Here is a 114,821-nt window from a genome sequence, read left to right as displayed (position 1 = left end):
CGCGACCCCGCCGAGGCGGCAAGGCTCTACGGTCTGGCGATCGAGCAACCGTCGCCGGTCCTCGGCAACGCCTCGCTCAACCTGGCCGAGCTCTATCGGGAAGGCGACGGCGTCGAGCGCAACGACCTGCTGGCCTACTACCTGCTGGACCAGGCCGTGGGCCAGGGCGTGGAGCGCGCCGCGCCGATGCTCGCGGAACTGCTCGCCGAGGGCGGTGAAGGCGTCGGCGCCGACCCCGAGCGGGCCAGGGAGCTCTATGTCCGCGCCGCCGAACAGGGCAACGAACAGGCCCTGCGGGCCCTGGCCGAGGCACATGCTCCCGGTGGCTGGCTGCCGGAGGCCCCGGAACGCGTCATGGACTACTCCCGGCGCTACGCCGCCATTCTCGAGGAACAGGCGGCGACCGGCGATACCCACGCCATGCGCCAGCTCGCCGGGCTCCACGCCCCGGACGGGCTCCTCGGTGACCAGCCGGAGCGGCGCCGACAGTGGCTGGTCCGCGCCGCCGAGGCCGGGGATGAGGACGCCCTGGGCCAGGCCGGCCGAGCCATGATGGAGAGCGACCCCCAGCGCGGCATGGCACTGCTCGAGGAGGCGGCCAATCGCGGTGATGTCGACGCCATGACGCAGCTGGGCCGACTGCTGCTCGACCCGGAACAGGGACCGACCCGGCGAGGCGAGGCCGAGCGCTGGTTGAGCCGTGCCATCGAGGCCGGCTCGGTGGATGCCATGGTGGTACTCGGTGCGGCGCTGATCGATGACGCCGGCGAACGGGAGCGTCTCATGGGACAGGACAACCTGGATGACGGCGCCGGAGCCTCGTCCACCCCACTCGCCAATACCGCCCTGAGCACCTCGCCCGACGTCAGACGGGGCATCGAGCTGCTCGAACGGGGCGCCGAACGGGACGACCCGCTGGCCCTGGCATACCTCGGGGACATCTACCTCGGCGATGATCTGGTGCCGAGTCAACCCTACCTGGCCGTGGAGTACCTGGAACGTGGCCACGAACTCGGCCATCCCTGGGCCACCGAGCAGCTCGGGGCCGCCTACCTCGAGGGCCGCGGCGTGCCACCCGACGGCCGCCGGGCCGAGGAGCTGCTGAGGGAGGCCGCCGACCGTGGCCAGGGCGGCGCCCTGCGCCTGCTCGGCGAGGCCTATCTCGACGGCGAGATCGTACCCTTCCATCCCAGTCGCGGCGAGGAGCTGCTCCAGGCAGCGGTGGACGCCGGCGACACCACCGCCATGACCACCCTCGGCGAGGCCTACCTCGCCGGGCCGCTCGAGGAGCAACCCGGCCGCGGGCTGGAGCTGCTCGAGCGGGCCGCCCACGAAGGCGACGGCTACGCCATGGTGGTGCTGGGGCGCGCCTACCGGGAGGGCCAGGGCCTGCCGCGGGACCTGGATGCCGCGAATCGCTGGCTGACCCGGGCCCGCGATGCCGGCCACGACTCCGCCGACGAGGCCCTGACCCACCTCAACCGGGAGCGGGGAGCCCAGGGCGACATTCGCGCCCTGGTCGCCGCCGCCGAGGACGGCCACCCCGGGGCCATGGCCGATCTGGGCCGTGCCTTTCTCCGCGGCGAAGGGGTCGAGCAGAACCGCGAGTATGCCCGGGCCTGGCTCGAGCGGGCGGCGAACGCCGGCCATACCGGCGCGCGGGCCGAGTTCGGCGAGATGCTGCTCGACAGCGATCCCGAGCGCGGCCTGCAGCTGCTGCGCGGCGCCGCCGATGCCGGCCACCAGGGCGCCCGCCTCGCCCTGGGGCGTGCCTATCTCAGCGGCGAGCATGGCGAAGCCGACGTCGAGCAGGGGCTCGCCTACCTGCGTCCCGCCGCCGAGGCGGGCAATCCCCATGCCGCCCAGCTCCTCGGCCAGGCCTATCTGCAAGGCAATGGCGTCGAGGCCGACCCGGCCCAGGCCGAGGAGTGGCTGACCCGGGCGGTGGAGAGCGGTGACCTCTCCTCCCGTGCCAATCTCGGCCGCGTGCTGCTGCGCGGCGAGGACGGCATGCCCCGGGACATCGAGCGGGGCGCGACGCTGCTGCAGGAAGCCGCCGACCAGGGGCACGCCGGCGCCCAGGCGACCCTCGGCCGCGAGTACCTGCGCGGCGACCTGCTGGAGCGCGATCCGCGCCGCGGGGCCGACTACCTGCTCCAGGCCGCTCACCAGGGGCACGCCAGTGCCCGGCTGGCCCTGGCCGAGGCCTACCTGTCGGCCCACGGCCTGGAGAACGCCAACCGCGAGCAGGCGCTGCTGTGGCTCGACGAGGTGATGGAGGGTGATAGCGACATGGCGCTCGAGACCCTCCACGACCTGCTCTCGGACGAGATCGCAGCGACCGAGTGACCCGGGCTCGCGGCACGCCACCGCAAACGCGAAAGGCCGGCAACTGGAGGCCGGCCTTTCGCGCTGCGGGATACGGGATCGCGGGGCATAGCCCCGCGGCCGGCGTCAGCCCTCGAAGGGGTTGCGCAGCACGATCGTCTCGTTGCGGTCCGGGCCCGTGGAGATGATATCGATGGAGGTACCCACCTTCTCCTCGAGGAAGCTGATGTAGGCACGGGCGTTGGCCGGCAGGTCCTCGACGCGCTTGGCCCCCAGGGTCGACTCGCTCCAGCCCGGCAGGTCCTCGTAGAGCGGCTCGACGGCCTCGTAGCCCTCGGAGTCCACCGGGGTGTCGAGGACGTCGCCGTCCTTGCTGCGGTAACCGACGCAGACGCGGATGTTCTCCAGGCCATCGAGCACGTCGAGCTTGGTCAGGCAGATACCGGAGACCGAGTTGATCTGTACCGCATGGCGCAGCGCCACGGCGTCGAACCAGCCACAGCGACGCGGCCGCCCGGTGGTGGCGCCGAACTCGTGGCCGCGCTCGGCCAGGTGACGGCCGTGCTCGTCGAACAGCTCGGTGGGGAAAGGCCCGGAGCCGACGCGGGTGGTGTAGGCCTTGGTGATGCCCAGCACGTAGTCGAGGTAGAGCGGCCCGACACCGGACCCGGTGGCGGTGCCGCCGGCGGTGGTGTTGGAGCTGGTGACGAAGGGATAGGTGCCGTGGTCGATGTCGAGCAGCGAGCCCTGGGCGCCCTCGAAGAGGATGTTCTCGCCGGCACGGCGCAGGTCGTGGACCAGACCCACGGTGTCGCACACCATGGGGCGCAGCTCCTCGGCCATCTCCATCGCCTCGTCGAGCACCTGCTGGAAATCCACCGGCGCCTCGCCATGGTAGTTGACCAGCACGAAGTTGTGATAGTCGAGCACCTCGCCGAGCTTGGAGGCGAAGCGTTCGCGATGCAGCATGTCACCCAGGCGCAGCCCGCGACGGGCGACCTTGTCCTCGTAGGCCGGGCCGATGCCGCGACCGGTGGTGCCGATCTTGGCCACGCCGCGGGCCTTCTCGCGGGCCTGGTCCAGGCGCACATGGTACGGCAGGATCAGCGGACAGGCCGGCGACAGGCGCAGACGCTCGCGCACCGGCACGCTCTTGGCCTCCAGCTCGCGGATCTCCTTGATCAACGCTTCCGGCGACAGCACCACGCCGTTGCCGATCACGCAGGTCTTGTCGGGTCGCAGGATGCCCGAGGGGATCAGGTGCAGGACGGTCTTCTCGCCATCGATGACCAGCGTATGGCCGGCGTTGTGCCCGCCCTGGAAGCGCACCACCGCGGCGGCGGATTCGGTGAGCAGGTCGACCACCTTGCCCTTGCCTTCGTCACCCCACTGGGTGCCCAGTACGACTACGTTCTTGCCCATTGGTCTCTCGTCTCTCGTTGCGGCGCCGCGCTGCCTGCGCCGCGCTCGTATCAGGCCCGGGACCCGCTTCGATGACCGGTGCACCGGTCGGGCCCGCTGTGGTGAAACCTACAGGGAGCGGAGCTCCCAGCGGCCATCGCTCTGCTCCAGTTGCCGGTTGCAGCGGTGCTCCGCGGGGCCGGTTCGCTGGCCGGGCAGCGCCTGGACGACCCGCTCGCCCCGCTCGCGCAGGGCGGCGATGGCCTCACGCAGTCCCTCGCCCTCGGCCGGGGCCCAGACGCCGTCGTGGGCCGGTTCGCCGAGCGCCAGGGTGGCCAGCAGCTTGAGGTCCATGGAGAAACCGGTGGCCGGCCGGGCGCGACCGAAGGCGCGGCCGGTGTCGTCATACCGGCCCCCCTTGGCCAGGGCCTGGCCGTAGCCGGGCACGTAGGCGGCGAACATCATGGCGGTGTGGTACTGGTAGCCGCGCAGTTCAGCGAGGTCGAAGTAGGGCTCGACCTCGGGATGCTGGGCCTGGACCCCTTGGAGCAAGGCGCGCAGCTGGTCCAGTGCCGCCCCCACCGCCGCGGGTGCCTCGGCGAAGGCCTCGCGGGCCTCGTCGAGCACCTCGGGGCCACCGTGCAGACGCCCCAGGGCCATGAACATCCCGGCCAGGGCCGGATCGTGGACGCACTCGCCGACCCGGGCCGCCAGTTCGCCCGGCGACTTGAGCTCCAGCGCCTCGAACAGCGCCCGCTCCTGTTCGGTCGCCAGCTCGGCGGCCTGTACCAGGCTACGGTAGATGCCGATATGGCCGAGCGCCAGGTGGATCTCGTCGGCACCGGCGGCGATCAGGCTGGCCAGTGCCAGATGCAGGATCTCCAGGTCGGCCTCGAGACCGGCGTGGCCGAACAGCTCGACCCCGACCTGTACCGGACTGCGCCCGCCCTGATGCTGGTCGGCCTTGGCCCGCAGCACATTGGTGCAGTAGCACAGCCGCACCGGCCCCTGGCGCTGCAGGGAGTGGGCATCCATGCGCGCCACCTGGGGCGTAACGTCGGCGCTGACGCCCATCATGCGGCCGGTCAACTGGTCGGTCAGCTTGAAGGTCTGCAGGTCCAGATCGGTCCCGGTGCCGGTCAGCAACGAATCGAGGAACTCCACCGGCGGCGGCATCACCTGGTCGTAGCCCCAGCGGTGATAGAGATCGAGCAGCGCCCGACGCAGCTCCTCCATGCGGCTCGCCTGGGGTGGCAGCACCTCGTCCATGCCGTCGGGCAGCAGCCAGCGGTCAGCGATGGTCATGTCTTTTCGTCCTGCAACACGATGAATAGCCAGGGAATAATGCTCCGGCGAGCGGCCTCGTGCCGTGCTCGCCGGGATGGGGAAGGAGGCACAAAAAACCGGGCCATGCCCGGTTACAGGAGTCTACCACGTTTGCGCCCCGGTTGAACCCTGCCCGGGCGAGAGGCCGGCATCGCGCGATGGCAGCAGCCCGAGCCCCGGGCTCGGGCCGCACCGGCCTCCCCGGCGCCTACTCCTCCGGCGGCAACGGGCTATTGGCCTGCTGCCCGTGGTTCACCGAGCTCTTGAGGTAACGGAAGAAGTCGCTGGAGGGATCCAGCACCAGCATGTTGCCGTCTCCCGCAAAGCTGTCGCGATAGGCGTTCAGGCTGCGCCAGAAGGCGAAGAACTCCTCATCCTGGGAGTAGGCCTCGGAGAAGATCGCCGCCGCTTCGGCGTCACCCTCACCGCGCAGGGTCTCGGAGCGCTCGGTGGCCTGAGCCAGCAGCACCTGCCGCCGACGGTCGGCGTTGGCGCGAATGCGCTCGGCCTCCTCCTGGCCCTGGGCGCGCCACTCGCGGGCCTCCCGCTCGCGCTCGGAGCGCATGCGATCGTAGACCGCCGAGGAAACGTCCTCGGGCAGGTCGATGCGCTTGACCCGAATGTCGCGGATCGCCACGCCCAGCTCCTCGCGCATCAGGGCGTCGAGTTCGTTGGCAGGGCCGGTCATCAGGTCGTCGCGACGCTCGGCGATGATCTGCTGCAGGTCCAGGCGGCCGAACTCGTTACGCAGGCTCTCGTCGACACGCGGCTGGATCAGGCGCGTGGCCATTATCTCGTCGCCGGCGGTGGCCTCGTAGTAGCGGGTCGGGTTGACCACCTGCCACTTGACGTAGGAGTCGACGATCACCGCCTTCTGCTCCAGGGTCAGGTAGCGACTGGATTCAGTATCCAGGGTCAGCACCCGGGTATCGAACTTGCGCACCGTCTGGGTGACCGGCACCTTGAAGTGCAGCCCGGGCTGGATGTTCTCCTCGATGATCTCACCGAAGCGCAGCTTCACCGCGCGCTCGGTCTCGTCGACCACGTAGAGGCTATTGCTCGCCAGCCAGGCCGCAACCGCCAGGCCACCGACGATGATCAGGGAACGATTGTTGATCATTTAGCGACCCTCCCTGCGGATTCCACTGCTGTTGCTGCCGGTCTGCTGACCGCTGCGTGCGCGCTCGAGCACCCGCGGATCGAGCTCGCCCTCGGCGCCAAGGCGCTCGCCGTCGGCCCTGCGCTCGCGGTCGCCGTTGCCCATCTGGTCCAGCGGCAGGTACATCAGCGGGCTGTCGTCGGCCACGTCGACCAGCACCTTGGGCGTGCTGCCGAAGATCTCGGCGATGGCATCCAGGTAGAGGCGCTCGCGCATGATGGCCGGCGCGCGCTGGTACTGGGAGAGCAGCGCGTTGAAGCGGTTGGCCTGGCCGCGGGCCTCGGCCACCACCGACTCACGATACCCCTGACCCTGCTCGACCAGGCGCTGGGCCTGACCCTGGGCCTCGGGGATGATGGCATTGGCGTAGGCCATCCCCTGGTTGATGGTCCGCTGGCGATCCTCGCGGGCCCGGATCACGTCGTCGAAGGCGTCGATGACCGGTGCCGGTGCCGAGGTCGACTCGATGTTGATGGTCTGCAGCCGGATACCGGTGCCGTAGCTGTCCTGGTAGGACTGCAGGCGGCTCTGCACGGAGCTGCCGAGGATCTCACGCCCCGAGGTGAGGATATCGATCATGTCGGTACCACCCACCACGTGGCGCAATGAGCTGTCCAGGGCGTTCTCGATGGACAGCTGCGGATTGCGCACGTTGAGCACGAAGTCGCGGGGATTGGCCACCTGGTACTGGGCCGAGATCTCGACCTCGACGATGTTCTCGTCGCGGGTCAGCATCGACTGGGTCTGGGTCAGCGAACGCACCCGGGTCACGTTGACCATGCGCACGTCGTCGATCAGCGGCGGATTCCAGTGCAGGCCCGGGCTGACCACTTCCTGGAACTTGCCGAAACGCAGCACCACGCCGCGCTCGGACTGGTCGACCAGGTAGAAGCCAGTGGCCGCCCAGATCGCCAGGGCCACAATGATCAGCAGACCCGGCAGGGCGAAGACGTTGCGCGGCTTGCCCCCGCCCTTGCCGCCACCGGCGCCGCGCTTGCCCCCGCGGCCGCCGAGCATGCTGTTGAGTTTGTCCTGAAATTTCTTCAGGGCCTCGTCGAGATCGGGGGGGCCCTGGTTGCCACCACCGCCACTGCCGCCGCCACCGCGTCGGCCACCACCACTCCAGGGGTCGTGCTGGTTGCCACCACCAGGCTCATTCCAGGCCATACGTCCTCTCCACTATGCGTTGCGTCCCGCCACCAGAGTGGCTCCGTGGCGGGTATCGGTTGCGATCCTGTGTGCGCCGTACGCGCGGCGCCTGTCGACCTTGTCGTTATCTGGCGCGCCCGTATCCTGGCCGTGGCACGGGCACGATTCGTCTCCGGTTCAGCCTTCCCAGACGGGTCGCGCCTGCAGCTCCCGCGGCAGGTAGTCGTCGGCCTGCTCGCCCAGGCGTGCCATCAACTGCAGGAAGTCGCGCCGCGGCAGCCGCACCTCGAGGAGGGTCTGTCCCCGGTCGTCGAAGGCTTCCTCGCGCACCGCCCCCAACTCGTGCAGGCCGGCACGCAGCCGGCCCTGATCGGGCGTCAGGGTCAGCTGCACGTCGATCACGTCCTCGGCCAGGCGCTCGGAGAGCGCCTGGCCGAGCAGCTCCAGGCCGCGCCCCTCGCGGGCCGAGAGCCAGACCACCTCGGGGCGCCCCTCGCCGTCGCGTTCGATGCGCGGTGCACTGTCGAGCAGGTCGATCTTGTTCATCACCTTGAGCATTGGTACGTCCAGGGCGCCGATCTCGTCGAGCACCGTCTCGACCTGCGTCACATTGAGATCGCGATCGGGATCGGCGGCATCAATCACGTGCACCAGCAGGGTCGCCTCGGCGGCCTCCTGCAGGGTAGCCCGGAACGCCTCGACCAGCTTGTGCGGCAGATGCCGGATGAAGCCCACGGTATCGGCCAGCACCACCGGCCCCACGTCCTCGACCTCGAGACGCCGCAGGGTCGGGTCGAGGGTAGCGAAGAGCTGGTCGGCCGCATAGACCTTCGACTCGGTGAGGGCGTTGAACAGCGTTGACTTGCCGGCGTTGGTGTAGCCGACCAGCGAGACGCTGGGAATCTCGGCCCGGGACCGGGCACGACGATTCTGGCTACGCTGGCTGCGCACCTTGTCGAGTCGCTTGTGGATCGCCTTGATGCGCGCCCGCAACAGGCGGCGGTCGGTCTCGAGCTGGGTCTCACCCGGGCCACGCAGGCCGATGCCGCCCTTCTGGCGCTCCAGGTGGGTCCAGCCTCGCACCAGCCGCGTCGACATGTACTCGAGCTGCGCCAGTTCTACCTGCAGCTTGCCCTCGTGGGTCCGGGCGCGCTGGGCGAAGATATCGAGGATCAACCCGGTGCGATCGAGCACGCGGCACTTGAGTTCGCGCTCGAGGTTGCGCTCCTGGGAGGGGCTCAGTGCATGGTTGAAGATCACCAGCTCGGCGGCGTGAACCGCCATCGCCTCGCGCAGCTCTTCCACCTTGCCCGACCCCACGAAGGTCCGTGAATCGGGCCGGTGGCGGCTTCCGGTGAGCAGCGTGGCCGGCTCGGCGCCGGCGGAGCGCACCAGTTCGAGGAACTCGCCCGGGTCCTCGCGCTCCTGTTCGGCCTGGAAATCCACATGGACGAGTAGCGCCGTTTCACCGGCGTCGGGACGTTCAAAAAACAATCAATACCTCACGCATTGTTTTCCGGCTGCGCGGCAGGATCCTGGGCCGGCAGGCGCACGTTGCGCGACGGCACCACGGTGGAGATGGCGTGCTTGTAGACCATCTGGCTGACGGTGTTGCGCAACAGGATGACGAATTGGTCGAAAGACTCGATCTGACCCTGCAGCTTGATGCCGTTGACCAGGAAAATCGACACCGGAATGCGTTCCTTGCGCAGGATGTTCAGGTACGGGTCTTGAAGGGACTGCCCTTTGGACATGTTGCTCTCCCTGAAATTGTCTCTGGGGGTTGATGTTATGCTCGATCGCGCCGCAAACCAGTCGGCGCCTGAATTATTACCCGAAGGGGCCTGGTCACCCGGCCGCTCGAAAGAATTATCTTACGCTAACTGCCGAATTCGCGCACGAGTTTCAGCACCTCTCGCGTGGGGTCGGCGCCCAGGCCGTCCACCCAGCGCAATCCCGCCCAACTGCGCATCCAGGTCAACTGGCGCTTGGCGAGCTGGCGGGTGGCGACGATGCCACGATGACGCATCGTCTCCCGGTCGACCTCGCCCTCGAGGTACTCCCACACCTGGCGGTAGCCCACGCTCTTCATCGACGGCAACCCCGGATGCAGGTCGTCGCGGGCCCGCAGCCCCGCCACTTCCTCGATCAGGCCTGCGGCGAGCATCTGCTCGAAGCGGGCCTCGATACGGGCATGCAACACCCCCCGATCGAAGGGTGCCAGCCCTATCGACAGCGTACGCCAGGGGAAGGTTTCCGGACGCTGTGCCTGCCACAGTTCGGAGAGGGGCCGTCCGCTCAGGCGATAGACCTCCAGCGCCCGCGTCAGTCGTTGCGGATCGTTGGGGTGGATGCGCGCCGCCGAGGCCGGGTCGACGCGGGCGAGCTCGGCGCGCAGCGCGGCGAGTCCGTGCCGTTCGATCTCGTGCGCCAGCTCGGCACGCACCTTGGGGTCCGACGCGGGCAGGTTGGCCACTCCGACGAGCAGCTGCTTGAGGTACATCATGGTCCCCCCCACCAGCAGTGGCACCCCGCCGGCTGCGCTGATCTGTCGCATCTCGGCGAGGGCGTCCTCGCGGAAGTCCGCTGCCGAATAGGGCTCGGCGGGGTCGCGGATATCGATCAGTCGATGCGGGGCACGGGCCAGCTCCTCCGCCGACGGCTTGGCGCTGCCAATGTCCATGCCACGATAGACCATGGCCGAATCGACGCTGATCAGCTCCAGGCCCAGGCGCTCGTGGAGTTCGATGGCCAGATCGGTCTTGCCGGCGGCGGTGGGCCCCATCAGCAGGATGGCGGGTGGGCGGGTATCGGACATGGGGTCTATTGGCCGCGCAGGAAGAGGCGGTCGAGCTCCTTCATGGTCATCTCGGTCCAGGTGGGGCGGCCATGGTTGCACTGGCCGCTGCGCTCGGTGCGCTCCATGTCGCGCAGCAGGGCGTTCATCTCCTCCAGCGTCAGCCGCCGGTTGGCGCGTACGCTGCCGTGACAGGCCATGGTGGCGAGCAGCTCGTTGATGTGCGCCTCGAGCCGGTCGGAGCGGCCGTAACGCTCGAGGTCCGCCAGCATGTCCCGGATCAGCGGCTCCACGTCGGCGTCCGCCAGCAGCACCGGCACCTGGCGCACCAGCAGGGTCTCGGGGCCGGCCACGTCGAGTTCGACGCCGAGCCGGGCGAAGGCGTCGCGCTCGGCCTCGGCGGTGGCCACCTCGGCGGCGCTCGCCGCCAGCGACACCGGCACCAGCAGCGGCTGGGCCTCCAGCTGCCGTTCCTCGCACGAGGCCCCGTGCACCTGGGTCTTCATGCGCTCGTAGACGATGCGCTCGTGGGCGGCGTGCATGTCCACCACGATCAGGCCGCGCTCGGTCTGGGACAGGATATAGATCCCGTGCAGCTGGGCGATGGCGTAGCCGAGGGGGGGCGCCCGGGTGGCGTCCTCGTCGGGCAGCGCGGGACGCGGGGCGTGCGCCCTGGCATCCACCCCGGCGGGTACCTGGCGCTCCTGCAGGGCCACGCCCGCGGCGGTGCCGCCGGCGCCGGGCGCGGCCGGCTGGGGCGTCAGCAGCCGCTCCTCGTGGTCGGGGTGCAATGCCCGATAGCCGTCCATGAACGCCCGCACCCGGTCCGGCGTCACTCTATCACGCCCCCCCTCGCCCACGTCCTCGCGGTCGTGCAGGGCCATCGGCTGCTGCTGCCAGCGCCCGGGGCTCTCGCCGATGCCTTCGTCCCGCGTACCGGCGGCTGGGACCGGCGGCTCGGCATGCGCCTCCTCAGCCACTTCCCCGCCGCCGGCACGGGCCTCGCCCAGGGCACGGTGCAGGCTGGAGAAGAGGAAGTCGTGGACCAGGCGCCCATCGCGGAAGCGCACCTCATGCTTGGTGGGGTGCACGTTGACGTCCACCACGCCCGGGTCGACCTCGAGGTAGAGCACGAAGACCGGGTGGCGGCCGTGGAACAGCACGTCACGGTAGGCCTGGCGGATGGCGTGGGCCACCAGGCGATCGCGTACCACCCGGCCGTTGACGAAGAAATATTGCTGGTCGGCCTGGGCCCGGGAATGGGTGGGCAGGCCCACCCAGCCCCACAGCCGCAGCCCCGAGGCCTCGAGGTCCAGGTGCAGGGCGTTCTCGAGGAAGGCACGGCCGAGCAGGGCGGCGATGCGCCGTTCCCGAGCGACCAGGTCGCCGCCTGGGCGCAGCTGGTGAAGGGTCTTCTGGTTGTGGCGCAGCACCCAACCGATGTCGAAGCGCGACAGGGCCTGGCGGCGGAAGGCCTCCTCCACATGGCCGAACTCGGTCTTCTCGGTACGCAGGAACTTGCGGCGCGCCGGGGTATTGAAGAAGAGGTCGCGCACCGTCACCGAGGTGCCCCGGGGGTGCGGCGCCGGCGACACCCGGGGCTCCATCTGGCGCCCCTCGGCCACCACCCGCCAGCCGCTGCGGGGGTCGTCGTCGACATTGGAGATCAGCTCGAGTCGCGACACCGAGCTGATCGAGGCCAGCGCCTCGCCGCGAAAACCGAGGCTCGCCACGCCCTCGAGCTCCTCCAGCGAGGCGATCTTGCTGGTGGCATGACGCGACAGGGACAGCGGCAGGTCCTCCTCGCCGATACCGCTGCCGTTGTCGCGCACGCGGATCAGCCGCGCGCCACCGCTCTCCAGCTCGACCTCGATACGCCGGCTGCCGGCGTCGATGGCATTCTCCACCAGTTCCTTGACCACCGAGGCGGGACGTTCGACGACCTCGCCGGCGGCGATCTGGTTGGCCAACCGCGGATCGAGGATCCGGATGCGTCGCTGCTCTGTCATATCACTCCTCAAGACGAGCTGCGGGCTACGCGCCGCGGGCCACGAGCCCTCTGCTCGAAGCCCGAAGCTCGAAGCTCACGAACGGGGGATCCGGATCAGCTGCCCGACCCGGATCACGTCGCCGTTGAGTTCGTTGGCCTGCTTCAGCTGGGCCACCGGCACCCCATGGCGGGCGGCGATCTCCGACAGGGTGTCGCCGGCCTGGATGCGATACTCGTTGCCAACGGTGCTGCGGTTCTGGTCACGCTGCCAGGCCAGCAGGCTGGCCGGGGGCGGGTTGCGCCGGAAGTGATCGCGCAGGCCGCCGAAGATCGCCCGCGCCAGCCCCTGTTGATGGGACGGGTCCCGCAGGCGGCGCTCCTCGTCCGGGTTGGAGATGAAACCGGTCTCGATCAGCAAGGAGGGAATGTCCGGCGACTTCAGCACCATGAAACCGGCCTGCTCCACCCGCGACTTGTGCAGCCGGTTGATCCGACCCAGTTGGTCGAGCACCTGCCCGCCGATGGTCAGGGAGTCGTTGAGGGTCGCGGTCATGGTCAGGTCCAGCAGCACGCCACGCAGCACCTCGTCCTTGTCCTCCAGCGACAGGTTGCCGTCCACCCCGCCGATCAGATCGGCACGGTTCTCGCTGGCGGCCAGCCACTGGGCGGTTTCCGAGGTGGCGCCGCGCTGGGACAGGGCATAGACGGAGCTGCCGTTGGGCCGCGGGCTGTTGAAGGCGTCGGCGTGGATCGAGACGAAGAAGTCGGCCTTCTGCTCACGGGCGATGCGCGTGCGCTGGCGCAACCCGATGTAGTAGTCGCCGTCGCGGATCATCACCGCCCGGAAGCCCTCGGCCTCGTTGACCAGCGACTGCAGCCGCCGGGCGATCTCCATCACCACGTCCTTCTCGCGGGTACCGCCCGGGCCGATCGCCCCGGGGTCCTCGCCGCCATGACCGGGGTCGATGGCAATGATGATGTCGCGCCTGGGGTGGGGCTGGGCCTGCTGCAGGGCCACCGACGCCTCCGGTGCCACCTGGGCGGCGGCGCCCCCTACTCCCGCCCGGGCCCGGTTGGCGGCGATCTCCTGCTCACGGATCATCGCCTCGATGGGATCGATGGGATCCTCCACGGCGCTCTCGCCGGGGTATTCCAGGTCCACCACCAGGCGATGACCGTACTGATCGTTGGGTTCGAGGGTAAAGTGCCGCGGCTCCACCTCACGCTCCAGCTCGAGCACCACCCGCAGGCCGTTGCCGTCGCGAACGCCGGTGCGCACCCGGCTGATGGCGCTGCCGGCGAGATCCAGTCGGTTGACGTCGGCCTCGAGACGGCTGTCGTCCAGGTCGATCACCAGGCGCCGAGGGTTGTCCAGGGTGAAGACATTGGCTCGGGGAGCGGTGGAGAGATCGAAGACCAGCCGGGCATGGTCCGGGGCGGCCCACAGGCGCATGTTCTCGACCTGACCCGCCCCGGCCCCCCCGGCCATCAGCCAGGTCGCCAGCAATAATGAAGCCACCAGCAGGCGGCGACCGAATGAAACCTTCCTCATGGCGCCGTCTCACCATCCATGTCGACGCAGCTCCTGTCCCGGAGCCACTCCGGGTCGGCGGCCAGCCGGGCCAGTACCCGGCGGCCATGATCACTGAATGCCGCGAGGCGCGCCTCGCGGCCCGCACCGGCGAGCGCCAGGCTCACCACCAGGTCGGGCGTCGGCAGCCAGCCCTCGCCACGCTCCGGCCATTCGATGAGGCACAGGGCGTCCTCGGCCATCAGGTCGCGCCCACCGATGAACTCCAGCTCCTCGGGGTCACCGAGGCGGTAGAGGTCGAAATGGTGGATGCACGCCCCGGCGAGCCGATAGGGCTCCACCAGGGTATAGGTGGGGCTCTTCACCGCGCCCTGGTGCCCATGGGCACGCAGGATACCGCGCGCCAGGGTGGTCTTGCCGGCGCCCAGCTCACCGGCCAGGTGCACTCGGCCGTGCCCCTGCAGCGCCCGCCCCAGGCTCTCGCCGAGGGCGACCTGGCGGTCTTCGTCATCGAGTCGCAGCAGCATGGCCATCGCCCGCCCCCGGGTTGATCAACAAACGGGCATAGGATGCCAGATCGCCGGCCAGCAGACCACGCTCGCCGACGTCGTCGGCCGCCATGTCGGCGGCCAGGGCATGCACCAGCACGCCCACCCGGGCGGCCGCCTCCAGGGGCAGGCCCTGGGCGAGCAGGCCACCCAGCATCCCCGTGAGCGCATCGCCCATGCCGCCGCTGGCCATGCCCGGGTTGCCGCAGGGGCAGACGGCGAGTCCCTGCGGCCCGGCCACCAGGGTGCCGGCCCCCTTGAGCACCACCACACCACCGTAGCGCCGCTGCAGTTCGTGCGCCGCCGCGGGGCGGTCGGTCTCGACCTCGGCGGCGCTCATGCCCAACAGGCGCGCCGCCTCACCGGGGTGCGGGGTCAGGATCCAGTCGTCCCGGCGCTGGCCGGCAAAACGCGCCGCCAGCAGGTTGAGGCCGTCGGCATCGACCACCAGGGGCTTGCCAGCCTGCAGGGCCGCCTGCAGCATGCCCTGCCCCCAGCTGCCCTGCCCCAGCCCCGGCCCCACCACCAGCACCCCGGCCTGTCCCGGCAAGTCGCCCAGGTCGGTGGCGCCGCGCACGCCGTGCACCATCACCTCGGGTCGGCGGACCAGGCTCGCCGTGACATGCTCCGGGGCGGTGGCCAGGCTGACCTTCCCGGCCCCCAGGCGGGCACAGGCCTCGGCGGCCAGCAGGGCCGCCCCGCCGAAACCGGGTGCCCCGCCGAGGATCAAGGCATGACCGAAGTCGCCCTTGTGGGCGTTGCGTTGGCGAGGCGGGAGCCAGGCGCCGATCAGTCCCGCATCGAGCAGGCGAGCCGCCGGCAGCAGGTCGGCCTGCTCCTCGGCATCGACCCCCAGCGCACGGAAGTCCAGCTCGCCGACATGAGCCGACGCCGCCCCGGTATGCAGCCCGAGCTTGTCGCCGATAAAGGTCACCGTGCGAGTCGCCCGAATGGCCTCGCCCAGCACGGCACCGGAATCGGCATGCAGCCCGGAGGGGATATCGATGGCCAGCACCGGCCGCCCGCTGTCATTGACGGCGTCGATGGCCTCGCGGAACGTCCCGCGCACCTCGCCGGTGAGACCGGTGCCGAGCAGGGCATCGACGAGCAGTTCGCCGCGCAGGGCCAGAGCCGGATGCCAGGGTTCGATGCCCACGCCGGCGGCGTTTGCCATCTCGGCGGCGCGCCGGGCGTCGCCGGTCAGTTCGTCCACCGCCTTGAGCAGGATACGCTGTACTGCCAGGCCTTCGGCAGCGGCCAGTGCCGCCAGCACATGGCCGTCGCCGCCGTTGTTGCCACCGCCGCACAACACGGTGATCGAGCGCACCCCCGGCCACCGTGCCTTGAGGCCCTGCCAGGCGGCCATCGCGGCGCGCTGCATCAGGGCAAAGCCCTCGATCCCCGCGGCGATGGTACGGCGATCGAGCTCACGCACCTGTTCGGCGCGATAGAGCGGGCGGCCTGGACGGTCCCGATGGTCGAACGACTCGACGGACATCCGGTGTCTCCCTTGAACGTGATGCTTTACCATGGAGTGTAAGTTCTTCACGCCTCGCGCCAAGTCCCTCGGCATCAAAATGAGCGTCGAGGCGCGTTTTTGTCCATTTTTTCAACAATCGCGGTCTTTCCATCATGAGCGCCCCGGCGCCGATTCCCGACACCCCGCCCGACCTCCAGGCCCTGGCCGACCGGATCAAGACCTGGGGACGCGAGCTCGGCTTCCAGCAGGTGGGCATCGCCGACACCGACCTGGCCGAGGACGAACAGCGCCTCGAGCGCTGGCTGGCCGCCGGCCACCACGGCGAGATGGGCTTCATGGCCAGGCACGGCACCAAGCGCACCCGCCCCGCCGAGCTGGTGCCCGGCACGCTGCGGGTGATCAGCGTGCGCCTGGACTACCTGCCCGCCGAGGTGGAGACCGCCAAGGTGCTCGGCCAGCCGGCGGTCGCCTACGTCTCCCGCTATGCCACGGGGCGCGACTACCACAAGCTGATGCGCAAGCGCCTGGCCAGCCTGGCGAAATGGATCGAGGCCGAGGTAGGCCCCTTCGGCTATCGCGCCTTCGTCGACTCCGCCCCGGTGATGGAGCGGGCGCTGGCGCGCAAGGCGGGGCTCGGCTGGTTCGGCAAGAATGCCATGCTGTTGAATCCCCGGGCCGGCTCGCTGTTCTTCCTCGGCGAGCTCTATACCGATCTGCCGCTGCCGGTGGACGAGCCCTTCGAGGGCGACCACTGCGGCAGCTGCAGCGCCTGTCGCACCGCCTGTCCCACCGGGGCCATCGTCGAGGATCGCGTGGTCGACGCCCGGGCCTGCATCTCCTACCTGACCATCGAGCTGTTCGGCGCCATTCCCGAGCGCTACCGCGAGGCCATGGGCAACCGCGTGTTCGGCTGCGACGACTGCCAGCTGGTCTGCCCCTTCACCCGTTTCACCCGCACCACGCGCGAGGCCGACTTCGCCCCCCGCCACGACCTGGACCGGGCCAGCCTGGTGAGCCTCTTCGCCTGGGGCGAGGAGGAGTTCCTGGAGAAGACCGCCGGCAGCCCGATCCGCCGCATCGGCTACGAGCGCTGGCTGCGCAACCTGGCGGTGGGGCTCGGCAACGCCCCCTGGAGCGAGGCGGTGGAGGCCGCGCTGATGGCACGCCTGCCCTACCCCTCCGACCTGGTACGCGAGCACGTGCGCTGGGCCCTGGCCCGCCAGCGGCAGAAACGTGAGCGGCTGATCGCCAGCACCTAGCAGCGAGGTTTCTAGTCGCGGCTGATCCGGCGCCAGGCCCTCGCGAAGACGCTGTGAACCCGTCCCTGGGCGCTCCCTTTTTCGTCCATGAAAAAGGAGCTTCGCTCGCGCCCGTCCCCGGCGCCGCTCGATGTTGGCGGCCACCAAACCTGCCAGTCTCGCAGCTTACGGCTTACAGCTCCCCGCGCCGCCGGGTCACTCCTCCTCGTCACGCTCCGTGCCCGGCAGACGCAGGAAGGTGGTGCGGTAGTGGGCCAGCTCGTCGATCGACTCGCGGATATCGTCCAGCGCCAGGTGCACGTTGCGCTTGCTGAAGCCCGCCAGGGCGCCCGGGTTCCAGCGACTGGCCAGTTCCTTCAGCGTCGAGACGTCGAGGTTGCGGTAGTGGAAGAACGCCAGCAGCTCGGGCATCTCGCGCTCCATGAAGCGGCGATCCTGGTGCACGCTGTTGCCGCACATCGGCGAGGTGCCGGGCTCGACGTGCTCGCGCAGGAACTCGAGGGTGCGGCGTTCCGCCTCGGCGGTGTCGACCCGGCTGGCTTTCACCCGCTCGACCAGGCCCGACTCGCCGTGGGTCTTCTGGTTCCAGTCGTCCATGGCATCGAGCAGACTGTCGGGCTGGTGCACGGCGATCACCGGCCCCTCGGCCACCAGGTTGAGGTCATTGTCGGTCACCAGGGTGGCGATCTCGATGATCCGCTCGCGATTCGGGTCGAGTCCGGTCATCTCCAGGTCGATCCACACCAGGCGCTGCGTGCGCGGGTCACGCTTTTCACTCGTTTCGGGCATGCGGGTTTCCTTGCTGGGCGGTGCGGCGGCATGGCTGGCGACAGCGGGCACCTCGGGTGAGTACAATACCGCCATTGTACCGAGCTTCGGGCCCCCATGAGCAAACGCAAGTTGAGCCGCCAGCAGCGCTGGCGCATCGAGAAGATCCAGGCCGAGCGCGCGCGGCGAGCCGAGCAGCTCGATTCCCGTGACGCCGGCAGGCTCGCCGCCGGGGAATACGGCCCCGAGCAACCGGGCCGAGTGATCGCCCACTTCGGCCGCACCCTGGACGTCGCCCCCGAGGGCGACGGCGCTGCCGCGCGCTGCCACCTGCGGGCCAACCTCGAGGGGCTGGTCACCGGTGACCGCGTGATCTGGCGTGCCGCTAGCGACGGCAGCGGCGTGGTGGTGGCGAGAGCCGAACGCGACAACGTGCTCGAACGCCCCGACGCCCGCGGCCAGCTCAAGCCGGTAGCGGCCAACATCGACCAGATCCTGATCGTCTTCGCCGTGGAGCCGGCACCCCACGCCAACCTGATCGACCGCTACCTGGTGGCCGCCGAGGCCACCGGCATCGCCCCGGTACTGGTGCTCAACAAGATCGACCTGCTGCCGAGAGACGGCGGCGAGCTGCGTGAGCTACTCGGCCGCTACGAGGCGCTGGGCTACCCGGTGGTGACCACCACCACGGCACGCGCGGATGGGCTCACGGCCCTGCTGGCCCGCCTGGACGGCCGCACTTCGGTCTTCGTCGGCCAGAGTGGCGTGGGCAAGTCCTCGTTGATCGGCCGCCTGCTGCCCGACGAGGAACTCCGCATCGGGGCCCTGTCGAAGGATTCGCGCAAGGGCACCCATACCACCACCACGGCGCGCCTCTACCGACTGCCCGCCGCCGCCGGTGGCGAGCTGATCGACTCGCCGGGGATCCGTGAGTTCGGCCTGGTCCACCTGGACGAGCAGCAGGTCGCCGAGGGATTCATCGAGTTCCGTGACCACCTGGGCCACTGCCGTTTCCGTGATTGCCGCCACCGCCACGAGCCGGGCTGCGCCCTGCTGACGGCCGTGGAACGCGGCGAGATTCATCCCGAACGCTTTGCCAGCTTTCGACGCATCGTCGACACTCTCGACGAGAGCTGAGACAAGAACGTCAATGTCGACGAGCCCCGATTCGGGCCTGAAGGTAGGAGAGAGTGCCATGAGTTCAGAAGACAACCTGTTGCCGCTGATCGTCGAGCCCGAGCGGCTCGCCGAGCACCTGGACGAGCCGTCGCTGCTGATCATCGACGTACCGCTCAAGGCCGAGAGCTACGGCCAGGGCCATGTCCCCGGCGCCGTCTTCCTGGATCATCGCCTGCTGCTGAGCGGCGAGGGGGAAGTGCCCTGCAAGGTGCCCTCCCCGGCGGCGCTCTCGCAGCTGTTCTCGTCGCTCGGCCTGACCCGTGACACCCATGTGGTGGCCTACGACGACGAAGGCGGTGGCTGGGCCGGTCGCCTGCTCTGGACCCTGGAACTGATCGGCCATACCCGCTACTCCTACCTCAACGGCGGCATCCACGCCTGGCGGGAAGCCGGACTGTCGGTGTCCACCGAGCCCCACGCCCCCGTGCCCAGCGAGTACGAGGCCGAGATCCTCCATCCCGAGGTGGCCATCGACCGCCTCGAACTCCAGGAGCGCCTGGGCGAGAAGGGCTTCGCCGTCTGGGACGCCCGCTCCCGGGCCGAGTACGACGGCGAGAAGGGCGACAACCGGCACCTCGGCCATATCCCCGGGGCGGTCAACATGGAGTGGACCGACGCCATGGATCGTGAGCGCGCCCTGCGTATCCGTGACTACGCCGAGCTGATCACCGAGCTCGAGGCCCTGGGCCTGACCCCGGACATGGAGGTGGTCACCCACTGCCAGAGCCACCACCGCAGCGGCTTCACCTGGCTGGTGGGACGGGCACTCGGCTTCGAGAAGATCCGCGGCTACGCCGGCTCCTGGAAGGAGTGGGGCAATCGCGACGATACGCCGATCGAAAAATAGGATGGAATCCCTCTAGTGCCGCTTTCCCGACTCTTCGCCCTGATCCAGTACCCCATTCCACACCACCTGCTGTCACGGCTGGTGGGCCAATTCGCCGACTGCCGTCAGCCCTGGCTGAAGAACGCCCTGATCCGCGCCTTCATCAAGCAGTTCAAGGTCGACATGCGCGAGGCCGCCGAGCCCGACCCGACCGCCTACGTCAGCTTCAACGACTTCTTCACCCGGGCACTGAAGGCGGATGCCCGGCCCCTCGGTGAGGGCGTGCTCAGCCCCGCCGACGGCACCCTCTCGCAGTTCGGCACCATCGAGGCCGGCCAGCTGCTGCAGGCCAAGGGGCATCGCTTCTCGGCGATGGAGCTCTTCGGCGGCGACGGCGAGGCGGCCAGGCGCTACCTGGGCGGCAGCTTCGCCACCGTCTACCTCTCCCCAAAGGATTACCATCGGGTACACATGCCGCTGACCGGCACCCTGACCGACATGGTCTACGTGCCGGGCCGGCTGTTCTCGGTCAATGCCGCCACCACCGAGCACGTGCCCAACCTGTTCGCCCGCAACGAGCGCCTGGTGTGTCACTTCGACACCGAATACGGGCCCATGGCGGTGGTGCTGGTGGGGGCGATGATCGTCGCCGCCATCGAGACGGTGTGGGCCGGCCAGATCACGCCGCTCTCGGGTCAGATCCGGCGCATCCGCTTCGATACCCCGGTACGGCTCGAGAAGGGCGCGGAGATGGGCCGCTTCAAGCTCGGCTCCACCGTGGTGATGGCCTTCGCCGAGCCGGCGACCTTCGCGGACGACCTCGACCCCGGCGCCAAGGTGAGCATGGGCCAGTCGCTGGGGGCACTGCCCGGCAGCGACGCCTAGCAGCGCGGGGTAGCGAAGGCCAGCACCTCCGCCACGCTCGCCCTGCCCAGGGTCAGCTGGATCAGCCGGTCGATGCCCAGCGCCACGCCACTACCGGCCGGCATGCCGTGTGCCAGCGCCGCCAGCAGATGCTCGTCGACGTCCACCTCGGGCAGGCCCAGCCGGCGGCGTTCGGCGTTGTCCCCGGCGAAGCGGGCGCGCTGTTCGGCGGCATCGGTGAGCTCGTCGTAGCCGTTGGCGAGCTCCAGCCCCGCCAGGTAGACCTCGAAACGCGACGCCACCCACTCGCCGTCCTCGGGGTCGCGATGGCGCCGCGCCAGGGCCGCCTGGCTGGCCGGATAGTCGACCACCACGTCCAGCCCGTCCCGCCCCAGCGTCGGCTCGATGGCGAGGCTCATCAGCAGATCCAGGCACGTCTCCCGCGGACTCCCGTCCATCGCCAGCTGGCCATGCTCGCCGGCCAGCCGCTGCAGCTCGGCGAGCGGAGTCGCGAACGGGTCGAGGTTCAACGTCTCGCGGAACAGTTCGCGGTAGCGACGCCGGCGCAGCGGGCCGGGGTCGCGCCCGAGTACCGTGCGAACCAGCGCCGCCGTCTCCTCGATCAGCTCGTCGAGGGAAAAGCCCGGGCGGTACCATTCCAGCAGGGTGAACTCGAGATTGTGGCGCCGCCCCACCTCGCCGTCGCGAAAACTGCGCGCCAGCTGGAAGATCGGCCCGCTGCCCGCGGCAAGCAGCCGCTTCATGTGAAATTCCGGCGAGGTCTGCAGCCAGAGCCGCTGGCGACCGGCCGGCGTGGTGGCCGCGACGGACAGCGACGCCAGGTGCAGGTCGGTGCTGCCACCGTGGCCCAGCACCGGGGTCTCCACCTCGAGCACGCCGCGTTGGGCGAAGAAGGCCCGCACCTCGGCCAGCAGCCGGGCGCGCTCGCGCAGGGTCTCGATACTCGCCGTGGGACGCCAGTCGGTTGCCATGACACTTTCTCCGGAACGATGAAGGCCACGCTGGATTAGCGTGGCCTACGTGGTAGCCGTGGCAGAGTGTGGCTGATCCGGCGCTTGCCCACACAGTAACTTAATCGCCCTCTCCGAGCGATGCTCAGACCAGGCGAATCCTGGCTAAGGCGGCGGAGTTTAGCAGCGCTAAATGAGCAAGCCGTGCCAGGATTCAACGCCGTATGAGCGAGCGCAGGAAGGGCCGCACCTCAAGCGCGGGAGACGTACTCGCCGGAGCGTGTATCGACCTTCAACACCTCGCCCTGGTTGATGAACAGCGGCACGCGCACCACGGCGCCGGAGGAGAGGGTCGCCGGCTTGGAGCCGCCCTGGGCGGTGTCGCCTTTGAGGCCCGGGTCGGTCTCGACCACTTCCAGCTCGATGAAGTTGGGCGGGCTGACGGCGATGGCGTTGTCGTTCCACAGGGTCACGGTGTAGGGCACCTGCTCCTTGAGCCACTTCTCGGTATCGCCCAGGGCCTTCTTCTCCACCGCGTACTGTTCGAAGGAGCCATCGGTCTTCATGAAGTACCACATGTCGCCGTCGTTGTAGAGGTACTCCATCTCCAGGTCCATCACGTCGGCACCTTCGAGGGACTCGCCGGACTTGAAGGTGCGCTCCCAGACGCGCCCGGTGATCAGGTTGCGCAGCTTCACGCGGTTGAAGGCCTGCCCCTTGCCCGGCTTGACGAATTCGTTCTCGACGATGGTGCAGGGGTCGCCGTCGAGCATCACCTTCAGACCGCCCTTGAATTCATTGGTAGAATAGTTCGCCATGATCTCTCACCCATGTTCGAGCGCGCCACCGGCGTTGGCCGACGGCGCGCCCAAGCAAACGAAGTTCGACGAGGGCTCGTCCCTCGCCCGCATTGACTGGTGTGCCGCATGATAACCCGAAGCCCCGCCCTTGTGCAGCGTCCCGACCGGGAGGTGACGCCCCTGACCATCGCCGCGCCCTGGCAGACCCAACTGGCCCGGGCGGTCCGCGACCCGCGCGAGCTGTGCCGGCGCCTCGGGCTGGACGACACCTGGCTGCCCGGCGCCGAGGCCGGGCATCGCCTCTTCGAGGTGCGGGTGCCGGAGGCCTATCTCGCCCGCATCCGCCCCGGCGACCCCACCGATCCGCTGCTGCGCCAGGTGCTGCCGCTGGGCGAGGAGGCCGACACCCGGCCGGGCTATGTGGCCGACCCCCTGGCCGAGGCCGAGCACACCCCGGCGCGCGGCCTGATCCACAAGTACGCCGGCCGGGTGCTGCTGATCGCCAGCCCCGCCTGCGCGGTGAACTGCCGCTACTGCTTCCGCCGCCACTTCCCCTACGAGGAGAACTCGCCCTCCCGGGCCCAGTGGGACGAGACCCTGGAGACGCTGCGCGCCGACCCGAGCATCCGCGAGGCGATCCTCTCCGGCGGCGACCCGCTGGCCGCCAGCGACCGCCGGCTCGCCTGGCTGGTGGCGCGCCTCGAGGCCATTCCCCACCTGAAGCGGCTGCGGATTCACACCCGCCTGCCGGTGGTGATCCCCGACCGCATCGACGACGCTCTGCTCGGCTGGCTCTCCGCCACCCGGCTGCAGACGGTGGTGGTGCTGCATGTCAACCACGCCAACGAGATCGACGAGGCGGTGATCGCGGCCTGTACGCGCCTGAAGGCGGCCGGCGTCACGCTGCTCAACCAGAGCGTGCTGCTGCGCGGCGTCAACGACTCGGTGGACGCCCTGGCCGCGCTCTCCGAGCGCCTCTTCGAGGCCGGGGTACTGCCCTACTACCTGCATGTGCTCGACCCGGTGGCCGGTGCCGCCCATTTCGACGTCCCCGACTTAGATGCCCGCGCGCTGGTCGCGGTCCTCAGAAAGGTGCTGCCGGGCTTCTTGATGCCACGACTGGTGCGAGAGATCCCCGGCGAGGCGAGCAAGACGCCGCTGTGAAAACAACGGCTACTCGAACGCTCGAATCCTCTTGCCGTGCTCGATAAGCTTGGCATTAACCACTCCACCACCAACGCCAGACCGCTGCGCTAGCCATTCCTAGTGCGATGGCGAGAAGTGGGCTCCGCCAGGCGATCGCCACCCCTCCCGCCGCCACGGCCGCCAATCGTGTTCCGCCGTCACCGTGTACGATCATCGGCGCGATCACCGCGATCAGCACCGAGCTCGACATGGCATCGACGAAGCGCCGCACTCTGGTGCCCAGCGGCACATGCGACATGATCAGCAGACCGACCACCCGGGAGCCATAGGCGATCACCACCATCAGGCCGATAGCTACCAGCGACTGCCAAACCACTGGCAAACTCATGAGGTGGTCGACCCGAACCAGCGCCCCGGCAACAGCACTGCCACCGCACCACCGGTCAGCGCACCGACCATCACATGCAGATAAGGCGGCAGCCACCAGTACGCCATCAGTGCACTGACCGCCGCCGCCAACCAGGGTAGGACCATTACCGCACGAGGGCTGCCTCCCACCACGATCATCAGCAGAAAACAGAGCATGATCACATCGAGACCGAAGCGTTCCGGCTCGGTGATCTCCCCCCCGAACGCTAACCCTACGGCGGTCCCCACCACCCAGGCACTCCACAGCGCGATGCCGCCACCCAGCAGAATGCCGAGATTACGCTCACCACGATGATACTCCCCCAGCGCCATCGCCCAGCTGGAGTCGGTCAGCAGCACCACCATGGCAAACTGCTGGCGCCGGGGCAGTGCCTCGAGCCATGGATAAAGTGCCGCACTCATCAGCATATGGCGGGTATGGATGGCGAGGGTGATCGCCGCCAGTGCCAACAATGGCAAAGGCGAACGCCACAGTTCCAGCGCCGCGAACTGCGATGGTGCGGCGAACACGAACAGGCTCATCATCATCGCCTCCCAGTCGGCAAGCCCTCGATGCACGGCGGCCACACCAAATGCCAACCCGAAAGCCACCGTGAAGGCAGCCAACGGCATCATCAGGCGAATACCCCGCCAGGTGCCGGCCATATCCAGCCGTGTATTATTATCCTTTAATATCATTACGTTAAATCTCTCCATGCAGCGCACCAACAAAAAAACAAACAGTCTTGCTTGTTTTTTTGTTGGACAGAGTCTAGATTGAATCCAGCGCGTTCGCCATCCTGCGACGTGCCATCCAGATGACATTACACAACACAATAGCAACAAGCTGCCGACCGTCACGGCCTGGAGAACTACATGACCTTTACTCGCAACGCGCTGACACTGGCTGTCGCTGCGCTGGCGCTGCCCATCTTCGCTACCTCGGCACAGGCCTCGACCTCGTTCATTGCCAACTCGTTCTACGATCAACAGCATCCCCACTCCCGGTACGGCTATATCGAGTGGGCCGAGACGGTCAAGGAACTCTCCAACGGCGAACTGCAACCCGAGGTCTACACCGGCACCGTCCTGCTGGCACCCCGTGCCAACCTGCAGGGGATCCAGGACAACATCGTCCAGGTCGCTCACCACGCGGCCGTTTACACACCCTCGGAGATGCCGGTGGCCAACGCCGTGCAGGAGCTGGGCTTCAACTTCGACGACCCGCTGATCGGCATCCTCGCGGTGACCGATTTCAGCCTCAACAACCCCATCCAGCTCGCCGAATGGGAGGAGCTGGACATCGTCTATCTCGGTGCCTACAACACCCCGTCCTATGTGCTGTTCTGCCGCGAGCCGGTCCGTACCCTCGACGAACTGCGCGGCAAGCGCATCCGTACCGCCGGCTCGACCGTCTCAGCGTGGGTCGAGGAAGCCGGGGGCACGCCGGTCAACGTGCCCTCCAGCGAGATGTACAGCGGCCTTGACCGCGGCTCGCTGGACTGCGCCTCCAATGCCGCCAACGACCTCATCGACCGCTCACTGTGGGAGGTCGCCGAGCACACCACCCTGCTGCCCACCGGCATGTACTGGTCGGGCCCGCAATGGGGCTTCAACTCCGAATTCTGGGCCGGTCTCAGCGACGAGCACCGCGACGTCTTCAAGGAAGCCACCGCCAAGGCCATGACGCGCATGATCGTCCAGTACCTGGGCACCGCCGATGCCGCACTGGAAGAGGCCATCTCCCACGGCAACAACGTCTATGAGCCCGGAGACGACCTGATGGCTTCGGTGGAAGCCTTCCGCGAGCGGACACTAGAAAGTGTCTACGACACCGCTCGCGACCAGTACGGCGTCGAGGAGCCCCAAGCGCTGATCGACGACTTCCTGGCCACCTATGAAAAGTGGGAAACCCTGGTCGGTGGCGTCGATCGCGAAGACGAAGAGGCCCTGGCCGAACTGGCGATGCGCGAGATCTTCGATAAGCTGCCGGCAGACTACGGTATCTACTGATACCGGTTCGATCCGGGCCGCCTCTGCGAGGCGGCCGCCGTCAAGAGAGAGCTCGTCATGACCAAACGCCAGACACAAGGGGAACGTTCACGCCAGACCCAGGCTCGGGTCATGAAAGCGACCATCGAATGCATTCTTGAAAGGGGCATTCGCGCCACCTCGACCGTAGACATAGCCCGCCAGGCCGGCGTCTCCCGGGGTGCTCTGGTGCATCACTACCCCTCCAAGGAGTCGTTGATGCGGGCCGCCCTGGAGGATCTGCTCAACCGTGAGGTCGACAGCGTCCGCGACATGGCGATGCGGGTCAAGGCGGGTGAACTCGACTTTGACACCCTGCTGCAGGCGCTGCATGAGCACTTCAAGGGCGACATGTATATGGTCACCCTGGAATACCTCACCACGGCACGTACCGATCCCGCCATCATGGAGGTGCTGGTACCACTGGCGGCGAAGTTCAATGCCTCCCTCGAGCGTATCTGGGAGCAATTGGTCACCAGTGCCGAGCACAGTTCTCACCAGAAGCGGGTGGCCCTCAATGCCACCCTGTGCATGATGCGCGGCATGGGCGCCCAGAGCATATGGCGCGAGGACCCCGAACTCTACCGAGACATGCTGCTGTTCTGGAAGCAGACGCTGCTCGAACTGGGCTTTTCCGCCTCGGACACCGTCAGGAGAGACCCCATATGATCGCGAAAGCGACCGAAACGCTGAGCGCATGGGTGGCCAGGAGCGCCCTGATGCTCTCGGCCCTGTTCCTGATGCTCATGGCGCTGCATATCTCGCTGGACGTGGTCCTGCGCTATGTGGTCGGCAAGTCATTCCCCGGCACCCTGGAAGTCGTCTCCTTCTACTACATGGTCGCCGTAGTATTCCTGCCGTTGGCCTATGTCGAACTCAAGCAGGAACACATCAGCGTCGACGTCCTGGTCGGCCGCTTCCCACCTGCGGTCCAGTTGGGGCTTTACCTGTTCGCCGGCAGTCTCGGCCTGCTCTACTTCGGGATGCTCTGCTACCAGAGCTATCTCGATGCCGTGCGCGCCACCACACGACTGGAAACCGCCATGGCCAACTTCCGCTTCTACCTTTGGCCCAGCCGCTGGGCATTACCAGTCGGCTTCGCCGCCATGTGCCTGGCCATCCTCGCCAACATGATCAAGGCGCTACGTCTCCGCCAAGCGCTGTAGGAGTCCTTACATGAGTAATCTCGAGATCGGCATGGCAGGCATTGCCATGGCCCTGGCCCTTATCGCCCTGCGCGTGCCGATCGGCGTCGCCCTGGGACTGGTGTCGATCATCGGCATCAGCGAAATGACCAGCATGCGCGTGGCCTGGGGCATGATCTCGGCGACCCCGTTCGACTTCGCCGGCACCTGGGAGCTGACTGCTGCACCGATGTTCCTGTTCATGGGTTACCTGTGCACCACCACCCACATGACCCAGGGCCTGTTCCATGCCATGCGCCTCTACCTGGCCCGGCTGCCGGGCGGACTCGCAGTGTCGAGCGTGATGGCCTCGGCGTTCTTCGCCGCGGCCTCGGGCTCCAGCGTGGCCACCTCGGCGGCCATGTCACGCATCGCCGTCCCCGAAATGCTCAAGCACAACTACGACAAGGGGCTCGCTACCGGCACCATCGCCGCCTCCGGCACCCTCGGATCGCTGATTCCGCCCAGCGTGCTGCTGGTGCTCTACGGCGTCTACGCCCAGGTCTCGGTGGGTCAGCTATTCATGGCCGGCTTCATTCCCGGGGTACTGTCGGCGCTGCTCTACATCGTCATGATCATGGTCCGCACCAAGCTCAACCCGAGCCTGGCCGGCAACACCAACGTGCGCTCCAGCTGGGACGAGAAATGGGACGCCTTCAAGAACATCTGGCCACTGCCACTGCTGATCGGTGCGGTACTCGGCGGGATCTTCCTCGGCATTTTCTCGCCCACAGAGGCTGGCGCCGTGGGAACCACCATCGCCGCCCTGATCGCCTTCGCCCGACGCACACTCACCGTCACCGCGCTACGGGAAGCGCTGATTCGCACCGCAGTGAGCACCGCGAGCATCTTCATCATCCTGATTGGCTCGCTGTTCTTCACCCGCTTTCTGGCCATGAGTGGCGTACCCGCTGCCTTCGCCGAGCTGATCCTCGGGGTCAGCACCGAGACCTGGTGGATCATTCTCGCGGTGGCGCTGATCTACCTCGTGCTGGGCATGTTCATCGACTCCATTGGCCTGCTGCTGCTGACCCTGCCGCTGATCCTGCCTTTGGTACAAGGCGCCGACCTCAACCTGGTGTGGTTTGGCATCATCGTCGTCAAGCTGCTCGAAGTTGGCCTGGTCACCCCTCCGATCGGGCTCAACGTCTATGTCATCAAGGGCTCGCTGGGCAACAGCGTCACCCTTCCCGAAGTCTTCAAGGGCGTGAGCTGGTTCATCGTCATGGACGTCGTCGCCCTGCTGCTGATCGTGCTGATCCCGGCACTCTCTCTCTACCTACCGCAACAGATGTTCTAAGACAGCCTCTACAACTTCAAGGAAACCTCATGACCACGACACGCCTGCTCAATGCCAACATCATCGACACCCGTCATGGCAAGGTGCTCGCCGACCGCCACGTTCGCATCCAGGATGGCCGTATCGTCGCCGTCAGCGAGTCACCGCTGGAGGGTAACGACGACCGAGTGATCGACCTCAAGGGCCGCTACCTGATGCCCGGCCTGGTCGACTCGCACGTCCACGTCACTGCCATTACCCCCAACTTCGCGCTGCTCGAGACGCTCTCACCGTTCTACGTCGGCGCCAAATCCAGCGAACTGCTCGAAGACATGCTGATGCGCGGCTTCACTACCGTACGCGACGCCGGTGGTGCCGACTACGGCCTGGCCAAGGCAGTGGACGAAGACAGCCTGATCGGCCCACGCATCATGTACGCCGGCAACGCCCTCTCACAGACCGGTGGCCACGCCGACATGCGCGGCCCAGGGCAGCACACCTTCGAGGGCTGCTTCTGCTGCGCCGGTCTCGGCCGCGTCTGCGACGGGGTCAGTGAGGTGCGTCGTGCTGCCCGCGACGAGATTCGCAAGGGCGCTACCCAGATCAAGATCATGGCGTCCGGAGGCGTCTCCTCGCCCACCGACCGTATCGATAGCACCCAGTTTTCTCTGGAAGAGATCGATGCCATCGTCGAAGAGGCCACCGCCGCCAACATCCACACTATGGCCCATGCCTACACCGCCCGCGCCATCAATCGATTGATCCCGCGAGGCGTCAAGACCATTGAGCATGGCAACCTGATGGACGAAGAGAGCTGCCGGCTGTTTCTCGAGCACGATGCCTACCTGACGCCGACACTTTCCACCTACGACGCCCTGGCCAAGGAAGGGGTCGAAGCCGGTATGGCAGAGCACTTGCAGCGCAAGGTCTTCGACGTGCTCGACGCTGGGGGCAAGGCCCTCGAAATGGCCCAACGCCATCGCGTCAAGATGCTCTACGGCTCCGACCTGCTGGGTCGCATGCAACGCCATCAGCTCAATGAGTTCCACCTGCGCAAGGACGTAGTACCAACCGACGAGCTGATTCGTGCCGCCACCAGCCACGCCGCCGACGCCTACGGCCACACTGGGGACTTCGGTGAAGTCACCCCCGGCGCCCGTGGCGACCTGATTGTCCTGGGCAGCAACCCCCTCGACGATATCACCGTCCTGACTCGCCCTGATGAGCAACTGCTGCTCATCATGAAAGCGGGAAAACTGTACAAGAACCTGCTGTAGGGTCGAGCAGGACGCCTCTTTAGCTGTAACCCATAAGACCCCCCATGGGCAGTGCAGACTCCATGGGGGGGGTGACTTACCGCTTATGGCGTAAAGCTCCTGGCCGGCGCAGCCGGACTCAGGCCAGGGTGGCCGCGGTCACATTGGCCGCCGGCTCGGCGGTGGAGACATGGCGGTTGATGGCGCTCATCACCGCCTTCATGGAGGCGCTGGTGATGCTCTCGTCGGTACCGACGCCGAACACCGCCTTGCCGTCGATGCGCACCTCCACGTAGGCGATCGCCTCGGCGTCGGAGCCCTGGCCGCGGGAGTGCTCGTGGTAGTCGATGATCTCCACGTCGTGGCCGGCCGCCGCCAGGGCCTTGATGAAGGCCGCCAGCGGGCCGTTCCCCTCGCCGCGTATCGCCTGGCGCTCGCCGCGGGCCTCGATGTTGGCCTCCAGCGCTACCCTGGGGCTGTCGGGCTCGGAGGAGAGCCGATGGTTGATCAGCGCGTAGGGGGAACGTCGCTCCAGGTACTCGTCGGCGAAGGCCTGGTAGATCATCTGCGAGGTGATCTCGCGCCCGGTGCGGTCGGCGACCTCCTGCACCACCTGGCTGAACTCGATCGAGAGGCGACGCGGCAGCTCGATGCCGTGCTCCTGCTCGAGCAGGTAGGAGACCCCGCCCTTGCCGGACTGGCTGTTGACCCGGATCACCGCCTCGTAGCTGCGGCCCACATCCAGCGGGTCGATGGGCAGGTAGGGCACTTCCCACATGGCGTCCGGGTTGGCGCGACGCTCGGCCATGCCCTTCTTGATGGCGTCCTGGTGGGAACCGGAGAAGGCGGTGAACACCAGGTCGCCCACATAGGGGTGACGCGGATGCACCGGCAGCTGGTTGCAGTACTCCACCTCACGCATGATCGGGGTGATATTGGAGAAGTCGAGCCCCGGGTGCACGCCCTGGGTGTAGAGGTTCATGGCGAGCGTCACGATGTCGACATTGCCGGTGCGCTCACCGTTGCCGAACAGGCAGCCCTCGACGCGGTCGGCACCGGCCATGAGTGCCAGCTCGGCGGCGGCCACCCCGGTGCCGCGGTCGTTGTGGGGGTGCAGGCTGACGATCAGGTGGTCACGGTGCTTGACGTTGCGACAGAACCACTCGATCTGGTCGGCGTAGTTGTTGGGGGTGGCGGCCTCCACGGTGGCCGGCAGGTTGACGATCATCTTCTTCTCGGCGCTGGCGCCGTAGGCCGCCATCACCGCCTCGACCACTTCCTTGGCGAAGTCCATCTCGGTGGTGGTGAACAGCTCCGGCGAGTACTGGAAGGTCCAGTTCGTCTCCGGGGCCGCCTCCATGCGGCTCCGGATCTGCGTGGTGGCATCCACCGCGATCTGGATGCACTCCTTCTTGCTCACGTTGAACACCACGCGGCGGAACACCGGGTCGGTGGCGTTGTAGACGTGGACGATGGCGTTCTTCGCCCCCGCGAGCGCCTCGAAGGTACGATCGATCAGGTGTGGACGCGCCTGGGTCAGCACCTGGATGGTGACGTCATCGGGCACCTTGTCCTGCTCGATCAGCGCGCGCACGAAGTCGAAGTCGGTCTGGGACGCCGAGGGGAAGCCCACTTCGATCTGCTTGAAGCCGATCTTCACCAGCAGGTCGAAGAAACGCTGCTTGCGCTCCTGGTCCATGGGGTCGATCAGCGCCTGGTTGCCGTCGCGCAGGTCGACGCCGCACCAGATGGGCGGTGTCTCGATGCGACGATTGGGCCACTGGCGGTCGGGCAGATCGACGGCGACGAAGGGGCGATACTTGGTGGCGGGGTTGTCGAGCATCATGGTGGCATTCTCCCTGGGCTGGCAACGCTGGTGTGCGAAAGACGGGCGGCATTCAGAAACGACAACGCCCCGGATGCATGGAGCATACCGGGGCGCTTGGGCACGCAGCAAAGCGCTGCACGCGACCGACGACGGGCGTGCGAGAACAGCGGCTACGGCGGACAACGATTCGGATGGAAGACATTTCGACACCTCGGCAGACCTGGACTGAAAGATGCGATGCGCAACGCATCGCCCGGCACGTTCAAAGGCCGGTTAGTAGTCGTAGGTCCAGGCTGAGGTGACGAAATCGAGTGTTCATGACGTCTAGAAAATCAGCATGCGACGCCCTTGTCAAGCCGGACCGCCATTTCATGCCTTCATGCCCCCTTACTCGCGGCACAGCGCCACCAGTGAAGGAGGGCCTGCGGTACCGCGTCCTCGGCCACCGTCAGCGTCCACACCACCGTGCCGCCGTCCTCCTCCACGCTCAGGTGCAGCAGGCGCCGATCGGTGCCCGCCATGGCGGCATCGGGGGGGCACGCCTGCGCCACGGTCGCCAGCAGCCGCTGCAGCTCGCTGCGCTGCGCCTCGCTGCACCGCGCACAGTGAATGCACCGCGGACGCGCCAGCCCGGGGAAGTGTGCCACGCCGCCTTCGCGGCGGAGCCGGAGCACGCTGGTCGGGGTCAGGGTCGGCGGGTCCGCGGGTCGTGTCATGGCAGGACTCCGACAGCCCGCCAGGCCTCGCGTATCGCCTCCGCCTCCCGGCTAGCGGCTCCGAAGCGACGACCGGCGTTGGCCCGCGTCAGCTCGGCGAAGGCGGCGAAGTCGCTGTCCCGCGCCAGGCGTCGGTCGACCAGGGTGTCGTACCACACCGGCCCCGCGCTTTCCCAGGCATGGCCCCCCAGCATCGTGGCGGCGAGATGGAAGGCGCGGTTGGGGATCCCCGAATTGATATGCACGCCGCCGTTGTCGTCCTCGGTCTCGACGAAGTCGTCCATGTGCCCCGGCTGGGGGTCGCGCCCCAGCACCGGATCGTCGTAGGCCGTCCCGGGTTCGGCCATGGAACGCAGGGCACGTCCGGCGACCCGGTCGGTGAACAGCCCCGCGCCGATCAGCCAGTCGGCCTGGTCGGCGCTCTGCCCTCGCTCGTGCTGCTTGGTAAGGCTGCCGAAGACATCCGACAGCGACTCGTTGAGCGCACCGGCCTGGTGGGAGTAGACCAGCGCCGCCTCATGCTGGATCACCCCATGGGTCAACTCGTGGGCGATGATGTCGAGGGCGATCGTGAAGCGGTTGAACAGCTCGCCGTCGCCGTCGCCGAACACCATCTGGCTGCCGTCCCAGAAGGCGTTCTCGTAGTCCTGGCCATAGTGCACCGTGGCCAGCAGCGCCATGCCCCGGTCATCGATGGAGTGGCGGCCGAACGCCTCCCAGAACAGGCGGTAGGTCGCCCCCAGGCCGTGATAGGCCTCGTCGACCGCCGGATCGCCACTGTCACCCTCCCCCTCGCGCCTCACCAGAGTGCCGGGCAGTTCCGGGCGCTGGTCGGCGGAATGGATATAGCGCGCCGGTTCGCCGCGTCGCGCGCTGCCCTCGGGCAGCGTCGCGCCACCGGGGCGGGCGCGGAAGTGGCGGTCGGCCACCAGGGTATGCCGTGCGCAATCACGCAGCCGGGGACTCCCCGTGCTGGCGAGGCGCTCGAGCAGATACGGTGGCAGGAAAGGCAGTGGTGCCTGGCGTCGCGCAGTGGTCATCCCTGTCCTCCTCGGGTATTCGGCCGGCCTCGGGCATCGAGGCCGGTTGACTCCCTGTCAGGTCAGTCTAGCCGCCACGTCGCTCCAGCAGCGCCTCCATCCGCGACAGCTGGTCGCGCAGCTGACGCACGTCGTCGCGCAGGCCATGCAGCTCGGCGGCCTCCCCCTGGCCGCTCTCCAGCTCGATGGCCAGGCTCTCCTTCTGCATCACGTCGAGCACGATGCCGATCATCATGTTGAGGAAGATGAAGGCGTTGAGGAAGATGAAGGTCAGGAAGAAGATCCAGGCGTAGGGGTAATGCTCCATGGTCGGATAGAGCACCGCCGTGGCCCAGCTCTCGAAGGTGGCGACCTGGAACAGCGTCAGCATGGCCAGGGAGATGTTGCCCCACAGCGCCTCGTCGACGCTGGCGAACAGGAAACTGCCGATGGCACCGTAGATGTAGAAGATGATGAACATCAGCAACGCCACGTAACCCATGCGCGGGATCGACTTGAACAGCGCCGCGATCAGCATGCGCAGCTCGGGGATCATCGACACCAGGCGCAGCACCCGGAAGATGCGCAGCAGGCGGGCCAGCAGCACCATCTCGGAGTCGTCCAGGGGGATCAGGCTGGCGGTGACGATCAGGAAGTCGAAGACGTTCCAGCCCTTCTTGAAGAAGTCGCGCAGGCGCTTCTCCGCCGCCATGCGGATCAGGATCTCCACCAGGAAGAAGATCGTCACCGCCGTGTCGAGCCATAGCAGCCACTCCTGGAAGGGGCTGACCTCCTCCTCGTAGGTCTTGGCGCCGATCAGCAGCGCCGAGAAGACGATGATGGCGATCACCGTCAGCTCGAAGGCCTTGTGGGCGCGCAGCCGCTCGAAACGCTCGCGCCAGGTCTCGAAGGTGGTGCTCACGGCCCTACTCCTCCAGGTCCACCTGGCGATAGCCGATCAGGTAGAGCACGGCGTCGAGCCCCAGGGTGGAGATCGAGTGGCGGGCCTGGGCACGTACCAGAGGCTTGGCGCGGAAGGCGATGCCGAGCCCGGCGGCGGCCAGCATCTTGAGGTCGTTGGCGCCGTCGCCCACGGCGATGGTCTGCTCCATGGCGAGCCCCTCGCGCGCGGCAATCTCGTGCAGCAGCTCCGCCTTGCGCTCGGCGTCGAGGATCGGCTCGCGCACCTCGCCGGTCACCTGGCCGTTCTCGATCACCAGCTCGTTGGCGTGGATCTCGTCGAAGCCGAGTCGTTCCTGCAGATGGCGGGCGAAGTAGGTGAAGCCGCCGGAGAGAATCGCGGTGCGGTAGCCCAAGCGCTTGAGCTGCGTCATCAGCCGTTCGACACCGTCCATCAGCGGCAGGCTCTCGGCGATCTCGGCGAGCACCGATTCGTCGAGCCCCTTGAGCTTGGCCATGCGCTCGCGAAAGCTCTGCTGGAAGTCCAGCTCGCCGCGCATGGCGCGTTCGGTGACTTCGGCGACTTCGTCGTAGACGCCGTGGCGGCGGGCTAGCTCGTCGATCACCTCGGCCTGGATCAGGGTCGAGTCCATGTCGAAGCACACCAACCGACGATGCCGGCGCCAGATGGAGTCCTCCTGGATGGCGATGTCGACGCCGTGCATGGCGCCCAGCGCCAGGGCCTTCTCGCGCAGGGCGTCGAGATCGAGCTCCTCGCCCCGCAGCCAGCACTCGACACAGGCCCCGCTGATGCTCTCGTGCTCATGGGGTACGCCACCGTCCAGCGGCTCGCGGCCCGAGAGGCGGTGGATCAGCTCCACGGTGAGGCCGTGCTCGGCGGTCAGCGCTCCCACCTCGGCGAGGATGCCCGCCGGCAGGTGCGGCGCCAGCAGGGTCAGGATCAGGCGCGGCTGGCTGGCCTGGGCACTCCAGCGCTGGTAGTCCTCGGCGCTGACCTGGACCGCCTGGACATCCAGCCCCAGGCTAGTGCCTGCGGCACTCAAGGCGCCTTCCAGGTCGCTGTCGCGATCCAGCCCCACCAGGGCCTCCAGCGACAGCATGCCGAAAGTCACGCTCTGGTTGATGTCCAGCAGCCGGGCGCCACTGCGCGCCATGGCCTGGCCCAGGCCGGCGAGCTGGCCGGGCCGCGCGGCGCCGGTGGCGCGAATCAGTACTCGTCGTGTCATTACAGCCTCATCAAGTGGAAGCGGCGGCTTTCCCGGGGACAGGCCCTCGTGGAGGCGCTGTGAACCCATCCCTGGGCGCTACCTTTTCCTTCCCTGGAAAAGGACCTCCACTCATGCCTGCCCCCGGTGCCGCCCGCATCGCCAATATCGGGTCCAGGGGTGTCCAGCTTTCCACATCAAGTCTCGGGCGCCAGGCTCTCCAATCGGTCCACCTTCTGCAGGCCGCGAGGCAGCTTGCTGCCGCGCCGGCCGCGTTCACCACGATAGTAATCCAGATCGGCCGCCTTGAGGGTCAGGTGGCGCTTGCCGGCGTGGATCACCAGCGAGCCCCCGGCGGGCAGCACCACCAGGTCGCGCACGAACTCCTCGCGCCGGGCGGCCCGGGCACCGGGGATGTCGATCATCTTGTTGCCCTTGCCCTTGGCCATCTCGGGCAACAGTTCGAGGGGGAAGACCAGCAGCCGCCCCTCGTTGGAGACCGCGGCCACGCTGGCCCCCTCGTCCTCGGGCACCGGCACCGGGGGCAGCACGTTGCAGCCCTTGGGCACGCTGAGCACCGCCTTGCCCGACTTGTTCTTGCCCACCAGCTCCTCGAGCCGGGCCACGAAGCCGTAGCCGCCGTCGGAGGCGAGCAGGAAACGAGCGGCCGGCGGCGCCAGCATCAGCCCCGCCATGTGGGCCCCGGCCACCACATTGACCCGGCTGGTGACCGGCTCGCCCTGGCCGCGGGCGCTGGGCAGGTTGTGGGCCGCCAGGGTATAGGCGCGCCCGGTATCGTCGAGCAGCACCAGCGGCTGGTTGGTCTTGCCTCGGGCGGCCAGGGCGAAGCGGTCGCCGGCCTTGTAGGAGAGCCCGGCGGGATCGATCTCGTGGCCCTTGGCACTGCGGATCCAACCCTTCTCGGAGAGCACCACGGTGACGGGATCGGCGCCGACCAGCTCGACCTCGGAGAGCGCCCGGGCTTCCTCGCGCTCGACGATCGGCGAGCGCCGCGCGTCGCCGTACTCCTTGCCGGCGGCGCGCAGCTCCTCCTCGATCAGGTCGGTGAGCCGGGCCTCGCTACCCAGCAGCGCTTCGAGGTGCTGGCGTTCGGCCTCGAGCTCGTCCTGCTCGCCGCGAATCTTCATCTCCTCGAGCTTGGCCAGGTGGCGCAGGCGCAGCTCTAGGATTGCCTCGGCCTGGCGGTCGCTGAGCCCGAAGGCCGCCATCAGCGCGGGCTTGGGCGCGTCCTCCTCGCGGATGATGCGAATCACCTCGTCGATGTTGAGGTAGGCGACGAGCAGGCCCTCGAGGATATGCAGGCGATCCTGCACCTTGCCCAGGCGATGCTCGAGGCGTCGGCGCACCGTGGTACGGCGGAAGCGCAGCCATTCGCCGAGCAGTTCGGGCAGCGCCAGCACCCGCGGCCGGCCGTCGAGACCGATCACGTTCATGTTGACGCGGATGTTCTTCTCGAGGTCGGTGGTGGCGAACAGGTGCGCCATCAGCGCCTCGATGTCGACCCGATTGGAGCGCGGCTCGATCACCAGCCGGGTCGGCTCCTCGTGGGTCGACTCGTCGCGCAGGTCGGCCACCATGGGCAGCTTCTTGGCCTGCATCTGGGCGGCGATCTGCTCGAGCACCTTGGCGCCGCTGACCTGGTAGGGCAGCGCGGTGATCACGATGCTGCCCTCCTCCATGAGGTAGCGGGCACGCAGCTTCACCGAGCCGCGACCGCTATCGTAGAGCTTGCGCAGGTCGGCCCGCGGCGTGATGATCTCGGCCTCGGTGGGGAAATCCGGCGCCGGCAGGTACTGGCCGAGATCCGCCGTGGTCGCCTCGGGGTGACGCAGCAGGTGACAGGTGGCCTCGACCACCTCGTTCACGTTATGGGGCGGGATGTCGGTGGCCATGCCCACGGCGATGCCGGTACCGCCGTTGAGCAGCACGTGGGGCAGGCGCGCCGGCAGCACCACCGGCTCGTTCATGGTGCCGTCGAAGTTGGGGGTCCAGTCCACCGTGCCCTGGCCAAGCTCGGCGAGCAGCACCTCGGCGAACTTCGACAGCCGCGCCTCGGTGTAGCGCATGGCGGCGAACGACTTGGGATCGTCGGGGCTGCCCCAGTTGCCCTGGCCGTCGACCAGCGGGTAACGATAGCTGAACGGCTGGGCCATCAGCACCATCGCCTCGTAGCAGGCGCTGTCGCCGTGGGGGTGGAACTTGCCCAGTACGTCGCCGACGGTGCGTGCCGACTTCTTGTACTTGGCGTTGGCATTCAGCGCCAGCTCGCGCATGGCATAGACGATGCGCCGCTGCACCGGCTTCATGCCGTCGCCGATATGGGGCAGCGCCCGGTCGAGGATGACGTACATCGAGTAGTCGAGGTACGCCTTCTCGGTGTATTCGCGCAGCGAGAGGCGCTCGACGTCGCCCTCCGCCACCTGGATATCCATGGTCATCGATTGACCCCTTTCATATTTTCATGACCGTTGCCGTGCACCGCAAAACCCGATTTGAAGCTGGCCCCGAGGTAGCCCCTATGGGGTCAGACCCCGGCTGGGGGGGAATCCGCTTGGTGCTGCTGCGGTACTGGCCTTCCCATGTCGGCGGCATGGCCCCTTTGGGGTCAGACCCCGGCGGAGGGATATTCCGCTAAAAACGTGCACCATGACGGGCTGGATGGTCTTGGCCGGGGTCTGACCCCAAAGGGACCGCCAGCGCTGGCGACCAACCACTCGGCGCTACACCTCGATATCCGCCAGATTGCCGTAATCCTCCAGCCAGCTCTTGCGATCGGCGGAGCGCTTCTTGGCCAGCAGCATGTCCATCATCTCCATGGTGCCGTCACCGACCTCGCGGGTGAGCTGCACCAGGCGCCGGGTCTCGGGCGCCATGGTAGTCTCGCGCAGCTGCAGCGGGCTCATCTCGCCCAGGCCCTTGAAGCGCTGGACGTTGGGCGTGCCGCGCTTGCCCTCGAGCTGGCGCAGGATCGCCGCTTTCTCGCTCTCGTCGAGGGCGTAGTGCACCTCCTTGCCGAGATCGATGCGGTAGAGCGGCGGCATGGCGACGTAGACATGGCCGGCGTCCACCAGCGCCGGGAAGTGGCGCACGAAGAGCGCGCACAGCAACGTGGCGATATGCAGGCCGTCGGAGTCGGCGTCGGCGAGGATGCAGACGCGGTGGTAGCGCAGCTTGGTGAGGTCGTCGCTGCCCGGGTCCATGCCGATGGCCACGGCGATGTCGTGGACCTCCTGGGAGCCGTAGATATCGTGGGCGTCGACCTCCCAGGTGTTGAGAATCTTGCCACGCAGCGGCAGGATCGCCTGGGTCTCGCGGTTGCGGGCCTGCTTGGCGCTGCCGCCGGCCGAGTCGCCCTCGACCAGGAAGAGTTCGCTGCCGGCCGGATCCTGGCCCGAGCAATCGGCGAGCTTGCCGGGCAGTGCCGGCCCCGAGGTGACCTTCTTGCGCACCACCTTCCTGGCGCTCTTCTGGCGCCGCTGGGCGGCGCTGATCACCAGCTCGGCCAGGGCCTCGGCCTGATCGACGTGATGATTCAGCCACAGCGAGAAGGCGTCCTTGACCACCCCGGAGACGAACCCGGCCACGGTACGCGACGAGAGGCGCTCCTTGGTCTGGCCGGCGAACTGGGGATCGAGCATCTTCACCGAGAGCACGTAGGAGACCCGCTCCCAGAGGTCCTCGGCGGTGAGCTTGACGCCCCGGGGCAGCAGGCTGCGGTATTCGCAGAACTCGCGCAGGGCCTCGAGCAGGCCGGCGCGCAGGCCGTTGACGTGGGTCCCGCCCTGGGGGGTGGGGATCAGGTTGACGTAGCTCTCCATCAGCGGTTCGCCGCCCTCGGGCAGCCACTGGATCGCCCAGTCCGCCCCCTGCTCGTCGTCGGCGAAGTGGCCGACGAAGGGCGAGGCCGGCAGCACCTCATAGCCGTCGGTGGCCTGGGCCAGGTAGTCGCGCAGGCCATCCTCGTACTGCCAGACGCTCTCGCCGCCGTCGGTCTCGACCAACACGACCTTCAGGCCCGGGCAGAGCACCGCCTTGGCCCGCAGCAGGTGCTTCAACCGCCCCAGGGAGAGCCGCGGGCTGTCGAAGTAGCTCACCTCGGGCCAGAAGCGCACCACCGTGCCCCGGGCACGCTTGGTGCAGCTGCCGATCACCGCCAGCGCGGACGCGGGCTCGCCGTGCTCGAAGGCCATGGCGTGACGGCTGCCGTCGCGCAGCACCTCCACCTCGAGTCGCTTCGACAGGGCGTTGACCACCGAGACCCCCACACCGTGCAGGCCGCCGGAGAAGCGGTAGCTCGACTGGGAGAACTTGCCGCCGGCATGCAGCCGGGTGAGGATCAGCTCGATCCCGGACACGCCATGCTCCGGATGGATGTCGATGGGCATGCCACGGCCATCGTCGGTGACCTCGATGCCGCCATCCTCGAACAGCCGCACCGTGATCTCCTGGGCATGGCCGGCCAGCGCCTCGTCGACGCTGTTGTCGATGACCTCCTGGACCAGATGGTTGGGGCGGCTGGTGTCGGTGTACATGCCGGGGCGCTTGCGCACCGGTTCGAGGCCGGAGAGTACCTCGATGGAGCTGGCACTGTATTGCGTCATAACGTCGTCCGGTTCCTTGCGTGATTGCTGGCCTGCCAGCGGACATCCATCAGGGGCTCGCCGTCATGCCGGCGAGCCCATCGGCCGCCAGTCGATGGCCGCCGTGGGCGAAGATCGCCGGCAGATAATCGGCCAGCGCCGAGAAGCCATGATCCCCCCCGGGGTGAAGAATGGTGCGGGCGCCGCGATAGAAGGCAAAGGCATCGGCCGGGTCCAGGATCTCGTCGGCGCTACCCAGCAGCAGCAGGTAGCGCTCGGCGGTGACCCCCAGCGGGGTGAGCGCCTCGAGCTCCTTCAGGTGCGCCATCTCCACCCGGAAGTTCTCGCCGGTGTGATCGTTGACGAAGGCCTCGCCGATCCAGTCGGCCACCAACCCGGCGGGCCCCACCGCCGGGTTGATCAGTGCCGCCGGCAGGTCATGACCCTCGGCCAGGCAGGTCGCCAGGAAGCCCCCCATGGAGCTGCCCACCACCAGCGGCCGCGGCCCCAGGTCGCCGAGCCGCGATTCGGCCAGGCCGAGCGCCGCACGCGGCCGATGGGGCAGCTGCGGCGTCGCACAGGGCAGCCCCAGGATGGCACAAGCAGCGCGCATCAGTGCCGCCTTGGGCGAGCCACTGCCGCTGTTGAACCCATGCAGGTAGAGCACACCACTGGCCGCCGGCATGCGCGGGGTCGCACTCAGCATACCGCAACCCCTGTACAAACAGCCAGCCTCGTCACGAACCGCTCTCCATCACCCTCTCGCTCGCCCATACCGCCTCGATCAGGGCCCGGGTGGAGTCGTCCATGGCCTCGAGGCCCTGGCGGTTCTCCAGGATACGCTGGGTCTCGCCGGCGATCTTCTTGCCCAGCTCCACCCCCCACTGGTCGAAGGGGTTGATCTCCCAGATCGTGGCCTGGACGAACACCTTGTGTTCGTAGAGGGCGATCAGCGCCCCCAGGGTGGCCGGTGTCAGCCGGTCGAGCAGCACCGTGGTGGAGGGCTGGTTGCCGCGGTAGCGCTTGTGGCCGGGACGCGGGCCGTCGTCCTCGATGGCATCGTCCCCGAGCATCAGCACCCGCGACTGGGCGAAGCAGTTGGCGAGCGTCAGGCGGTGCTGGCTCATCAGGTGGTCGCGGGTCGCCTCGTCGGTCACGTCGTCGTAGCGCACCAGGGGCGCGATGAAGTCGCACTCCACCGCCTGGGTGCCCTGGTGCAGCAGCTGGTAGAAGGCGTGCTGGGCATTGGGCCCGAGCTGTCCCCACAGCACCGGGCAGGTGGAGTAACCCACCTCGCGGCCGTCGTGGGTCACCGACTTGCCGTTGGACTCCATCTCGAGCTGCTCGAGATAGGCCGCGAAGAACTCCAGACGGCCGTCATAGGGCAGGATCGAATGGGCGCGGATATCCAGGAAGTTGACGTTCCAGATCCCCGCCAACGCCAGCAGCACGGGCAGGTTGTCGGCCAGCGCCGCCTCGCGGAAGTGGCGGTCCATGGCATGGGCCCCGGCGAGCAGTTCGCGGAAGTTGTCCATGCCGACCATCAGGGCGATGGGCAGGCCGATGCCGCCCCACAGCGAATAGCGTCCACCGACCCACTCCCAGAATTCGAGCTGGTGGTCCGGCGCGATGCCCCAGTCATTCATCTTCTCCGGGCTCGCCGAAACCCCGATGAAGTGCTGGCGCATCACCAGCCCATCGTCGACTCCCTCCTCGCCGCCCAGCCTCGCCACCAGCCAGTCGCGGGCGGTACGGGCGTTGGAGAGGGTATCGATGGTGGTGAAGGACTTGGACGAGAGCACGAAGAGCGTGGTCTCGGGGTTGAGGCGAGCCAGGTAGTCGGCCAGCTGGGAGCCGTCCATGGTCGAGGCGAAGTGCACCTCGATGTGGTGCACGTCGGCCGGCCGGTAGTCGGCCAGGGCGTGGGTCACCATCAGCGGGCCGAGGTCGGAGCCGCCGACGCCCAGGTTGACCACGTTGCGAATCGCCTTGCCGGTGGCACCGCGCCACTGGCCGGCGTGGAAGCGCTCGACCATGGCGGCCATGCGATCGAGGGTGGCGTGCACCTCGGGCACCAGGTCCTCGCCCTCCACTACCAGCGACGCATCCGCCGGCAGGCGCAAGGCGGTGTGCAGCGCCGGACGATCCTCGCTCACGTTGACCCGCTCGCCGTCGAGCAGAGCACGGATCGCCTCGGGCAGCCCGGCCTCGCGTGCCAGGTCGAGCAGCAGGCCGAAGGTCTCGTCGGACCAGCGCTGCTTGGAGAGATCCAGGGTCAGCCCCGCCGCACGGCGGGTGTAGGCCGCATGGCGGCCGGACTCGCCGGCGAAGAGGTCGCGCAGATGCACGCCTCGCATGGCGTCGGCGTGGGTGCCCAGGGCGCGCCAGGCGCCACGCTGATCGATGGGCAGGTGATGCATTGAAGCCTCCTTGACGTCCTGTCGTGCAGTCGGAGCGCGTGAGACGTAGAATGGGCGTCCGTTCCCGCACGATTTCCGGCTTGGCCCATGAGTGACGCATCTTACCGTGACGCGATCTTTTCGACACCCCTCGACCGGGTCGCGCGTTTCTCCTTCGACGAACAGGTCGTCGCCTGCTTTCCCGACATGATCCGCCGCTCGGTGCCCGGCTATGGCCAGATACTCGGCATGCTGGGGCTGATCGCCCGGCGCCACCTGCGCCACGGCGCCCACGTCTACGATCTGGGCTGCTCGCTGGGGGCCGGCGGCCTGGCACTCGCCGGCACGCTGCCCCCCGCCGCCTTCCGCTATACCGGCGTCGACCTGTCGCCGGCCATGGTGGCCCGGGCTCGCGAGACCCTGGCCGCCGAATGCCCCGAACACGCCGTCGAGATCGTCGAAGGCGATATCCGCACCCTCGACTACCGCCGCTCGGGGATGGTCGTGCTCAACTTCACCCTGCAGTTCCTCGCCCCCGAGGACCGCGATGCGGTGATCGACAAGCTCTACGAGGCGCTCGAACCCGGTGGCGTGCTGGTGCTCTCGGAGAAGATCACGGCCACCGACGAGCAGGAGAACGCCTGGCTGGTGGAGCGCTACCACGACTTCAAGCGCGCCAACGGCTACAGCGACCTGGAGATCAGCCAGAAGCGCACGGCGCTGGAGAACGTGCTCCTGCCCGACTCCCTGGCGACCCACCACGAACGCCTGGCCAGGGCCGGCTTCTCGCGCTCGCTGACCTGGTTCCAGTTCCTGAACTTCGCCTCCTTGATCGCCTTCAAGGACACCCGCGGCGATGCACACGAGCGGGAGACCTGAGATGCCGATTGCCGCCGAGCACCGCGACCTCTACCGGGCCTTCCTCGACCAGGGGCTCGACGCCTGGCTCGCCCGGCTGCCCGACCAGCTCGCCCGCGGCCTCGACCGCAGCCGCTACGGCGACCTGCCCGCCTGGGAGAAGGCGGTGGCCAAGCTCCCCGCCCTGCCCGAGACCCGCGAGGTGACGCTGGACGGCGATACGGTCAGCGTCGCGGTGGCCCTCGACGCCAGCCGCCGCCGCCAGTGCGAGAACCTGTTGCGCAAGCTCGCCCCCTGGCGCAAGGGGCCCTTTCGCCTCGCCGGCGTTCACATCGACACCGAGTGGCGCTCCGACTGGAAGTGGCGGCGCGTGGCCCCGCACCTTGCTCCGCTCCGGGGCCGCCGCGTTCTCGACGTGGGCGGCGGCAGCGGCTATCACGCCTGGCGCATGGCAGGCGCCGGGGCCGCCTTCGTGCTGGTGATCGACCCCTCGCCGCGCTTCTTCTGGCAGTTCCGGGCGGTGCGCCACTTCGTCGGCGACGCCGACGGCGGGCGCACCCACTTCCTGCCGGTAGGCATCGAGGACGTGCCCGAGAGGCTCGCCTTCTTCGACACGGTATTCTCCATGGGCGTGCTCTACCACCGCCCCTCACCGCTCGAGCACCTGCTGCAGCTCAGGGACGCCCTGCGCCCCGGCGGCGAGCTGGTGCTCGAGACCCTGGTGGTGGAGGGCGACGGCACCACCGTGCTGCTGCCCGGCGAACGCTACGCGGCCATGCCCAACGTCTACTTCCTGCCGTCGTCGGCGGCGCTGTGCCAGTGGCTCGAACGCTGCGGCTTTACGAACGTGCGGGTGGTGGACGAGGCGGTGACCACCACCGACGAGCAGCGCTCCACCGACTGGATGACCTTCCAATCGCTGGCCGACTTCCTCGACCCCGAGGAACCGACCAAGACCCGCGAGGGCTACCCGGCGCCGCGGCGGGCGGTGGTGATGGCCGAGCGGCCGCAGTGAACACACCACAAAACGACGCAAGAGCGGAGGACACCCACGCCCAACCGCTCATCACCGGGGGAGCCCTCCCGGGGATTGCCTTATAAGGTAGTTTCTAAAGTAGCTTCGGCCTCCAGTTCGACGCTCTCTGCGGCCAGATCCCCCAGGATCGGACAATCCGGGCGTTCATCCCCGTGGCAGTGCTTCACCAGATGCTCCAGGGTCTGCCGCATGTCCTGCAGCTTCTTGATCTTGCCGTCCAGTTCCTCGATGTGAGCCTGCGCGACGGCCTTCACGTCGGCGCTGGCCCGGTGGCGGTCCTGCCACAGGGCGAGCAGATTGCCCATCTGCCCCACCGAGAAACCCAGGCACCGTGCCCGGGAGATGAAGCGCAGCGCGTGGATGTCCTTCTCGCTGAAGGCCCGGTACCCCGCCTCCGTCCGATGGGCCGGGGGAATCAGGCCGATACTTTCGTAATAGCGAATCATCTTTTCCGAGATGCCGGAAGCCTTCGCCGCTTGCCCGATATTCATCAGCTACCTCCCATTTTCAGGCCATCGTCGCGCCTAGGTACCCACTTCTCCATGGAACCCTGGGCTGTCTGCCTCGCGCCCCTGGATGACGAGGCGTTCATCTCTCCAATAATAGGAAACTTCAGACCGGAAGTCCCGGCCCCTCGCCCGGCCCGCCAAGGCCGGTGAGACCCTGATGGTTGCCGCCGATGCAGAATGCCGCTGGACCAGCAATGAGACCGTGCGCAAGATCTCCTGCATCATCGGCTAATGGCGTATCCAGCCCCCAAGCGGGTGGCTGGAATTTTTTGATTCTTCGCTTGACCTTCCAATACTGGGAAGCTTCACGCTGTCACTGCCTCACCTCAAATGGAGAAAAACCATGCTGAAACTCAAGGTACCCAAGATGACCTGTGGCCACTGCGCCTCTACCGTCACGACCGCGATCAAGACCGTGGATGCCGATGCCAACGTGGACATCGATCTCACGCAGCAGCAAGTGACGATCGAGAGTCGCGCCGATGCAGCAGCCCTTGCTGCTGTCCTCGAGGAAGCGGGTTATCCCAACGAGTTGGCGTAGCAATGAGGGGGCCGAAGGTACGATTCGTACCTGCGGCCCCCTCATCGTCACCGCCCCCTCAGCGAGCCGGAGGATGGCACTGCTCCGGCGCGTTACGTCTCAGTCCTGGCATGAATGACTTTTCGCCGGAGCTCACGAGAATCCGAGCACGGCTTTCGTCTCCAGATACTCCTCCATGCCTTCGATGCCGTATTCGCGGCCATTTCCCGAACGTTTGTACCCGCCGAAGGGGGCGTTGGGGTCCCAGGCCGGGTAGTTGATGTGGACCTGCCCGGAGCGGATCCGGGCCGCCACGGACCGTGCCGTCTCGAGATCCCCGCCTTGGACATGGGCGCCGAGGCCGTAGATGGTGTCGTTGGCAATCGCCACGGCCTCATCGATGGTGTCGTAGGGAATGACACAGAGGACCGGCCCGAAAATCTCCTCCTGAGCGATCCTCATTTGAGAATCTACCTCGGAGAAGACGGTGGGACGAACGTAGAAGCCCCGGTCCAGACCCTGCGGTCGGCCAGTACCGCCGCACACGAGCCGCGCGCCCTCGGCGATCCCCACGGCAATCATCTCCCGCACACGCTCGAACTGGGCGCGGTTCGCCAGGGGGCCATGGGTCGTCGCCTCTGAACGCGGATCGCCGACGACCATCCCCGATACCGCCTCGCACACGAGACGCTCGACCTCCTGGAGGTGCTGGCGGGGCACGATCATGCGCGTTGGTGCGCTGCAGGACTGCCCGAGGTTGCGGAAAGCGGCCGCCACGCCGGGCGCGACGGCACGCGTCAGATCCGCATCCGGCAGGATGACGTTGGGTGACTTGCCCCCGAGTTCCAGGGCCACCCGTTTCACCGTCGGGGCGGCCGCCTGGCTCACCAGGACACCGGCCCGGGTCGAGCCGGTCAGCGAGATCATGTCCACGTCGGGATGCGCCGCCAGGGCCGCGCCGACCCCGGGGCCATCACCGTTTACGAGGTTGAAGACGCCCGGCGGAATACCGGCGTCCTGCACCACCTCCGCGAAGAGCAAGGCACTCAGGGGCGACAGCTCACTCGGCTTCAGCACCACCGTACACCCTGCCGCCAAGGCGGGACCCACCTTGGCGGTGATCTGATAGAGCGGCCAGTTCCAGGGGGTGATCAGACCGCACACACCGATCGGCTCGCGCAGGATGGCCGTGGTGCCACGATGGGTGATGAAGGGATAGGTGGCCAGATTGTCCCGCGCCACGCGGATGTGCTCCGCCGCCAGCGGTACCTGAGCGCTGCGCGCGTAGCCGATGGCAGCCCCCATTTCCAGCGAGAGCGCCTGGGCGAACAGTTCCGTCCGTTCGAGGATCAGGGCGTGGATGCGATCCAGGAACTGGGCACGGCGCTCGGGCAAGGTGGCGGACCAGCCCGCGAACGCGCGCCTCGCCGCGGCCACCGCCGTGTCGACGTCCATGCTGCTGCCCAGGGCGATCTCGGCGACGGACTCCTCCGTCGAGGGATCGACAACAGCGGTTCGGGTCAAGGGTTCGGGTAAGGTCCACTCGCCGTCGATGAACAGGCGATCGAGACGGTCCGCGTTGCTGAGATGTGCGATGGGTGAGGTCATTGGAATCGATCCTTGAGACGGTAATAGGCTCCCACGATGAGCAAGAATCACGGGGCTCGAAGTGACCGGGCTCAGAAAAACGCCTGGCTGGCGATGGCAAACTGGTGGATGCCGGGGTCCGCCTGCGGGGCCTCGCCCCGCACCATGGCCACTGGAGTATCGACGTGCGCCAGCCCCAGCTCGCTCAACAAGGAATCCAGTCCGTGCTCATCGCACATGTCGATACGCACGAAGGAGCCGATGCGCGTCACAGCCAAGTGGCTGAGCAGCGCGCGGGCGTGTTCTGCATCGGGAGCGACCACCGGACCGATGATGTCGCCTTGCCCGAAGCTGCGCAGGATGCCGAAGCCGACCGGATTGCCGTTATCGTCCTCGATGACGACGCCTTCGCCGGTGCGCAGTAGCTCGTTCACGACCCGCGCACGCGCCATGCCGGCGGCGCGGGAGGCCAGCGCCACCAACGTGGCGCCATCGCCCGCCTCAGCCGCCCGCAGGCGCGTGCCCGGCGGCGGTGCGACGGGCGCGCGGGGAGCGACCGTACCCTGGTGCTGGTGGACCTTGCCGATCGCCTCGAAGCCGAGCCGTTCGTAGAGGGGCTGCCCGGCCGGTGTGGCGTGGAGCAGGGTGTTGCGCTCGCCGATCGCCTCGAGCAGCCGGTTCATCAACTCGCCCCCAATGCCCCGCCCCTGGGCCTCCGGCGAGACGATCACCATGCCGAGCGAGGCATGGTCGTCGCCATGAGGCCACCACAGCGCCGTACCGATCACGCTGCCGTCGCACTCGGCGACGAAGCCGCTACCGAGGTGGTGCAGGAGCTGCCAGTCCTCCGGCCGGTGTCGCCAGTGCACCGCCTGGGAAAGCGCGTGCGCTGCCGGAAAGTCGCTTTCCAGCATGGGCCGATACTGGATGTTAACTTCCGCGGTCGTGGGTGACATGCGAGTCTCCTGTTCCCAACCTAGTCGACACGGGGAGGTGCGTGTAAGTGCGAACGAAGTCAGTGTTTTCGATACCGTCCACTTTAACTCCAGCCATGCGGTACGGGCTGCTCATTTCGAAGAGTGAACGGTAGGATATGCCATAAACCCACCTGGCATTGGCAAGATATTGTCACAGCTCTCGTGCATGATATGAGCACGCCCTTCCGGCAACCCGGGGGGGTAGCGGGACATGGCTGAAGCTGCCCGACGGAGGATGGAGGATGGAGGATGTCTGACAAAGTAGCGGAAATCGACGATCTGGTGGCGCCGTTGGTGTCGTTTCGTCGCGATATTCATGCCAACCCCGAACTTGCCTACGAAGAGCACCGCACGGCGAACAAGATTGAAGAGGCCTTGCGCCAGCTCGGGCTGGAGGTTCACACGGGCATCGGTGGAACCGGTGTCGTCGCGTCCCTGAAGGTGGGCAATTCCGATCGCGCCATCGGCTTGCGCGCCGACATGGACGCGCTGCCCATCCATGAAGAGACCGGCCTGCCCTACGCCAGCCGCAACCCAGGCGTCTTCCATGGTTGCGGTCACGACGGGCATATGGCGATGCTGCTGGGCGCCGCCCAGCATCTGGCGCGTACCCGTCGCTTCGACGGTACCGTCCATTTCATTTTTCAACCGGCCGAAGAAGGGCACGCTGGCGCCCGGGCCATGGTCGAGGACGGGCTGTTCGACCGGTTTCCCTGCGACCGGGTTTTCGCCTTCCATAACTGGCCGGATCTTCCGGCCGGGACGGTTGCGACGCGGCCGGGGCCGATCATGGCGGCGGCCGACAAGTTCGACATCCTGGTTGAAGGGCTCGGCGCCCATGCCGCGATGCCACACAAGACACCGGACGCGATCCTGGCAGCAAGCGACCTCGTCACCCAGCTCAACGGGCTGGTGTCACGCCGGATTCCGCCGATGTCCACGGCGGTGCTCTCCGTGACCCGGATTGAAGGAGGCAGTTCGCACAACGTCCTGCCCGCCGCAGTCCGTGTCGTCGGCACGGTCCGCACCTTCGATAGCGCGGTGCAGGACAGGATCGAGGAAGCCCTGCGGCAGGTCGCCGAGGGCGTGGCCCTGGCCAGCGGCACCCGCATGACCGTGACCTACAATCGCTACTATCCGGCGACGGTCAATGATGCGGCTGCCGCCGACGAGGCACTGGCCGCTGCGGCCAGCGTTGCCCGCGCCGAACTCGCGCCGGAACCGGCCTTCACCTCGGAGGATTTCGCGTTCATGCTGCAGGCATGCAAGGGCGCTTATCTCTGGTTGGGCCAGGGTCGCGGCGACGCAGAGGTACCGCTGCACCATCCCCGTTACGATTTCAACGACGATGTCCTGGCGACCGGAATTCGCCTGCATGTCGCGCTCGTCGAACGCCATCTGGCGAGCTAAGCGGCAGCGTTAGCGGAAACGGCACCTGGTAGCGCGTGTTGGATTACCAGCCTTCAAATCGCGGCCATACGGCCTCAATGCTATCGGAACCGTCGCGCACCACGTGATAGCTGCCATGCTGGGCGCCGGTGGCGCAGGCGTGATTGGGCAGAATGCGGACCCGGGCACCGATCGGCAGATCGGGAAGAGTGCCCTTCGACCCGGGGCGCAGGGCGATGACGCCGTGCTCCTGATTGGCATCCGCCATGATCAGGTCGTCATAGGGCTTGCCGTGCACGTCACAGACCAGACCGTACCCCTGGTCGAGTTCCTGTTTGGCGGTGCCGCGATCCCGTGACATGGCCATCCAGCCCGCATCAACGAGAAGCCATCCCTTCTCCGGCTGGTGCCCGATCACCGTCGTCAGTACCGAGAGGGCGATATCGTCCACCGTGCAGACGCCGATGCCGGCCATGACCAGGTCGAAGAAGATGAAAACGCCGGCCCTGACTTCGGTGACGCCGGTGAGGTCCCGGCTGAAATGGGCCGTGGGGGTGGATCCGACACTCACAACAGGGCATGGCAACCCGGCTTCACGCAGGGCATTCGCCGCCCTGACCGCACCCGCGCGTTCCTCTTCGGCGCACCGTTCGAGCGCCGCTCGGCCCCGGGCGGCATAGATGCCGCCGGCATGGGTGAGCACCCCGCGCAACTCAGCCCCCTCATGGAGGGCGCGGCCGATCTCAACCAGCCTTTCGGTGTCGTCCGGCAACACGCCCGAACGATGGCCGTCGCAATCGATTTCAATCAGCGCGGGAATGCGGGTGTTCGATTCGCGAGCAGCGTCGGCAACCAGGCGCGCGTGTTCGACACTGTCGAGAATGACGGCAAGGTCCACACCTGCGGCGCGCAAGGCCAACACCCGGCCCAATTTTCCGGGCGCGATGCCGACGGCATAGATGATATCGCGCACACCGGCGGCGGCGAATTGCTCCGCCTCCTTCAACGTCGAAACCGTTGCCGGACCCGCATCGCTCATCATGACCCGGCGGGCCACCTCCACCGATTTCCCTGTTTTCAGATGCGGCCGCAACCTGGTCCCGAGGGTAGCCAGGTGGGACTTCAGACGCTGGACATTGCGGTCCATGCGGTCAGCATCAAGCATCAGACACGGGGTTTCGATCGTTTGCAGCGTGGCTTTCTCCACGGAAGCCTGATTAACCACCATGCTGACTCTCCTGATTCTACATTTCGCTGCGTGGCAGCCTGTTCAAGGCGCGGCGCAGGTGAAGCGCCGCCGACGCTAAAAGCAGTGCGGGTCAAGGTTAGCCCGAGTTAAAGCGCGCCTACCTCCACCTTCGAGCCATCGAGCAAGCGCGAGAGACTGAAGGGCTTGGGATCGACACAGGGGGTATCGTTGGCGACCAGGTCAGCCGCCAGATGGCCGAGCCCCGGCCCCAGGCCGAACCCATGTCCGGAACCACCCGCCGCCAGGAAGAAGCCTGCCATGCCATCCACGGTGGAGATCACCGGCACCGCATCGGGGGTGCAATCCACATAGCCCCCCCAGGACTCGGCCATTTCGACGTTCGCCAGCGCCGGGAAGCGCCTTCGGACCTGCTCCAGAATCGCGGCCGCGGAGATGGGCGCGGGATCGAGTACACGGTTGCGCTCGAACGCGGAGGGCTTATCCGAACCCCAGCCTGCCAACCCTTCCGGACCGTGAATGAAAGACTCGCCGATGCCGAACTCCATGGCACCCAGCCGCTTGATGAACATGGGCAGGAACTCCTTCCCATAGCGGATGCCCTGGGGTGTGATTTCAAGCCGTGCCTTGCCGCTGAGGGCCACCGTATAACTGCCATCGAGGCGGCGGGTAAGCGTGCAATCCCGTGTGTAGAGCGCCTCCCCGAGGTTTGGCGCCGGGCGCGTACGCAGTGCGGTCTGGCGCACGCTCGCCTGGGGGAAGCGAATCCCGTGGCGCCGACAGAACGCCGATGCCCAGGCGCCGGCGGCACACAGGACCGCATTGGTCCGGATAACCCCTTGTTCGGTGATCACGCCCGTCACCGCGCCATTGGTGATATCGAGACCGTAGGCGGCGCAGTTCTGGTGGATGCTGGCGCCCAGCGCGCGGGCGCCCTCGGCAATCCCCGGCGCCGCAATGGCGGGCTCCGCCTTGCCGTCATCGACGGAGTGGACGCCGCCCAGCCATTGCCGCCCCACCGCCGGAATCGCGGCGGTCGCCTCCGCCGGGCTCAGTATCCGCGTATTGATGTCGAACTGGCGCGCCGTCTCTCGCCAGGCTTCCCATTCGGCGAGCTGCTTGGCATCGTCGGTCGCGTACTTGAGGCCGCAGCGGCGAAACCCAAGATCAGTACCAATCTCCGCCGTGAGTTCGTCCCATAGCCGCATGGCCAGACCGGAGATCGGCAATTCGCGGGCATCACGGTTCTGCTGCCGGCACCAGCCCCAGTTGCGGCTCGACTGTTCGCCGCCGACATGGCCCTTCTCGATCAGGGCGACTGAATGGCCCCTCTTGGCCAGGAAATAGGCGGCAGTCGCACCGACAATGCCACCGCCGATAATGACGACGCCAGCCGAGGAAGGAAGTCTCCCATCGCTTGGGATGTACTTAATCGATGGTGACACGGCAGGTAACCTTGGGTGATTTCAGGATTATCGAACATCAGCCGAAAATGAAAGTTGCCGACAACGATTCAGCACTCATCTTCCCTGGACGAGTGAATCAGCATCAGCGGCTCGAACATGATCCGTGTCGCTAACCGGAACCCACTGCCGCCATGTCTACCCGACTGGCAGGAGCACTCTCCTCCGAATCGGCGGCGTGGTAGGGGCAGCGAACCTGGTGCCCATCGCTGATTGCGATCAGCTCCGGGAGGGCACGGGAGCACTCCGGCCTGGCGATGGGACAGCGCGGGTGGAAACTGCAACCCGGCGGAGGAGCAATCGGGCTTGGCGGTTCCCCACGTGCCATCGCACACCCCTCGAGCCCTTTCTCTTCGAGCATCGAGGCATTGATCAGCGAGCGCGTGTAGGGATGACGCGGATTCTGGAAGAGCTCCTCGCTCTCGGCGACTTCCACGATGCGTCCCAGATACATGACCGCAACACGATCACAGAGGTAATGCACCACGCGCAGGTCATGGGAGATGACCACCAGGGTAAGGTTGTAGCGCTCCTTGAGGGATGCCAGGAGGTTCAGGATCTGGGATCGCATGGAGGAGTCCAGCGCCGAGGTCGGCTCGTCGCACACCAGCACCTGCGGTTCGAGCAGCAGGGCACGCGCGATCACCACCCGCTGCAGCTGGCCACCGGAGCACTGGCTGGGGAAGCGGTTGATGAAACTCGGATCCAGGCCGACATCGTTCAAGGCACGGAGGATCCGCTGCAGCCGCTCGGGCCTGGTTCCGATGCGGTTCTGGGACAGCGGCGCATACAGGCTTCGTCCTATGGTCATGCGAGGATCCAGCGCACTGAAGGGATCCTGGAAAACGAGCTGCACGGTACGCCGCAGCCGCTTGCGCTCGCTGCTCCTGGCCGACGAGACGTCGATACCGTCGATATCGATATGGCCCGAGGTCAGTGACGACATGCCGAGGATCAGCCGCGCCAGGGTGCTCTTGCCGCAGCCCGACTCGCCCACCAGCCCCAGGGATTCGCCCTTGGCAACGGCGAGACTGATGCCATCCACCGATCGCACCTGCCGCCGCTGACGGAAGAGACCGCCGCGTAGCGGGTAGTATTTTACGGCATCCGTTATCCGGAGAATCGGTGCCCTGGGGTCGGTTCGTGTCTCAACAGCCATCATGGTCACCCTCCACGTCGGACTGACAGATTTTGATGGCCTGGGCCTGGATGTCATCTGATGCTCCGACCCAGCACCGCGCGCAGCAGCCGGGCCCATCATGCTCGACCATCGGCGGAGCGAGCCGCGAGCAGATTTCGGGGTGTCCCCACTTTTCGGCGACCTGACAGCGCGAACGGAACCGACACCCTGGAATCTGCGACAGCAGTTCCGGGGGATTTCCCGGAATGGCATACAGTTGCCCCGACTCATCGGCCTGCAGGAGCGAGCAGTGAATCAGCGACTGGGTGTAGGGATGCCGAGGGTGGTGCAGGATCTCGTCGGTTGTCCCCTGCTCCACGATCTCCCCCGAGTACATCACGGCCACCCGGTCCGCGATCGCCGAGACGACGGAAAGATCATGGGTGATCAACAGGATGGAAAGATTGCTCTCCCTGCGCTTGCGATCCAGCAGTTGAAGAATCTGCGCCTGGACGGTGACATCCAGGGCGGTCGTGGGTTCATCGGCGATGAGCAGGTCGGGCTCGGCACTCAGCGCCGCCGCGATCATAACGCGCTGCGCCATCCCCCCGGACATCTGGTGCGGATAGCACTTCATCCGCTCTTCGGGCTCCGGGATCCCCACGTCGCGGAACAGCTGCACGACCCGTTCGTGCTCCTCTTCGGCGGAAAGATGCCGGTGGACATGCAACGCCTCGCCGGCCTGGGCGCCGACCGTGCAGGTCGGGTCCAGCATCACGTGGGGTTGCTGAAACAGCATCGCGATTCTGGCACCGCGGTACTCATTGAACTTGTCTTCGGGCAGCGAGAGCACCTCTTCGCCACAGATACGCACCGATCCCTCCAGGATCGAGATCCCGGACGGCATCAGGCGCATCAGGCTACGCGCGGTCATGCTCTTGCCGGATCCGGATTCCCCCACCAGGGCAAGAATCTCACCCCGGCGAATGGTCAGGTTCAAGTCGTTGATGATGGCACCGACCCCGGGAACACCCACCGTGAGGTGCTCGACTTCGAGGACCGGTTCACAGGCTTCCGGTCGTACCTGGTGCTGCATGATTGTTTGATTGGCAAGCATCTTGAACCCCCTCATTGTGATTATTCGGGTGATGGTGTCTAGCCACGCTCATTCAGTTTCAGTTCTGCCGACTCAGCTTTTCTCCGCACGAGTGGCACGCGTTTGTGCAGCTCCTTGCCTCGCGTTTTCCCACGCATTGCGGATGGTTTCGACCGGCTCCTGAAGATGGTCGGCCATGGCTTTTTCGAGTTCTTTGGTGTTACCGCTCGCTATCAGCTTCGCCAAGTGCTCATGTTCTTCAATCAGCCGCCCACGTCCGCGGTATACCCCAAGCAACTGGTTGAGACAGAGGCCCATTTCCGCCATGAGCGTGGCGAACAGGCGTGACAGCCGCTGGCTGCCGGCAGCATTCACCAACTCGGAGTGAAAGCGGATATCCTGGGCAGCGACTTCGGCCCAGTCTTCCTGTTCGGCCGCTATGCGCATGGATTCCACGCTCGACAGGAGCCGTTCGGTGAGTTCCTGCCTGGCACCGGAGTGAACGATCCGCCGCAATGCCGCACGCTCCACGGCGTCACGGGTAAAATAGATATCCTCGAGATCGTCTTCCGTAAGTTCCGGGACGAACACCCCCCGGTGCGGCTCGCTGATGAGCAGCCCCTCCTGCAACAGGCGTTGGATGGCCTCTCTGACCGGCCCACGGCTGACGCCACAGCTCTCGGCGACCAGCTTCTCGTTCAATTGCATGCCCGGGGGATAGACGCCCGAGAGAATGGCTTCACGAATCTGCTCAGTGACCATGCTGGACATGGTCGAGCGGACGACGGGTTTTGGGCCCGCATGTAACTTCATCATGGCGCACTCCTTCTCGTCATCAATGAAATAACCATTACTTATCATCGTGGCGCCACTTCATTTTTGCATCCATATGCGCTTCCAGGCCTTGCCCGACCAGCGTGACACTCAGCGCGGTAATGAAGATCGCCAGGCCGGGAATCAGCACCAGGGCGGGGGCACGACCCAGGTAGGGCAGTGCTTCGGCCAGCATCGCGGCCCAATCCGTATCGGGTGGCTGCACCCCGAGCCCCAGGAAGGACAGGCTTCCCACCGTGATCAACTTGTGGCCGAAGCGCAGGAACGCAATCGTCGCAAGCGGCCTCAGGACATTGGGGATCACGTGATACACGATGATGAAGGTGCGCGTGCAGCCGAGTATCTCCGCCGCCCGGATATAATCCTTGGAGTTGATCTCCAGGGCCAGCCCGCGCGTCATCCGTGCAAACGGCGACCAACCGGTAATGGTGAGCGCCAGGATCAGCGTGCCATAGCCCGGCCCCAGGATGGCGACCAGGAACAGTGCCACCAGTACATCCGGAAACGAGATCATCAGGTCCACGAGGCGCATCAGGAATTCATCCACGGCACCACCGACCCGGGCACTGATCACGCCCAGCAGGGTGCCAAGCACGGCCGAGATCACCAGGGTAATGGCCGTAATGGAGACCGAGAACTGGCCGCCGTAGAGCAGGCGACTGAAGACATCCCGGCCCAGGTGATCGAGCCCCAGCCAGTGTTCCGCGCTGGGGCCCGAGAAGCGGCCCGAGAGCGTCATGCTCGAAGGGTCGTGCGGAGCCAACCAGGGCGTGAGCAGCAACAGGACGATCACCGTGGCGAACACGATACTGGCCAGCAACAGGGTACGATTATGCCGGGAGAGGTGGACGAGGAAGGTCCACACCATATGTACGTTGCCCATTCTGGACCTCAGGCCCTGCACACTGTCCGGCGAGATTGGGGTATCAAGCTGTGGCATTGTCGATCCTCACTACCGGGTTGAGAACGGTATAGGCCAGATCCGTGACCGTGTTTATCAGCACGGCGAAGGTGACGATAGCGACCAGTCCCGCCTGCAGCACCGGGAGGTCGCCATTGACGATCGCCGTGTAGACCAACCGACCCATGCCGGGTACCGCGAAGATGACCTCGATGACGACCGCACCACCCAGCAGGCCCGCCATCCACACCGAGAACAGCGTGATCACGGGCAGCATGGCGTTGCGCAGGCCATGGGCGATCAGGGTGTGCCGAACGCTCAGGCCGCGGCTGTGCGCCGCCACGATATGGGGGGAGTTGAGCACGTCGATCATCGAGGCTCGCATGACCTGGGTGAAATAGCCCATGGGGCGCAGCGACAGGGCCAGGGCCGGCAGGATCACCGACTCCGGGCCCCGCCAGCCCGCCGACGGCAGCCAGCCCAGATAGAGGGCGAAGACCAGGATGGTCATGGGGGCGAGCCAGTACTCCGGCACGGCCACAAACGCCTGGCTAAGCGATTTGGTCGTCATGTCGAAAGAGCCGCCCTGCCGCAGGGCAGCGATGCTGCCGGCGGGAACGGCCACGGCGAAGGCGAAGCCCAGCGCCGCCAGCGTCAGCACGATGGACACCTTGAGAGCCGACCAGACCTGCTCGATGACCGGCTCACGGCTCATGTACGAGCTGCCAAAATCGCCGGTCACGGCCTTGCCCAGCCAGTCCAGGTACTGCACCAGCAAGGGCCTATGCATGCCCAGCTCGATGCGCAGCGCCTCGACGGTGGCCGCATCCAGATCCAGACGACCGAAACGTGCCCGGGCCAATGCCCGCACCGGATCCGCCTCCCCGATATAGGGGATGAGAAAGACCAGAAAGGATACGACCAGTAACGCCAGTGCCAGCACTGCCAATCGGCGTAATATGAAAATCAACATGCTGTCAGCCCTCCCAGTGATCGTGTGGATCCTGTTCCGGCACGGTCGGAACCAGGCTCCGTGATGCCATGTGTCTCACGAGCCCCCCCCTCACCGGTCGAGCAGCCGCGGCACGTCGCCGAGATCTGCCAGCTGATGATCGTGGAAGGAGGACATCGAGGGCTGAAGTCTCATGCTGTTCATCAGCGGGTCTCCGTTTATTGTTGTCATGCTCGTTTGGGAAACGCTGACATGCTGTGCTCGCGACATGAGCCAGCGCTTCCCTGGAAAAGTCACTAGTGGGACTTGATTTCCAGGTCCTTGTGCAAGGCGGTGCGCTCGTAGGGATGTACCTGATAGTTCTCTACGGTGTTGGAGACCGCCTCGCTGATGGTCTCGTGGATCAGGAACACATGCACCGCCTCCTCCTGCAGGCGTGCCGCGATATCCCGGTAGATGGCATTACGCTCCTCGGGCTCCCCCAGACCACTGGCTTTCTCCAACTGGGCGTCCACTTCCGGATCGCAGAACCCGGCCAGGTTGTGGCCGCCGTCACAACTGTAGTCCGCGACCAGCATGCCGACCGGGTCCCCCACATCGGTGAGGTAACCCCGCGACATCAATACCATGTCGAAATCGCCCGCGAGCAGCTGCGGCTCGATCGCGTTCCATTCCGAGACCCGAATATTCACTTTCATCCCCAACTGCTGAAGCTGGAACTGGATGACCGCGGCGAGGTCGGGCAGTACCGGTCGCTCCACATAAGCCATAAGTTCGAACTGCAGCTCGCTCGCCGGCACACCCGACTCCGCCAGAAGTTGACGAGCACGTTCCAGGTCCTGGGACATGGGGGCGGCATTCTCCGGTGCCCAGGGCGTGTTCGAGGAGAACTGCCCCACTGCCGGGATCACCGAACCTTCATAGACCGCCTCGGCGATACCTGTCAGGTCGATGGCGCTCTGGATCGCCTGACGCACCTTCATGTTGTCCAGTGGCGCGGCACGATTGTTGAGATAGAGCGTGGTGGTTCGCGGCGCTTCGATGGTCTTCACCTCCAGCGTCTTCGAGCGCTCCATCTGCGCCAGTGCCGACACGGGTATCTGGCGAGCGATATGAATCTCGCCGGTTTCCATCATCACGGAACGCACCTGCCCGTCGGGGATGTAGCGCACCTCCGCCTCGGCCAGTTTTACCTCCCCCCCCCAATAGTTCTCGTTACGCTTGAGCTCCAGGCCCTGGCGGGGAATCTCACGCACGATCTCGAAGGGCCCGGTGCAGTGCCCTACCGGGTTGATGCGACCGTCGGCGAACGCCGCCGGGGCGAGGATACCGGTTTCCGTGCTGGCCAGGCGGCTGGGCACGAAGACGTCCGGCGTGTTGGTGGTAACACGCACGACACGCTCACCCACCGGTTCCACGGAGTCGATCACACCAGGATTGAACATTCGCGGCGGAGACGCCGCGTTCAACACCCGGTTGAGCGAATCGCTGACGATTTGCGGCGTCAAGGCGGTGCCATCTTGAAATAACACCCCTTCGCGCAACTGGAACTCCCACTCCGTCGGCGATACCTGCTCCCAGGACTCGGCCAGCGCCGGCTTTATCGAGGCGTCATAGTTCATGTACGCGAGCGATTCCAGGCAGCCGGCCCGCGACAGCACGTAGGAGTCGATAGTCTCCAGCGCCCACCCCGAGGCCGGAGTGTAGAGCTCGCCGAAGACGACCTTCCCACCGGAGGCTGCCAGGGCGGAAGCGGCCATCGGGCCGATCATGGCAGCGACAGCCACCCCTCGGAGCAGGGCGGGTACAGCCTTGAGGCAGTTTTGAGCATTCATGGGTCTCTCCCTCTCGCTTGTTATTGTGCAGAACGACATGTAGTGAAGGACTTCGCAGGGGCATCCTGCCTCTCTTGTTCTTTTTGGTGTGCCGTGATGGCCATGTTTAGGAACCTAGACCTTCCCATACTGGGAAGGTCAAGAGGCGAATGGAAAATCAAGAGAACAATGCCTGGCGCCTCTGGATGCCGTGCCGTACCCGACGCTGCCAACCCTCTCGCTGCCGTTACGCTTGGGCATGTCGCCACGCGTTCGTCAGGCATCCCGCGCGCCACTTCGCCAAGCCTTGCACCGTTGAAAAAAGATAGGGCGACGAAAAAAAATTTGTCAACTGTCTTTTGTAGACAACATACGAGGCTTTCAGAAAGGTTCTTGACCTTCCCACGATGAGAAGGTTTAGGCTTTCCACTATCCCACTGCGGCACACCAGAGGAGGTGGACCATGCCAACCGACAACATGCCGTCAACAACGAAGAACGCCCTCGACGAAGCCGATGCGTACTCCCTGTCCATAGAAGGAATGAGCTGCGCCTCCTGCGTCGGCCGGGTCGAGAAGGCGATCCGCGGCGTGCCAGGGGTCATCGACGCCTCCGTCAACCTGGCCACCCAGCGCGCCCAGGTGGCGTTCGCCGCCGACCAGGCGGACATCGCCGCCGTCGTGCAGGCAGTGGACACCGCCGGCTATCCCGCCGTTACCGACACCCTGGAGCTGACGGTCAAGGGCATGAGCTGCGCCTCCTGCGTCGGCCGCGTGGAGCGCAAGCTCGCCGGCGTACCCGGCGTGCTCGACGCCAGCGTCAACCTCGCCACGGCGACAGCGACCCTGAAAGTGGTCGCCGAGGCCGTGACCCCGCAGGCCCTGATCGAGGCAGTGCAGGCCGCGGGCTACGACGCCGAAGCCGCCAGCGACGCACCGGACCGCAGCGACCGCGAACGCGAGGCCCGCGAACAGGAGATCAGCGAGCTGAAGCGCGCGGTCACCATCGCCGCGGTGTTCACGCTGCCCGTCTTCGTGCTGGACATGGGCTCGCACTTCATCCCCATGCTGCATCACTGGCTGCACATGAGCGTGGGCCAGCAGAACCTTTTCTATCTGTTCTTCGCCCTGGCCTCGGTGGTGCAGTTCGGCCCCGGCCTGCGCTTCTACCAGAAGGGCTGGCCGGCGCTGATGCGCGGCGGCCCGGACATGAACTCGCTGGTGATGCTGGGTACCTCCGCCGCCTGGGGCTATTCGGTGGTGGCCACCTTTCTTCCCCAGGTGCTGCCGGCCGGCACGGTGAACGTCTACTTCGAGGCCTCGGCGGTGATCATCACGCTGATTCTCGTCGGCCGCTATTTCGAGGCGATCGCCAAGGGCCGCACCAGCGAGGCCATCAAGGCGCTGATGAAGCTCCAGGCCAAGACCGCCCGCGTGGTCCGCGACGGCCAGGAAATGGAGATCGGCATCGACGAGGTGCGCCAGGGCGACATCGTGCTGGTGCGGCCCGGCGAGAAGGTCCCGGTGGACGGCCAGGTCACCGACGGCAGCTCCTTCGTCGACGAGTCGATGATCACCGGCGAACCGGTGCCGGTGCGCAAGGAAGCCGGCGCGGACGTGGTCGGCGGCACCATCAACAAGGTGGGCAGCTTCAGCTTCCGGGCCACCAAGGTCGGCGCCGACACCCTGCTCGCGCAGATCGTGCGCATGGTCGAACAGGCCCAGGGCTCGAAGCTGCCCATTCAGGCCATGGTGGACAAGGTCACCAACTACTTCGTGCCGGCAGTGATCGTCGCGGCACTGATCACCATCGGCATCTGGCTGATCTTCGGCCCCGCCCCGGCGCTGACCTTCGCCCTGGTCAACGGCGTGGCGGTGCTGATCATCGCCTGTCCGTGTGCCATGGGCCTGGCCACCCCCACCTCCATTATGGTGGGGACCGGCAAGGCGGCGAAGATGGGCGTGCTGTTCCGCAAGGGCGAAGCCCTGCAGTCGCTGCGCGACGCCAAGGTGATCGCGCTGGACAAGACCGGGACCCTGACCAAGGGCCGGCCCGAGCTGACCGACCTGGTGGTGGCCAAGGGCTTCGACGAGGCCGACACCCTGGGCCTGGTGGCCTCCGTGGAGCGCCAGTCGGAACACCCCATCGCCGAGGCGATCGTCAACGCGGCCAAGGCACGCGGAATGGAACCGGCCACCATCCAGGACTTCGAGGCCATCCCCGGCTTCGGTGTCGCGGCCCGGGTCGAGGGTCAGCGGGTGGACGTCGGTGCCGACCGCTACATGCGCAAGCTGGGGCTGGACGTGGAGGTCTTCGCCAAGACCGCGTACCGCCTCGCCGACGAGGGCAAGAGCCCGCTGTATGCCGCCATCGACGGCCGCCTGGCCGCCATCATCGCCGTCGCCGACCCGATCAAGGAGTCCACGCCGGCCGCCATCCGTGCGCTGCACGCCGAAGGCCTGCAGGTTGCGATGATCACCGGCGACAACCGGCGCACCGCCGAGGCCATCGCCCGACGCCTCGGCATCGACAAGGTGGTGGCCGAAGTGCTGCCCGACGGCAAGGTGGATGCGGTGAAGAGTCTGCAGGCCGAAGGCGGCCTGGTGGCCTTCGTCGGCGACGGCATCAACGATGCACCGGCGCTGGCCCAGGCCGATGTGGGGATCGCCATCGGCACCGGTACCGACATCGCCATCGAGTCCGCCGAGGTGGTGCTGATGTCCGGCGACCTGCGCAACGTGCCCAATGCTATTGCGCTGTCCCGGGCCACCATCCGCAACATCAAGCAGAACCTGTTCTGGGCCTTCGCCTACAACACCGTGCTGATCCCGGTGGCCGCCGGCGTGCTGTTTCCCGCCTTCGGGATCCTGCTCTCGCCGATCTTCGCCGCCGTGGCCATGGCCGCCTCGAGCATCTGTGTGCTGACCAATGCGCTGCGCCTCAAGGGCTTCCGGCCGCCGATCGCGCTCGAAGCGGAGGATGCCGCACCGGTTGGCCACCAGGTCACGCAAGCCGCCTGACTGACAAGGCGCCTCCCCAGGCGGGAGGCGCCCCCCCCCCCGACGTTCGGAGAACAACAACATGAGTCACGACGTTCAGATCACGACGGCCGGCAAGGCCATCACCGTGGAAGACGGCGACACCATACTCGATGTCGCCATGGCGGCGGGCATCGATTATCCCCACAGCTGCCGCGCCGGGCGTTGCGGCGCCTGCAAGACGCGGCTGGTGGAGGGCGAGGTCGACTTGCTCCCCCACACGCGTTTCTCCCTGACCGACGAGGAGCGCGACGCCGGCCTGATACTCGCCTGCCGTGCCCTGCCCCGCCGCGACTGCACCGTCGCCTGGCTGCTCGATGACGAAGAGCGTGCCGCCCACCCGGTGCGCAAGGTGAGCGGTACCGTGATGGCGCTCGACGACCTCACCCATGACATCAAGCGGGTCCGCCTGCGCCTGGAAGATGGCGAGCGCCTTGCCTTCACCGCCGGCCAGTACGCCCAGGTGACCTTCCCCGGCTGCCCGACCCGCGAGTACTCCATGGCCAACCACCCGGACGAGCCCACCCTCGAGTTCCACGTGCGGCATGTCCCGGGGGGCGCCACCAGCACTCATGTGGCCAGCGAGCTGACGGTAGGCGATCGGGTGGCAGTAGAGGGGCCGTTCGGCAGCTCCTACCTACGCGAGAAGCATGCCGGCCCCATCGTCGCGGTGGCCGGCGGTTCCGGCCTGGCGCCGGTGAAGTCCATCCTCGAGACGGCACTTGCCGCCGGCATGCGCCAGCCCATTCATCTCTACGTCGGCGCCCGCGACGAGCGTGACGTCTATCTGGAGCCCCATCTCCAGCAGCTGGCCGCGCGCCACGCCAACCTGAAGATCCATGTCGTGCTTTCCGAGCCCACCGGCCCCACCGGGCGCAGCACCGGCCTGGTCACCGAAGCCATGGCGACGAACCGGGACCGGGTGAGCGGCTGCCGAGCCTACCTGGCCGGCCCGCCGCCCATGGTGGAAGCGGCCACCGAGCTGCTGCTGGCCCGCGGCGTGGCGGCGGACAACATCCACGCCGACGCCTTCTACACCTCGGCCGACCGCGAATCCACAGCGCCGGCACCGACAGAGCCGCCGATCCGGAGTGAAGCCGAGAAAGCCTGCTCTTGCTGCCAATCGACTTCCGCATAGCACTGTTATGCATAGCGATTCACCCGGCAAGCATTCATGCCGGGTGAATCGCGGCACAACAAGGTGAAGCCGCCGGTCGGCAGACCGGCACGAGCCCGCGCAACGCCAGCAGATTCATGCACCTGCGTCAGTGTTGCGCGGGCGATAATCAAATGGATCAGGATGATCTATTTGATTGCCGGATTAATTGCCATTGAGCTGGGATGAGGGGTGATTATGATCGATTTGCTGTACCATCGGGTTTTTCGCCACCTGTTCGCCGCTCAGGTGCTTTCACTGCTCGGTTCTGGGCTGGCTACCGTAGCGCTGGGCCTGTTGGCTTATGACTTGGCGGGTCCCAAGGCCGGGGCGGTCCTGGGTACCGTATTCGCTATCAAGATGATTGCCTATGTGTTCATCTCACCCTTGGCGGCTGCGATTGCGCATCGCTTCACTCGCCGCTCGTTTCTGGTGACGCTGGATATATGTCGAGCCGGCATGGTGTTGATGCTGCCGTTTGTCACAGCGGTTTGGCAAATTTATATTCTTGTGTTCCTTTTTCAAGCATCTTCCGCCGCTTTTACTCCTGCTTTTCAGGCAACCATTCCTGACATCTGGAGAAATGAGCGTGACTACACGAAAGCACTATCGCTGTCGCGCCTGGCTTATGATCTGGAAGCCTTCCTGAGCCCTGTCTTGGCGGCCGCTTTGCTGGCGTTCATGAGCTTCCATTTTCTCTTCCTCGGAACAACCATTGGGTTTCTGGCATCCGCTCTCTTGATCATGACGGTAGTGTTGCCGACGATCCGGAAAAAAACCGAGCAGGTCGGGTTCTTCTCACGGGTGACATGGGGCGCTGAAATATATCTGAAAACACCACGACTGCGCGGGTTGCTTGCATTATGTATTACTACTGCAGCAGCGGGTGCCATGGTGATCGTAAATACGGTTGTGTACGTTCGTGAATACCTTTCCGGATCGGACCAGGATGTCGCCTTTCTATTGATGGCCTATGGAATTGGCTCCATGATAATCGCCTTGTTTCTGCCAAGAATCCTCGATCGCTTGCGTGATCGCAGCGTGATGATGACTGGCGCCGCATCGGCTGTCGTCGTGTTGGCGGCCGCCTCAATGCTTCCGGGTTTTGCAGCTGCACTGATGGTATGGATGGCGTTTGGGGCTGCAGCGGCATTGGTTCTGGTCCCCAGTGGCCGGTTGCTGGCGCGCTCGTCGCATCAGGAAGACCGGCCCGCATTATTCGCCGCTCATTTTTCCCTGTCGCATGCTTGCTGGCTGATCACCTACCCGCTAGCCGGATGGCTTGGTGCGATCATTGGACTCTCGACAATGTTTGTGGTCATGGCTGGAATAGGACTCGTCGGACTACTCATCGGACTATCGGTGTGGCCAAGGGATGACGAGTTATCCCTTGAGCATGAGCACCCACCGCTTGAACATGAGCACTGGCATACACATGATGAGCACCACCAGCACGCTCATGAGGGCTGGGAAGGCCCGGAGCCCCATTGTCATGCGCATCGCCATGATAACCAGAGGCATAGCCATGAATTCGTGATAGACAGTCATCACACTTCGTGGAAGGGCAAGGTGTAAATCCCGGCGACAGCGGTTGAGTTGGCATAACAAGCGCAAACATACGGCATTCTCGATGCCGAGCTGTTCGCGCGCCTCTCGTTCCGCAAGGGCGAAGCCCTGCAGTCGCTGCGCGACGACAAGGTGATCGCGCTGGACAAGACCGGCAGCCTGACCAAGGGCCGGCCCGAGCCGACCGGCAAGGTGGATGCGGTGAAGAGCCTGCAGGCCGAAGGCGGTCGACGACCTTATCTCTTGAGCTGAGAGGATTGCGAAACCTCGATGCGGCAACCACACTGGAATGAAAGGCTACATATGCCGTGTGCGCTCGGGAAATCGACGTTTCTTGCGGTTTCCCTCCCATGCATCGAAACCATCTGTTTGCCCCCCCATGGTGTAATGGGTTTACGGCGTGAAAGTGAATGCACCCATATCAGCAGCCATGCTACCGGGGCACTACTTACGCCGAATGGGCTTTTACGATCCAAATCGAAAAACAGGAAACCCAACTCATGAGCACATTCAGGCCGAAGTACATCACCTTCGATTGCTATGGCACGATGACGAACTTCCAGATGGCCCCGTCGGCGCGCCGGATCTTCGCGGATCGCATTCGCCCGGAGCAGATGGAAGCCTTCGTCGACGATTTCCGGGCCTATCGCCTCGACGAAGTCCTGGGCGACTGGAAACCGTTCAGTGAGGTCGTTCGCAACTCGGTCGAGCGTACTTGCCGCAAGTGGAAGCTGGAGTTCCGCGAGGAGGAGGCACTGGAGATCTACAACTCCGTGCCGACCTGGGGCCCGCACCCGGACGTACCGGAAGGCCTGTTGAAGGTCGCCCACGAAATTCCGCTGGTGATCCTGTCCAACGCCGACAATGACCAGATCCACCACAACGTCGAAAAGCTCGGGGCACCGTTCGCCCATGTCTTCACCGCCGAGCAGGCCCGCGCCTACAAGCCGCGCCTCCAGGCCTTCGAATACATGTTCGACCAGCTCGGCTGCTCACCGGCAGAGTGTATGCACGTCTCCAGCAGCTTCCGCTACGACCTCATGTCCGCCTCCGACCTGGGCTACGGCGCACGTGTTCTGGTCAACCGCAACCATGAACCGAACCTGATGCCGAGCTACGCCACGCATGAGATCAAGGATATGGGCGGTCTGGCCGCCCTGGTGGGCCTCTAAACACGAAGCCACCGTCCTCGATGCGGCCCCACGCTTCGCTCCGCGGCGAAGCGCGGGGCCGCGGTCTGCATTGCACCGAACCCGGCGTCGCTCCCCCTTGTCGACTTTGCCTGGCCTCGCCAGTTATATAGATCGATGACGTTCAGCAGCGCCTCGCCACGCTGATGCCGGCGCAGGTTGTCCAGCAGCACCGGCACGGCCGTCTCGGGCTGGGTCACGCTCGCGATGCGAGGCGTCAGGAATATGGGGGGATGCGCCCCACATGGGTGTGGGATGTGCGTAGGCCCGTATGGAACGGGCCTAGCCTTGACCATCGCTTGCCGACTTTTCAGACAGAGCCCAGGGCAGGCCGGAACGCACCAAGCCCTCTATTGGAAGAACTCGTAGGGAGTGCCCAGCCCCTTGTCGAGGGCCGCTTCGTACAGCATGGCAACCGTCACGGTGTCTTGGATGGCCATGCCGACCGAGTCAAAGATCGTTATCTCCTCCTGGTTTTCGCGACCGGCCTTTTTCCCAAGCAGGATTTCACCGATTTCCGCATGAATGTCTTCCGGTTTGATGATGCCTTCTTTAACGGCATGCTGGGTATCACCGTACTTGATACAAAGCTCGACAGAGTCGTTGACCACCTTGGCCTCTTTGAATATATCGGCACTGATCTCCTGCTTACCCGGCATATCGGAGCCAATGGCAACAATATGCGTACCGGGCTTCAGCCACGCCTTCTTGACGATGGGACCTCTGTGGGCGCGGGTGGTAGTGACGACGACGTCAGCTGCGCGAACCGCCTCCTCCGCGGTTTCGCATTTGCGGATGTTGAGGCCTGTCTCCTCGGACATTTCCCGAACGTACTCATCGAGCGCTTGCGGAGAGGCATTCCACACAAAGACTTCTGAAAAATCCCTCACCCGGATGATGGCCCGAAGCTGTCTACGCGCCTGATTGCCCGCTCCTATGACACAAAGCGTTTTTGCATCCTCGCGTGCCAGATATTTTACCGATATGGCACCCGCGGCGGCGGTACGGCAGCCGGTGATCCAGGTTCCGTCCATGACGCACTTGAGGGCACCGGTACTGGCCTCGAAGAGCATCACGGAATTCATGCCCGTCGGCAGGCCCAGCTCAGGGTTTCCTTTGTATCCACCGGCAGAGGACTTGATGGAGATATATCCCCCAGCAAGATCGAGGCCGCCCTTGAAATCAATGCACGCATGTGAACCAGGCAGCTCTATACTCATGAAATCCGGCTGCACGACTCTTCCGCTGTTAAAGGACTTGTAGCCGTTTTCAACGGCTTCTAGCACCGCATCCAGATCGATGAGCGACCCCACCTCATCCTTGTTCAGCAGCAACGTTTCCATATGCCCTCCTCGATTGACTGGTTAAAAAATGCCTGCCACACGCTCGCCCTGGAGGATCTTGCCGATCATGTCGATGCCCCAGTTCCCGGAGGTAAGGACCACACAGACTTTCTCTTCCTGGCGAGTCTTTACGGCACCTGACAGCAAGGCGGCTATTCCCACGCAGGCCGAAGGCTCCGCGACGAGCTTGGCATCGTTTGCCACCACCCTTACCGCCTCTTCGATGGCCTCTTCCGAGACGGTAACGATGTCATCCACATATTTCTCTATGATCGGATAGGTGTTGTTGCCAGGCCAGTCGCATGCCAGGCCGTCGGCTATCGTCTGCTTGACCGTCGCCCTGGTTCGCTCACCGTTCTGGCGGCTCAGATAGTAAGGGCAGCAGGCCTCTGCCTGGACACCAATCACTCTTATCTCAGGATTGGTCTCTTTAATGGCGGTGGAAATACCTGAAATGAGCCCACCCCCACCAATCGGAACCAGCACGGTGTCCACATCGGCCAGATCCTCCAGGATCTCCAGGGCAATCGTACCCTGGCCAGCCATGACATCGAAATCTTCATAGTTATGCACGATGGTGTAGCCATGCTCCTCGACCTCGGCATGCACCTTTTTCCAGCGCTCTGCGTAGGCACGATCCCACAAGATGACATCGGCACCCATTGACCGGGCATTCTCGACCTTTAGAGCGGGTGTGTCTTCCGGAACGATGACGGTCGCGTGAATGCCGAGCACTTTTCCTGCATAGGCGCATGCCTGGCCATGGTTACCCGATGAACTGGTGATGATGCCCTTGTCCCGTTCATCCTGTGTCAAGGACAAGATCTTGCTCAATGCCCCTCTGATCTTGAAAGCACCGGTCACCTGAAGCATTTCGGGCTTGACATAGACCTGACAGCCCAAAGCCCTGTCCATCTTGCCTTCCCTGAGCAGCGGTGTACGGTACACATAAGGCCGGATGCGCTCTGCCGCGCTTTTAACATCCTCAAGCATTACCGTTGTCTTTTCCATCACCATCCCCTTGATCTGCCGCTGGATTCACCGACCCGCGGCTTGTATACAGCGCGTTCTGTACTGACGCGGGGTCATCCCACAGAGGCGTTTGAAATGCCTCGCCAGATGACTCTGGTCGAAGAAGCCGGTTTCGCTGGCGATCTCCGTCGGCCGCAACCCCTGCTTCATCATCGCTTGCGCTTGCCGGACCCGCACCTGACACACATAGCGATAGGGGGAGATGCCGAATCGCTGACGGAACCGCTTGGCCAGACTGAAACGGGTCATGCCGACCACCTCCGCCAGATCGTCGAGATGGATCGGCTCGCAGAAGTTCTCATCGATGTACTGCTTGGCCGTTGCGATCGCCTGCGCCATTTCGTCCTCGCTTCGCTTCCCGTCAGGGGCAGGCCCGCCGTCTTGCCACACCGGTGGAACGCCGCTCTTCTCGTTCATGCTCCACACTCCCTACGCCAGCGTCACCGCAGGCCCGGCTCCACCGGCATGACAGAACGCACCCTCAGTTGCTGGCCGCCAGGGCAGGCACCAGCTCGTCGAAGTGACGCAGTTCGCTATCGCTGTGGTGGCAGAGTATTTCGTTGCCCTTGTCGAGCCGCACCCGCAGAGGCGACACCCTGTTGCACTTGCCATCGATCCTGACCGGACAGCGCGCCAGGAACGGGCAGAGTGGCGTCGACGAGGCCGGCAGGGCGATCTGCGGTAGCACACCCCGCCCCGCCCGCGTCTCCTCGAGCCAGCCCTGGTGCATCTCCGGTACCGAGTCGATCAACAGGTGGGTATACGGGTGGTACGGTGGCGCCTGGAACGTCGCACGATCGCCCTGCTCCACCTTGGCGCCGGCATACATCACCACCACCTCGTCGCAGATCGCCCGTACCGTGCTGATATCGTGACTGATGAACAGGTAGGAAACGTTCAGTTCCCGCCGCAGCTCCGCCATCAGTTCGAGGATCGCGGCACCCACCACCGTGTCCAGGGCCGAGGTGACCTCATCGCAGAGGATCAGATCCGGCTCGGCCGCCAGCGCCCGCGCCAGGTTGATGCGCTGCTTCTGGCCACCAGACAGTTCACCGGGGCGTCGCTTCGCCAGACTCGCGGGCAGTTGCACCAGCTCCAGCAGTTCGGCCACCCGGCGCCGCCGTTGTGCGCTGCGCATGCCGTGGTAGAAGCGCAAGGGACGGGCCAGAATCTCTTCGATGCTGTGCTGCGGATTCAGCGCCGTATCGGCGTTCTGGAAGACGTACTGGACCCGCCGGAACTCATCCCGCGTACGCCCTGATAACGACTTGCTGAGCGGCTGGCCATCGAGCAGGATCTGCCCGGCCGACGGCTCCACCAGGCCGGCAATGGCCCGCGCAACGGTGGTCTTGCCCGACCCGGATTCACCGATGATACCGACCGTTGCTCCGCGGCGGACCTGGAGGTCGATATCCTGCACAACCCGCTTGCTGCCATAGCAAATCTCGAGATCACGCACCTCGAGCAGCAGGTCCTCTTTCGCCCGCTCTTCTCTCTGGCCAGGGGCGCCCTGGCTCACGGTCGGCTTCATCGCCGCCAGCAGGCTGCGGGTATAGGGGTGTTCGGGTTCTTCCAGGATCTGCTCGGTGCGGCTGTTCTCCTGGATCTCGCCGTTGCGCAGCACCACGATGCGGTCGGCCATCTGCGCCACCACCGCCAGGTCGTGCGAAACGTATACCGCCGTCGTATCGAGGTCGCGCACCACCTTCTTGAACGCCCGCAGCACCTCGATCTGCGTGGTGACATCGAGCGCGGTGGTCGGCTCGTCCAGGATCACCAGCGCCGGATCGGTGATCAGCGCCATCGCCGCCATCAGTCGCTGCAACTGCCCACCCGACACCTGGTGCGGATAGCGCGCCCCGATGTTCTCGGGGTCCGGCAGCGCCAGCGCCCGGAACAGCTCGACCGCCTTGGCCTGCGCTTCGCGCCGCGACAGCACGCCGTGGATCAGCGCGCTCTCGATCACCTGCTCCATGATGGTCTTGGAGGGGTTGAACGCTGCGGCCGCACTCTGGGCGATATAGGCCACGGTGCGTCCACGCAGCTTCGCCAGCTCGGAATCGGACTGCTCGAGCACCTCGACATCGCCGATGCGCACCGAGCCCCCGACGATACGACAGCCGGCGCGGGCATAGCCCATCAGCGCCAGCGCGATGGTGGTCTTGCCGGACCCGGACTCGCCGATCAGCGCCAGCACTTCGCCCTTGTTCAGCGTGAAATCGGCACCGTGCACGATCGGCACATCGATACCCGCTGCGTTACGCGCCGCCACGCGCAGGCCGTTTACCTTGACGATTTCGTTCATCTCAGTTCTCCTCGCGCTTGGCCCGTCCGCCGAAGCTGTCGATGATCAGGTTGACCCCGACGGTCAGGGTGGCGATGGCAACCGCCGGCGCCAATACGGCCGGGGCACCTTCCCCGAGGCCCTGGATGTTCTCCCGTACCAGAGAGCCCCAGTCGGCGTCCGGTGGCTGCACGCCCAGGCCGAGGAAGCTCATCGCGCTCAGCAGCAGTACGACGTAGACGAAGCGCAGACCGAAATCGGTCAACACCGGACGGAGCATGTTCGGCAACACCTCGACGAACATGATGTATGGCATGGCTTCCCCCCTCGCTCGCGCGACCTGGACGAAGTCCATCGTCATGACGTTGACCGCGACCGCACGCGCGATACGGTAAGAACCGGGCATATAGGCCAAGGCGGCCATGACCAGCAGCAGTGGCACGGAAGAGCCGAACGAGGCCACCATGATCAGCGCAAAGATCTTGTTGGGAATCGCAATCAGCGCGTCCTGGGTGCGACTGATGGCAGCATCGAGCCAGCCACCGGAGGCGGCCGCCACCAGTCCCAGCACTACACCCAACAGGCAGGCGAGCACCGTTGCCGCCATTGCCACGCCGAGCGTGTAGGGCGCACCGTGCAACAGCCGGCTGAGGATGTCCCGGCCCAGGAAGTCCGTGCCCAGCGGGAATTCCAGGCTGAGTGAGCCGAAGACTTCATGGCTGACCAGGGCGTTGGCACCATGGGGCGCCAACCAGGGACCGATCAAGGCCATCAGCAGCCAGAACCCGACGACGAATATCCCCAGGGCACCGCTGATCGGCCGTTTGGGGCGGCGCACGGCGCTTGGCGGCTTATCGTCGAACGCCGCCTCGACCACGGCGTCGGCTCGAGCACCCGGAGTACTCAATTTCGGTGATGGAGGAATCGTGTTCGGGTTCATGTGCGCAGCCTCGGGTTGGATACGATGGCAATGATGTCGGCGACCAGCACCAACAACAGAAAGCCCACGGAGAACAGCATGACGCACGCCTGAACCAGCGGCATATCACGCGTCACCACGGCGTTTACCATCAGCGTCGCTATACCCGGATAGTTGAAGATCGTCTCGACGATGACCACACCGCCAAGCAGGTACGACAGGCTCAGCGCCACGGCGTTGGCGATCGGCCCGATCGCATTCGGCAGTGCATGTCGGAGTACCACTCGCACCGGCCGCGCGCCCTTGAGAAGGGCCATTTCGACGTAGGGAGAGCTGAGCTGATCGATGACGGCCGCCCGTGTCATGCGCGCCATCTGCGCGACCAGCACACAGCACAGGGTCAACACCGGCATGGCATAGACACTAAGCAGCTGCAGGAAAGAATCGACTTCAACCGAGCGCGACAGCGCCGACAGCCAACCCAGCTTGACCGCGAAGATCAGCACCGCGATGGTGGCAATCAGAAACTCGGGAACCGACACCAGGAACACCGCCAGCATGTTGGTATAGCGGTCGAAGAGCGATCCGCGATACATCGCCGAGACGATGCCGATGGTCAGCGCCAGCGGCACGGCTATCAGGGCGGTGGCCGCTGCAAGTTTCAGGGTGTTGGGCAGCCGGCTCGCGATCAAGTCGTCGACCGCCATGCCGTTGACCAGCGAAACGCCGGAATTGCCCGTCACCAGGCCACCCAACCAGCTCAGGTAACGCAGGTGCACGGGTTGGTCCAGACCCAATTTCGCGCGCAGTGCCGCTACCACTTCCGGCGTGGCCTCCTGACCAAGCTGTTCCTGGACGGCGTCACCCGGCAGCAGGCTGGTGAGCACAAAGACCACCAGCGAGACGATAAGCAGCGTGAGCACGCCGATGCCCAGCCGGCCAATCACGAGCCGTGGAATGGTGCTGTTCATGGTTCACCCTTTTGTTATGGCGCCACCCCTGAGCTGCACGGGTGGCGCCTTGATGATGGATTTGTCGTTGTCGTGATTCCTCAGGCTTCCAACCAGACATGTTCGGCGAACATGTAGCCCATCAGGCCGCCCATCGGGTGAGGGGTCATCCCTCTCAGCTTGGTGCTGTGGCCATCGATGCTGCTCCTGAACAGCGGAATGCCGATGCCGCCGTGCTCGTGTATCATGACCTGCATGTCGCCGTACATCTGCTTGCGCTTGGCGTCGTCGGTCTCGCCGCGCGCCGCCAGCAGCAACTGGTCGAACTGCTCGTTCTTCCAGCCCGACTCGTTCCAGGCGGCGTCGGACTGGAAGAACAGGCTGAACATCAGGTCGGCGGTCGGTCGCGCACTGATGGCGCCGAAGCCCAGCGGATGCTTCATCCAGTGATTGGACCAGTAGCCGTCCGACGGTACCCGCTTGATTTCGAGCTTGAGTCCGATCTGCTGCGCCGAGAGCTGCATCAACTGGGCCATATCCACCGAGCCGGTGGCGGCTTCGGAGGCCACCAGGGGAATCGAACGCCCCCCAATGCCGGATCGCTCCAGGTGATACTTCGCCTTGTCCAGGTCGAAGGCGCGCTGCGGCAGACCGTCGAAGTGGTACCGGTGGCTGGGCGCGATCGGCTGGTCGTTGGCGATGGTCCCGAAGCCACCGAAGGCGAGCCGCTGGATCTGCTCGCGATCGAGCATGTACTTCATCGCCAGCACGAAGTCCGGGTTGTTGACCGGCCCCAGTTCATCACGCATCACCAGGTCGGTGTAAGCGCCGGTCGGGGACTCCATCACCGTGGCGTTGGCGCTGTTCTGGACGCGCGGGATCGAGCGCGCATTGACCGGGTTGATGAGGTCGACGTCCCCGGCGAGCAGGGCATTGATGCGCGCGGCCTCGTCGGGAATCGCGAAGAACTCGATCTCGTCGAGGTAGGGCTGGCCCGGCTTCCAGTAGCTGTCGTTACGCACCCCGATCGAGCGCACCCCCGGCTGGAACTCCGCGCACTCGAAGGGCCCGGTGCCGTTGGCGAGGCTGAAGTCCGTGGTGCCGTCGCGCACGATGAGGAAGTGGGAGGTGGCGAGGATCGCCGGCAGGTCGGCGTTGGGACTGACCAGCCGGATATGCACTTCATGCGGCCCGGCGGCCCTGACCTCCTCGAGCTGCTCGGCGACGCTGAGGGCCTTGGACGCGGTTTGCGGATCCTTGTGGCGGTTCAGCGAGTAGACCACATCGGCCGCGGTGAACGGCTGGCCATCGTGGAAGACGACGTCCTGGCGCAGCTTGACGACCCAGGACAGGGCATCGTCGGTGTCGAACGACTCCGCCAGCGACATGCGCGGCACCAGCGTGTCGTCCAGCGTCGTCAGGCCGTTGTAGAACATGAAGTGACGGCAATAGTCGGTGTAGTTCGCCCCCTTGGCCGGATCCAGCGTATCGGCGGTCGAGCTGGTCGCGCTCGCCACCTTGATGCGCCCGCCGCGCTGGGGCGTCTGGGCGAAGGCGGACGACGCGCCGGCCATCAAGCCGCCTGCGGTGGCGGCCAGCACGGTACCGGCAGCCATTCCCCGCAGCACATCGCGCCGCGAAATGCCATGACCGGCTGTTCGCATCAGCTCCGACATGATCCGCTGGTCATGACCGGGGAAGTTCCTGTTCTTCATGTTGTGCCTCCGTCTATTCGATTATCATTGCTTGTCTGTTGTTATATCGGCGCGCCGTTTCCAGGGGCCACCTCAGGCAATCCGGGGGTTTACCGTCCTCTTCTCGTGATGCGCTCTATCCATGCCGATACTCCTTTCCCTGACCGCAGTAACGATGTGAACGACCCGACTCACATGCCCCATGGGATGTGGACAACCCGTTGAAACAATTACAGCACCAGTGAGCAACGCTTTTGGTTCGTTTTGCCGTCGCCCGCACCTACAATCATTGGCATTGCCGGCACCATACGGTAGAAGCTGCCGTCTGCCCGAAGAGGCCCGGCGACCCGGTCGCCACACCAGGGGCTCGCCGCCCACGCCCAGGATCAAGAAGAAGATGAATCGCAGTACGACCAGAGGCACGGCCTCAGGCAGGAGTCCGCAGCGATAAATTGGCCTGGTCGGAATATTGTGCTACCAGGGCAGGTCGAAGCGGTACAAAGTTGCGCTGATGACACGCCCTGGAGCCATTAATGCCGAATACTCTTTGCTGAACCTTTTCACCCCCCATGCGGCAAGAACGTCCTAGCAATGACGCTTTCCTCCTGCCACACTGACGAGTCGTAATACCAGAGCCTTTTTCGGAGAGCCAAGTGTCCACCGCGACGTCAAAGCGCCTGCATACCTATGAGCTGACGCTGAGAGAGCTTCAGGACGACGATATCGACAAGCTGCACCAGCTGTCGGTGGGTGTCGGCTGGCCGCACCGCCCCGATGACTGGCGTATGCTGCTCAAGCTCGGGAAGGGGTTTGCCGGTTGCGACAAGATCGGCCGGATCGTCGGCTCGGCGATGTGGTTTCCGATGGGCAACGATTTCGCCACCATCGGCATGGTCATCACCTCGCCACAGCTCCAGGCGCAGGGTGGCGGCGGCTGGCTGATGGATCACGTGATGCAGCAGTGCCACGGCCGTCGTCTTCAGATCATCGCCCCTCGGGTCGCCTATCGCCTCGCTGACGCCCTTGGCTTCAAGCCTGTCGCCATCGTGCACAAACACCAGGGCACGGCAATCGACCCCGGTGAGCTTCCGGTGCCAGCCGACGCCCGGGTTCGCCCGCTGGAAGCGGAAGACCTCGCGGACATCGCCCGCCTCGATCAGGCCGCCTTCGGTGCCGATAGAACGGCCATCCTGCAAGAACTCGTCGCGTGCTCCGATGGCACAGTGCTCGAGCGCAAGGGGCGTACAGCCGGCTTTTCCCTATGCCGCAGGTTCGGTCGAGGCCATGTCGTAGGACCGGTTGTCGCGAAGGACAGTGTCGATGCCATCGCGCTGACCGCCCCCCATGTGGCGAAGCATGCAGGGAGGTTCCTCCGAGTCGATACCACCCAGTCCGAGGGCGGCTTCACCGAATTCCTCAAGCGTTGCGGAATGCCGGAGTATGACAGGGTGACCGCCATGTCCCTGCCCTCCGTGGTGCCGGCCGATACCGAGATCAGCACTTTCGCGCTCGTGAACCAGTCCCTGGGCTAGGCGGCCTCCAGGATGCCCTAAATCGCCGTGCATAAGAGCGGCGGATCGCATGCCCCGTTCCCACCCTCTCGGCCAACTCAGTTTCGCACAACCACCTACAATATCATGCCAAAAGTACGGGTCTCAGCGGCACTTTCATTCGCTCCTGCCACCGGCTCCGGACATTACTACCGAATTCATCTCTCACCCCTAATCACACCTCCATAACGGCAAGAACGTCCTAGTATTGGCCTACGCCAGGCGCCAGAGTTACAAGAATCTATGGAGGAACGATTCATGACAGTACAGAACCTTGATACTGACATTACCTATCGGCGCATGCTGGAAAGCGATCTGCCCACCGCCTTCCGGCTCTCCCAAGCGGTTCACTGGCCGCATCGCCTCGAAGACTGGCAGTTCGTGTACCATCTCGGCAGCGGTTTCGTCGCCGAGCGCGGCGGCGAGGTCATTGGCACGGCCCTGTGCTGGAACCATGGCGACCACTATGCGTCGCTCGGCATGATCATCGTCTCGCCCGAGGCCCAGGGCAGCGGTATCGGGCGCGTCTTGATGGAGTCGATACTCGACCTGCTCGGCGAACGCAATACACTGCTGCTCGCCACCCCCGCCGGGCAACCCCTTTACGAGCGACTAGGCTTCATGGCCATCGGCGAGGTCCACCAGCACCGGGGGACCGTCGTGCAACCAGCAGTCGTTGCGCCACCGTCTGGAGACCGTATACGACGGGTGGGCACGAACGATCACGCCAAGCTGATCGAACTGGCGGCAGGCGGTGCCGGCCTGCCCCGCGCTATGGTCCTGAACGAACTGCTTCGGGTCGCCGATGGCGTTGCCATCGACAGCTCCGGAGAGCTCACTGGTTTCGCGCTGATGCGCCGTTTCGGACACGGTTACGTGATCGGGCCGGTGGTTGCGCCCGATCCCGAACGCGCCAAGGCCCTGATCAGTTATCTGCTCGGAACCCATGCCGACGCCTTCGTGCGCATCGATGTCCACGACTCCAGCCAATTGAGCCCCTGGTTGGAAGAGCTCAGTCTCCTGCAGGTCGATACGGTCGTCGCCATGGTGAGGGGTGACGCACCCGAGCCAGCCCTTGGCCTGCAGCAGTTCGCCATCATCAACCAGGCCCTCGGCTAACCCGGCTACGGCACCAGAGCTGTTCCACGCCCTCCCCGCCCCCGGCTCTGAGGACCTTGGCTGCGCGGATACGCAGCCACTGGTCAGGGAGAGCCGAGCATGGCAGGCGCAGAACAATATGCCAACAAGATGCCCTTATCGAGGTTTTCTGCTGCCAGGGTGCCGCGTTTCGGCGAACCTTCAGAAATGGAAATCGCCATACTCTAAGTCGACATACTCCAGGACGACGCAGCTTCAATACCTGTACGCGGCAGCCGGTCTCCAGTCGACCTCGATAGGCAAGGATCACCGTCTCTGCGTCGGGGAGTTCGCCACAAGCAAGGTTCTCGGTCCATGATAACGCAACGAGAAGTCAGCCACATGCACGAGCCCAGAGTCGCCGAAAAGAATACGGCTTACTGGTGGGAAACGGCACCCGTCAAGCCGCTGCCGCAGCAGCCGCTGGCCAAGCATCTCGACGTGTTGATCGTGGGCGCAGGCTACGCCGGGCTTGCGGCCGGGCTTGCACTGGCGCGCGCTGGACGGTCGGTTGCCGCCTTCGATGCCATGAGTCCGGGCGAGGGCGCCTCGTCGCGCAACGGCGGCATCACCAGTGGCAGTATCCGGCCGGATTACGCCACGATCAGCCGGCGCTTAGGTGAGCAGAAGGCGCTGGCCATCGAGGCAGAGGGCAAGATCGCACGGGAATTCCTCTACGATTTCATCGAGACGGAAAGGCTCGACTGTGACTTCCAGTTGCCTGGCTTGTTCAAAGGCGCCATCGGCTACGAACAGTACGAGAAGATGGCCCGTGGCGCCGAGGCGCTGGCGAAGAGACTGGGGATCGAGTCCTACGCCGTTCCGTATGCCGAGCAGCGCAACCATATCGGCACCGACTTCTACCGCGGCGGCACGGTCCGGATGGACATCGGTGGGCTGAACCCGGCCAAGCTCCACGCCGAACTGTTGCGCGTGGCATTGGCTGCGGGAGTGACGGTCCATTCGAACACTCCCGTTAGCTCGATAGCGCGGGACGGCTCCGGATTTCGCGTCGTCACCTCGGCCGGGACGGTTCAGGCGCGGCAGGTACTGGTCTGCACCAACGGCTATACCGATGCTGCCGCTCCCTTTCTGCGCCGTCGCCTGGTGCCGGTTCGCAGCCGGATCATCGCCACCGAGGAACTTGCGCCGGAAGTGATGGCGCGCCTGATGCCGAAGCGGATGATGATGGGCGAGGGCCTGCAACTGGGCTTCTATTACCGCCCCTCGCCCGACGGCAGACGCATTCTGCTGGGAGGCCGCGACAGCTCCCGCGTCGGCGACCCGACGGCACCGGCACTGCGCCTGCGCAAGGGCCTGGTGAAACGCTTTCCCGAACTCGAGAACGTTCGCCTCTCGCACAGCTGGTTCGGCAACGTGGCGATGAACCGCGACATGCTGCCCCGCATCTTCGAGAAAGACGGCGTGCTCTATGCCACCGGCTTCTGCGGTTCGGGGGTGGTCTGGGCACCTTGGGTAGGCACACGCGCGGCCCACAAACTGATGGGGAACAGTACGAACGCTCGCTCGGCCTTCGACTTTCGGCCGCCGGCCTTCATCCCGTTCTATCGTGGCAACCCGTGGTTCATGCCGGCCGTCATCCAGGGCTATGCACTGCAGGACCGAATCGCGATGTGGCGCGCCAAGCGATGACCCGGGTCGATGCGGTCATCCGCCTGGCCTGCCAGCCATGCCTTAGGCTTCGTACGCCCCGGCTCACCCAACTGTCGAGAGGAAGTTGTCATGGAACGCCTTGACCCGAACCGGATCGCAGTGCGCAGTGCACATTTCATCGGTGGTCGCTATATCGCCTGCGGCCCGAGCGCGATCGATGTGCAACGCCCTTCCGACGGCGTGACCTATGCGGGCTTGCCGGTGGCGGACGCCGATCTCGTTGACCAGGCGGTGCAGGATTCATGGAACAGCGTGCTAGTTGACTTCTCGCAGGAGATGCAGCAATGAAATTCGTTTCCTATTGGCACGACACCTCGGTTCCGTTCGACAACGCCGTGGCCGGCCCCGTCTCGGGGGAGTTCGAGGTAGCGGTGATCGGTGCAGGCTTCACGGGCCTCAATGCCGCGCGCCAGCTGGCGAAATCCGGCGCGAAAGTCGCCCTGCTCGAGGCCGAACATGTCGGCTATGGTGCGTCGGGACGCAACGGAGGGCACCTCAACAGTGGCCATTTCGCCAGCTTCGGCGCCATCAAGGCCCGTTTCGGAGATGCCCAGGCTCGTCGCTTGTGGCAGGCCTATGACGACTCGATCGACATGATCGAGGCGATCATCGATGAAGAGAAGATCGATTGTAGCTTCCGCCGTGGCGGCAAGCTCAAGCTGGCCTCCAAGCCCTCGCATGTGAAGAAGCTGCAGGCAATGTGCGACGAGATCCGCCGCGAGGTCGACCCCACGGTGGAATGGCTTTCACGCGAGGACGTGCGCAAGGAGCTGGGATCGGACGCCTTCCACGGTGCCGTGCTGTCGCCGAAGTCCGCGATGATGCACATGGGGCGCTACGCCATCGGCATGGCCCAGGCGGCGCATCGTCATGGTGCAACCATTTGGGAGCACAATCCCGTCATTGCCCGTGAGCGGGTACCGAACGGCTGGCGACTGACCACACCGACCGGCTCCCTGGTCGCCCGGCAGGTCATCCTGGCGACCGATGCCTACACGACGGAGACCTTCGGCTACTTTCGTCGGCGGATGATGTCGGTTGCCTCCTTCATCATCGTGACGCGCCCGCTCACGCCGGAAGAGGTCGCGGCGACATTGCCGGGCAACCGAAACTATACGAACTCGCTCAACATCGCCAACTACTTCCGCCTCACCCCGGATAACCGGGTGCTGTTCGGCGGCCGGGCAAGGTTCTCGTCGACCTCAAACCAGAAATCCGACGTCAGCTCCGGGCAGCTGCTGCGCAAACAAATGGTCGAGGTGTTTCCGCAGCTTGCCGACGTCGAGATTGACTACTGCTGGGGCGGTCTCGTCGGCTGCACCCAGGACCGCTACCCTCGCGCCGGCACCGCCGATGGGGTGATCTACGGCATGGGCTATTCGGGACATGGCGCGCAGGTCTCGACCCTGATCGGCAGTGTCCTGGCCGACATCGCCATGGGCCGTAAGGATACCAATCCGCTCGATGGCATGGCCTGGCGCGCGGTTCCCATGCACACGGGCAAGCCCTGGTTCCTGCCCATCGTGGGCGCCTATTACCGCATGAAGGACATGCTGCCCTGATCAGCCCACTCCTCTTGAGTGAATCGGCCGATCATGCCCGAGCTCTACCCACTGGTGACTTCCACCAATAATCAACCCGAGGTTTTCCATGCCGCAATCTCATGACTCTCGCCAGGCTGCCAGCCAACCGTCTCACCCATCCATCATTGACCTGCGCCAGTTCGCCAGGGAGGTCGCTTCCGCCCCGGCCAGCCAAGTCGACGGCCAGGCGGATGCCTTCCTGGCGAACCGTTATCCTCTGGAGCTGCCCCCCGGGCCGGTTGAAATCGGTGCCATCCGACTGGAAGCGGGTACGGGCAGCGTGGCCGAGCTGCCGGCCGACGAGTTCATCATCCTTTGCGATGGCAGCCTGACACTGAACCAGCAGGGCCAGACGCTCGCGCTGGCCGACAGTGCCAGCGCAGTGCTGAGTGCCGGCGCCGGCTTCCACTGGCACTGCCCGCAACCCGCCACCCTGCTCTATGTACGCTACAAGGGAGAAAGCGCAGGAGAGGGGAGCCTGATCGCCATCGACGACGCGGCGGTACTGGAACCCTCGGGTACGCCCGCGGTGGAACTGCTGGTCGGCCCGACGCCTTCTTGCCGCAACCATACCGACTACCGTTCCGTCGACGGTGAATTCATGTGCGGCACCTGGGATTCGACCCCCTACCACCGTCGCGCCATGGAATCCCGGCAGTACGAACTGATGCACCTGCTGGCTGGGGCCGTCACGGTCGTGGAGCAGAGCGGTACCACGCGCACCTTCACCAAGGGCGACATCTGCCTGGTCGAGAAAGGGGCCGAATGGAGCTGGGAAAGCCTCGAGGATGTGAAGAAGGTGTACGCGATTTACCGCCCGGTGTAGCAACTGAGCAGGGATCCTGCATCACACTATCCCTTTAACACGAGAACAATGATGAACAACTACCGCATAGCATTGCTTCCCGGCGATGGCATCGGAACCGAAGTCCTGGAAGCCGCCTGGCCCGTGCTCCAGACCGTGGCCAGGCAACACGACTTCACCCTCGAGGGTACCTGGTTACCCTGGTCGTGCGACTATTACCACTCTCACGGCAAGATGATGCCGGCCGATGGCGTCGAGCAACTAAAGGGGGTCGACGCCATCTATCTCGGTGCCGTCGGCTTGCCGGATCGGGTTCCGGACCACATTTCCCTGCGTGAACTGCTGCTGGCGATCCGGCAGGGTCTCGACCTCTCGGTCAATGCCCGCCCCCACCGGCTGCTCGCGGGCGTACCGGGCCCCCTGCGGTCGAGTGCCCCCTTCGATATCCTCTGCATCCGGGAAAACACCGAGGGCGAATACAGCGGTGCCGGCGGTCGCGTCCACCGTGGCGGCGACCTGGAAGTGGCGGTCGAAACCTCGATCTTTACCCGTGCCGGCGTCGAGCGCGTCCTGCGCTACGGTTTCGAACAGGCTCGCCAGCGCAGTGGCCGGCTGGCGTCGGTCACCAAGTCCAACGCCCAGCGTCACAGCATGGTGTTCTGGGATGAGATGACCGACCGGGTCGCCGCCGATTACCCGGACGTCGAAGTGACCCGCTATCACGTCGATGCCATCGCCGCGCGCATGATCACGGCGCCGGAGACTCTGGACGTCGTCGTCGCCTCCAACCTGTTCGGCGATATCCTCACCGATATCGGCGCCGCCATCCAGGGCGGGCTCGGCTTCGCCGCCTCGGCCAATATCAACCCGACCGGCGGCGTACCGGGGATGTTCGAACCGGTGCACGGATCGGCGCCCGATATCATGGGCAAGGGGCTCGCCAACCCGCTGGCGACTCTTTGGGCCGGTGCCCTGATGCTCGAGCACCTGGGCGAGAGCGCTGCGGCCGCAGACCTGATGGACGCGATCGAAGAGGTGACCGTCACCGGGGCCGGTACACCGGATATGGGCGGCACCCTGAGCACTGGCGAACTGGCCCGGCAGATCCAGGCGGTACTCGGCCGTTGAACGCGGCGTGGGCAACGGCATGCCAAACCGTCCATCCGACTCCCGGCCGAGTCCCGATCAAAGAGGGATTGATAGATGAGTTTTCTTTACAAATCCGAACCGGTCCGCGGTGCACGCTGGGCAGAGCTGTTCGCCAAACGCGCGCCGGAGATCGATTTCCATGTATGGCCGTCCGTTGGCGACCCGACCAAGGTGCGCTATCTCGCCGCCTGGCAGCCGCCAGAGAATATGGCGGAAACCTTCCCCAACCTGGAGCTGGTGTTTTCGGTGGGCGCAGGCGTCGATCAGTTCGATCTGTCCCGAATACCGGGGCACATTCCGGTCGTACGGATGATCGAGAGCGGCCTGGTCGCCGGCATGGTCGAATATGCCACGCTGGCCGTGCTGGCCGCCCACCGCGACTGGCTCACCTATGCCAACCAGCAACGCGAGGGGATATGGAAGCCGCTGCCGGTACGCACGGCGAACACACGCCGCGTCGGGGTGCTGGGCATGGGGACCCTGGGCAAAGCGGTGCTCGTGAAACTGCGCGACTTCGGTTTCCAGTGTGCCGGCTGGAGCCGCTCCGGGCAGAGCCTGCCCGGTATCGAATGCTTCGCGGGAGAGCAAGACCTGGGGGATTTCCTGGCGCGTACCGATATCCTGGTCTGCCTGCTGCCGTTGACCGACGAGACACGTGGCATCCTGTCGCAACAGCTGTTCCGGCAGCTGCCGCAAGGTGCCGTGATGATCAACCTGGGACGCGGCGACCATCTGGTCGAAGCCGACCTGCTGGATGCCCTTGACCGCCACCATCTCTCGGCGGCGATTCTCGACGTATGCAGTGTCGAGCCGCTGCCGCAGGAGCATCCGTTCTGGACGCATCCAAAGGTGATGTTGACGCCCCATGTCGCCAGCATGACGCAGCCGGACACATCCGCCGAGGCCGTGCTCGACAACCTGCGCCGGCACCGGGAAGGGTTGCCGCTGGTCGGGTTGGTTGACAGGGCGCGAGGCTACTAGTCGTCCATCCCGAGGGATCTGATGGAGAACGAATGGTAGGGTGGGTTTCCCCACCCTACGGCTTTTCAGGGGCCGCCAGTCCCTGCGCCCCCGCCCCTGCCGCCAGCGCTCAAGTTCCTGCCGATACACGCCGTGTTCGCGGCATCTCAGGAAGTCGGACACTCATCCTGACACAGGCGGCCCCGACACAGTTCGACCACAACGAACGCCACAGAAAATGTCATGCCTGCTGCAGATCGAAAAGGAAACTGCTTGAGTCTTGCAGCAATAAAGCATCTCCGCAGCCCCGATATTCATAGACTGGTATGTGTCAACCTGTCGTCAACCTGCAGGAGATCAATCAAATGACATATAAACCGAAATTCATCAGCTTCGATTGCTACGGGACGCTCATTAACTTCGAAATGGGGCCGACTGCAAAGAAACTCTTCGAAGATCGTGTTCCGACTGATCGGATGCCGGCTTTTCTGGAGAGCTTTCGCTTCTACCGCCTCGATGAAGTATTAGGTGACTGGAAGCCGTTCTTTGAGGTCGTGGAGAATTCCATTCAGCGGGCGTGCCAGGCGCACGGTATTGAATATCGTCCATCCGATGCGATCGCCTTGTACGACGCCGTCCCGACCTGGCAGCCCCATCCGAACGTCGTCGAGACGCTGGAGGCCATCGCCCCGCATGTCCCGCTGGTGATCCTGTCGAACTCGATGGTCGATCTGATTCCGCATAGCGTCGCCCACCTCAAGGCACCCTTCCACGCCGTGTACACCGCCGAGGAAGCACGCGCCTACAAACCACGGGCCCAGATGTTCGAATACATGTTCGATCAGCTCGGCTGCGGACCAGACCAGATGATGCACGTCTCGTCGAGCTTTCGTTACGACCTCATGACGGCGTCCGACCTGGGATTCATGGCCAAAGCGTTCATCGATCGCGGTCACGAGCCCACGTTCGACGGCTATGGTGTCAACCGATTGACCGATGTTCGCCAACTTCCCGGTTTGCTTGGGCTCGAATGTCTGCCCCAGACCGCCACGATGAAACGAGGCGCATGATGGCGGAGAATCTTTCGATTGCGGCAGCGGCGTTGAGCACGGCGGTGCCCTGCCTTGCCCCCGACGAGGTGACTACCCTGGTCGGTCGTCTCTACGGCATCCAGGGTAGCGTCAAATCACTGGTGGGTGAGCGCGACCAGAATTGTCGCATAGAGACCGCAGACGGCAGGCGTTACGTCCTCAAGATCAGCAATCCATCCGAGCCGGTGTCGGTCGTCGATTTCCAGATCGCAGCACTCGAGCACATCGCCCGCGTATCGCCGGACCAGCCGGTGCCGCGCGTCGTGCGGACGCTTGACGGGCAGTCGCGCGACACGGTGACATTGGCCGACGGGGTCCAAACCACCGTGCGGATGCTGACCTATCTCGACGGCGTCCAGATCCGCGAGACTCCCCGGAACGCCGCGCAGCGCCGGGCAATGGGAACGGTGCTCGCCGAATTGAACCTCGCGCTGCGCGATTTCTCGCATCCTTCGGCGACGCACGATCTGCTCTGGAATGTTTCCGCAGCGCATCGGCTGACCGCCAAGCTCGAGGCCATCGTGGACGCCCCGCGTCGCGCGCTCGCCGAGTCGTTCATGATGCGCTTCACCGACCATGTGCTGCCGCGTCTGGCCTCGGTGAGGGCGCAGGTCATCCACAACGACTTTCACCTCTACAACGTGCTGGTCGCCCCCGACGATCATGAACGCATCGTGGGGATCATCGACTTCGGCGACATGCTGCATGCACCGCTGGTCGGCGAGGTCGCGACGGCGGCGGCCTTTCACACCACGGGCAACGCCGATCCGTTCGAGGGGCCGGCTCAGTTCGTCGGGGCCTATCACGCGACGCTGCCGCTTACCGACATCGAGCAGGAGATCGTTGCCGATCTCATGGCGACACGCCACCTCATCACCGTATTGATTTCGGAATGGCGCGCCAAACGCTACCCCGAGAACCACGCCTACATCATGCGCCACAATCCCGCGTCCTGGGAGGCACTTTCCTGGATGGCCGATCTTTCCCGCGATGAGGCGCGCGATCGCTTGCTGACCGAAGTACGAAAAGGAGAAGCCAATGAACAGCACCACTGATCTCAATATGGTCAATGCCTATATCCCCGGGCGTGCCACCCTGAGCCCCGTCACCGCGGCGATGATCGAGCGGCGCGATGCCTTGCTCGGCCCGGCCTATCGGCTGATGTACGAAAATCCGCTGCACATCGTGCGCGGCGAAGGCGTGTGGCTGATCGATCCGGATGGTCGCCGCTACCTCGACATCTACAACAACGTCGCGTCACTCGGGCATTGTCACCCGGCGGTGACCGAGGCGATTTGCCAGCAAGTGAAGGTTCTCGCGACCAACACCCGCTATCTGCACGATACGATTCTCGAACTGGCCGAACGCCTGCTCGCCACCGTGCCCGAGACCGAGCTTGCCCACCTCATGTTGACCTGCACGGGCAGCGAGGCAAACGACGTCGCCTATCGTATCGCCCAGGTCCGCACCGGCGGCACGGGCGTGATCGTGACCGACACCGCCTATCACGGCTTCACCGACGCCGTGTCGAAATTCTCTCCATCCCTCGGCGTGACGGTCGATCTCGGCGCACACGTTCGCATGGTCCCGGCACCGCGCCTCTATCATGCCGAAGGGGCTGATCTCGGCGAACGCTTCACCCGCGATGTCGAGGCGGCGATCGCCGATCTGCAGCGTCACGGCATCAAGCCAGCGGCACTGATTGTCGATTCCCTGTTCACCAGCGACGGCATTCTCCCCGAGCCCGCGGGCTTCCTGAAGGGCGCGGTCGAGGCGATCAAGCGCGCCGGCGGCCTGTTCATCGCCGACGAGGTCCAGCCCGGCTTCGGCCGCACGGGCGAGCATATGTGGGGCTTCCAGCGTCACGGCGTCATCCCCGACATCGTCACCATGGGCAAGCCGATGGGGAATGGACAACCTGTCGCGGGACTGCTGGCCACCGCTGACGCGCTGGCGGAATTCGGCAAGAACTCGCGGTACTTCAACACCTTCGCCGGTAACACCGTCTCCTGCGCGGCGGCGCTGGCCGTGCTGGATACGATCGAAAAGGAAGGCCTGGTGCAGCATGCCGCCAGGGTCGGAAAGATCCTGCGAGACGGCATCGCCGAACTTGCCAGCCGGCACGAGGCCATCGGTGACGTGCGCGGCGTGGGCATGTTCGTCGGCGTGGAACTCGTCTCGGACCGCGCAGCGCGAACGCCCGACCGCGAGCTCACCACCCGGGTGGTCAATCGCATGCGCGACAACGGCGTCTTGCTCAGCGCTTGCGCGATGGGCCACAATGTGCTCAAGATTCGTCCGCCGCTGGTGCTGACAGCGGAACAAGCCGGCATGGTAATCGCAACGCTCGATGACGCGCTAACCGCAGCGCAACCGGGGTAACCACGACCACCACTGATAGCACTATCGACTCATGCGATCGTCAGCGCCCCTCGACCGGTTCGACATCAAGATTCTTGTGCATCTTCAGCGCGAGGGGCGCTGTTCGAATGTCGATCTGGCCGCGGCCATTGGCCTCAGTGAGAGCCCATGCCTGTCTCGTACGAAACGGCTTCAGGAAATCGGCATTATCCGGGGCTACCGCGCGGATGTCGCGCTGGAGAAGCTGGGCAGCCACGTCATCGTGTTTTCCGAGGTGACCCTCAGCCACCATCGTGTGCGCGACTTCCGTAAATTCGAAGCAGGGGCTGACAAGTACCGCGAGATCGTCGATTGCTATAACGTCAGTGGCGGTTACGATTACCTTCTGAAAATCGTGGCACCGAGTGTTGCCCATTTTCAGGCGCTCATGGAGCGGCTGTTGGAGGACGATATCGGGATCGAGAAATTTTCCAGCCGGATCGTATTGCGCCAGCCACTCGACCAACGCGAATATCCGCTGAATATTCTCCTAACCGGAAAGCCAAGTTGGGAGTGATATTGTTGCGGCGGCCAGGCACTCAACCATTCGCCGGGAGCGCGTAAAGCGAAGGGCAGTGGCGACTCAACTGCAGCGACAGGACGACTATCGACAGTATCTTCCGAACGAGGGACGATTACGAAACTTTCGGTCATGGCGGATCGAATAGTCGCAACAAAACGTCGCAGCTGACTGGCTATCATGAGCCATGGTGCATCGTGCCGCACGCCTCTCGGGAACAGGCAGGTCGACACTCGCGCCAAACCGCCCCGGCTCGAACCAGGCCCAACGCTCACTCCACATTCGGCGACATGACCATGCAAACAGATTCCCTCGTCACACTGGACCGCAATCACCTCGTCCATCCGGTCGTCAACTACCGCTCCCATGAGCAACGCGGCGTCACGGTACTCGAAACCGGCAGCGGCGCCTACCTACGCGACAGCAACGGCCACGAGCTTCTCGATGCCTTTTCCGGCCTCTGGTGCGTCAACACCGGCTACGGCCATGAGAGCATCGTGCGCGCGGCCGAGGAACAGATGCGCCGGCTGCCCTACGCTACCGGGTATTTCCATTTCGGCTCCGAACCGGCGATCAAGCTGGCCGCCAAGTTGGTGGAATTGTCGCCAGCATCGCTGCAGCGCGTCTATTTCACCATGGGTGGCTCCGATGCGGTGGACTCGGCGATCCGTTTCATCGTCAACTATTGGAATGCCCTGGGAAAAAGCGAGAAAAAGCATTTCATTACCCTCGAGCGGGGCTACCATGGATCCTCATCCCAGGGAGCGGGGCTGACCGCCCTGCCGGTGTTCCACCGCAACTTCGATCTGCCGCTGCCCAATCAGCATCGTATCCCTTCGCCCTACCCTTACCGCAACCCGGTTGGATCGGATCCCGCTGCCATCATTGACGCCTCCGTTTCGGCACTCCGGGACAAAGTACAGGAACTCGGCGCCGACCGGGTCGCGGCCTTCTTCTGCGAACCCGTGCAGGGTTCCGGCGGTGTGATCGTGCCGCCCAAGGGCTGGTTGAAGGCCATGCAGGAGTGCTGCCAGGAGCTTGGCATTCTGTTCGTGGTCGACGAGGTGATCACCGGTTTCGGGCGCACGGGGCCGATGTTCGCCTGCGAAGCCGAAGGCGTCACCCCGGACCTGATGACTCTGGCCAAGGGATTGACTGCCGGCTATGCCCCCATGGGGGCCGTCATGATGAGCGAAGCCGTCTACCAGGGCATCGCCGAAGGTAGTGGCGCCGATGTTCCGGTCGGCCACGGCCACACCTATTCCGCCCATCCTGTCAGCGCCGCCGTCGCATTGGAGGTGTTGCGCCTGTATGGGGAAGGCGGTCTGCTGAAGAACGGCATCGAGCAGGCGCCGCGGTTCGAGGAGGGGCTGCGCTCGCTGCTGGACCACCCGCTGGTCGGCGACGCCCGCAGTCGCGGCCTTCTGGGCGCGCTCGAACTGGTTGCCGACAAGGAGGGCAAGACCCGTTTCGATCCCGCCCTGAAACTGGCCGACCGTATCTTCGAAGCCGCCTACCACAACGGCATCATCCTGCGCGCCTTCGCCGACAACGTTCTTGGCTTTGCCCCGGCACTCTGCTATACAGGTACAGACTTCGCCCTGTTGTTCGAGCGCCTCGAACGTACGCTCAATGCGGTGCTCGATCAGCCCGAAGTGCGCCAGGTCCTGCGTTGATGGCCGCCTGCGACGCACCGGGATAATGGTGCGTCGCGCTTTTGCATGTTACGACCGGATTTATCGACCGAACCCACCGGAGCCTTGGATGAATGGCGCACCCAAGCTGGACCGCCTCGATATACGCATTCTGAGTCATCTGCAACGCAACGGCCGGATATCGAATGTCGCTCTGGCAGACGCCGTCGGCCTCTCCCCCAGTCCCTGCCTGACCCGTGTCAAGCGCCTGGAAAAGGCCGGATTCATCACCGACTATGGTGCCCACGTACAGCTCGAGAAGCTCGGCAGCATCCAGCGGGTCTTCACCCAGATCACCCTGTCCGACCACAGGATCGAAGACTTCGCCCGCTTCGAGTCCTACATTCGCAAGGTGGACGAGGTCCTCGAGTGTCACTTGGTCAGTGGCGGCTTCGATTATCAGTTGACCTTTCTCACCCGCAGTGTCGTCCATTACCAGAGTGTCATGGAGGACCTGCTCGAGCAGGGTATCGGTATCGACAAGTATTTCAGCTACATCGTGATCAAGTCGCCCGTCGTGAAACATTACTATCCGATCGAAAGGTTGATCAGCGACCAGGATTGACCCCTTGGTACGCCAGGCGACCTCGCGCCCTGCCACAGCATAAGCTTCCGCGCTCCCCCTCGAAAACACCCGATTCTGCGATTACGCCCCCCCATTACGAACGCCTCGGCCGGGCCGGGCTGCCTAATATAGTCTCAATGCGACAGCCTGCATGACCCGGCCCCCTTCCCGGAGCGGTGCCCTTTGGCCGCCCCGGCTTTGACATCCAACAAATCAACGAGGCAGCAGACATGGCCCTTGAACTCGATCGTCCCGACCTGGCGCGCTCCAGCAACTTCATCGACGGACACTGGCAACCTGGCGCCGCGGGCGACCACTACGACGTCTGCGATCCGGCAACCGGCGAAACCATCGCCAGCGTCGCCGACAGCACCGCCGCCGATGCCCAGGCTGCCACCGTGGCGGCGCACCGCGCATTCGACAGCTGGCGTCAGCAGCCGGCAGCGGCGCGCGCACGGCTCCTCAAACGCTGGCATGCACTGATCCAGGCGCATACCGAGGATCTCGCGCGACTGATCTCCCGCGAGCAGGGCAAGCCCCTGGCGGAAGCACGCGGCGAAGTGGCGTACGGCGCCTCCTACGTGGACTGGTTCGCCGCAGAAGCGGTGCGCAGCTACGGTGACATCATCCCCGCACCGGTGGGCAGCAAGAGAATGCTGGTGACCAAGGAGCCGGTCGGCGTGGTGGCGGCGATCACGCCCTGGAACTTCCCGCTGGCGATGATTGCCCGCAAGATCGCTCCGGCCCTCGCCGCCGGCTGCACCGTGGTCGCCAAGCCGGCCGAGGATACGCCCCTGACCGCGCTTGCGCTGGTCGCGCTGGCCGAGGAAGCCGGGCTCCCCGCCGGCGTGCTGAACATCGTCACCTCCTCGCGCGAGCGGGTGGGCGATGTCGTCGGCGCCTGGCTGAGCGACTCCCGAGTGCGCAAGATCACCTTCACCGGCTCGACGGCGGTCGGCAAACTGCTGGCCCGGGATTCGGCGCCCACGCTCAAGCGCCTGTCGCTCGAGCTCGGCGGCAACGCCCCCTTCATCGTGTTCGAGGATGCCGATCTCGATGCGGCGGTCGAGGGCCTGATGGCCGCCAAGTTCCGCAACGGCGGCCAGACCTGCGTCAGTCCGAACCGTGTCTATGTCCAGGAATCGGTCTATGAGGCCTTCGCCGACAAGCTGGTGGCCCGTGTCCAGTCGCTTCGCGTCGGCCCCGGTGATCGCGAGGAGAGCCAGATCGGCCCGATGATCAACGCCCGCGCCGTGGACAAGATCGAACGTCACGTGCAGGACGCCCTGGCCCGTGGCGCCACGCTGCTGACGGGCGGCCAGCGCCTGAGCGGCGGCGTCACGACGGGACCCAACTACTACGCCCCCACCGTGCTCGGCGACGCCAGCCACGACATGGAGCTGGCCCAGGACGAGACCTTCGGCCCGGTGGTGCCCCTGTTCCGCTTCGGGGATGAAGAAGAGGTGGCAACTGCGGCCAACGATACGCCCTACGGTCTGGCCGCCTACTTCTTCTCCCGCGATGTGGCACGCATCTGGCGCCTCGCCGAGCGTCTGCAAACCGGTCTCGTCGGTATCAACGAAGGCGCACTCGCCGCCGAATCGGCTCCCTTCGGCGGCATCAAGGAGTCGGGCTACGGCCGCGAAGGCTCACGCTACGGCCTCGACGATTACATGGCGACCAAATACCTGTGCCAGGGCAACCTCGCCTGAAGTGCGCAGGCTGAAGCGGTATACAAATCGATAGTCAGGCCAGGAGAAGCCCATGCCGGCTCCATTGTTAACGATTCCATCCACTCCGGACCTGCCAGAACGCGCCGATGCCGTCATCATCGGCGGTGGCATCATCGGCGTATGTGCCGCCTATTACCTGGCCCGCCAGGGCCTGAGTGTGGCGCTGCTCGAGAAGGGCCGCATCGGCGCCGAACAGTCCAGCCGCAACTGGGGCTGGTGCCGCCAGCAGAACCGTGACGCGCGCGAGCTGCCATTGTCGACCAAGAGCCTTGAGCTTTGGGAAGAGATCACCGCCGACCTCGGCGAGGACCTCGGTTTCCGCCGCTGCGGACTGTTCTATCTGTCGGATAACCAGGCCGAGCTGGACGGCTGGGCGAAATGGCGTGACTTCGCGATCACCCAAGGGGTCACGACCCATATGCTGAGTGCCGCCGAAGCCTCCGAGCGCGGCGCGATGACCGGCAAGCCTTGGCTAGGGGGGGTGTTTTCGCCCACGGACGGCATCGCCGACCCGGCGCGGGCGGCCCCTCTGATTGCCAAGGGCATTCTCAAGCGGGGCGGTTCGGTGCATCAGTACTGCGCGGCACGCGGCATCGAAACCGAGGCCGGTCGCGTGTCGGCGGTGATTACCGAGAAGGGGGTGATCAAGACCCCACAGGTCGTGATGGCTGGCGGTGCCTGGGCATCGTCCTTCTGCCGCCAGCTCGGCATCCGCTTTCCCCAGGCGTCGGTGCGCTCCTCCATTCTCTCGGTCATGCCAGGGGCCAAAGGTCTGCCCGATGCGCTGCACACGGCAGAGGTCACGATCACCCGACGTGGGGATGGCGGCTATACGCTTGCCACCGCGGGGCGCGCCTGCCTGGACCCGACACCGCAGCAACTGCGGTTCGCAACGACGTTTCTGCCGATGTTCGCCAAACGCTGGCAACTGCTCTCCCCCGGCGACCTGCAGGGCTGGCTGTCAGGCCACGAGACGCGCAGGAAATGGGCGCTCGACCGGCCCACCCCGATGGAGCGCATCCGCATTCTCGATCCGCGCCCATCGGAGGGGATCCTGAGGGATACCCTGGCCCGTGCGCGCCGCCTGTTGCCTGCCCTGGGCAGCGTGCCCGTTCAGGCTGGCTGGGCAGGCTATATCGACAGCACCCCCGACGGTGTCCCGGTCATCGACGAGGCGGCCAATCTGCCCGGCTTCCTGCTGGCCGCCGGCTTTTCCGGCCACGGCTTCGGTATCGGCCCGGGCGCCGGGCGTCTGATCGCAGAAATGGTCACGGGCAAGACACCATTCGTCGAGCACGCACAGTACAAGCTGTCACGCTTGAACAAGGGCGCCTGGGGCAAGGTATCCGAGTTCTGACACCCTGCCCTCGCTACAAGGAGGCGGTCAGCGGATGCTTATCTGGGATTCGGCAGCCAGCGGGGTAAACGACTGCCCCTTCGCCGCCACGCTGTCGACGATGACCTGCCCGAGCCCGCGCGAGCACGGCTCGATGCGCGCCTCGACCTGGTAGACCTCGCGCAGCAGGGCGGACGTGATCACCTCGGGCGACGGGCCGCAGGCGATCGGCCGGCCCGCGGCGATGACCAGGGCCTGGTCGGAGAAGCGCAGCGCGTGATTGAGGTCATGCAGGGCGATCAGTACCACCATGCCGCGTGCGCGGGCGAGGCGGCGCGTGAAGGTGAGTACCTCCATCTGCCGCGAGAGGTCGAGCGCCGATGTCGGCTCGTCCATCAGCAGGATATCCGGCTCTCTTACCAGTGACTGCGCCAGGCTGACGAGCTGTCGCTGGCCGCCGGAGAGTTCCCCGATGTTCCTGAAGGCGATCTCCGATATACCGAGCGCCTCCATGGTCTCGTCGATGTGCCTGAGATCGTCGTCGCCGACGGCCCAGGACGCCCCCTGCTTGCGGGCGAGCAGGATCGATTCGTAGACACTGAGTACCGAGTTGGCCGAGGTGTCCTGGGGCATGTAGCAGATAGCATCCCGCCCCGGCTTCGCCCCTTCGACATGCACCCGCCCCGGCCCCCGCAGGAGCCCGGCGATGCGCTTGAAGAGCGTCGACTTGCCCGCCGCATTGGGGCCGATCACGGCCACCACCTCGCCGCCCGCAAAGGCCGGCGTCGTCACGCCCTGGACCAACGGCTTGCTGCCATAAGCCGCACCGAGATCGTCGAGCCGAAGGGTTACCATGAGCGCCTCGCGTTGGAGAGGATGAGCGAGATGAAGAAGGGAATGCCGATCAGCGACGTCACGATGCCGATCGGCAAGATGGTGCCGGGGACGATGGCCTTGCTGACCACGGAGCTGGCGGAGAGGATGAGTGCCCCGGCCAGCGCGGAGGCCGGCAGGAAGAAGCGCTGGTCCTCGCCGATCAGCATGCGCGCGATATGTGGCCCGACGAGCCCGATGAAGCCGATCGTGCCAACGAAGGCCACGGGGATGGCGGCCAGCAGGCTCACCAGCATCAGCGTCTCCAGGCGCAGTCGCGCGACCTTGACGCCGAAACTCGCCGCCTTGTCCTCCCCCAGCCTGAGCGCGGTCAGCGCCCAGGCGCGTCGCGCCAAGACGGGCAGGACGATGACCAGCGCGAGCGTGGTGATGGCGAGCTTCGGCCAGGTCGCCTTGGTGAGGCTGCCCATGGTCCAGAACACGACCGCGGCCAGGGCCTGCGAGGAAGAGAAGAACTGGACGAGTGCCAGCAGGGCATTGAAGGTGAACACCAGGGCGATGCCGAGCAGCACGATGGTCTCGACCGTCACGCCGCGCCGGATGCTGAGCAGATGGATGAGCAGCGCCGCCAGCATGGCCATGACGAAGGCATTGATCGGCACCACATAGGCGATCGCCGCGGGGATGATGGCCACCCCGAAGGCCAGCGCCAGGGCCGCCCCGAAGCTCGCGGCGGCCGAGATACCCAGCGTGAAGGGGCTGGCGAGCGGGTTGTTGAGAATGGTCTGCATCTGTGCGCCCGCCACGCTGAGCGCCGCGCCGACCACCACGGCCATCAGTGCCACCGGCATGCGGATCTCCCACACCACGACGCGCACCTGCTGGGTCACGCTGTCGGGCGCAAGCAGCGCCCGCACCACCTCGCCGAGGCCGTAACGGGCGGGACCGAGGGCGAGATCGACGCACAGGCTGAAGAGGAGCGCAACGCCGAGCGCCAGGAGGAGCAGTTGTCGCCGCCTGACCAGGGCGCGGTAGCGGCCGCGTTCCATGCCCGTGGCCGGGGCGGCACTGGCCATGGGCTTATTCATCGGTGAGCGAGACCCAGTGGCCGGGCCGGTAGGTGACCGGCAGGAACCGCTCGTGCAGTTCACGGAAGGTCGCCTCGGGATCGAGATCGGCGAACAGCTCGGGGTGGAGCCACTTCGCCATCTGCTGGATGGCGACGAACTGATAGGGACTGTTGTAGAACTGGTGCCAGATGGCGTGCATCTGCCCCGTCTCGACGGCCGTCACGCCGGTCATCGCCGGCCGTTCGGTCAGCGCCTCGAGCTTGCGCCGCGCTTCCGTCTCGTCCTGGCCAGGGCCGACGCCGACCCAGTTGCCGCCGGGCACATAGGCCTCCCAGTCACCGCCGGTGACGATGATGTGGTCCGGGTCGGAGGCGATGATCTGCTCGGGGTTGAGCGTGCCGAAGGTGCCGGGAATGATACCCTTGGCAATGTTCCGTCCGCCGGCCATTTCGACGAATTTGCCGAAATTCTCATCGCCGAAGCTCATGCAGCAATCGTCCGAATAGCCGCCGGCGCGATCGATGAACACGGCCGGACGCTCGGGATCGGCCGCTGCGATGACATCGGTGACGCGCTTGATCTCGGCGGTGCGCCAGGCGGAGAACGCCTCGGCCCGCTCCTCTTCGCCAAACAACTGGCCGAAGAGGCGCATGCTCGGCTCGGTATTGGTGAAGGGGTGCTCGCGAAAGTCGACATAGACCACGGGAATACCGGCGGCGGCGAGCTTCTCGATATAGCGGGCGTCTTCCGTCGCCTGCTTCGACTCGATGTTCATGATCACCACATCGGGATCGAGGGCGACCGCCTGCTCGACGTCGAAGGTGCCGTCCTTGAAGCCACCGAAGGTCGGGATCTCCGCCATCTGCGGAAACTGCTCGAGATAGATGGCGTAGTTGTCGGGATCGGCCTGGCTGAAGTCCTCACGCCAGCCGACCACGCGCCCGAAGGGGTCAGCCGTATCGAGTGCGGCCACGAGATAGATCTGCCGCCCCTCGCCCAGAATGACCCGCTGGACCGGAACGTCCACCTCGACCTGCCGGTCGGCGATATCGGTCACCGTGACGGTCTCGGCCTGGGCGTGGAGAGTCGGGGACAAGGCAGCGAAAAAGACGATGGCGGTGCGTGCCACAAGCTTGCGGAGCGTCATGGAGACCTCACGTGTGGTAGAGAATGTGCGGAATCATATGGCTAATGACTCCTATTCTCAACAGCTATCCATGCGAGAACCGCCGATCGAGCCGGCCTGAACCGATAATCGGCATGACGTCGGGGCGGCGCCCCCCCTGCCGCGCGATGCCCGCGCCCCCTGCGCCCCTACCGCCTGAGGATCACCAACCACCGCCCCAGGTTGAGCAGGCTGGCCAGCGAGGCGGCCACATAGGTGAAGGCACAGGCGGTGAGCACATGGCGGGCGCCGGGCATGTCGTAGGGCGGGATGTACTCCTTGAGCAGCGGCAGGGCCCGCTGGAAGCTGGCGTCGAACTCCACCGGCAGGGTCACCAGGTGCACCAGGGCGGCGGTGCCGAAGCTGATCACCGCGGCCAGCAGCACGATCAGCATGCCGCCGGGCATGCGGGTGAGGATGAACAGGAAGGGGGCGGCCATCATCAGCAGCGCCCCGAGCTTCTCGGCCTGCTGGGCCACCGCCACCAGCCGGGTGCGCGCCAGCAGCGGCGCATAGCCCTGGTGGTGCTGGATGGCGTGGCCCACCTCGTGGGCCGCCACCGTCACCGCGGTGAGCGAACGCCCCGCGTAGTGCTCCCGCGACAGCCGCACCCGGCGCGCCTCGGGGTCGTAGTGGTCGCCCTGCTCGGTGAGTTCGACCTCGACCCCGTCGATGCCGAGCCGCTTGAGCAGATGTTCGGCGAGCTCGCCGCCGGTGCCGGGGTAGTCGTCTCGCGGCCGGGCATGGCGGTTGAGTACCCACTTGGCCCAGAGGTTGGGCAGCAGGAAGATGGCCAGCAGCACGCCGATCAAGACTACGATCATCGTGACCTCGTTCGCCTGGATGAGGTTTCATCATCGCCGCTGCGCGGGCTGGCGTCATCCCTCCGCGACACACACCTGGCGCACCTCTTCCAGGTCGGCCCGGGAGATCCACCCATGCTGGTGGGCATGGGCCGCCATGGCGACACTGTCGGCGGCCAGTACCAGCTCGCAGTCCGTGTGTGCGATCTCCTCGCGCAGCCGCGCGATGGCCCGCTCGCGGTCGGGCTGGCGATCGACGCGACGAATGTAGATCGCCTTCACCCGGCCGGGATGCTCCTTGACGATACGGGTGTAGACCTCGGGGTCGTGCTGTCCGCTGTCGCCGATCAGCACGCAGGGCAGGTCCTCCATCATCGTCAGCATGCGGGTGATCAGGTCATGCTTGTGGTCTTCGGCGCGACGCGGCCAGGGGTGGCGCCAGGAGAGTCCCCACTCGCGCAGGAACAGGATCGGCCCCACCGGGATGCGGTTGAGCTGGAAGAACGCCTCGAGCATCTCGTAGATGCTCCAGGGCCCCCGCGACACGTAGAGAATCGGGCGCCGGGCCCCTCCATCGGCACCGACGTGAAGCGCCCGGTAGAGCGGCGCCACGCCGGGAAAGGCCGTCCGCTGGTGGGCCTGTTGCACGAACAGGCGATAGAGCATGCGCAGCCTGTCGGCAACACCGGTGTACATCACGGTATCGTCGATATCGCTGATCACCAGCAGATCGGTCTCCGGCGGTGGAATATACACCTCGGCGAAGCAGTGCACCCGCTCATCGCCCTGGCTGACCCGCAGCTCGGCCTGGTGCCAGGAGAGGTCTGTCGGCAGCGGCGTCTGGAGGGGGAGGTGAAGGTCGAAGAAGCCGTCTCCGTCGGTGGTCGCGCGGGTCCGGTTGGCCCCCAGGCTCGCCTCCACGCGGGCACCGGCCACGCCACGCCGAGCGATCCGGCGCGCCACGTCTGCCACGTCACGCAGCATGCCATGGTGGGGGATCGCCCGCCCCAGGGCGGCCTGGTGGAACACCCGCCCCATGACGAAGACCTCCCGCCGGGACCCGTAGCCCCGGTAGGGATGAACCACGATGCCACCGCGACCGAGATCGCGCTTCATCGGCCGGGTGATGAAGTGCAGCACGCGCCGGGCGACGCCGGCGGAATGACGCCCGGTCCCCATCAGCCGTACCGTTCCGCTTCGCCCCGGCCCCGGATCGGTGCCGCCCTGGTGCCCTGCCGTGTGCGCATCGTGATCTCCCGGGCCGGATGACAGCCATCGATGATGACCAGTATGAAGGAGTGAGCCCCAGGCTCAATACATCGCACCGAGACCCGGCCGGTCTCTCGCCGCTACGCCCCCAGCAGCGACAGCAACATCCCCGTCAACGCACAGGCCCCCAGTACCTTGAGCATGCCCACCTTGAAGCGAAAGATGGCCAGCATGGCGCCGACGGAGAGCAGCAGCGCGAACGGCTCCAGCGAGGCCGGGTCGGGCACCAGCAGCCGCAGCCCCGCGCCGCGCCACTCGCCGACCTCGGCGAAGACCACATGGATGCCGAACCATACTGCCAGGTTGAGCACCACCCCGACCACCGCGGCGGTGATCGCGGTCATCGCACCGCTCAGCGCGGCGTTGTCGCGCAGCCGCTCGACGTAGGGAGCGCCGAGGAAGATCCACAGGAAGCAGGGCACGAAGGTGACCCAGGTGGTCAGCACCGCCGCCAGGGTGGCCGCCAGCCAGGGGTCCAGGGCGCCGGCATCGCGGAAGGCGCCCATGAAGCCGACGAACTGCACCACCTGGATCAGGGGGCCGGGCGTGGTCTCGGCCATGCCCAGGCCGTCGAGCATCTCCCCCGGCGCCAGCCAGCCGTAGCTCTGCACCGCCGCCTGGGCCACGTAGCTGAGCACCGCATAGGCGCCGCCGAAGGTGACCACCGCCATCCGGCTGAAGAAGGTGGCGATCTGGGTGAAGACGTCGTCGACCCCGAGCATCAGCAGCAGCAGTGCCACCGGCGTGAGCCACAGGGCGAGGAAGCTCGCCGAGATCTTCAGCGACCAGGCCCGGTTCGGGAGCGCATGGGCCGGCAACCGCTCGCCGAGCAGCGAGTCGCGATCCTGGAGCCCCCGCTCGCCGGTGGCACCGTGCCCGCCGCCCACGCGGAACCGCGACGAGCCGGCCCGACCACCGAAGAAGCCGATCAGCGCTGCGGCGATGATGATCAGGGGAAAGGCGATATCCAGGAAGAAGATCGCCACGAAGGCCGCCGCGGCGATGCCCAGCATGACATGGTTCCTCAGCGCCCGCTTGCCGATGCGCACCACCGCGTTGACCACGATGGCCAGCACCGCGGCCTTGAGGCCGAAGAAGAGCCCCGCCACCAGCCCCACGTTGCCCAGGGCGGCGTACAGGTAGCTGAGCGCGAGGATGGCGATGAACCCCGGCAGCACGAACAGCGTGCCGGCCAGCAGCCCACCCCGGGTGCGGTGCATCAGCCAGCCGATGTAGATCGCCAGCTGCTGCGCCTCCGGCCCGGGCAGCAGCATGCAGTAGTTGAGGGCGTGCAGGAAGCGGTTCTCGCCGATCCACCGCTTCTCCTCGACCAGGATGCGGTGCATCACGGCGATCTGCCCGGCGGGTCCGCCGAAGCTCAGCAGGGCGATGCGCAGCCAGACGCGCACGGCCTCGCGGAAGGGAACGTCGTGGGGCAGCTCGACGGAGGGAGTCATGACGCCTCGAGGTCAAGATGAAGAGGAGCACAGCATACCGGAAAGCGAAGCCCCGCATGATCGCGGGGCTCCGGGACAGCGGGATGACGGACGACGGCTCAGCGCAGCAGTTCGCGCAGGTCCTTCGCCTCCCAGTGGGGGAAGTACTTGCGGACCAGGGCGTTGAGCTCGAGCTCGAAGCCGGCCCAGTCGACCTCCTGGCTCTCCGCCACGCCTTCCGACACGGCACGGATCATGCCCGCCCCCACCGTCACGTTGGTTAGCCGGTCGATGACGATGAAGCTGCCGGTCCCCGGGCTGGTGGCGTAGTCGTCCAGCGGCACCTCGGCGGTCAGCGCCACCCGGCAACGGGCGATGGCGTTGAGCTCGAGGCGCTCGGCGGCGTGGTGCTCCAGGGTGTTGACGTCGACCTGGTGGTGGATGACCTCTACCTGCCCCGAGACGGAGCGCCCGGCGAGGCGGATGTCGACCTGCCGCCCCGGCGTCAGGGCCTCCTCGTGCATCCACACGATATCGGCGTCGAAGGCGCTGGCGAGCGCCACCTCGGCGTCCTCGGCGACGAGCCAGTCGCCGCGGGAGACGTCGATCTCGTCGTCGAGGGTCACGGTGATCGCCTGCCCTGGCCAGGCGGCCTCGAGGTCGCCGTCGAAGGTGACGATGCGCTCGATCGTCGAGGTCTTGCCGGAGGGCAGCACCTTGACCGCCTGCCCCGGACGCAGCACGCCCGCCTCCAGGGTGCCGGCGTAGCCGCGGAAGTCGAGGTTCGGCCGGTTGACGAACTGCACCGGCAGGCGCAGGTCGGTGAGGTTGCGGTCGCGGCTGATCTCGACGCTCTCGAGTAGCTCGAGCAGCGCCGGCCCTGGTTGGCCATCGACGGAGTACCACGCCATGGCCTCGCTCTTGTTGACCACGTTGTCGCCCTTGAGCGCCGACATGGGCACGAAGCGGATGTCGCGGGCATGGAGCTTGTCGGCGACCTCCCGGTACTCGGCGACGATTTCGTCGTAGCGTGCCTGGGAGTACTCGACCAGGTCCATCTTGTTGATGGCCACCACCAGATGCTGGATGCCCAGCAGGTCGGCGATGAAGCTGTGCCGGCGGGTCTGGGTCTGCACCCCGTAGCGCGCGTCGATCAGGATGATCGCGAGGCTCGCCGTGGAGGCCCCGGTGGCCATGTTGCGGGTATACTGCTCGTGCCCCGGGGTGTCGGCGATGATGAACTTGCGCTTGTCGGTGGAGAAGAAGCGGTAGGCGACATCGATGGTGATGCCCTGCTCGCGCTCCGACTGCAGACCGTCGACCAGCAGCGCCAGGTCGACCTCGTCGCCGGTGGTGCCGCTCTTCTTCGACGCCTGAGTGATCGCCGCGAGCTGGTCGTCGAAGATCATCTTGGAGTCGTGCAGCAGCCGGCCGATCAGGGTCGACTTGCCGTCGTCGACGCTGCCGCAGGTAATGAAGCGCAGCAGGTCCTTGTTCTCGTGCTCGTGCAGGTACTGCTCGATGTTGTCGGCGATCAGGTTCGATTGGTGAGCCATCAGAAATACCCCTCGCGCTTCTTCTTCTCCATGGAGCCCGCCTGGTCGTGGTCGATGGCGCGGCCGCTGCGCTCGCTGGTGCGGGTCAGCAGCATCTCCTGGATGATCTCGGGCAGGGTAGCCGCCTTCGATTCGACCGCCCCGGTCAGCGGGTAGCAGCCGAGCGTGCGGAAGCGCACCCACTTCTCTTCCGGCACCTCGCCGGGCGCGAGCGGCATCCGCTCGTCGTCGACCATGATCAGCATGCCGTCGCGTTCGACCACCGGGCGCGGGGCGCTGTAGTAGAGCGGCACGATGGGGATCGACTCGAGGTAGATGTACTGCCAGATATCGAGCTCGGTCCAGTTGGAGAGCGGGAAGGCGCGGATCGACTCGCCCTTGTTGACCCGGGCGTTGTAGAGGTTCCACAGTTCGGGGCGCTGGTTCTTGGGGTCCCAGCGGTGGTGCCTGTCGCGGAAGGAGAACACCCGCTCCTTGGCACGGGACGCCTCCTCGTCGCGGCGGGCGCCGCCGAAGGCGGCGTCGAAGCCGTACTGGTCCAGGGCCTGCTTGAGGGCCTGGGTCTTCATCACGTCGGTGTAGCCGCTCGAGCCGTGATCGAAGGGGTTGATGCCGGCGGCCCGCCCCTCCTCGTTGGTGTGCACCAGCAGCTCCATGCCCGCCTCCGTCGCCATGCGGTCGCGGAAGGCGATCATCTCGCGGAACTTCCAGGTGGTGTCCACGTGCAGCAGCGGGAACGGCGGCGGGCCCGGGTAGAACGCCTTGCGCGCCAGGTGCAGCATCACCGAGGAGTCCTTGCCGATGGAGTAGAGCATCACCGGGTTCGAGAACTCGGCCGCCACCTCGCGGATGATGTGGATCGACTCGGCCTCGAGCTGCTCGAGGTGGGTCAGCCGACGGGGCGTGATGGCGGCGCCCGATGGCGCACTGCCGACCTGGGCGGCCGATTCGCGGAAGGGTGCATGACGTGTCGGTGCAACATGAGTGGTCATGGCCCGGCTACCTCGCATGACGTTGAACGGGAGATCATGCGGGACAGGGTAACGCCGGATCGATAATAACCCAAAAGAATTAATAACTATCTTTTTAGAACGAAACTCTTGGCGGTTCAGAGATCCACCCGCTCCACCCAGGTGGCCAGTTCGCCGGCCTTGAGGTCGACGATGCGGTAGCCGGGCCGCGAGGCCTCATCGACGGCGAAGTGCTCCGCGCCGGGCAGGAACTGATCGGTGGTGGAGGGGCAACCGTAGACCGCCACCTCGCCCTCGCCCAGTTGTCGGTGAGCGGCGAAGGCCTGGTGGATATGGCCGCAGAGGATCGCCTTCACCTGGCGATGGGCTGCCAGGGTCTGCCAGAGGGCCTCGCGATCCAGCAGGCCGATCTCGTCGAGCCAGGCCGAGCCGATGGCCAACGGCGGGTGATGCATCACCAGCAGGGTCGGTCGGTCGTTCTCCTCGAGCCGGTCGGCCAGCCAGCCGAGCCGCTCGGGCCCCAGCTCGCCGTAGGGCTGGCCGGCGACCCGGGTATCCAGCAGCAGCACCCGCCAGGTATCGAGATCCAGGGCGTCGAGCGGCTCGCGGACCTCGGCCATCAGCGCCGGCTCGTCATGGTTGCCCGCCAGCCAGAACCAGGGCGCGTTCAGCTTTCCGAGGGCATCGGCCGCCAACTGATAGGAGCCCGCCGTCTCGTCCTGGCTGACGTCGCCGGTCACCAGCACCATGTCCGGCCGCTCCCGATTCACCGCCTCGATCACCGCCTCGAGCTGGCGCAGCGGGAAACCGGCCCGGGAACGGGCGCGGGGGTCGGCATGAAGGTGGCAGTCGCTGATCTGGATCAGGCGCATCGGGGCAACATCTCGTCAGGGCGGGTTATTCAAGGTAACTGGTTCAAGGCAGCTCTGGCAGGTCGACGGAGTGGCCGTGGGCCAGGCCGTACTCGAGCCACTCACCGAGGAAGCGGTTGAGCTGCAGTTTCTCGTCGGGCTGGTGCATGCGCGCGTTGGGGTAACGGTAGCGGCCACTGAAATGGCGCTGACGCTGGAAGTCGGTGACCTCGGCCATGCGCACGTCGTGGTAGAGGTGCACGCGCATGCGTGGGGTATCCATCAGTTCGTCGAGCACGCCCTGCTGGGAGACCTGAGCGATGGTGGTGTAGGGGGCGTGCTCGAGCACATCGAGGCACAGCGCCCCGAACCGTCGGCTACCGCGGAGCAGCTCCACCTCGCGGGTCTCGCCGGCGTCGAGCTCACCCAGCAGCCGGGTCAGGCGCAGGTAGTTGGCGGTGCACTCGCCCTGCAGGCTCTTCAGGTCGGTGACATAGGCTGTTCTCGACACGCTACCTCCTTGCTCGCAGTGATGCGCGTTCGCCCGCCAGCCAGTGGAAGGCGATCAGACACATGGCATTGTCGAGTCGCCCGGCCTGGAGGAGTTCCCACGCTCGGGTAAACGGCAACACATGCACGCGGATGTCCTCGTGTTCCTCGTCGAGCCCGTGCACCCCACCCAGGCCGCGGCTGTCCACCAGGCCACAGAACAGGGTGACCCGCTCGTCGCAGGCCCCGGGGCTGGGGTAGTAGGTATGCAGCTCGATCAGCTCGCCCACCTCGCAGCCGGCCTCTTCCTGCGCCTCGCGGCGGGCGACCTCGGCGACGCTCTCGCCCCGCTCGACGAGTCCCGCCACCACCTCCAGCTTCCAGGGTGACGCGGGGTCGTCGAGTGCACCGGCACGGAACTGCTCGATCAGCACCACGGTGTCACGCTCCACATCATAGAGCAGCACACCCACGGCGTCGTGTCGATGATGTACCTCGCGCACCACCTCACCGCTCCAGCCACCCTCGAACAGGCGATGGCGCAGGTGCAACTCCTCCAGGCGAAAGAAGCCCTGGTGCAGGCGGCGCCGCTCCAGCAGTGCCACATCGGCGCCCGAGAACGGGGCCGTGGTGGTGAGATCCTGATCGTGCTCGTGAAGGGAGTCGCTCATGCCGGTCTCCGGATCGCAGGCTGGCGACCATTATCATGACCCAGCAGGAGGATGCCAACCGCCGCGGGAAGCGACGGCCGGCGACGGAGGCGATCAGAGGCGGGAATGCAGCGCCCTCGCCCGTTCCCTCAGCGCCGCGTCGGAGGCCCGGCGATCCGCCCGGGGCTCGCCCTCCATGGCACGCTGCGCATGCTCGCGGGCCTCGTCGAGGCGCCCCTCCTCCTCGAGAAAGGCGGCGTAGTAGAAGTTGACGTCAATGCCTTCGGGGCGGATCTCCAGGGCGCGGCGGAACATGCGCTCGGCGGTGTCGCTGTTGCCGAAGCCCAGCGGCCGCCCGGGAGCCCGGTGGTAGAGCGCTCCCAGGGTCACATAGGCCGAGCCGTTGGCGCCCTCGGGGTCGAGCTCGATGGCCCGCTCCAGGGCATCGCGGGCGCTGCGGGCACTGCCCAGTGCCCCCAGGCCGCTGCGCTCCCGGGCATGAGACGCCTCGATGATGCCATGCCAGACCCGCGGCAGGGCCGCCTCGGGATGAGCCTCGACCAGGCGTTCGGCCTCCTCGGCCAGCGCCTTCAGGGCGCCGCGGCGCTCCCCCTCAGGCAGCTCGGTGGTGACCCGCTCCCAGCGGCTCTTCAGGGCGTCGACCTCCCCCTCCCAGGCGAGCAGGCCGGCGAGCGGAGCGATGGCGAGCCCCAGGCCCAGGGCGGCAACCCGCAGATGGCGTCGAATCATGCCTTGTCTCCTCGGTGTCTTGTCGTTGTCCCACCCCGAAATGTAACGAACGTTTGAATGATTCGCCAGTGACTTGGCGCCGCAGGCGCCGATGGCGTATGTTGCGTCTCTCCACCCACGGGAGGGTCGAACCGGATGAAAGGCCGCAACATGACACGCTGGCGCGACCCGGCCAAGGACCCGCGCCAGGAACCCAAGAGCAACCTGATCACCGCCGAGGGCGCCGCGCGCCTGCGCGGCATCCTCGACCACCTGTCGCGGGTCAAGCGCCCCGCGCTCTCGGCCAAGGTCGGCGAGGCGGCGGCACTCGGCGACCGCAGCGAGAACGCCGACTACACCTACAACAAGAAGGAGCTGAACCGGGTCATCGCCCGCATCCGCTACCTGACCAAGCGCCTCGACGAGCTCACGGTGGTCGACCGGCTGCCGGCCGACACCGAGCGGGTCTACTTCGGCGCCTTCGTCACCCTCGAGGACGACGACGGCGAGGAGCTGCAACTGCGCATCGTCGGCCACGACGAGACCGACACCGCGCAGCGCTGGATCAGCGTCGACGCGCCCCTGGCCCGGGCGCTGCTCGGCAAGTCGCTGGACGACGAGGTGACCGTCGCCGCCCCGGGCGGCGAAGCAAGCTATATCATCACCGGGATCGCCTATCGTGATCCGCAGGCCTGAAGGAGCATCACACCATGCCTGTGGTCTTCCGCTACAAGGGCATACGTTTCTTCTTCTACTCGAACGAAGGAAACCCGCTGGAGCCCATGCATATCCACGCCGAAAGCGGAGATGGCGAAGCCAAGATATGGGTGATGCCGCACATCGCCATTGCCAGTAGCAGTGGTTACAATCGGAAGCAGCTATCTCGACTTATGCAATTGGTCGAGGAGCATCGCCATGATATCGAGAGGGCCTGGAATGAGCATTTCAGCCAAGACCGCCAGCTTTGACGAACACACCATGTGGGTCGAGCTCAGCGATGGCAGGACGCTGGGAGTGCCACTGGCCTGGTTTCCTCGCCTGCTGCACGCCAGCCCCGAGGCACGTGAAAAATACCGGATCAGCTATTCCGGCCAGGGGCTCCATTGGGACGAGCTCGACGAGGATATCTCCGTGGAAGGATTGCTTGCCGGCAGAGGGGACACGACCCACCATCATGGGCGTGTCGCCTGACGTCTCCGCCTCGAGCATCACCTCACCGCCCGATAGACCCGGAAGCGGCGGTCGTCGGCGAGGGTCTCGAAACTGCCGAAGGCGCGCTCGAGCAGGTCCGGGTAGGGCAGGAAGGCGTTGGCCACGATCATCAGCCGGCCGCCGGGCACCAGGTGGTCGGGGGCTTCCAGGATCAGTCGCGCCGCCGGCCCGTAGTCGATGGCCCGCTCCTGATGGAAGGGCGGGTTGCTGACGATGATATCGAAGCGCCGCTCGCCGAGCGTGGCGTAGACGTCGCCGACCCGCGCCTCGCCGGCCAGGCCGTTGGCGGCGAGCGTGCGGCGGGTCGCCTCCACGGCGAAGGCGTTGATGTCCACCGCGGTGACCCGGGCCCCGCACCGGGCCAGCCAGGCGGCCAGGATGCCGTCACCGCAGCCCATGTCGAGTACCTCGCTGTCCGCCGGCACCCGGCCGGGCAGTTGCTCGAGCAACAGCCGGGTGCCCTCGTCGAGCTTGCCGTGGCCGAACACCCCCGGGTGGCTGGCCAGGGTCACCCCCTCGACCTCGAACGACGACCAGGCCGCGTCGGGGTCGAGACCGACCCGGGCGAGGCGTGTCTCGAACAGCGAGCAGCGCCGGGCGCTATCGACCTTGCGACAGCCCAGCCCCAGCGCCGCCAGCGCCTTGAGCACCCGCTTGATGCCGCCCTGGTTCTCGCCGGTGAGCTGCAGCGGCGTGCCCGGCGGCAGCACCGCACAGAGCCACAGCAGCCACCATTCGCCCAGTGCATGGCTCTTGGGCCAGAACAGCACCGCCCCCGGCGCGTCGCCCGGCAGGCCGTCATCGAAAGGCGAGAAGGCCGGCCGGCCATGGCCACGCCAGGCCGCGAGCACCGCCGCGTCGGCGCTGATCACCGCGCCCTCTCCCGTTTCCAGCCAGGCGTCCCGTGGCGGCGCCACCCACCACCAGCCTCGGTAGTCGGCGTCCTGGCGTTCCAGCAGCTGACAGACCGGGGTCTCGGCACTCATGAAGCGGGCTCCTCTGGGGGCGTACGGGGGTCGGGATGACGAGACGCCGCGGGGCGTTCCAGGGTGTAGAGCAGGTAGCGACCCAGCCGCCAGTGGGGATCGCTCCGGCAGTAGCGCCACTCGAGCTCGAGGAGTCGCTCCCGGTCGCGCTCGCCGGTGGGCGGCTGGCGCAGGTAGTCGTGGAAGACGCGAATGCCCGCGACCGCCGAGATCGCCAGCCCGTTCTCGGCCGCCCAGGCCTCGATCTGGCCATGGGTCAGCGGCGAGATCGGGGTCAGCCGACGGCGTCGGCCGGTGCCTGCGAGACGATCGGCCAGCGCCTTCTCCAGGTTACCCTTGACCACGTTGGACATCCGCAGCGCGTCGCGGTTGAAGACCATCAGCGAGAGCTGGCCATCCGGCGCCAGCAGCCCCGCCAGGGTGGCGAGGGCCGCCCGGGGATCGGCCAGCCATTCCAGTACCGCATGACAGGCGATCAGCCGCCAGGGGCCGGGGGCGCGCTCGGGCAGGGCCTGCAGCGGCGCCTGGAGCAGGCTCACCGACTGCCCGGCCAGGCGCGCCCGGGCCCGCGCGAGCATCTCCCCGGAGGGCTCGGCCAGGGTCACCGCATGGCCTCGGGTGGCGAACCAGGCAGCCAGTTGGCCCAGGCCGCCCCCCACGTCGAGCAACGGCTGGCCGTCGAGGTGCAGCATCCCCGGCAGCAGCCGGTCGAGCAGCGCCAGGCGTAGCTCGCCGCGAGCCGCCCCATAGAGGCTGTCGGTGAACTTGTCGGCCAGGCCATCGAAGTAACGATCGCCGGCCGGGGAAAGGGGCAAAGGAGTCTCGGACATACCGACCTCGTCGGGCGGGTTCGCCGGGCATTCTACCCGGGATCGGCCCACGACTCATCGTTCGGGAGCCGAGGCAGGTGGCGCCCCCACCTGCTGTCGGCCTCGATCTCGGCGGCCAGCGCCAGCAGTCGACGCTCATCGCCCATGGGACCGATCACCTGTACGCCTACCGGCAGGCCGTCCGGCGTGACGTGCAGCGGAAGCGACATGGCCGGCTGTCCCGTGAGATTGGCCAACTGGGTGAAGGGAGTACGGCCGAGCGATTCCCGGGCCAGGCGATGCAGCATGCCGGCCTTGAGCGCCAGGAGGGAAACCCCCGGCAGCGCCAGCAACGACATCAGTCGCTCCTTGCCGGCATCGGGATAGAGTTCGCCGAGGCGTGGGGCCGGCGTCGCCGCCACCGGCATCAGCAGCATGTCGAAGCGGCGGTGGAACTCGCCCATGGTGCGCGCCACCCGATTCCAGTAGCGCTTGGCCAGCTCATAGTCCCGTGCCGACAGGCAACGCCCCAGCCGGCCGATCGCCCGGGTCGAGGGTTCGATGTCGAGCCGCCCCACCGGAACGCCCGTCTGTTCGCTGATCCAGGCCAGGTCGGCGGCCAGGTGTCCCAGGTAGAGCGTCAGGTAGCTGTCGGCCAGCCGCTCGCCGTCCACCGGTGGGTCGCACCACTCCACCGTATGTCCCATCGCCTCCAGGCGATGGGCGGCCTGCTCCACGGCACGCCGCACCTCGGGGTCGAGCCGGGCTCCCAGCGGTGCCCCCAGCGGCTCGCCCAGGGAGACGGCCACCTTGAGCCGCGCGGGCGGCCGGGCGATGGCGGCCAGGAAGCCATTCTCGCGGGGCAGCGGTTGGGGTGCCCCCTCGTCCATGCCGTTGGTCTGGTCGAGCAGTGCCGCGCTGTCACGCACGCTGCGGGTCAGGACGTGCTCCACCACCGCCCCTTGCCATACCTCCGCGTACTGGGGGCCGAGGGGAACCCGCCCGCGAGAGGGCTTGAGGCCGAACAGGCCACAGTAGCTGGCCGGGATACGGATCGAACCGCCACCATCGCCGGCCATGGCCAGGGGCACCAGCCCGCCGGCCACCGCCGCGGCGGCACCGCCGCTTGACCCACCCGGCGAGTGTCCTGACTTCCAGGGATTCCGGGGATGGGGAAAGGCTCGCGGCTCGGTGATCCCCATCAGCCCCAGTTCCGGCGTGGCGGTCTGGCCGAGGATCACCAGCCCCGCCTCGCGCAGGCGACGCACCAGAGTGGCGTCCTCCGGCGCCCGCCAGTCGACCAGAGCTGCACTGCCGAAGGCGAGCGGTTCGCCGGCGATGGCCATCAGCAGGTCCTTGGTCAGGGTCGGTACCCCGGCGAAGAGCGCTGCCGGATCGACCCGTCGCCCCTCCTGCTCGGCCCGCTCGAAACGGTAGCGCACCACCGCCCGCAGGCGGGGATTCTCCGCCTCGATAGTGGCACAGGCCGCCGCGAAGACCTCCTCCCGGCTCACCTCCCCGCGGCGAATCAGGGCCGCCAACCCCAGGCCATCATGGGCCCGATACTCGCTCGGTTCCATGGCATCTCCCTTACCTGCGTCCTCGCACGAGTCCCTCGACAGCGCCAGTACCGGGCCGACGGGTTTATCTCATTCGCGCAAGCGCTTATAATGCGCCGCGTTTCGCCCTCTTAGCTCAGCAGGATAGAGCAGCCGCCTCCTAAGCGGCAGGTCGCAGGTTCGAATCCTGCAGAGGGCGCCACTCTCGATCGCTCTCGGCCTCCATCTTCAGCCTATACCCTCAGCCGGACGCCGCGTACATGCACTGGTGATCGCCGAGCCCGCTGCCTATGCTGTTCCCAGCCCCTGTGGCTGGAGCGACACCCGGGGCAACCAAGCACAGGACCGCCATGCCTCGCCGGAGCCCGTCACATGGTCAAGTTCCGTCTCCTGCCCGCCCTCGTGGCGGGAATGGTACTCTTCGCCGCCAGCCTGCCGAGTACCGCCCAGGCAGCCGCCGACGACTACTACGCCGACAAGACCATCCGCATGATCATCCCCTTCACTCCGGGGGGCGGTACCGACGCCTTCGGCCGCCTGATCGGCCGTCACCTGGGCCGGCACATCCCGGGGCAGCCGACCATCGTGGCCGAGAACATCACCGATGTCGGTGGCCTGCTGGGCAGCAACGAGTTCGCCGAACGCGTCGACCATGATGGCACCACCCTGCTGGCCGCCTCCGGTCACCTCAACCTGCGCGCCATCCTCGGGCTACGCGGCCTGCGCCTCGACCTCGACACGCTGGAACCGGTGGTCACCGCTCCCATGGGCCATGTCACCGTCATCTCCACCCGCGCCGGCATCGAAGCCCCCACCGAGGTGCTCGAGGTTCAGGGCTCGATGACCAAGGGCATCACCGACCCGATCGGCCTGATCGAGTCGGTGCTGGCCATGGAGCTGCTCGGGATCGACTACCGGGGGGTGCCGGGCTACGGCAACCGCGGCGACACCCGCGTCGGCTTCGAACGCGGCGAACTGATGCTCAACACCCAGAGCACGGCCGGCTATCTCGCCAGGCTCCTGCCGCTGGTCGAGGAGGGTCGCGCCATGCCGCTCTACGCGATCGGCTTCCTCGACGAGGACGGCAGCCCGCGGCGCGACCCGGCGGTACCGGACATGATCACCGCCCCCGAGCTCTACGAGCGGATCCATGGCGAGATGCCTTCCGGCACCGTCTGGGAGGCCTTCAAGGTCACCGTGCCGCTGGTGCAGAACAGCCGCGGCACGCTCTGGGCCCACGCCGACATCCCCGAGGACGCCATGGAGGCCCTGCGCCTCGGCGTCGAGGCCATGGTCAACGACCCCGAGTTCCAGGAGGCCAGCGCCAATCTCCTCGGGGAATACGAGCTCCTGTGGGGTGACGACCTCGAGCGGATCAAGGCCGCCATGGACGCCGCCTCGCCGGAGGTGCTCGACTTCCTGCGCAACCTGCTCAGCGCACGCTTCGGTACCGACTTCGACTGAGCCCCCGTCGCACTGGCATCCCGCGGTCAACCGAAGACCTCGACCTGATTGCGGCCGGCGGCCTTGGCCCGGTAGCTGGCGGCGTCGGCACGCTGGATGACCGTGCCAACCTCGAGGTCGCCCTCCTGGAAGGCGGTGACGCCGATGCTCAGGGTGACGCGATACTCGCGGCCCTGATGCCTCACGACGATCTCGCCTACCGCCCGGCGCAGCGTCTCGGCGATCTGCCGGGCCTGACAAAGGGTACAGCTCGGCAGCAGCACGCCGAACTCGTCGCCCCCCTGACGGGCGACGTGGTCGCTGCGCCGCACCTCCCAGGCCACCACCTGGGCGATGCGCCTGAGCATCTCGTCGCCGAGGGCATGACCGCCCTCGTCGTTGATCGGCTTGAAGCTGTCCAGGTCGAAGAGCAGCAGCGCCGAGGGCGTACCGGCCTTGTGCCACTCGGCCAGCGCCTCCTCGAGGCGGCGCTCGAAGCCGCGCCGGTTGAGCAGGCCGGTGAGGGGATCGTGCTCGGCCTCCCAGCGGCGCAGCGCCTCCTCGTGATGGCGGTCGGTGATGTCCTTGACCGTGCCCACGAAGCCGATGATCCGGCCGTCGATGGCCACCCGGCTGGCATGCACCTCGAGCCACAGCAGCCCCCCGTCGGCGCGGACATAGCGGAACTGCCGACGGAAGTCGTCGCCGGTCTCGAGGCTGTATTGCCACAGGTCGATGGCCGACTGGCGGTCCTCGCGGTGGATATGCTTCACCCACGACGATTCGTCACGCCGGGTGAAGACGCGTCCGGTCAGCTCCGCCAGCGCCGGATTCATGTAGCTGACGTTGCCCGCGGTGTCGGTGACGAACATGCCCAGCGGCGACGACGACAGCACGGCATCGAGGAACGCCTGGCGGTCCTGGAGCCGTTCGAGGGCCGTGCTGCGCTCCTCCTCCACCCGATTGAAGGTGCCGGCCAGCCGTCGGATCTCGTGCATCCGGGTGTCGAGCCTCACCCGGCTGCGCCGCCCCTCGCCCACCTCGTCGATCTGTGTCTCGAGCCGGTGCATGGGGACCAGGGCATGGCGCACGAGCCACCACATCAGCGGCAGCAGCAGCAGGGCGAAACCGACACCGAACCACCAGAGCTGGCGAAACAGCGACTGCAGCGGTGCATGCACCTGCTCCACCGGCAGGAAGACGCCGACCACCCAGTCGGCCGGCCAGACCTGGGCGAAGGCCTGGTAGGCCTCGCCGCCACCGATCAGCGTCGCCATCGTCTCGCCCTGCCAGCCGTCCAGCGCCCGGTGCAGCATGGGGTTGTGCTCGATCGAGGGTACCGGCTGCAGCACCAGGCTCGGGTCGGGATGATAGAGGATGGTGCCACCGGCCGTGGCCACGGCGGCGAAGCCACCGGTCCCGAGACGCAGCCGATGCAGGCGCCTGAACAACCCCCCGGAATGAATGTTCACGAAGCCGCCGACGAAGCCGGCGAACTCGCCCTGCTCCGTCCGCGGCACCACGAACAGCACCAGCGGCATGCCGCTGGCGCGGCCGACGAAGGGGGCGCTGACATAGGGGCGGCGCACGGCCTCGACGAAGCGGAAGTACTCGGTCTCGGCCGTCGACAGGCCCGTACGCCCCTCCACCGACGGCCAGTCGGCCGTGATGACACCCTCGGCATCCGCCACCACCAGGCCATTGAACCACTCGAGCAGGGCGTCGCTGCGCCTCAGCTCGTGGCGCAGCGACGCCTCCTGGGGTTGTCCCCCGTCATCCTGATCGAACTCCTCGTCGAGCCTGATGGCCAACCGCTCCAGGGCGATCAGTCGACCGTTGACCTGAGCCGTGATCTCGTCGGCGATCAACCGTGCCTCATAGCTCAGGTGGGTGAAGTTGCTCTCGCGCACCAGCCTCTGCCCCGCCAGCCAGCCGCTTCCCACCAGCAGCAGGGCCACCACCACCCAGGTGACGGCCAGGCCGATCAGCAGCCGCCCCTGGAGGGAGAGGGCCGACTGGAAGAGAAGCCGGAGTCGCGGCAGCAGCAAGGGGATTCCCCGGTGGGTTAGTGATTACCGATTCGTTGGGTCATCGAAGACCAGATGATAGCGCAGGTCAAGCCAGGGGATGGCCCGATCGCCGGACTCGGGCGTCCCTGTCGTGCCTGGCTCACTGACCGCACGGGGCGAAAACTCGACAGGCGCCCACGAGAAAGCCGGCCCTCGAGGGGCCGGCTTCTGTGTACTGCTTGCAGCGGATTCGCTACTTCAAGCGACGGGCCGCTTAGAAGTGGTAGCGAACGCCGGTCAGCCAGTAGACGTTGTCGCGGATATCGCGCACGTTGTCGGCAAAATCGCTGCCGGTGGTGTCGCTGTCAATGATGGTGCCCTGATCGGACTCGTGCAGTTCGGCGAAGACGTCGAAGTTCGGAGAGATCTTGTAGTAGGCGCCGGCGGCCCAGGAGTTACGACTGGTGCTCAGGCCTTCAGCCTCCTGAGCAGCCTTGAAGTCGCCCTGAGACTCGATGCGGTAGTAGTCGAGGTTAAACGCCCAGTCGGCGACGGCATAGGTCATGCCGACACCGATCTTGTCTACGAACTCGGCCTGGTACTCGTAGCCCAGACGAGCGGAGAAGCCCGGCACGAACTCGAAGCTCGCGGTGCCGCCGTAGATGTTCTCGCCGATGCCACCGGTGCTCTCGCGATCCTGGGCGTAGCCCAGGCCCAGGCGCAGGGCGTCGATCTCGTAGACCACACCACCGGCGGTATTGATCTTGGAGGAGTTGCTGCCCTCGGAGCCCGCCTCGTTACCGTTGCCGGAGAAGTGCTTGCCCATCAGGTAGGCCTGGAAGCCCTCCAGGTTCGGCGAGATGTAGCCGACGGAGTCGCCACGGGCCTGGTGGCTACCGCCGGTGAACTCGTAGCCGCGATCCAGATAGACATCGAAGGGCGCGCCGACGGTGTTCAGGTAGAAGCTGTCGAAGTTACCGGCCTGGATGGTACCGAAGCTGTCGCTGCGCAGGCCCAGGAAGCTGTTGCGGACCTGCTGGCCGTCGCGGTTGACCTCGTCCATGCGCGGACGCAGCTCGAAGTTACCGAAGGCGGTCAGGTCGGAGCTGATACGCTGGGTGCCGCGCAGACCAAAGCGGGAGAAGACGTCGCGGAACTCGGAACCGTTGATCTTCTCGCCGTCTTCGTTGACTTCCTCACCACCACCGGAGACACCCAGGGCGATACGGCCGTAGAGGTCCAGACGGGTGCCGTCCTGGTCGTAGACGGTAGCGGCCTGAGCGGCAGCGGAAGCGCCCAGGGCACCGGCGATAGCAGTCGCTAACAGTGTCTTTTTCATCGCGATAGTTCCTTTGACTAGCTTACTGTTTCGATCGTTACTGCACGATTCACTTCGTGTGAATGCAGCCGGCTTGCCGGGCATGCTCTTTTTCACCGCTCCTGCGCGGCTCCCTCCCGGGAGGATGGCAGGCGGCGCGGCACCACCTCAGCGAAGCCTTGTTATAGTCCAATGCTCGCAAGGGAACTCTATACCGGGATATTCGGGAACGCAACAAGAAAAAACACTGTTTTCCTTCGCGGCGCACCGTCCGTACGGAACTTTCCCTTGCGCTGGCGGTCGGCGAGCCTTCCCGGCGGGCCGGCCGCCGCTGCCGGCTGGCCGATGGAATCGACCGAATACAGCCCAGGCAGCGATGAGCGGGTTCATGATGCCCTGCGAATATGACGATGGCAAGTCGGCGCGGCCACGCGCGGCGCGGGATCAGCGGCCGTTGTGCTTGGCCAGCAGGGCGGAGAGCTTCTCCTCGAGGGTCGCCGGCGCCGGGGCATCGGCGGCCGGCTGGTCGGGGCGGGGCGCCGGCTTGTCGGCCGGCGGCTTGCCCTCGGCGCCGTGTTTCCTTTCACCGCCGCCCTGCTGCCGCGGCGGCTTGCCGCGGGCCTTGCGGCGGTTGGCCTGCAGCCGCTCGAGCTTCTTGCGGGCGTGTTCGGCGGCCTCGGCGTCGACCCGCCCGGCGGCCCGGCCGTCAAGGTCGATGCGCTCGGCGTCCTCGCGCACCGACTTGAGATAGCGCGGCAGGTTGACGTAGCAGGCCAGCGCCCGGCGCACCAGCTTCTCCGGCCAGGGCTCGCGGGCGGCGAGCTCCTCGTGGATGCCGATCTTGAGCGGCCGGGTATGTCCCTTGAAGAAGGTCGAGGCGTAGCGCTGGTACCACTCGCCAAGCAGCGCCTGGGGCGACGGCGCCTCGCCGATCGGCAGGTCGCTCTGGCGATTCGCCGGGGGCGGCGACTCGGCGGCCGGCGGCTCGGGCTCCACCGGCCGGACGGTGCCCCTGGGGCGATGGCCGATCAGCGCCGAGAGCCCCTGGGCACGCCGTGCCGGCAGCGAGAAGCCGCCGCCCGCCTCGCCGGCGACGAGCCTGTCGTGCAGGTGGCGATTGTGCTCCTCGAGCTCGCGATTCTGCTCGTCGAGCTCGCGGTTTTCTTCCACCAGCTCCAGGCGGTTCGCCTCGAGCTCGGCGAGGCGGCGCTCGAGCTCGTCGCAGCGCTGCGCCACGCCCCGCTGGCCGGCCAGCGCCTCCTCGGCCCGGGCGGCCAGCTCGGCGTTGTGTGCCTCGAGCTCGCTGCGGCGCCGCTCCAGCTCGGCCAGCCGGGCCTGCATCGCCGAGTGCTGCACGCGGGACTCGTGCAGGGTCGCCAGCAGGTGCTCGACACGGCCCTCCAGTGCCTCCAGCAGACGGTATGAGCGTTCCTCGATCAAACCCTGACCCTCCAGGCAAACTCGTCGTTGGCGCATCAGCTGCAAGTCTGTGCCAGATGCCCCGGCATGACAAATGTCGCCGGATGGCGACCGCCGCCTAGGAGCCTGTCGGATTTGACCGATCGTCGCGAGGAACACGGATTTCGAGACAAGTTTATCGATCTGATGAGGCGAATAGCGCGCTATTTAACGAATCAGATCGAATGAAATTGGCCGAAAGCC

100 protein-coding genes and 1 tRNA gene (1 of these 101 running past the window's edge) are annotated in these 114,821 nt (G+C 66.1%); 40 read left to right on the top strand and 61 right to left on the bottom strand.

Annotated features, from left to right (window positions below):
- Positions 1-2,349 carry the 3' portion of a tetratricopeptide repeat protein gene (locus AC5W54_RS11645; RefSeq protein WP_495962259.1) on the top strand. The gene continues 339 nt to the left of window position 1, outside the view, so 2,349 of the gene's 2,688 nt are visible here — the last part of the coding sequence; its start codon lies beyond the left edge, outside the window; the stop codon is at positions 2,347-2,349.
- Between the two features lie 105 nt (positions 2,350-2,454).
- On the opposite strand, the gene AC5W54_RS11640 is transcribed toward AC5W54_RS11645, so the two are convergent.
- The 11 genes from AC5W54_RS11640 to AC5W54_RS11590 form a co-directional block, all read right to left on the bottom strand.
- Positions 2,455-3,750: an adenylosuccinate synthase gene (locus AC5W54_RS11640; RefSeq protein WP_495962258.1), complete on the bottom strand. Its 1,296-nt coding sequence runs from the start codon at positions 3,748-3,750 to the stop codon at positions 2,455-2,457.
- 108 nt (positions 3,751-3,858) lie between these two features.
- Positions 3,859-5,034: an ATP phosphoribosyltransferase regulatory subunit gene (locus tag AC5W54_RS11635; protein WP_495962257.1), complete on the bottom strand. Its 1,176-nt coding sequence runs from the start codon at positions 5,032-5,034 to the stop codon at positions 3,859-3,861.
- Positions 5,035-5,263: 229 nt separating this feature from the next.
- Positions 5,264-6,175 carry a protease modulator HflC gene (gene hflC, locus AC5W54_RS11630; RefSeq protein WP_495962256.1) on the bottom strand — a complete coding sequence of 304 codons (912 nt, stop codon included), beginning with the start codon at positions 6,173-6,175 and terminating at the stop codon, positions 5,264-5,266.
- Complete coding sequence (gene hflK / locus AC5W54_RS11625) at positions 6,176-7,381, bottom strand: FtsH protease activity modulator HflK (protein ID WP_495962255.1); 1,206 nt, start codon at positions 7,379-7,381, stop codon at positions 6,176-6,178.
- Positions 7,382-7,540: 159 nt separating this feature from the next.
- Positions 7,541-8,857, bottom strand: coding sequence for a ribosome rescue GTPase HflX (gene hflX, locus AC5W54_RS11620; protein ID WP_495962254.1), 1,317 nt, complete (start codon positions 8,855-8,857; stop codon positions 7,541-7,543).
- Positions 8,858-8,865: 8 nt separating this feature from the next.
- Positions 8,866-9,117: an RNA chaperone Hfq gene (hfq, locus tag AC5W54_RS11615; protein WP_495962253.1), complete on the bottom strand. Its 252-nt coding sequence runs from the start codon at positions 9,115-9,117 to the stop codon at positions 8,866-8,868.
- Positions 9,118-9,242: 125 nt separating this feature from the next.
- Entirely contained in the window at positions 9,243-10,181 is a 939-nt protein-coding gene (gene miaA, locus AC5W54_RS11610) for a tRNA (adenosine(37)-N6)-dimethylallyltransferase MiaA (protein ID WP_495962252.1), read from the bottom strand.
- 5 nt (positions 10,182-10,186) lie between these two features.
- Positions 10,187-12,169, bottom strand: coding sequence for a DNA mismatch repair endonuclease MutL (gene mutL, locus AC5W54_RS11605; RefSeq protein WP_495962251.1), 1,983 nt, complete (start codon positions 12,167-12,169; stop codon positions 10,187-10,189).
- A gap of 75 nt (positions 12,170-12,244) precedes the next feature.
- Entirely contained in the window at positions 12,245-13,702 is a 1,458-nt protein-coding gene (locus tag AC5W54_RS11600; protein WP_495962250.1) for an N-acetylmuramoyl-L-alanine amidase, read from the bottom strand.
- Entirely contained in the window at positions 13,699-14,208 is a 510-nt protein-coding gene (tsaE, locus tag AC5W54_RS11595) for a tRNA (adenosine(37)-N6)-threonylcarbamoyltransferase complex ATPase subunit type 1 TsaE (RefSeq protein WP_495962249.1), read from the bottom strand. Before tsaE ends, AC5W54_RS11600 begins: the two co-directional genes overlap by 4 nt.
- Positions 14,189-15,727 (bottom strand): NAD(P)H-hydrate dehydratase, encoded by a 1,539-nt coding sequence (locus AC5W54_RS11590; RefSeq protein ID WP_495962248.1) that lies wholly within the window; start codon positions 15,725-15,727, stop codon positions 14,189-14,191. The genes tsaE and AC5W54_RS11590 overlap by 20 nt, the downstream gene beginning before the upstream one ends.
- A gap of 134 nt (positions 15,728-15,861) precedes the next feature.
- Here AC5W54_RS11590 and queG point away from each other — a divergent pair, with 134 nt between their 5' ends.
- Positions 15,862-16,968 carry a tRNA epoxyqueuosine(34) reductase QueG gene (queG, locus tag AC5W54_RS11585; protein ID WP_495962247.1) on the top strand — a complete coding sequence of 369 codons (1,107 nt, stop codon included), beginning with the start codon at positions 15,862-15,864 and terminating at the stop codon, positions 16,966-16,968.
- A gap of 195 nt (positions 16,969-17,163) precedes the next feature.
- On the opposite strand, the gene orn is transcribed toward queG, so the two are convergent.
- Complete coding sequence (gene orn, locus AC5W54_RS11580; RefSeq protein WP_495962246.1) at positions 17,164-17,757, bottom strand: oligoribonuclease; 594 nt, start codon at positions 17,755-17,757, stop codon at positions 17,164-17,166.
- Between the two features lie 96 nt (positions 17,758-17,853).
- On the opposite strand from orn, the gene rsgA reads away from it, so the two are divergent.
- The 3 genes from rsgA to asd are packed head-to-tail and all read left to right on the top strand — an operon-like array spanning position 17,854 to position 20,626.
- The gene (gene rsgA / locus AC5W54_RS11575; protein WP_495962245.1) at positions 17,854-18,873 is read left to right on the top strand and encodes a small ribosomal subunit biogenesis GTPase RsgA; all 1,020 of its coding nucleotides are present in this window, start codon (positions 17,854-17,856) and stop codon (positions 18,871-18,873) included.
- 58 nt (positions 18,874-18,931) lie between these two features.
- Entirely contained in the window at positions 18,932-19,762 is an 831-nt protein-coding gene (locus AC5W54_RS11570; protein ID WP_495962244.1) for a sulfurtransferase, read from the top strand.
- 15 nt (positions 19,763-19,777) lie between these two features.
- Positions 19,778-20,626 (top strand): archaetidylserine decarboxylase, encoded by an 849-nt coding sequence (asd, locus tag AC5W54_RS11565; RefSeq protein ID WP_495962243.1) that lies wholly within the window; start codon positions 19,778-19,780, stop codon positions 20,624-20,626.
- On the opposite strand, the gene epmA is transcribed toward asd, so the two are convergent.
- Positions 20,623-21,597, bottom strand: coding sequence for an EF-P lysine aminoacylase EpmA (gene epmA, locus AC5W54_RS11560; RefSeq protein WP_495962242.1), 975 nt, complete (start codon positions 21,595-21,597; stop codon positions 20,623-20,625). The genes asd and epmA overlap by 4 nt on opposite strands.
- 230 nt (positions 21,598-21,827) lie before the next feature.
- Positions 21,828-22,394 carry an elongation factor P gene (gene efp, locus AC5W54_RS11555; RefSeq protein ID WP_495962241.1) on the bottom strand — a complete coding sequence of 189 codons (567 nt, stop codon included), beginning with the start codon at positions 22,392-22,394 and terminating at the stop codon, positions 21,828-21,830.
- Positions 22,395-22,502: 108 nt separating this feature from the next.
- On the opposite strand from efp, the gene epmB reads away from it, so the two are divergent.
- Entirely contained in the window at positions 22,503-23,540 is a 1,038-nt protein-coding gene (gene epmB, locus AC5W54_RS11550; RefSeq protein WP_495962240.1) for an EF-P beta-lysylation protein EpmB, read from the top strand.
- A 55-nt stretch (positions 23,541-23,595) separates the two neighbouring features.
- Here the strand turns inward: epmB and AC5W54_RS11545 are convergent, their stop codons facing one another.
- Positions 23,596-23,910, bottom strand: coding sequence for an AzlD family protein (locus AC5W54_RS11545; protein WP_495962239.1), 315 nt, complete (start codon positions 23,908-23,910; stop codon positions 23,596-23,598).
- Positions 23,907-24,629 (bottom strand): AzlC family ABC transporter permease, encoded by a 723-nt coding sequence (locus AC5W54_RS11540; protein ID WP_495962238.1) that lies wholly within the window; start codon positions 24,627-24,629, stop codon positions 23,907-23,909. The genes AC5W54_RS11545 and AC5W54_RS11540 overlap by 4 nt, the downstream gene beginning before the upstream one ends.
- Before the next feature lie 177 nt (positions 24,630-24,806).
- Between AC5W54_RS11540 and AC5W54_RS11535 the strand changes: the two genes are divergently transcribed.
- From AC5W54_RS11535 to AC5W54_RS11515, 5 genes are read left to right on the top strand one after another with little or no spacing between them, the layout of a single operon-like run.
- Positions 24,807-25,943: a C4-dicarboxylate TRAP transporter substrate-binding protein gene (locus AC5W54_RS11535; protein WP_495962237.1), complete on the top strand. Its 1,137-nt coding sequence runs from the start codon at positions 24,807-24,809 to the stop codon at positions 25,941-25,943.
- A 57-nt stretch (positions 25,944-26,000) separates the two neighbouring features.
- A complete protein-coding gene (locus AC5W54_RS11530; RefSeq protein WP_495962236.1) occupies positions 26,001-26,630 on the top strand; it encodes a TetR/AcrR family transcriptional regulator in 630 nt (209 codons plus the stop codon).
- On the top strand, positions 26,627-27,127 hold the full coding sequence (locus tag AC5W54_RS11525) for a TRAP transporter small permease (RefSeq protein ID WP_495962235.1): 501 nt from the start codon (positions 26,627-26,629) through the stop codon (positions 27,125-27,127). Before AC5W54_RS11530 ends, AC5W54_RS11525 begins: the two co-directional genes overlap by 4 nt.
- Before the next feature lie 10 nt (positions 27,128-27,137).
- Positions 27,138-28,445: a TRAP transporter large permease gene (locus tag AC5W54_RS11520; RefSeq protein ID WP_495962234.1), complete on the top strand. Its 1,308-nt coding sequence runs from the start codon at positions 27,138-27,140 to the stop codon at positions 28,443-28,445.
- A gap of 29 nt (positions 28,446-28,474) precedes the next feature.
- Positions 28,475-29,701, top strand: coding sequence for a metal-dependent hydrolase family protein (locus tag AC5W54_RS11515; RefSeq protein WP_495962233.1), 1,227 nt, complete (start codon positions 28,475-28,477; stop codon positions 29,699-29,701).
- 118 nt (positions 29,702-29,819) lie between these two features.
- Here the strand turns inward: AC5W54_RS11515 and leuA are convergent, their stop codons facing one another.
- From leuA to pgi, 9 genes are all read right to left on the bottom strand, one after another.
- Positions 29,820-31,526 (bottom strand): 2-isopropylmalate synthase, encoded by a 1,707-nt coding sequence (gene leuA / locus AC5W54_RS11510; protein WP_495962232.1) that lies wholly within the window; start codon positions 31,524-31,526, stop codon positions 29,820-29,822.
- A gap of 359 nt (positions 31,527-31,885) precedes the next feature.
- A complete protein-coding gene (locus tag AC5W54_RS11505) occupies positions 31,886-32,224 on the bottom strand; it encodes a protealysin inhibitor emfourin (protein WP_495962231.1) in 339 nt (112 codons plus the stop codon).
- Entirely contained in the window at positions 32,221-33,264 is a 1,044-nt protein-coding gene (locus tag AC5W54_RS11500; protein WP_495962230.1) for a M4 family metallopeptidase, read from the bottom strand. The genes AC5W54_RS11505 and AC5W54_RS11500 overlap by 4 nt, the downstream gene beginning before the upstream one ends.
- A gap of 67 nt (positions 33,265-33,331) precedes the next feature.
- Positions 33,332-34,165 (bottom strand): ion transporter, encoded by an 834-nt coding sequence (locus AC5W54_RS11495; protein WP_495962229.1) that lies wholly within the window; start codon positions 34,163-34,165, stop codon positions 33,332-33,334.
- 4 nt (positions 34,166-34,169) lie between these two features.
- Entirely contained in the window at positions 34,170-35,390 is a 1,221-nt protein-coding gene (gene serB / locus AC5W54_RS11490) for a phosphoserine phosphatase SerB (RefSeq protein ID WP_495962228.1), read from the bottom strand.
- 176 nt (positions 35,391-35,566) lie between these two features.
- Positions 35,567-37,828, bottom strand: a complete 2,262-nt coding sequence (gene parC, locus AC5W54_RS11485; protein WP_495962227.1) for a DNA topoisomerase IV subunit A — start codon at positions 37,826-37,828, stop codon at positions 35,567-35,569.
- Between the two features lie 282 nt (positions 37,829-38,110).
- On the bottom strand, positions 38,111-39,991 hold the full coding sequence (parE, locus tag AC5W54_RS11480) for a DNA topoisomerase IV subunit B (protein WP_495962226.1): 1,881 nt from the start codon (positions 39,989-39,991) through the stop codon (positions 38,111-38,113).
- A gap of 49 nt (positions 39,992-40,040) precedes the next feature.
- Positions 40,041-40,676: a YqiA/YcfP family alpha/beta fold hydrolase gene (locus tag AC5W54_RS11475; protein WP_495962225.1), complete on the bottom strand. Its 636-nt coding sequence runs from the start codon at positions 40,674-40,676 to the stop codon at positions 40,041-40,043.
- Positions 40,677-40,707: 31 nt separating this feature from the next.
- Positions 40,708-42,390 carry a glucose-6-phosphate isomerase gene (pgi, locus tag AC5W54_RS11470; RefSeq protein WP_495962224.1) on the bottom strand — a complete coding sequence of 561 codons (1,683 nt, stop codon included), beginning with the start codon at positions 42,388-42,390 and terminating at the stop codon, positions 40,708-40,710.
- Between the two features lie 87 nt (positions 42,391-42,477).
- Between pgi and cmoA the strand changes: the two genes are divergently transcribed.
- Both cmoA and cmoB read left to right on the top strand, forming a co-directional pair.
- Positions 42,478-43,248, top strand: a complete 771-nt coding sequence (gene cmoA, locus AC5W54_RS11465; RefSeq protein ID WP_495962223.1) for a carboxy-S-adenosyl-L-methionine synthase CmoA — start codon at positions 42,478-42,480, stop codon at positions 43,246-43,248.
- Position 43,249: 1 nt separating this feature from the next.
- Complete coding sequence (gene cmoB / locus AC5W54_RS11460; protein ID WP_495962222.1) at positions 43,250-44,242, top strand: tRNA 5-methoxyuridine(34)/uridine 5-oxyacetic acid(34) synthase CmoB; 993 nt, start codon at positions 43,250-43,252, stop codon at positions 44,240-44,242.
- An 80-nt stretch (positions 44,243-44,322) separates the two neighbouring features.
- On the opposite strand, the gene cueR is transcribed toward cmoB, so the two are convergent.
- Positions 44,323-44,754, bottom strand: coding sequence for a Cu(I)-responsive transcriptional regulator (cueR, locus tag AC5W54_RS11455; protein ID WP_495962221.1), 432 nt, complete (start codon positions 44,752-44,754; stop codon positions 44,323-44,325).
- A 361-nt stretch (positions 44,755-45,115) separates the two neighbouring features.
- On the opposite strand from cueR, the gene AC5W54_RS11450 reads away from it, so the two are divergent.
- Positions 45,116-45,313, top strand: coding sequence for a heavy-metal-associated domain-containing protein (locus AC5W54_RS11450; RefSeq protein ID WP_495962220.1), 198 nt, complete (start codon positions 45,116-45,118; stop codon positions 45,311-45,313).
- A 132-nt stretch (positions 45,314-45,445) separates the two neighbouring features.
- Here the strand turns inward: AC5W54_RS11450 and AC5W54_RS11445 are convergent, their stop codons facing one another.
- On the bottom strand, positions 45,446-46,900 hold the full coding sequence (locus tag AC5W54_RS11445; protein ID WP_495962219.1) for an aldehyde dehydrogenase family protein: 1,455 nt from the start codon (positions 46,898-46,900) through the stop codon (positions 45,446-45,448).
- Positions 46,901-46,971: 71 nt separating this feature from the next.
- A complete protein-coding gene (locus tag AC5W54_RS11440; RefSeq protein ID WP_495962218.1) occupies positions 46,972-47,835 on the bottom strand; it encodes a GNAT family N-acetyltransferase in 864 nt (287 codons plus the stop codon).
- A gap of 270 nt (positions 47,836-48,105) precedes the next feature.
- On the opposite strand from AC5W54_RS11440, the gene AC5W54_RS11435 reads away from it, so the two are divergent.
- Positions 48,106-49,266, top strand: a complete 1,161-nt coding sequence (locus tag AC5W54_RS11435) for a M20 aminoacylase family protein (RefSeq protein ID WP_495962217.1) — start codon at positions 48,106-48,108, stop codon at positions 49,264-49,266.
- 43 nt (positions 49,267-49,309) lie between these two features.
- On the opposite strand, the gene AC5W54_RS11430 is transcribed toward AC5W54_RS11435, so the two are convergent.
- The 8 genes from AC5W54_RS11430 to AC5W54_RS11395 all read right to left on the bottom strand — a co-directional run bounded on the left by AC5W54_RS11430 (position 49,310) and on the right by AC5W54_RS11395 (position 58,653).
- Positions 49,310-50,473, bottom strand: a complete 1,164-nt coding sequence (locus tag AC5W54_RS11430) for a DSD1 family PLP-dependent enzyme (protein ID WP_495962216.1) — start codon at positions 50,471-50,473, stop codon at positions 49,310-49,312.
- A 107-nt stretch (positions 50,474-50,580) separates the two neighbouring features.
- Positions 50,581-51,897 carry an NAD(P)/FAD-dependent oxidoreductase gene (locus AC5W54_RS11425; RefSeq protein WP_495962215.1) on the bottom strand — a complete coding sequence of 439 codons (1,317 nt, stop codon included), beginning with the start codon at positions 51,895-51,897 and terminating at the stop codon, positions 50,581-50,583.
- A 130-nt stretch (positions 51,898-52,027) separates the two neighbouring features.
- Positions 52,028-53,077 (bottom strand): ABC transporter ATP-binding protein, encoded by a 1,050-nt coding sequence (locus AC5W54_RS11420; protein ID WP_495962214.1) that lies wholly within the window; start codon positions 53,075-53,077, stop codon positions 52,028-52,030.
- Positions 53,064-54,152: an ABC transporter ATP-binding protein gene (locus tag AC5W54_RS11415; RefSeq protein ID WP_495962213.1), complete on the bottom strand. Its 1,089-nt coding sequence runs from the start codon at positions 54,150-54,152 to the stop codon at positions 53,064-53,066. Before AC5W54_RS11415 ends, AC5W54_RS11420 begins: the two co-directional genes overlap by 14 nt.
- Before the next feature lie 72 nt (positions 54,153-54,224).
- On the bottom strand, positions 54,225-54,947 hold the full coding sequence (locus AC5W54_RS11410) for a GntR family transcriptional regulator (protein ID WP_495962212.1): 723 nt from the start codon (positions 54,945-54,947) through the stop codon (positions 54,225-54,227).
- A 34-nt stretch (positions 54,948-54,981) separates the two neighbouring features.
- Positions 54,982-55,905, bottom strand: coding sequence for an ABC transporter permease (locus AC5W54_RS11405; RefSeq protein WP_495962211.1), 924 nt, complete (start codon positions 55,903-55,905; stop codon positions 54,982-54,984).
- Positions 55,892-56,839 (bottom strand): ABC transporter permease, encoded by a 948-nt coding sequence (locus AC5W54_RS11400; RefSeq protein ID WP_495962210.1) that lies wholly within the window; start codon positions 56,837-56,839, stop codon positions 55,892-55,894. Before AC5W54_RS11400 ends, AC5W54_RS11405 begins: the two co-directional genes overlap by 14 nt.
- A 275-nt stretch (positions 56,840-57,114) precedes the next feature.
- Positions 57,115-58,653 (bottom strand): ABC transporter substrate-binding protein, encoded by a 1,539-nt coding sequence (locus AC5W54_RS11395; RefSeq protein WP_495962209.1) that lies wholly within the window; start codon positions 58,651-58,653, stop codon positions 57,115-57,117.
- A 442-nt stretch (positions 58,654-59,095) separates the two neighbouring features.
- Between AC5W54_RS11395 and AC5W54_RS11390 the strand changes: the two genes are divergently transcribed.
- The 4 genes from AC5W54_RS11390 (at position 59,096) to AC5W54_RS11375 (ending at position 65,563) form a co-directional block, all read left to right on the top strand.
- The gene (locus AC5W54_RS11390; RefSeq protein WP_495962208.1) at positions 59,096-61,651 is read left to right on the top strand and encodes a heavy metal translocating P-type ATPase; all 2,556 of its coding nucleotides are present in this window, start codon (positions 59,096-59,098) and stop codon (positions 61,649-61,651) included.
- A 61-nt stretch (positions 61,652-61,712) separates the two neighbouring features.
- Entirely contained in the window at positions 61,713-62,807 is a 1,095-nt protein-coding gene (locus tag AC5W54_RS11385) for an NADH:ubiquinone reductase (Na(+)-transporting) subunit F (protein WP_495962207.1), read from the top strand.
- Positions 62,808-63,023: 216 nt separating this feature from the next.
- Complete coding sequence (locus tag AC5W54_RS11380) at positions 63,024-64,400, top strand: MFS transporter (RefSeq protein ID WP_495962206.1); 1,377 nt, start codon at positions 63,024-63,026, stop codon at positions 64,398-64,400.
- Between the two features lie 491 nt (positions 64,401-64,891).
- Positions 64,892-65,563 (top strand): haloacid dehalogenase type II, encoded by a 672-nt coding sequence (locus AC5W54_RS11375; protein ID WP_495962205.1) that lies wholly within the window; start codon positions 64,892-64,894, stop codon positions 65,561-65,563.
- Between the two features lie 368 nt (positions 65,564-65,931).
- Here the strand turns inward: AC5W54_RS11375 and AC5W54_RS11370 are convergent, their stop codons facing one another.
- The 7 genes from AC5W54_RS11370 to AC5W54_RS11340 all read right to left on the bottom strand — a co-directional run bounded on the left by AC5W54_RS11370 (position 65,932) and on the right by AC5W54_RS11340 (position 73,824).
- On the bottom strand, positions 65,932-66,924 hold the full coding sequence (locus AC5W54_RS11370; RefSeq protein ID WP_495962204.1) for an ornithine cyclodeaminase family protein: 993 nt from the start codon (positions 66,922-66,924) through the stop codon (positions 65,932-65,934).
- A gap of 21 nt (positions 66,925-66,945) precedes the next feature.
- Positions 66,946-67,935 (bottom strand): threonine ammonia-lyase, encoded by a 990-nt coding sequence (locus tag AC5W54_RS11365; protein ID WP_495962203.1) that lies wholly within the window; start codon positions 67,933-67,935, stop codon positions 66,946-66,948.
- A gap of 27 nt (positions 67,936-67,962) precedes the next feature.
- Positions 67,963-68,373, bottom strand: a complete 411-nt coding sequence (locus AC5W54_RS11360) for a helix-turn-helix transcriptional regulator (protein ID WP_495962202.1) — start codon at positions 68,371-68,373, stop codon at positions 67,963-67,965.
- Positions 68,374-68,437: 64 nt separating this feature from the next.
- Positions 68,438-70,261 carry an ABC transporter ATP-binding protein gene (locus AC5W54_RS11355; RefSeq protein WP_495962201.1) on the bottom strand — a complete coding sequence of 608 codons (1,824 nt, stop codon included), beginning with the start codon at positions 70,259-70,261 and terminating at the stop codon, positions 68,438-68,440.
- 1 nt (position 70,262) lies between these two features.
- Entirely contained in the window at positions 70,263-71,180 is a 918-nt protein-coding gene (locus tag AC5W54_RS11350; RefSeq protein ID WP_495962200.1) for an ABC transporter permease, read from the bottom strand.
- Positions 71,177-72,130: an ABC transporter permease gene (locus tag AC5W54_RS11345; protein ID WP_495962199.1), complete on the bottom strand. Its 954-nt coding sequence runs from the start codon at positions 72,128-72,130 to the stop codon at positions 71,177-71,179. The genes AC5W54_RS11350 and AC5W54_RS11345 overlap by 4 nt, the downstream gene beginning before the upstream one ends.
- An 80-nt stretch (positions 72,131-72,210) precedes the next feature.
- Positions 72,211-73,824, bottom strand: coding sequence for an ABC transporter substrate-binding protein (locus tag AC5W54_RS11340; RefSeq protein ID WP_495962198.1), 1,614 nt, complete (start codon positions 73,822-73,824; stop codon positions 72,211-72,213).
- 632 nt (positions 73,825-74,456) lie between these two features.
- Between AC5W54_RS11340 and AC5W54_RS11335 the strand changes: the two genes are divergently transcribed.
- The 16 genes from AC5W54_RS11335 to AC5W54_RS11260 all read left to right on the top strand — a co-directional run bounded on the left by AC5W54_RS11335 (position 74,457) and on the right by AC5W54_RS11260 (position 92,021).
- Complete coding sequence (locus AC5W54_RS11335) at positions 74,457-75,335, top strand: GNAT family N-acetyltransferase (RefSeq protein WP_495962197.1); 879 nt, start codon at positions 74,457-74,459, stop codon at positions 75,333-75,335.
- A gap of 276 nt (positions 75,336-75,611) precedes the next feature.
- Positions 75,612-76,472, top strand: coding sequence for a GNAT family N-acetyltransferase (locus AC5W54_RS11330; protein WP_495962196.1), 861 nt, complete (start codon positions 75,612-75,614; stop codon positions 76,470-76,472).
- 360 nt (positions 76,473-76,832) lie between these two features.
- On the top strand, positions 76,833-78,143 hold the full coding sequence (locus AC5W54_RS11325; RefSeq protein WP_495962195.1) for an NAD(P)/FAD-dependent oxidoreductase: 1,311 nt from the start codon (positions 76,833-76,835) through the stop codon (positions 78,141-78,143).
- A 90-nt stretch (positions 78,144-78,233) separates the two neighbouring features.
- Positions 78,234-78,452, top strand: coding sequence for a hypothetical protein (locus AC5W54_RS11320; protein WP_495962194.1), 219 nt, complete (start codon positions 78,234-78,236; stop codon positions 78,450-78,452).
- Entirely contained in the window at positions 78,449-79,726 is a 1,278-nt protein-coding gene (locus tag AC5W54_RS11315) for an NAD(P)/FAD-dependent oxidoreductase (protein WP_495962193.1), read from the top strand. Before AC5W54_RS11320 ends, AC5W54_RS11315 begins: the two co-directional genes overlap by 4 nt.
- An 88-nt stretch (positions 79,727-79,814) precedes the next feature.
- A complete protein-coding gene (locus AC5W54_RS11310; RefSeq protein WP_495962192.1) occupies positions 79,815-80,573 on the top strand; it encodes a cupin domain-containing protein in 759 nt (252 codons plus the stop codon).
- Between the two features lie 51 nt (positions 80,574-80,624).
- Positions 80,625-81,680 (top strand): tartrate dehydrogenase, encoded by a 1,056-nt coding sequence (locus tag AC5W54_RS11305; protein WP_495962191.1) that lies wholly within the window; start codon positions 80,625-80,627, stop codon positions 81,678-81,680.
- Between the two features lie 75 nt (positions 81,681-81,755).
- Positions 81,756-82,682: a 2-hydroxyacid dehydrogenase gene (locus tag AC5W54_RS11300; RefSeq protein WP_495962190.1), complete on the top strand. Its 927-nt coding sequence runs from the start codon at positions 81,756-81,758 to the stop codon at positions 82,680-82,682.
- A gap of 344 nt (positions 82,683-83,026) precedes the next feature.
- Positions 83,027-83,731, top strand: a complete 705-nt coding sequence (locus AC5W54_RS11295; protein WP_495962189.1) for a haloacid dehalogenase type II — start codon at positions 83,027-83,029, stop codon at positions 83,729-83,731.
- Positions 83,728-84,807 (top strand): phosphotransferase, encoded by a 1,080-nt coding sequence (locus AC5W54_RS11290; protein WP_495962188.1) that lies wholly within the window; start codon positions 83,728-83,730, stop codon positions 84,805-84,807. The genes AC5W54_RS11295 and AC5W54_RS11290 overlap by 4 nt, the downstream gene beginning before the upstream one ends.
- Positions 84,791-86,134, top strand: coding sequence for an aspartate aminotransferase family protein (locus AC5W54_RS11285; protein WP_495962187.1), 1,344 nt, complete (start codon positions 84,791-84,793; stop codon positions 86,132-86,134). Before AC5W54_RS11290 ends, AC5W54_RS11285 begins: the two co-directional genes overlap by 17 nt.
- A 31-nt stretch (positions 86,135-86,165) precedes the next feature.
- Positions 86,166-86,669 carry an Lrp/AsnC family transcriptional regulator gene (locus AC5W54_RS11280; protein WP_495962186.1) on the top strand — a complete coding sequence of 168 codons (504 nt, stop codon included), beginning with the start codon at positions 86,166-86,168 and terminating at the stop codon, positions 86,667-86,669.
- A gap of 299 nt (positions 86,670-86,968) precedes the next feature.
- On the top strand, positions 86,969-88,348 hold the full coding sequence (locus AC5W54_RS11275; RefSeq protein ID WP_495962185.1) for an aspartate aminotransferase family protein: 1,380 nt from the start codon (positions 86,969-86,971) through the stop codon (positions 88,346-88,348).
- Between the two features lie 88 nt (positions 88,349-88,436).
- Positions 88,437-88,931, top strand: a complete 495-nt coding sequence (locus tag AC5W54_RS11270; RefSeq protein WP_495962184.1) for an Lrp/AsnC family transcriptional regulator — start codon at positions 88,437-88,439, stop codon at positions 88,929-88,931.
- A 230-nt stretch (positions 88,932-89,161) separates the two neighbouring features.
- Complete coding sequence (locus AC5W54_RS11265; protein ID WP_495962183.1) at positions 89,162-90,643, top strand: NAD-dependent succinate-semialdehyde dehydrogenase; 1,482 nt, start codon at positions 89,162-89,164, stop codon at positions 90,641-90,643.
- Between the two features lie 52 nt (positions 90,644-90,695).
- A complete protein-coding gene (locus AC5W54_RS11260) occupies positions 90,696-92,021 on the top strand; it encodes an NAD(P)/FAD-dependent oxidoreductase (protein ID WP_495962182.1) in 1,326 nt (441 codons plus the stop codon).
- A 27-nt stretch (positions 92,022-92,048) separates the two neighbouring features.
- Here the strand turns inward: AC5W54_RS11260 and AC5W54_RS11255 are convergent, their stop codons facing one another.
- The 12 genes from AC5W54_RS11255 to AC5W54_RS11200 form a co-directional block, all read right to left on the bottom strand.
- On the bottom strand, positions 92,049-92,855 hold the full coding sequence (locus AC5W54_RS11255; protein WP_495962181.1) for an ABC transporter ATP-binding protein: 807 nt from the start codon (positions 92,853-92,855) through the stop codon (positions 92,049-92,051).
- Positions 92,849-93,910, bottom strand: a complete 1,062-nt coding sequence (locus AC5W54_RS11250; protein ID WP_495962180.1) for a FecCD family ABC transporter permease — start codon at positions 93,908-93,910, stop codon at positions 92,849-92,851. The genes AC5W54_RS11255 and AC5W54_RS11250 overlap by 7 nt, the downstream gene beginning before the upstream one ends.
- A gap of 4 nt (positions 93,911-93,914) precedes the next feature.
- Positions 93,915-95,051: an ABC transporter substrate-binding protein gene (locus AC5W54_RS11245; protein WP_495962179.1), complete on the bottom strand. Its 1,137-nt coding sequence runs from the start codon at positions 95,049-95,051 to the stop codon at positions 93,915-93,917.
- A 167-nt stretch (positions 95,052-95,218) separates the two neighbouring features.
- Positions 95,219-95,893 (bottom strand): zinc metallopeptidase, encoded by a 675-nt coding sequence (locus AC5W54_RS11240; RefSeq protein ID WP_495962178.1) that lies wholly within the window; start codon positions 95,891-95,893, stop codon positions 95,219-95,221.
- Between the two features lie 54 nt (positions 95,894-95,947).
- On the bottom strand, positions 95,948-97,051 hold the full coding sequence (locus AC5W54_RS11235; RefSeq protein ID WP_495962177.1) for an App1 family protein phosphatidate phosphatase: 1,104 nt from the start codon (positions 97,049-97,051) through the stop codon (positions 95,948-95,950).
- Between the two features lie 170 nt (positions 97,052-97,221).
- Complete coding sequence (chrA, locus tag AC5W54_RS11230; protein ID WP_495962176.1) at positions 97,222-98,598, bottom strand: chromate efflux transporter; 1,377 nt, start codon at positions 98,596-98,598, stop codon at positions 97,222-97,224.
- A 98-nt stretch (positions 98,599-98,696) separates the two neighbouring features.
- Positions 98,697-100,133, bottom strand: coding sequence for a sulfate adenylyltransferase subunit CysN (gene cysN / locus AC5W54_RS11225; protein WP_495962175.1), 1,437 nt, complete (start codon positions 100,131-100,133; stop codon positions 98,697-98,699).
- Positions 100,133-101,125 carry a sulfate adenylyltransferase subunit CysD gene (gene cysD, locus AC5W54_RS11220; RefSeq protein WP_495962174.1) on the bottom strand — a complete coding sequence of 331 codons (993 nt, stop codon included), beginning with the start codon at positions 101,123-101,125 and terminating at the stop codon, positions 100,133-100,135. Before cysD ends, cysN begins: the two co-directional genes overlap by 1 nt.
- 116 nt (positions 101,126-101,241) lie before the next feature.
- A complete protein-coding gene (locus tag AC5W54_RS11215; protein WP_495962173.1) occupies positions 101,242-101,976 on the bottom strand; it encodes a phosphodiesterase in 735 nt (244 codons plus the stop codon).
- Between the two features lie 43 nt (positions 101,977-102,019).
- Positions 102,020-102,466: a DUF1249 domain-containing protein gene (locus tag AC5W54_RS11210; RefSeq protein ID WP_495962172.1), complete on the bottom strand. Its 447-nt coding sequence runs from the start codon at positions 102,464-102,466 to the stop codon at positions 102,020-102,022.
- 1 nt (position 102,467) lies between these two features.
- Positions 102,468-103,115, bottom strand: coding sequence for an NUDIX domain-containing protein (locus AC5W54_RS11205; protein WP_495962171.1), 648 nt, complete (start codon positions 103,113-103,115; stop codon positions 102,468-102,470).
- 93 nt (positions 103,116-103,208) lie between these two features.
- Positions 103,209-103,844, bottom strand: coding sequence for a tetratricopeptide repeat protein (locus AC5W54_RS11200; RefSeq protein WP_495962170.1), 636 nt, complete (start codon positions 103,842-103,844; stop codon positions 103,209-103,211).
- Positions 103,845-103,979: 135 nt separating this feature from the next.
- Here AC5W54_RS11200 and greB point away from each other — a divergent pair, with 135 nt between their 5' ends.
- From greB to AC5W54_RS11185, 3 genes are read left to right on the top strand one after another with little or no spacing between them, the layout of a single operon-like run.
- A complete protein-coding gene (greB, locus tag AC5W54_RS11195; RefSeq protein ID WP_495962169.1) occupies positions 103,980-104,519 on the top strand; it encodes a transcription elongation factor GreB in 540 nt (179 codons plus the stop codon).
- A gap of 14 nt (positions 104,520-104,533) precedes the next feature.
- Positions 104,534-104,791: a DUF4160 domain-containing protein gene (locus AC5W54_RS11190; RefSeq protein WP_495962168.1), complete on the top strand. Its 258-nt coding sequence runs from the start codon at positions 104,534-104,536 to the stop codon at positions 104,789-104,791.
- Positions 104,760-105,014 carry a DUF2442 domain-containing protein gene (locus tag AC5W54_RS11185; protein WP_495962167.1) on the top strand — a complete coding sequence of 85 codons (255 nt, stop codon included), beginning with the start codon at positions 104,760-104,762 and terminating at the stop codon, positions 105,012-105,014. Before AC5W54_RS11190 ends, AC5W54_RS11185 begins: the two co-directional genes overlap by 32 nt.
- Before the next feature lie 17 nt (positions 105,015-105,031).
- Here the strand turns inward: AC5W54_RS11185 and AC5W54_RS11180 are convergent, their stop codons facing one another.
- From AC5W54_RS11180 to AC5W54_RS11170, 3 genes are read right to left on the bottom strand one after another with little or no spacing between them, the layout of a single operon-like run.
- Positions 105,032-106,021: a methyltransferase gene (locus tag AC5W54_RS11180; protein WP_495962166.1), complete on the bottom strand. Its 990-nt coding sequence runs from the start codon at positions 106,019-106,021 to the stop codon at positions 105,032-105,034.
- Complete coding sequence (locus tag AC5W54_RS11175; protein ID WP_495962165.1) at positions 106,018-106,851, bottom strand: methyltransferase domain-containing protein; 834 nt, start codon at positions 106,849-106,851, stop codon at positions 106,018-106,020. The genes AC5W54_RS11180 and AC5W54_RS11175 overlap by 4 nt, the downstream gene beginning before the upstream one ends.
- A gap of 32 nt (positions 106,852-106,883) precedes the next feature.
- On the bottom strand, positions 106,884-108,410 hold the full coding sequence (locus AC5W54_RS11170; protein ID WP_495962164.1) for an amidase: 1,527 nt from the start codon (positions 108,408-108,410) through the stop codon (positions 106,884-106,886).
- Between the two features lie 104 nt (positions 108,411-108,514).
- Between AC5W54_RS11170 and AC5W54_RS11165 the strand changes: the two genes are divergently transcribed.
- Together AC5W54_RS11165 and AC5W54_RS11160 are read left to right on the top strand one after the other, a co-directional pair.
- Positions 108,515-108,591: transfer RNA gene (locus AC5W54_RS11165), tRNA-Arg, on the top strand.
- A gap of 170 nt (positions 108,592-108,761) precedes the next feature.
- A complete protein-coding gene (locus AC5W54_RS11160) occupies positions 108,762-109,853 on the top strand; it encodes a type 2 periplasmic-binding domain-containing protein (protein WP_495962163.1) in 1,092 nt (363 codons plus the stop codon).
- A 26-nt stretch (positions 109,854-109,879) separates the two neighbouring features.
- On the opposite strand, the gene AC5W54_RS11155 is transcribed toward AC5W54_RS11160, so the two are convergent.
- From AC5W54_RS11155 to AC5W54_RS11145, 3 genes are all read right to left on the bottom strand, one after another.
- On the bottom strand, positions 109,880-111,880 hold the full coding sequence (locus AC5W54_RS11155; protein ID WP_495962162.1) for a diguanylate cyclase: 2,001 nt from the start codon (positions 111,878-111,880) through the stop codon (positions 109,880-109,882).
- A 235-nt stretch (positions 111,881-112,115) separates the two neighbouring features.
- The gene (locus tag AC5W54_RS11150; RefSeq protein ID WP_495962161.1) at positions 112,116-113,180 is read right to left on the bottom strand and encodes a porin; all 1,065 of its coding nucleotides are present in this window, start codon (positions 113,178-113,180) and stop codon (positions 112,116-112,118) included.
- A 423-nt stretch (positions 113,181-113,603) separates the two neighbouring features.
- Positions 113,604-114,599, bottom strand: a complete 996-nt coding sequence (locus AC5W54_RS11145) for a ProQ/FINO family protein (protein WP_495962160.1) — start codon at positions 114,597-114,599, stop codon at positions 113,604-113,606.
- Between the last annotated feature and the right edge of the window lie 222 nt (positions 114,600-114,821).

It is taken from the genome of Halomonas sp. LMYGS-3, from assembly GCF_059509875.1.
Note: the sequence above shows the minus strand (reverse complement) of the source record. Positions and strands in the feature narration are given on the sequence as shown.

Excerpts from the sequence above, each read along its gene's own strand:
- AC5W54_RS11640 (WP_495962258.1), bottom strand. The coding sequence starts at position 3,750 with ATGGGCAAGAACGTAGTCGTACTGGGCACCCAGTGGGGTGACGAAGGC.
- AC5W54_RS11635 (WP_495962257.1), bottom strand. The coding sequence starts at position 5,034 with ATGACCATCGCTGACCGCTGGCTGCTGCCCGACGGCATGGACGAGGTG.
- hflC (WP_495962256.1), bottom strand. The coding sequence starts at position 6,175 with ATGATCAACAATCGTTCCCTGATCATCGTCGGTGGCCTGGCGGTTGCG.
- hflK (WP_495962255.1), bottom strand. The coding sequence starts at position 7,381 with ATGGCCTGGAATGAGCCTGGTGGTGGCAACCAGCACGACCCCTGGAGT.
- hfq (WP_495962253.1), bottom strand. The coding sequence starts at position 9,117 with ATGTCCAAAGGGCAGTCCCTTCAAGACCCGTACCTGAACATCCTGCGC.
- miaA (WP_495962252.1), bottom strand. The coding sequence starts at position 10,181 with ATGTCCGATACCCGCCCACCCGCCATCCTGCTGATGGGGCCCACCGCC.
- mutL (WP_495962251.1), bottom strand. The coding sequence starts at position 12,169 with ATGACAGAGCAGCGACGCATCCGGATCCTCGATCCGCGGTTGGCCAAC.
- AC5W54_RS11600 (WP_495962250.1), bottom strand. The coding sequence starts at position 13,702 with ATGAGGAAGGTTTCATTCGGTCGCCGCCTGCTGGTGGCTTCATTATTG.
- tsaE (WP_495962249.1), bottom strand. The coding sequence starts at position 14,208 with ATGCTGCTGCGACTCGATGACGAAGACCGCCAGGTCGCCCTCGGCGAG.
- AC5W54_RS11590 (WP_495962248.1), bottom strand. The coding sequence starts at position 15,727 with ATGTCCGTCGAGTCGTTCGACCATCGGGACCGTCCAGGCCGCCCGCTC.
- queG (WP_495962247.1), top strand. The coding sequence starts at position 15,862 with ATGAGCGCCCCGGCGCCGATTCCCGACACCCCGCCCGACCTCCAGGCC.
- orn (WP_495962246.1), bottom strand. The coding sequence starts at position 17,757 with ATGCCCGAAACGAGTGAAAAGCGTGACCCGCGCACGCAGCGCCTGGTG.
- rsgA (WP_495962245.1), top strand. The coding sequence starts at position 17,854 with ATGAGCAAACGCAAGTTGAGCCGCCAGCAGCGCTGGCGCATCGAGAAG.
- AC5W54_RS11570 (WP_495962244.1), top strand. The coding sequence starts at position 18,932 with ATGAGTTCAGAAGACAACCTGTTGCCGCTGATCGTCGAGCCCGAGCGG.
- epmA (WP_495962242.1), bottom strand. The coding sequence starts at position 21,597 with ATGGCAACCGACTGGCGTCCCACGGCGAGTATCGAGACCCTGCGCGAG.
- efp (WP_495962241.1), bottom strand. The coding sequence starts at position 22,394 with ATGGCGAACTATTCTACCAATGAATTCAAGGGCGGTCTGAAGGTGATG.
- epmB (WP_495962240.1), top strand. The coding sequence starts at position 22,503 with ATGATAACCCGAAGCCCCGCCCTTGTGCAGCGTCCCGACCGGGAGGTG.
- AC5W54_RS11545 (WP_495962239.1), bottom strand. The coding sequence starts at position 23,910 with ATGAGTTTGCCAGTGGTTTGGCAGTCGCTGGTAGCTATCGGCCTGATG.
- AC5W54_RS11540 (WP_495962238.1), bottom strand. The coding sequence starts at position 24,629 with ATGATATTAAAGGATAATAATACACGGCTGGATATGGCCGGCACCTGG.
- AC5W54_RS11535 (WP_495962237.1), top strand. The coding sequence starts at position 24,807 with ATGACCTTTACTCGCAACGCGCTGACACTGGCTGTCGCTGCGCTGGCG.
- AC5W54_RS11530 (WP_495962236.1), top strand. The coding sequence starts at position 26,001 with ATGACCAAACGCCAGACACAAGGGGAACGTTCACGCCAGACCCAGGCT.
- AC5W54_RS11525 (WP_495962235.1), top strand. The coding sequence starts at position 26,627 with ATGATCGCGAAAGCGACCGAAACGCTGAGCGCATGGGTGGCCAGGAGC.
- AC5W54_RS11520 (WP_495962234.1), top strand. The coding sequence starts at position 27,138 with ATGAGTAATCTCGAGATCGGCATGGCAGGCATTGCCATGGCCCTGGCC.
- AC5W54_RS11515 (WP_495962233.1), top strand. The coding sequence starts at position 28,475 with ATGACCACGACACGCCTGCTCAATGCCAACATCATCGACACCCGTCAT.
- leuA (WP_495962232.1), bottom strand. The coding sequence starts at position 31,526 with ATGATGCTCGACAACCCCGCCACCAAGTATCGCCCCTTCGTCGCCGTC.
- AC5W54_RS11505 (WP_495962231.1), bottom strand. The coding sequence starts at position 32,224 with ATGACACGACCCGCGGACCCGCCGACCCTGACCCCGACCAGCGTGCTC.
- AC5W54_RS11500 (WP_495962230.1), bottom strand. The coding sequence starts at position 33,264 with ATGACCACTGCGCGACGCCAGGCACCACTGCCTTTCCTGCCACCGTAT.
- serB (WP_495962228.1), bottom strand. The coding sequence starts at position 35,390 with ATGACACGACGAGTACTGATTCGCGCCACCGGCGCCGCGCGGCCCGGC.
- parC (WP_495962227.1), bottom strand. The coding sequence starts at position 37,828 with ATGACCATGGATATCCAGGTGGCGGAGGGCGACGTCGAGCGCCTCTCG.
- parE (WP_495962226.1), bottom strand. The coding sequence starts at position 39,991 with ATGACGCAATACAGTGCCAGCTCCATCGAGGTACTCTCCGGCCTCGAA.
- AC5W54_RS11475 (WP_495962225.1), bottom strand. The coding sequence starts at position 40,676 with ATGCTGAGTGCGACCCCGCGCATGCCGGCGGCCAGTGGTGTGCTCTAC.
- pgi (WP_495962224.1), bottom strand. The coding sequence starts at position 42,390 with ATGCATCACCTGCCCATCGATCAGCGTGGCGCCTGGCGCGCCCTGGGC.
- cmoA (WP_495962223.1), top strand. The coding sequence starts at position 42,478 with ATGAGTGACGCATCTTACCGTGACGCGATCTTTTCGACACCCCTCGAC.
- cmoB (WP_495962222.1), top strand. The coding sequence starts at position 43,250 with ATGCCGATTGCCGCCGAGCACCGCGACCTCTACCGGGCCTTCCTCGAC.
- cueR (WP_495962221.1), bottom strand. The coding sequence starts at position 44,754 with ATGAATATCGGGCAAGCGGCGAAGGCTTCCGGCATCTCGGAAAAGATG.
- AC5W54_RS11450 (WP_495962220.1), top strand. The coding sequence starts at position 45,116 with ATGCTGAAACTCAAGGTACCCAAGATGACCTGTGGCCACTGCGCCTCT.
- AC5W54_RS11445 (WP_495962219.1), bottom strand. The coding sequence starts at position 46,900 with ATGACCTCACCCATCGCACATCTCAGCAACGCGGACCGTCTCGATCGC.
- AC5W54_RS11440 (WP_495962218.1), bottom strand. The coding sequence starts at position 47,835 with ATGTCACCCACGACCGCGGAAGTTAACATCCAGTATCGGCCCATGCTG.
- AC5W54_RS11435 (WP_495962217.1), top strand. The coding sequence starts at position 48,106 with ATGTCTGACAAAGTAGCGGAAATCGACGATCTGGTGGCGCCGTTGGTG.
- AC5W54_RS11430 (WP_495962216.1), bottom strand. The coding sequence starts at position 50,473 with ATGGTGGTTAATCAGGCTTCCGTGGAGAAAGCCACGCTGCAAACGATC.
- AC5W54_RS11420 (WP_495962214.1), bottom strand. The coding sequence starts at position 53,077 with ATGATGGCTGTTGAGACACGAACCGACCCCAGGGCACCGATTCTCCGG.
- AC5W54_RS11415 (WP_495962213.1), bottom strand. The coding sequence starts at position 54,152 with ATGCTTGCCAATCAAACAATCATGCAGCACCAGGTACGACCGGAAGCC.
- AC5W54_RS11410 (WP_495962212.1), bottom strand. The coding sequence starts at position 54,947 with ATGATGAAGTTACATGCGGGCCCAAAACCCGTCGTCCGCTCGACCATG.
- AC5W54_RS11405 (WP_495962211.1), bottom strand. The coding sequence starts at position 55,905 with ATGCCACAGCTTGATACCCCAATCTCGCCGGACAGTGTGCAGGGCCTG.
- AC5W54_RS11400 (WP_495962210.1), bottom strand. The coding sequence starts at position 56,839 with ATGTTGATTTTCATATTACGCCGATTGGCAGTGCTGGCACTGGCGTTA.
- AC5W54_RS11395 (WP_495962209.1), bottom strand. The coding sequence starts at position 58,653 with ATGAATGCTCAAAACTGCCTCAAGGCTGTACCCGCCCTGCTCCGAGGG.
- AC5W54_RS11390 (WP_495962208.1), top strand. The coding sequence starts at position 59,096 with ATGCCAACCGACAACATGCCGTCAACAACGAAGAACGCCCTCGACGAA.
- AC5W54_RS11385 (WP_495962207.1), top strand. The coding sequence starts at position 61,713 with ATGAGTCACGACGTTCAGATCACGACGGCCGGCAAGGCCATCACCGTG.
- AC5W54_RS11380 (WP_495962206.1), top strand. The coding sequence starts at position 63,024 with ATGATCGATTTGCTGTACCATCGGGTTTTTCGCCACCTGTTCGCCGCT.
- AC5W54_RS11375 (WP_495962205.1), top strand. The coding sequence starts at position 64,892 with ATGAGCACATTCAGGCCGAAGTACATCACCTTCGATTGCTATGGCACG.
- AC5W54_RS11370 (WP_495962204.1), bottom strand. The coding sequence starts at position 66,924 with ATGGAAACGTTGCTGCTGAACAAGGATGAGGTGGGGTCGCTCATCGAT.
- AC5W54_RS11365 (WP_495962203.1), bottom strand. The coding sequence starts at position 67,935 with ATGGAAAAGACAACGGTAATGCTTGAGGATGTTAAAAGCGCGGCAGAG.
- AC5W54_RS11360 (WP_495962202.1), bottom strand. The coding sequence starts at position 68,373 with ATGAACGAGAAGAGCGGCGTTCCACCGGTGTGGCAAGACGGCGGGCCT.
- AC5W54_RS11355 (WP_495962201.1), bottom strand. The coding sequence starts at position 70,261 with ATGAACGAAATCGTCAAGGTAAACGGCCTGCGCGTGGCGGCGCGTAAC.
- AC5W54_RS11350 (WP_495962200.1), bottom strand. The coding sequence starts at position 71,180 with ATGAACCCGAACACGATTCCTCCATCACCGAAATTGAGTACTCCGGGT.
- AC5W54_RS11345 (WP_495962199.1), bottom strand. The coding sequence starts at position 72,130 with ATGAACAGCACCATTCCACGGCTCGTGATTGGCCGGCTGGGCATCGGC.
- AC5W54_RS11340 (WP_495962198.1), bottom strand. The coding sequence starts at position 73,824 with ATGAAGAACAGGAACTTCCCCGGTCATGACCAGCGGATCATGTCGGAG.
- AC5W54_RS11330 (WP_495962196.1), top strand. The coding sequence starts at position 75,612 with ATGACAGTACAGAACCTTGATACTGACATTACCTATCGGCGCATGCTG.
- AC5W54_RS11325 (WP_495962195.1), top strand. The coding sequence starts at position 76,833 with ATGCACGAGCCCAGAGTCGCCGAAAAGAATACGGCTTACTGGTGGGAA.
- AC5W54_RS11320 (WP_495962194.1), top strand. The coding sequence starts at position 78,234 with ATGGAACGCCTTGACCCGAACCGGATCGCAGTGCGCAGTGCACATTTC.
- AC5W54_RS11315 (WP_495962193.1), top strand. The coding sequence starts at position 78,449 with ATGAAATTCGTTTCCTATTGGCACGACACCTCGGTTCCGTTCGACAAC.
- AC5W54_RS11310 (WP_495962192.1), top strand. The coding sequence starts at position 79,815 with ATGCCGCAATCTCATGACTCTCGCCAGGCTGCCAGCCAACCGTCTCAC.
- AC5W54_RS11305 (WP_495962191.1), top strand. The coding sequence starts at position 80,625 with ATGAACAACTACCGCATAGCATTGCTTCCCGGCGATGGCATCGGAACC.
- AC5W54_RS11300 (WP_495962190.1), top strand. The coding sequence starts at position 81,756 with ATGAGTTTTCTTTACAAATCCGAACCGGTCCGCGGTGCACGCTGGGCA.
- AC5W54_RS11295 (WP_495962189.1), top strand. The coding sequence starts at position 83,027 with ATGACATATAAACCGAAATTCATCAGCTTCGATTGCTACGGGACGCTC.
- AC5W54_RS11290 (WP_495962188.1), top strand. The coding sequence starts at position 83,728 with ATGATGGCGGAGAATCTTTCGATTGCGGCAGCGGCGTTGAGCACGGCG.
- AC5W54_RS11285 (WP_495962187.1), top strand. The coding sequence starts at position 84,791 with ATGAACAGCACCACTGATCTCAATATGGTCAATGCCTATATCCCCGGG.
- AC5W54_RS11280 (WP_495962186.1), top strand. The coding sequence starts at position 86,166 with ATGCGATCGTCAGCGCCCCTCGACCGGTTCGACATCAAGATTCTTGTG.
- AC5W54_RS11275 (WP_495962185.1), top strand. The coding sequence starts at position 86,969 with ATGCAAACAGATTCCCTCGTCACACTGGACCGCAATCACCTCGTCCAT.
- AC5W54_RS11270 (WP_495962184.1), top strand. The coding sequence starts at position 88,437 with ATGAATGGCGCACCCAAGCTGGACCGCCTCGATATACGCATTCTGAGT.
- AC5W54_RS11265 (WP_495962183.1), top strand. The coding sequence starts at position 89,162 with ATGGCCCTTGAACTCGATCGTCCCGACCTGGCGCGCTCCAGCAACTTC.
- AC5W54_RS11260 (WP_495962182.1), top strand. The coding sequence starts at position 90,696 with ATGCCGGCTCCATTGTTAACGATTCCATCCACTCCGGACCTGCCAGAA.
- AC5W54_RS11255 (WP_495962181.1), bottom strand. The coding sequence starts at position 92,855 with ATGGTAACCCTTCGGCTCGACGATCTCGGTGCGGCTTATGGCAGCAAG.
- AC5W54_RS11250 (WP_495962180.1), bottom strand. The coding sequence starts at position 93,910 with ATGGCCAGTGCCGCCCCGGCCACGGGCATGGAACGCGGCCGCTACCGC.
- AC5W54_RS11245 (WP_495962179.1), bottom strand. The coding sequence starts at position 95,051 with ATGACGCTCCGCAAGCTTGTGGCACGCACCGCCATCGTCTTTTTCGCT.
- AC5W54_RS11240 (WP_495962178.1), bottom strand. The coding sequence starts at position 95,893 with ATGATCGTAGTCTTGATCGGCGTGCTGCTGGCCATCTTCCTGCTGCCC.
- AC5W54_RS11235 (WP_495962177.1), bottom strand. The coding sequence starts at position 97,051 with ATGGGGACCGGGCGTCATTCCGCCGGCGTCGCCCGGCGCGTGCTGCAC.
- chrA (WP_495962176.1), bottom strand. The coding sequence starts at position 98,598 with ATGACTCCCTCCGTCGAGCTGCCCCACGACGTTCCCTTCCGCGAGGCC.
- cysN (WP_495962175.1), bottom strand. The coding sequence starts at position 100,133 with ATGGCTCACCAATCGAACCTGATCGCCGACAACATCGAGCAGTACCTG.
- cysD (WP_495962174.1), bottom strand. The coding sequence starts at position 101,125 with ATGACCACTCATGTTGCACCGACACGTCATGCACCCTTCCGCGAATCG.
- AC5W54_RS11215 (WP_495962173.1), bottom strand. The coding sequence starts at position 101,976 with ATGCGCCTGATCCAGATCAGCGACTGCCACCTTCATGCCGACCCCCGC.
- AC5W54_RS11205 (WP_495962171.1), bottom strand. The coding sequence starts at position 103,115 with ATGAGCGACTCCCTTCACGAGCACGATCAGGATCTCACCACCACGGCC.
- AC5W54_RS11200 (WP_495962170.1), bottom strand. The coding sequence starts at position 103,844 with ATGATTCGACGCCATCTGCGGGTTGCCGCCCTGGGCCTGGGGCTCGCC.
- greB (WP_495962169.1), top strand. The coding sequence starts at position 103,980 with ATGAAAGGCCGCAACATGACACGCTGGCGCGACCCGGCCAAGGACCCG.
- AC5W54_RS11190 (WP_495962168.1), top strand. The coding sequence starts at position 104,534 with ATGCCTGTGGTCTTCCGCTACAAGGGCATACGTTTCTTCTTCTACTCG.
- AC5W54_RS11185 (WP_495962167.1), top strand. The coding sequence starts at position 104,760 with ATGAGCATTTCAGCCAAGACCGCCAGCTTTGACGAACACACCATGTGG.
- AC5W54_RS11180 (WP_495962166.1), bottom strand. The coding sequence starts at position 106,021 with ATGAGTGCCGAGACCCCGGTCTGTCAGCTGCTGGAACGCCAGGACGCC.
- AC5W54_RS11175 (WP_495962165.1), bottom strand. The coding sequence starts at position 106,851 with ATGTCCGAGACTCCTTTGCCCCTTTCCCCGGCCGGCGATCGTTACTTC.
- AC5W54_RS11170 (WP_495962164.1), bottom strand. The coding sequence starts at position 108,410 with ATGGAACCGAGCGAGTATCGGGCCCATGATGGCCTGGGGTTGGCGGCC.
- AC5W54_RS11160 (WP_495962163.1), top strand. The coding sequence starts at position 108,762 with ATGGTCAAGTTCCGTCTCCTGCCCGCCCTCGTGGCGGGAATGGTACTC.
- AC5W54_RS11150 (WP_495962161.1), bottom strand. The coding sequence starts at position 113,180 with ATGAAAAAGACACTGTTAGCGACTGCTATCGCCGGTGCCCTGGGCGCT.